This is a genomic window from Methanosarcina sp. 2.H.T.1A.6, from assembly GCF_000979455.1.
GTDB lineage: Archaea > Halobacteriota > Methanosarcinia > Methanosarcinales > Methanosarcinaceae > Methanosarcina.
The window spans coordinates 173,015-288,357 of sequence record NZ_JJOY01000005.1 but is presented as its reverse complement, the minus strand read 5'-3'; the positions used below and the strand labels follow the sequence as shown (position 1 = coordinate 288,357).

Here is a 115,343-nt window from a genome sequence, read left to right as displayed (position 1 = left end):
TGCGAAGACTTCTGGAGAAAGGCAGGCACATCCGGCTAGCTGAACGTTTTGAGCTGAATAACGGGAAGTTATATCCTTTTTTTGCAGGCAGAGGAATTACTGTAAACCATAATATGCTCTCCCGACTTGAGGCACACGAAGAGCAGGGACTCCTTGGCAGCACTATCTGGGTAACTCCAGGACTTCCATTCATGATTCCCATAACAGTGAGTTTTGTTCTGGCAGTTATATTCGGAGATCTCGTTTTTTATTTTCTGACGGAAGTTCTTTCCCGATTTTATTTTTTTATAGGTAAGTAATCACATCATCCAGGAATTGATAAAGGATTGATTAAGAACCTGTGATCTTTTGAAACTTTTTTATACATTGGCGCGCATAACAGTATTAATAAATTAATATGGCAGATGAAAACTGATTTTACAATGGGGATGAAGCTATTTCGGGTTCAGGGTTCTTAAGTAAATTAATGCATGATGAGAAAGCCGTAAACCGCATTGTAGTCATTGCCCTTGCGATGATGTGCATGGGGCTCCTTGCTCTCATGGGGGTAGCTGTACTCTTTGGAGGGAGTACGGAAAGAGTCCTGAAATCAGGGACTTTTACACAACTGGATGTCCAGATACTCGATTCAAAGACCCTTAAAATAGAACATAATGGAGGAGACCCACTTACCTTTGGGGAAAGCACCAGCATCCATCTCCAGCATAACGGCATCGAGTATGAGATTAGCCCGGATCCTCCTGTTGTTCTGGAAGTAGCAAACAATATGAAACTGTCCTTGCCTGAAGAAGTTGAACTGAAAGATGGAGATTCAGCTATTATCCTGATAAAGAATGAAAGGAAAAACAAAATAATTTATAGAAAAGAGCTTATTTTGGGCCCTTCAGACTGAGAAAAGCATTTTTGACAGGAGGAGAGCTTTTATAAGCTTCAGTTCATCTTCCTGGCAGTTTTCCCCCATCCTCGCCCTGAGCAGGGAGTCAAGTTCAACCTCCAGTACTTCCAATACTATTTTTATTTGCTGCTGCCTTTCAGGAGGTACAAGCCCTTCAATTTTCCTGACCTTTCCGGCAAGTATCAGCCTCTCAAATTGCCTGTACACATTTTTTACACTCAAACCTTCGATTTCTGCAATTTCCCCAATATCAAGCCCCTGTAGATAGAGTGAATAAGTCTTTTCAAGAGAGGCCTTTTCAAAAAGATCTATTTCAGAAGAATCTATTTCAGAAGAATCTATTTCAGAAGAATCTATTTTAGAAGAATCAATTTCAGAGGAACCAATTTCAAGAGAGTTCACCTCGAAAGAATCCATTTCAAAAGAATCTGCCTCAAAGTAGTCAGGTTTAAAAGAACCTGTTGCGAAAAGGTCTTCTTCGACAGGTTCCATCTCAAGAGAGCCATTTTCGAACAAATCGTCAGAACAATCCGTTTTGGGAATATCGTCAACCAATTCAGGAGTATTTCCCTCGGGGTTTATTTCATTAAGGCTGCCAGAAGAAGAATCTGCTTCCGACCAATCCTGGATACTCATATCCAGATACCTTGCTCTCTTTGTGGGCAACCTGCGAGTATCGGGAGCTCTTTCGGGAGGTCTTTTGGAGGGCATGTCGAAGGATGAGGTTTCTAATGCTTTCTCTTTGCCGGTTTCCGGAGTGGGAGTTTTAATCCTGGGACTGTCGGTTTCAATTTTGAGTTCTGAAAATGCGCTTTTGTGGATGGGACTCTTTAAGGCTTTCCTCTTTTTTTCAGGTTCAGTCTCGCGATCTTCTGAATCTTCAGCTTTCTCTGCCGGAATCAAACCGTAGTCATTGCAGTAATCCCTGATCTCCTTGAGGAAATCGTCTCCGTATTTCCGGAGTTTATGGTCTCCTACCCCTGTGATCGAATGAAACTCTTCAGGGCTTTGCGGGAGCCTTGCAGCCATCTCCTTCAGGCTGGTATCGGAGAAAATGATATAGGGAGGAAGATTTTTCTTTAAAGCAATCTGTTTCCTGAGGGCTTTTAGCCTCTCAAAAAGAATAGGGTCATGCTCTGTCCCCGATTTTGGAAGTCCTCCAGATGTTGCTTTTTTAAGGATCTCAGTAGCAGTTGAATATACATTGGCAGGAAGCTGTATATTATCTTCGTCTTTTCCTGTAATTTTGCCTGCCGGCGCTGGCGGTATAAAACGCTTTTCAGCCCCGGGTATGAAACCCTCAGGACAGACAAGCTCAACGCTCTCCGCTCCCTTCAAAATTTTTCTGCTCATGGCATTCAGTTTCAGAACAGGATACTGGGCTCCGCTTACATCCAGAAGCCCGGTATTTGTCATTTCGGAGGCCAGAGCCCTCCACTGCTCCTTTGTAAACTCCCGCCCGTTGCCGTGGGACTTCAGCCGTTCATGGTGATTTTGTATGATCTTTTTATTCTTTGAGCCTGTGAGCACATCAATAACATAATTGGTGCCGAAACGCTGATTCAGTTCCTGGACACAGACGACCAGTTTCCTGGCAGCTTCGGTCCCGTCAAAAGTGTCTTTAGGCCTGAGGCAGGTATCACAGTTACCGCATGACGCTGGAAACTCTTCACCGAAATATTCCATGAGAGTCTGGCGCCTGCACTTATTTCCTTCGCAGTAGGCCACCATCTGCCTTAACTGCACAAGAGAGATATCCTTTTCTTTCTCATTTGTTTTCTGTGCGATGAAGTACTCAATTTTAAAGCGGTCTCCCCTGCTGAAAAAAAGGATGCATTCGCATGGGCTGCCGTCCCGGCCCCCTCTTCCTGTTTCCTGGTAATAACTTTCAAGATTCCGGGGAAGGTCATAGTGTATTACAAACCGGACATTGGACTTGTCAATCCCCATCCCGAAAGCGATTGTGGCCACTATTATGTCCACATCATCTTTTATGAACATCTCCTGGTTTCGGGCACGTTCGGAATCTGAAAGTCCGGCATGATAGGAAAGAGCCCTGAACCCGGCAATATTCAGCTTTTTTGTAAGGTTTTCCACGTTGTTCCGGCTCTGGCAATAGATGATTCCGGCTTCTCCCCTGTGCCTGCGCAGGTAGTCAGTAATCTCTGAAAAAGTATCTTTTTTTGGCCTGACCTCATAGTAAAGGTTGCTCCGGTTAAAGCTGGCAACGTAAGGACCTTTTTCCTGATCAATATCAAGTCCAAGCTGGGATATGATGTCTTTTCGGACCCTGTCGGTGGCTGTAGCCGTGAGTGCAATAACCGGCACATCAGGAAAGCCGGTCTTCGGGTCCCTAAGAAGTTTCATTTTTCGGTACTCAGGCCGGAAGTCATGGCCCCATTCCGAAATACAGTGTGCCTCGTCGATTGCAAAAAGGCTAACCTTGCCTTTCTTCAGGAAGGCAAAAGTCCCGGGCATCATGAGCCGTTCGGGTGCAATATAAAGTATCTTCAACCTGTTTTCCAGAAAAGCTGTTTTAACATCCCGGATTTCTCTTGCACTCTGGGTACTGTTCATACAGGCCGCTGCAATCCCATTTGCATCAAGCCCGTCAACCTGGTCTTTCATCAGAGAAATCAGGGGAGAAACCACGACAGTGACCCCATCCAGGAGAAGGGCAGGCAGCTGGTAGCAGATCGACTTGCCCCCTCCTGTAGGCATGAGCACGAAGACATCTTTTCGGTCCAGGACGTCCCTGATAATTTCCTCCTGAAGGGGGCGAAAAGCAGTATATCCGAAGTACTGGCGGAGTACAGAGTACATTCTGGCAGACATCAATACCCTGGACTCAAGCTCATTTTTACTATCTCTCAATACTCCGTAATCAATGCCCATTATCTCATCCCTGAGTTTGCAGAACTCGTACCATGCCAGAATATAAAATTCCAGGAAGATCTTTGAAGGTCACCGTATTATTTGAAAGTCAACGTATATATGAAATAGATGTCCCCATGACATCAATTTATAACACTTGCGCAATAGCTATGCTTTAGTTGTGAAGCCGCAACGCTGTGGTGTTTTGGGTTCATCTTATTTAAGTTGCAGGTATGCGGGTTGAAAGTATTTACATCCGGATATCAAAAAGGTATTCATTTGCTTTCAAAAAACGAGAGATAAATTTCTTTTTTAAACCTGCGGAGATAAAAATCAGGAGCTGATTTACTGAGATAATTCAGAGCACCACTCCAGAAAGAAATTTATGTGATGATGGTGTTTAACTATATTGGGAAATTAGTTATGTTGAGAGAATGCCTCAGATTTGAAACCGGTTAACTCTGGAATTGAAGTCCGGAAGGCAACCGGGAGAACTGCAGATTAAGCGATCCTTTTATTCCGAATGTTGACCAGGGTTATTCTCTGAACATGAAGGTTATTCCCTGAACATGAAGAGCACTCCTGTCCCCAGTACCGCGACACTTGAAATCCCGGACTATAGAACAAAACCTCACATAAACATAACGATGATGGTGCCTTTTCTTCATGAGATGATAGGACTTAAGAAGAAAAGGCGAGGCCGCTAACGCGGAAAAGCAAATGTGGAAGTAAAGAAAGGGGGGAATGGAGCGGATACCATAACCTCTAAAATCAGGCATCCTCAGCGCCTGGGAAGTCAGTGCCTGATAAGAGGTAAAAGAATGAGGGGGAAGAAATATGGCCGCACATATCGATCTTTACTTCCACCATTTGCAAAATACCTTCTTTTAAGTACTGACTTTTACTATTCGACTATAATTTTATATTCAGCCGATTTTATATTCAGCCGACCTCAATTCTCAGTTAACCTCGTATCCATGTGCCTTCAGGTATATGGTCATCCGGACAAAACAAAATGAAATGTTCAAAGAAATTGATATATAAAACTTCATTTTAAAAAGTTGGATAAAAATCCCGCTAAAAGTCCCCTATCAAGACAAGAAAAGATCTTTTATCCGATGCTGTTTATGATTAGCCAGCGATTACCATAAGTAGAATAAACAGCACTCCAAGCATCAGTATAAACATCAGAGCCATCCATAACTTTAACGCTTTTTCTGTATTCAAAGTTCCAACTCCTCTGTTCTTAATTTGAGATGTACTGATTTATAAATGCAAGAACAAATATTCAGAAACATGAGTATTTAGTATCGGGTTGTTTATTATATCCCCTATTTTTCGATTTATGCACCGTCTTTTGGATAATATATATGGGTTTTCATATATTTACGATCAAAATTTAAAATAAATACATGATAAGAAATTTCCAGGTGAAATGGGGGCATCAAACAAATACTCCGGAAAAAACAAATATGAAGTTTATTTTTCCGTTTTCAAAATTTCCGGTATCTTTTCAGGCCTGAAAATAAACCTGGTACTTCACAGCAATCTTCCCCGGAAAACCCCTTTAACTGCTGAAGCAAAAGTCCCCCAGTTAAATTAAAATCAACACTTATGATCCAAATCAGCACTTATGATACTGATGTTTTTTCGCTTAATATTACTTTTTACTTTTGACATATCCTCATTTCTTCAAATCTATAATTTCTTTTTCCTGTACCATCAACTCCAGAATATCAACCATTCTCTTCTGAGATTCTGCCATGCTCTGCAGGGATTTTGCAATATTCTCAAGTTTATCAATAATTTCATAGTTTTCACTGCCCATTCCTATCACTAACTCCCATCCGATCTTTTTAATAACAATATTTTGGAGAAGCTTAATATATAATTGTAATTTTTGGTTTTTTGGAGGGGGTTAGAAGGTAATTTCAGGGCTTAAAAAACTCTCATAGAAGTTTCTTTCATTGATTTTTGCCCAATCTATTCTCTCTGGTCTTTTAATTCCCTGCCACTACCCGCATTTTTCATACACCTCTTGAAGAAATAAAATTTTACGCCATCCAGAGAGATCTTACCAGCCAGTAAGTTACTGGATAGTCGGATAAAATAAAGATAGTTTCCAGAGGGTCCTGAGAAACTTTGGACATTAAGGAAAAATAGTAAAAACAGGTAAACATCTGGCCTTCAAGAGAACGAGAATAACTTTAAAAATTATCTGGATTAAAGAAGGAAATCAATGACTTCTCCGACTATACCTTTAAATATCAAAAACCCCATGCACTGACTCATATATCACAAGAATATATAATCAAATTTTAATAATTTTCATACATTCACCAATCACTATCATTTCTTCAAAGGAAGATTAATTTAGCATCATTTAAGGAGCATTTCAATGGTAAAACCCGAGAAATTCATTCCAAAGGCAATTGAGAAGATCAGTCAGGAAATAAAAGACGGGAAAGCAATTATTGCTCTCTCGGGCGGCGTGGACAGTTCTGTTTGTGCGGAGCTGGCTTACAGGGCGATCGGGGACAGGCTGCAGCCGATCTATATCGACACAGGGCTCATGAGGAAAGGAGAAACCGAGAGGATAAAGCACATCTTCTCCCACATGAACCTGGATATTGTCTATGCAAAGGACAGGTTCCTTGCAGCCCTGAAGGATATTACTGACCCTGAAGAGAAACGGAAGGCCATAGGCGAGACTTTCATCCGCGTTTTTGAAGACGAGGCAAAGAAGCTTGCAGCCGATTACCTGATCCAGGGCACGATCTATCCTGATAGAATCGAGTCCGAAGGCGGGATCAAGTCCCACCACAATGTTGGAGGGCTGCCGAGCGTAATGGACTTTAAGAAAATTGTTGAGCCTATCGGGGACCTTTACAAGGATGAGGTAAGGGAAGTAGCCTGGGCACTCCAGCTGCCTGAAGAGATCTGCGAGAGGATGCCTTTCCCGGGTCCCGGGCTTGCGGTGCGCATTCTCGGAGAGATTACCGAGGAAAAACTTGAAGTCGTGCGGGAAGCAAACTTCATAGTAGAAGAGGAACTTCTTGAGAGGTTCTGCCCCTGGCAGACTTTTGCTGCGGTGCTCGGCAAAGGCACAGGAGTAAAAGGAGATGTCCGGGCTTACGGCTGGATCGTGGCTGTAAGGGCTGTAGGGTCAAGGGACGGAATGACTGCAGAAGCACTCGAACTCCCATGGGAGGTCCTCAAGACACTCGAATCGAGGATCACTTCTGAAATTTCGAATGTCGCCAGGGTTGTATACGATATCACACCAAAACCGCCTGCAACTATCGAGTTTGAGTAAAACCGGAAAATAGAAGATAAAAGTGAAGCCCGAAATGGCTTCATCCACTTTTTTTACAAATCGTGCAGTAAATCATAAAATGAATATTAAATGAATATTAAATGAATATTAATCCATAATAGCGAGTTCTACGCCCATGTCCCTTAATAAAGCAGTACTGGATATCCGGCAGCGGATAAAAGTCAAGCCATCACCTACGAATGAACCTGCGGCAAGCTGGACCGGAACAGACCTTGTAAACGGGGTAGAGACAAAGACCCTCACGGTCATCTTCAAAAGTGCAGGCTGCCGCTGGGGAAAAGCCGGCGGCTGTACGATGTGCGGATACGTCTATGACTGTGCAAGTGAGCCACCATCCCTCGAAGACTACATCGCCCAGCTTGCAAAAGCAATGAGGAAAGCTGAAAAGTTCCCTGAGTTAATGGTCAAGATCTTCACCTCAGGTAGTTTCCTTGACGAACAGGAAGTCTTTCCTGAAGCCAGAGATGCAATCCTTAAAAACCTTGCAGATGATCCAAGGGTCATCAAAGTGCTTGTTGAAACCCGGCCTAACTTCGTAACCGAAGAGAATGTACAGGCCTGCCTCAGCATCCTGAAAGACAAACCCTTCGAACTCGCGTTCGGGCTGGAGACAAGTTCGGATAAGATCCGAAAAGATTCCATTAACAAGGGTTTCACATTCCAGGACTTTGTCCGTGCAGCAGAAATTGCAAAAAAGTATGGAGTAACCATAAAAGCTTACCTTATGCTCAAACCCCTCTTCCTCTCCGAAAAGCAGGCAATGGAAGATATCATACATTCCATAGATGATGCAGCTCCTTATGCTGACACCGTATCCATCAACCTCTGTAACGTCCAGAAAGGCACCCTTGTCGAAGCCCTCTGGGAGAAAGGTCAATACCGCCCACCCTGGCTCTGGAGCATAGTAGAAATCCTGAAAAAGGCAAAAGCCGCCCATCCGGATCTCCCTCTAATGTCCGACCCGGTCGGGGCAGGCTCAAAGCGCGGCCCTCGAAACTGTAAAATATGCAGTCCGGAAGTTGCAGATTCCCTCAGGACTTTCTCACTCACCCAGAACCCAGCCGACCTCAGTACAACAGACTGTGAATGCAAAGAACTCTGGAAAAAAGTCCTGGAAATCGAAGACTTCACCTATGGGGCGCCAATTTTAGACTGAGATTGCTGAAAAAACACTCCATTTGAAAAAAGAGAATGCTAAAATCTAAAAAGTTGCCAGGGCAAGTGTATTCGCCCTGACGCCTTTTTGCCTCTTTATTTCATAATTCTTCTAGAAGTTAAAGGCCACTGGTACCTGTGGTCACTCCGACGGGTGCTCCGGCCCGTAGATCATTGTCCCGACTCCACCATCTGTGAAGAGCTCAAGAAGCATAGAGTGGGAAACGCTCCCATTTATGATATGTGCCTTCTCTACCCCACTTTTAACCGCAACAGCAGCCCCTTTGATTTTGGGGATCATGCCCCCACTGATAACTCCTTCCTCAATAAGGGGATCAATTTCATCCAGATTTACGCGAGAGATGCGGCTGCTCGGATCTTTAATGTCTCTAAGGAGACCGGAAACATCGGTCATAAGTATCAATTTTTTAGCATTCAAAGACGCTGCGATGTCTCCTGCGACCGTATCAGCATTGATATTCAGGGCATTGCCTTTTGCGTCCACAGCAATCGGAGAGATAACAGGGATATAACCTTTTTCAAGCATGATATGAAGAATTTCCGGGTTTATGACCTCACTTTCCCCGACCCAGCCTATATCCACTTCAGTTTCCACGCCATCAATAAGTACACGTTTTACAGCCTGTTTATGGCCAAGGATCATTCTTCCGTCGTAGCCTGTAAATCCGACACCTTTGCCGCCAAACATCCCGATAAGGGATACAATTTTAGTATTGATATTCCCGACAAGAACCATCCTTGCAATTTCCATAGTTTCGTCATCTGTAATGCGAAGGCCCTGGAAAAACTCAGCCTTCTTGCCCATACGTTCCATTTTTTCAGTTATTTCAGGCCCGCCGCCATGCACGATAACGGGTTTGATCCCCACGTAACGCAGGAGGACAATATCTTTTATGATATCCTCCATGATCTGGGCGCTGACCATTGCGTTTCCACCCACTTTGATAACCATGATTGAATCATAGAACTCCTGCATATAAGGCAGGGCTTCAATAAGCACATTTTCTCTTTTGAGTCCCATGATTTAGGAATCATAAAATCTCTTTTTAAACTTATCGTTAAACCTTACAGATACAGGCTCAGAAAAATTCTGTAAAAAAAGCAAATTCACCCAAACTTTGATAAAAATATATTAGTGTAGAGGAATTATAGAAGTTATAGAAGTTGTATAAATTATAAAAATCATAGAAATTATAAAAAGTATAGAAATAAGCCAGCCCGGATAGTATAAAGAAGCCGTCCAGGCTAATTCTGCATATGGATATCAAAAAGAAAAAGAAAGAACCCCGATTTCCAGGGTATGTGAGTGATATAGGTTTATTCGATTTTTTCGATCTTTTCTTTCTTGACAAAGGGCTTGCTAATTTTCTCAGGCATCCATTCAGGCCTATTTTTGGGGGCTGCGACAAGTTCCTTCCATGCCTTGAAAACGTGCACCTTCTTTGTCCCGCGTTCTCTGAGGCGGATGACATCCGGTTTGGATTTGGTACCGGCGCCCCGGTTTGCAGCTTTCAAAGCAGCCTGACGAGGCTGTTTACCTGTGAAAACTCCATGCTCATTGCCTTCTTCGTCTCGTAAAACAAAATTTCTTGTGTTGGACATAAAGGTCACCTCGCAAATTGTATTGCTAGACACTGATTAATTTTTAAAGTATATAAAATCTTTCTTCAGGATGTCGCCAGTAGTTATTGGTTTATGCAAAACTGCCCTAAATCTGTACAGGGCATATAAACTAAATTTTTAGATATTGTGGTCAAAATGGGAAATATTTAAATATTTATCCATTGTTAAAAATGTGACATAAAATAGGATTCAGGAAAGGGTTTGTAGATACTCTTGCAAAATAGATTTTTTTACTTATGGAAAAGAGCTTGGAAAGCACAAACTTTACATGCTATAACTTCTTATGGTCACTATATTTTTCCAAATGCATATAATAAAATTATGTATTTGTTAAGGATTTATTCTATAAATCAATCATACACTCATCTTTTCACGGATCTGGTTAAAATATGGAACACTGTAATTTCAACCTCCCGGATGTCCAAGCCAGCAAACCAAGCATAGCTATCAACCTCACCCGTGTTGGGGTAACAAACATGAAAAAGCTGGTTGAAATCAAACGAAAGGACAAGCGTCCGATAGTACTGATTTCAACTTTTGATGTCTTTGTTGACCTGCCTTCGGACCGTAAGGGAGCGAACCTTTCAAGGAACTTCGAAGCTGTAGACGAAGTGTTGGAGAAGGTTCTCAGCACACCGGTATACGAAATAGAACAACTATGCAGCGATATTGCGCATAACCTGCTTGGCCGCCACGAATATGCAAATCAGGCTGAAGTCAGGATGAAAAGCGAATATATGATAAGGCGCACCTCCCCTTCAACAGGGATCAAGTGTCAGGAAGTCGTGAATATCTTTGCTGAAGCTTCGGCTGTAAGAGGCAACGGCGATAAAGGCTACTTTGATGTGAAAAAACTCATCGGAGCTGAAGTTGTGGGAATGACTGCCTGTCCCTGCGCTCAGGAGATAATGAGAGATAAGGCTGCAAATGAGCTTGCCGACCTTGGAGTTGACAGGGATACAATCATAAAATTCCTTGAGAGAGTTCCTATGGCTACCCACAATCAGCGTGGAATAGGTGTTGTCTCAATCAAAGTAGCTCACGATTTTGATGTTTCCCTGGAAAACATAATCAAGATAATTGAACACTCCATGAGTTCAAGCGTTTATGAGATCCTGAAACGCTCAGACGAGAAGGTTGTTGTGGAAACTGCACACATGAACCCCAAGTTTGTGGAAGACTGTGTAAGGACAATGGCAGACAATGTTGTAAAAGAATTCCCAAACCTTCCCGATAATGCAGTAATCACTATCAAACAGACCAATGAGGAAAGCATACACAGACACAATGCATATGCCGAAAGGGTCGCTCTCATGGGAGACCTCAGGAACGAAATAAATCAGTAAAAAGGTTAACTAATAAAAGAAGGGAAACGATGCTGAGAGATCAGCAAACTTTAAATTCTTTTTTTTATATTTCAAACTCTGAAGCCTCTATTGAGTCTTTCAGGGCTTTTTTTGGAGTCATTTACAGTTAAGACCCCACAAACTTTATTAAAGGGCCTGAATAACCTATTAGAAGCTATTAAAGAAGGAATGGACTTGCAGGGCCTAAAATGCCAGCGTCCTGGAAGCTCTCGAGGTGAAATCATGGCTGATGCTGAAGAAATCACAGCGGTAGGGCGCAACAAAAAAACCATTAGAGTGGGAGATGCTGTCAAATACGTAAATAGCGATACCGTAAGCAGGGTTAGTGAGATAAAAAAGGACGAACAGGGAAAAGTCTGGGTGCTGCTCGAAAGCACCGACCTCTGGTACAGAGAAGAAACCCTGGAATTTACGGAGATCAGACCCACAGAAAAGAGAGAAGAAAGGGAATATACTGCCGAAGAACTGGAAGAAAGGTTCAGGAAAGAAAGGGAAACGATGCAGGGCTTTGATCTTGGAAAAGCCGGAGGAGGAGGGGCAGGAGGTTAATTCATCCTGCCTTTACTTTATTTTACTTTATTAATTAACTCTTTAATTCTCGTTTTTTATTCAACTCTTTAAGCACGACGTCAACTACCCGCTAAATCTAAAGATTTAACGGGTTTCCTGCTTAGGTTTTATGACTGCCAGTTCACTTTTCCTGCATTTTTATCCGCTGTGCAAGAATGCATTTTCCACCGTGCCTGCCGCCAAGCGGATTTTGCGGGGTACCCAGGGAGTTCATACAGCGCGCCATAACAGCCGCACCTCTGGCAAGCCCGTCGTCCACAAAGACTACTCTCTCATCGATTTTGGGGGCGAGGTTCATTTTATCCAGGCAGCTCAGGATTAATTTAGGCTTGTTCCCGGTAATCCCTGCCCTACCGGTAATTCCGAAAGTTGTGTCTTCAAAAATGAGGCCTTCTTTTTTTGCGACCTCTATTAGCCGGCACACCACTCCGGCCATTACCTCGTCAATGACAGCATAAACGATCTGAAGCCCGTGGGTCTTACAAATTTCCACGCCTATCGCGCTCAGCTTTCCCATATCCGAACCGTTTTCGCCCACATCGCAACCTATAAGCGTTACACCTATCTCCTCGGCTGCATCCGGCCTTACAGGGACACTGCCGTACCTCTGTCTATCCCTGGGAACTTTTTCAATGATTATGAGCTCATGAATGCGCCTTGCATAATCTTCAATAGCTTTAGCCTTCATCTTCAAAGTAAGGAAAGAAGGTGGTTTCTGTTTCTCAAAAACTTCCAGAGCAGTTCCTACCTTAGAATCAACGATTTTCGAACCCCTAATAATGGCGTCAGGAATTGCACCTGCATAACCGCAGAAGTTTCCAATTGTTTTTGCATATGGCTGGTCAGGGCTTGTGATCCTGCCATCAAGGGTCGTCCCGAAGTCAATTGAGATGCAGGGATTCCTGAAATCAACATCAGTCAGTTTAGCAGCTTCCTTTATTCCTGCTGTTGCAAGCTCTCCCTCCATTTCGTTTGCAACAATTTCAACTCCAGTAGAGCCTATAGGAGGCGTAACACCGGCTACAGCCCCATCAAAGATGACTTTTTCCAGTTTACTGTATTTCTGGAGTTTTTTAGAAATATTCGAGATGGACATTGGCGGAGTCATGTTCCTTGGAGGGACACCTGCCATCAGACACCCGTCTGCCAGAGCTTTGATAAATTCCCCCACTTCCTCCGGGGTATCAAAACCTGCAACGACACCCGTAGAGCGCACCACAAAATTGAGGTCAGTCTTTATATCCAGGCTGGCTTTTTCCATGGCTTCGGCGAGGGTGCTCCTCACCAGCTCTGCAACGGCCTCACGCGTAAGTTCCACACCCGTAAGGGTCTTTCCGAACACGGTTTCTCCGGGTTTTGGAGGACGGACATCTCTGGTCATGCGCAAGACCTTGTTTATGATATGTGTCCTTCCGGTATCCATATTGACGGCTGTAAGGATAGATTTGGTTGTGGTATTTCCTACTTCTACGGAAGCCACAATAAAGAACGGTTTTGATTTGAGGTCAATCAAACGAACCTGAGGAGATTCTGCAATTCTGGGTTTCAGAGCCATTTTTAGTCCCTTCCTGAGGATTTATACATAGTTTCAATTGCATCTATATCCGGTACGGTTGAACTGCAGATATAGAATTCAATTGGGCTTGTACTAAAGAATGTAATAATGGATTTCATTTTAAGATGAACTGCTTTTTGTAGTTTAATCAAAGGTAATCCAAACTGATTTGAAAATGATTCAAACTAATTTAAACGCTATTAAACTGGTTAAATCTAACACGAATGCATTGGACATAACAATTAGAAACCGGATATTTTGAGTATCGGAATATGCCGGAGATATATATCTCCAGGATTTGATAAAAATGTATTACAAGAGCACAATTTATATGAAGTTTAAAGAAGGTATTAACCAAAGCCTATAATAATCTTTGCTAAAGCACTTCAAAGTGCCAGTCTATTTCAGTTAAGTATTATGATAACTGACCTATCCACAACTTATTTGCGACTATACATTTTTATTAGTTATGTCTACATATACTGATTATTTATTTTTCGCCCTACTTTTTTGCCATTCCAGGATCACTTTTCTTGTATTCACTTATCATTTTTCTTGTTTTTACTTATCATTACTCGCTCTTAATATGACACCTATTCATTCATCCCTCAACATCATTTCTATAAAGAATGTTTCGACTTCAAAGCAATGTTTTCAATCAAGCCTGAAATTATTTGCCCATAAGAATAAATTACAGCACGTAATTATAAAGAATGAAAATTATAAAGAATATAATTATAATAACATGCGTAATTAATAAACACTCATGAAATATAATAATTCGATGTTGAAGAACTTATAATAGATTATTCCAAGGAATGACGCATGTGGCGTTTCCTGAGATTTGGGATAAATAATCATCGGAGGCCTTTAATGCCGTTAGACCCTATTTGCAAGAAAATTATATCTGAAGATACTGAATACTTTTCGGATTACGGGGGAAAACATTACTATTTCTGCAGTACCGAATGCAAACATAAATTCGATACACTTGAAAAAAGCGTTATCCGGCTTAAGCGAAACCTGAGTGAAAAGGAAAAGATTTCCTTCGGAAAACTGAAAAAAGACATCATAAAACCAGGAATCTGCACCCTCTGCGGAGCCTGTGCAGCAAACTGTGAGTACATAACCATTGAGAACGGTGCGCCAAAACTGGTCGGCCCCTGCAAAGCCTGCGGGGTCTGCTATTATCAGTGTCCAAGGACAATCACTACAGAAGAAGGACTAATTGGGAGCTTCCGATATGCCTACGCCGCAAAGTCTGCAATTCCCGAAATGAAGGGGCAGGACGGCGGAGTTGTAACCTCTCTCCTCCTTTATGCCCTGGATGAGGGACTGATCGACTGCGCCGTGGTCACAACCCGCTCAAAGGAAGAACCCTGGAAACCCATACCCAAATTAGCAACAACCAGAGAGGAGATTCTTGAAAGCGGAGGAAGCATCTACTCCCACTCAATGACTCTGGAAGCCCTGATGAGCGCAATCAAACAGGGAATGCAGAGCATCGCCTTTGTAGGGACGAGCTGCAACATCGACGCCGTCACAAAGATGCAGAAAAGCTCTTACGGCTTACTACACCTCTTCATGAGGGCAAAAATCCTGAAATTGGGGCTCTTTTGCATGGACACCTTCGCCTACGAAGGAATCAAGGCAGTGCTGGAAATTTATGGGATCGCGCTCGAAAATGTAGAGGCCATGAAAATCCGAAAAGGAAAGTTCGAAGTTACGCTGAAAGATGGAAAAGAACATGTCTTCGAACTCAGCGATTTCGATGAATACCGGAGTTCATCCTGCCAGTTCTGTACAGACCTGGCCTCTGAAAACGCAGACCTCTCCTTCGGTGGAGTCGGCAGCCCCCAGGGCTGGACCACGGTCCTCGCCCGCTCAGCCATAGGTTACGAGATCTTCAACGAAGCCGTAGACAACGGCTACATCGAAGCCCGGCACCTTACCGACGAAGAACTCGAAAAAGTACTCAACCTGGCAAAAATGAAGAAAGTCCAGATGTACGCTCTCCACATGAGGCAGAAAGTCTAAAAGTCCAAAAAATCAGTCCTCTGAGCAAGCAAACCGGAAAAAATGGTCGCTTGCTCATCTTTTATAACCCTTCAGATAGGAGATTAAAGTTTGTGCCCATAAGTTAGTCCGCTTTAGCGAGCGAAGCTCACTGCTAAAACCCATAGATTAGCCCTCTTGAGCGCAGCGAAAAGGGCAGTGTACTGCAGAGCCGCAACTCTGCTGAAACGGACCGCGTACTGTTGCGATTACATCGCAACTCCCAGGAAATCTCCGATTTCCTGTGATCCCGAGGCGCAATTCGGGAGGCGAAACTGGGGAACGGAAGAATATATATTTATTTCATAAACTGTTTCTATAATGCATTACCAACGGCATTCTATTCAGGATTATTCTATTTTTGAGGAATTTTCATGATCACAAAAGAAGATGTAGAACACATCGGCTGGCTTGCCCGCATTGAGATCAATGAGCAGGAAACAGTCGAGTATATGGAAAAACTTAACTCAGTTTTGGAGTATTTCGGGCAGATTGATGAGTTGCAGACCGAAGATGTTACTCCCACATACCATGTTGCTGAGATCTATAATGTATTCAGAGAAGATATGGTGGAAGAATGCCTCCCGCAGGAAACCGTTCTTGCAAACACCGAAAACAAACAGGACGGGGCTTTCAGGGTCCCGAAGATCGGCTGAGGAGATGTTTTGATGGCAAAATGGATGAGTGTTGCACAGGTTAAAGAGAAGATTAAAGAAAGCTCAGCCGAAGAAGTAACAGCCAGCTACCTTGAAGTTATCGGAAAGAGCAAAATCAACGGCTACGTGACGGTTTCCGATAAAGCCCTTGAGCAGGCGAAGAAGATAGATGAGGAAGGGCACAGGGGTCCTCTTGCAGGCGTTCCAATCGCAATCAAGGATAACATTTCCGTAGTCGGGCTGCCAAACAGCTGCGGCTCGAAGATTCTTGAAGGCTACGTTCCTCCTTTCAATGCTCACGTAATCGAAAAGCTTCTTGCTGCCGGAGCTGTAGTCCTTGGAAAAACCAATATGGATGAGTTTGCCATGGGTTCATCCACGGAAACCAGCCATTTCGGGCCGACTGCAAACCCCTGGGACCTTGAAAGGGTGCCGGGCGGATCTTCAGGAGGCAGTGCAGCGGTTGTTGCAGCCGGAGAAGCTCCTTTTGCCCTTGGTTCTGACACCGGGGGATCTGTACGCTGTCCTGCGGCTTTCTGCGGCGTTGTAGGGTTTAAACCAACATATGGAGCCGTTTCGAGGTACGGAGTTGTGGCTTACGCAAATTCCCTTGAACAGGTTGGACCTCTTGCAAACAACGTAGAAGATACTGCAGTCCTGATGGATGTTATAGGCGGTTACGACCGGAGAGATTCCACTTCCATTGACAGTAAAACCGAATACCAGAAAGCTCTTGTTGACGATGTAAAGGGCCTGAAAATAGGGGTTCCGCAGGAATTTTTCGGAGAAGGCATCCATCCTGACGTAGAAAAAGCCGTATGGGACGCTATACACAAATGTGAGAGCCTCGGAGCGACCTGGGAAGAGGTCTCGATGCCCAACATAAAGTACGCTCTTGCTTCATACTATATCATTGCAATGAGTGAAGCGTCCTCAAACCTTGCCCGCTTCGACGGAACACGTTACGGGTTCAGGGAAAACGCCGAAAACTGGCACGCAATGGTCTCAAAGACCAGAGCCGAGGGTTTCGGAGCCGAAGTCAAGAGAAGAATTCTCCTGGGGACCTATGCGCTTTCTGCAGGTTATCACGACAAGTACTACCTCAAAGCCCTGAAGGTAAGGACTCTTGTAAAGCAGGACTTTGATAAGGCTCTCTCAAAAGTTGACCTGCTTATGGCTCCGACCATGCCTAACCCTGCTTTCAAGATAGGGGAAAAGATTGAAGACCCGCTTACCCTCTACCTCTCGGATGTAAACACCTGTCCGATTAACCTTGCAGGCGTACCTTCAATTTCCGTACCCTGTGGCTTTACTGACGGACTGCCAATAGGGCTCCAGATAATGGGCAAACCCTTTGACGAGTCCACCGTCCTGCGTGCAGCCTATACTTTCGAGCAGAATACCGATTACCACACAAAGAGACCTCCGGAGGTGGCGTAAATGGCTTACGAAAACCCTGACGGCATAAGGATAGGGCTTGAAATCCACGTCCAGCTCAACAAACTTAAGACCAAAATGTTCTGCGGCTGCTCTACCGATTACCACAATGCAGCCCCCAACACCCACACCTGTCCGGTTTGTCTTGGCCTTCCCGGTACGCTTCCGGTCCTGAACAAAAAAGCCGTAGAAGCCGCAATTAAGGTGGGACTTGCTCTTGAAGGAGAGATTGCAGAAGAGACCCAGTTCCACAGGAAGAACTACTTCTACCCTGACCTTCCCAAAGGTTTCCAGATAACCCAGTATGATTTCCCCATTGTTAGCAAGGGAAAGGTTGTGATCGAAGGAGAGGACGGGGAGCATGTAGTCGGAATTACAAGAGCTCACATGGAAGAAGACCCTGGAAAGCTTGTGCACATAGGGAGCATCGAGAAGTCCAAGGGTGTCCTTATAGACTACAACAGGTCAGGCATGTCCCTGATTGAAACCGTTACCGAGCCAGATATGAGGAGCCCCAAGGAAGCCAGAAGGTTCCTTGACAAGTTCAGAAACATCCTCGAATACCTGGATGTCTTTGACGGAAATCTCGAAGGGGCTATGCGTGTAGACGCAAACGTCTCAGTCCACTGGGGCACCCGTGTTGAGATCAAGAATATCTCTTCCCACAAAGGAGTGGAAAGGGCTCTCCTCTACGAGATCATGCGCCAGAAGAACGTGATCCGCCGTGGCGGTAAAATCGTGCTGGAAACCCGCCATTTTGATGAAGGCAGGGGAGTAACAACCTCAATGAGGACAAAAGAAGAAGCCGAAGACTACCGCTACTTCCGTGAGCCTGACCTTATGCCCATGCGTGTGACTGACTGGATTCCTGCAATCAAAGATACTCTGCCTGAACTTCCTGACGCCAAACGTACACGCTTCATGGAACAGTATGGCATCACGGATATGCATGCAAGGTCCCTCACTTCCAAGATCATGCTCGCCGACTTCTACGAAGGAGTCTGTGCAAAAGGCGTTGACCCGAAAACCGCCGCTACCTGGGCAGCCGACGTCTTCCTGGGGGAGCTAAACTATCGCGACCTTGCAATCTCTTCTTATGACGGCAGGACAATCGGCTTCATCCACGCAAAAGACCCGGAGATCGAGAATTCCTTCAAGGTCCCGGATATGGTAGAACTGGTCACCCTTTTTGCCGAAGGCAAGGTAAGTGACAGGGCTGCAGTTGAAGTCATCCGTACAATTCTGGACGGCACGGAGGAAAAAACTCCCTCCCAGATCATCGAAGAAAAAGGTCTTTTCAAAGCCGAAGATGACCTGGTCACGAAGGCTGTTGCCGAAACAATTGCCGAAAATGCAGCAGCAGTACAGGACTATTTAGGAGGAGCAGAAAAGTCCCTGAACTTCCTTGTAGGACAGGTCATGAAAAAGACAAAAGGCACGGCAGATGCAAAGACAGCCCGTGAACTGATTGTAAAGGAACTTAAAGGGTAACCCGGTAGGGTTTACCTTTTTTAATTTTCTTTTTCAATACTTTTATCTAGAGTTCTTTATCTAGAGTTCTTTAAATTGATTTATTTAAACTGATTTTTGGATTTTATTCCAGCCTCTGATTTTTAATAAAGGTCAGGCCTCCGATCTTCGAGAATAGAGCCGGTTTGCCTTATTTCCCTTGCCTCTTCAGGATCGATTTCCCCAATGAGGATACATTCTTCCTTTCCGGCTTCTGCCAGGATGCGGCCCCATCCATCGGCAATAAAAGAGCCGCCAGGATAAGTCGAATACCTGTCTTTTCCCACCCTGGTGCAGGCGATATGCGGCAACTGGTTTTCAATCGCCCGGGAAATGGACATAATTCGCCAGGGATATATATAAAAGTCCGGGATTTCACCAGCTGAGACCAGCAGATCTGCACCCTCAAGGGCCAGTTTTCGGGCAACTTCCGGATACCGGAGCTCATTGCAAACTATGAGTCCTAAGGAGAGCCCGTACTTTTGCAGTCTGATAGGAGATATGCTGTCTCCGGGCGCAAAATATTCTTTTTCCGGGCCGTAAAGCTGGACTTTTCGGCGGGTGCCGGCTAGCTTTCCGGACTCTATGCAAAAACCGAGGTTAAATTGGGAAGGAACCTTCATTTCTGAACTTATTGAGTCCCCTTCTCTTTTTTCGATCATTGAACCTGCAAGAATACAATCATGTTCTCTGGAAAAGGCACGGAGAGCTTCGAGCGTGGGACCGGAAGCAGTTTCAGCCACTTCCCCTATACGGTCATAACAAAAGCCGGTTGAGAAAACTTCCGGAAAGACGAGCAGCTCGGCTTCTTTTGAAACTGCGTCTTCTGCCAGGGAGAGGGCACGCTCAAGGTTTTCATGTTTCGAGCAAAGCGAGATATTCATCTGGATGCAGGCGACTTTCATGCTTGTCACTCTCATTTCTTCCATTCATGAATGGTAATTACTTTACTTGGATACTTTATTAAGTAATTCTATTTTCTGATTTGAGATTAAGGTTTTTGCGCTGCAGTATAAAACTGGCACAGCGGTGGTCTGAAGTATGGATAGCTGCTGCAGGCAGCACTTTGATTATCAGACAGTACTTTAATTATACATGTATCCGAATATTTGTATAGAACAATAAAAAAGAATGAAAACTTTCCGTAGGCAAAATATAAGGCATGTGAATCTCAAAATAGGCTTGAAGAAAAAGCTGTCTGCAAGAGAAAGACCTGAACCATTACTAAATCAAGGACCGACCATAAAGGAGGAAAACATCACGGAAGAACCAGTTTCTGATTTTAGATTTCACGCAACGACCCTTCTCTTCAAGTTCCGGGACTTCTTTTTCCCCCGCAGGAAAATCCTGGAAGAGGCAGGGATAAAACCCGGTTTCAAGATTCTGGATTACGGCTGCGGGTCAGGTTCCTATATCCGTGACACTTCCGAAATGGTGGGCCCTTCAGGAAAAGTCTATGCCCTGGATATCAATCCGGTTGCTGTTGAGATGGTCCGGCACCTGGCTTCGATAAAACAGCTGAAAAACATAGAGACTATACTTTCCGATTACAATACAGGCCTGCCCGACGAGAGCCTGGATATAGTCCTCTTCTATGATACTTACCACACCCTGAACAAACCGGAACTTGTTATGAAAGAATTGCACCGAGTCCTGAAACACGACGGAATCCTTTCTTTTAGCGACCATCACATGAAAGAAGAAGAAATAATGGAAGGTGTAACCCGGAAAAAGCTTTTCAAGTTGAAAAAGAAAGGTAAAATGACATATTCATTTAAAAAGGACGAAGATTAATTTATTTCAGATGTTTATCTGTTTAGAGTATGTACCGCACGAGAATTGCTGAAAAACAATAGATAGAAAAAAGAGGAAATGCCTCAAATTTTGAGGCTAAATACCCTCCTTTAAATTCAGCCTCTTTTAAAACAACAAACTATACTGGCCAGAGAGAAGATAGCCAGAAATCCTCCGAAACCAGAACTTGCTGGAATTGCGCTGCTGGCAGCTGAAGGTGCTTTATCTTCAGCCGGAGTTTCAGATGATGATTTATAGATCGCTTCGTTCTTCTCACTGGTATTTTCTGTTGTTTCTACTGCCTTTGTACTATTTTCCCCTTGAATTTGAACATTGCCAGACTTGCTGGTTGAAGCATTCATTTCTGCAGTTCCGGCATTCATTTCTGTAGTTTTAGGCTTCTGTTCTTCGACAACGAATATTTTTGCCGGGTAGATCAAATATCCTCCATTGCTTCCTTTTCCCTTATCAGATGTCACGAAATACCACTCATCTGTAATGTTAGTCCGGCTGTCAGCATCGACATTAATTGTTATGGAATTGGCATTTGACATTATTACCATATTTTCAAGAGCCTGATCAACCTCGAAACTGCCAAACTTATCTCCGGATTCAATGGAAAGAGGCTTGTCTTTATCTATCAGCCAGGTGTATTTGAACACTGCAAAATTTGTATCCTCACCTGCAAAAACAGAGTCTACAAATGTAATGAAATAAACATGTGAGGAGTTGTCCCCGAATTCGTCTTCTGCGGTAAATATCCTATCATCCATAGTGCCGTCCATAGAGACTACAGCAGTGTCTATCTCCTTATTGTACCTGTAAACGGAAAAATAGCATTTATTGCCTTCAACATCAACTCCGTTTAAAATAATGCTGTACCCACCGGCGATATCCCAGCTCTCTCCTTCCCTGAGCGTTTTCTTTTCGTTTTCATCTTGCTGGAACAGCATCTTAGCGAGATGTGCTGCATCATTGTCAATAGTACAGTAGGATTTGCCAAACAGAGGCAGCATGTAAAAGGAAGACACCTTTGTTACATTTGCTTCTTCAGTAAATACCTTATACTTCGAAGGCAACGGCCTGGTAGAATAAATCAGTTCACCTTTGTCGATTATATTGGCGGATGGATTGTCTTTTCCAGGAGCGGGATTGTTTCCTTTGTCCTGAAAATAAAGATGTTCACCGAACCCGTTCATGAAACTGCCGTACTTGTTTGCTTTAAAGAAAAAAGCTCCGAAGTTTCTGAAATCCCATGAAAGATTCTGCGCATCCGTATTTCCGGTATCAAAGGGTGTTCCCCTTATTTCCACCGGCATAGCCGTACAAGTTCCTGCTAACACCAGAATAAACGTTAGCACAAAGATAGCCAGAGCTACAACATTAAATTTCTTTAAGTTCATGAAAAATTCTCCACTAGCGTATAATTTTTGAATTTCTATGTTCAGAATTTTATCGTAAGAACATGATTCAGGCGACTGAATTCGTTTTTGAGAGTTCAAAATTTATTTTCAGTTTGGTATCTGTTTTCAATGTTTCAGTTTGGCATCTGTTTTCAGTGCATTACCTACCTTGCAGGGGCAGACACACTTTTCTTTTCATATCTTCGATTTCCCGGACAGCTACTTTTACACCATAGACCGAAGACATCATTTTACTGGTTACAACTGTTTCAACTTCTCCCAGGGCAACCAGCCTGCCTTCGGCCAGAGCTGCAGCTTTGCTGCCTACAAGGAAAGCATGGTCCGGCATGTGGGTGTTCATCACAATGGACATTCCCAGTGATGCCAGCCTCTGCACGGTCTCCAGCACAAGGACCTGATTGCCAAAATCAAGGTGAGAAGTGGGTTCATCCAGCAAAAGTAGAGCAGGTTTCTGGACAAGAGCCCTGGCGATCAATACCATCTGGCTCTGCCCGCCGCTGAGACTGGAAACCGGCCTTTCCGCAAGGTCAGAAAGCCCTACCACCGCAAGCGACTCCCTTGCAATCTCCATATCCTCTGCACAGGGGGATGCAAACATGGAAAGATGAGGAGCCCTGCCCATCACTACAAAATCAAGCACGGAAAAAGGAAACACTACTTCATTCTGCTGGGGTACATAACCTATAAGTCTGGCAATACCCCTTACCCCGAGCGAAGCCGTATCCTCACCCAGAATGCTGACAGATCCGGCAGCAGGCTTGAGAACCCCTGCAATGCATTTTATCAGTGTGGACTTTCCTGCTCCGTTTGGACCCAGGATGCACATAACCTCGCCTTTTTTTAGCGAGAAAGATACATTCTCAAAGACCGGACCGTTTCCATAGGAGAAGGCAAGTGATTTCACTTTTAGCATCAATTCCATCCCATGCGCCCCCTCCGGACAAGATATGCAAACAAAGGAGCACCTACCAGGGAAGTGAGAATTCCCAGGGGAATCTCCGTAGCGGCAATAGTCCTTGACAGATCATCCACAAGCAGCATAAACGAGGCCCCGATAACCATACTCATAGGCAGCAGACGGCTGTAGTTGGGACCTACTATCATCCTTGCGATGTGGGGCACGACCAGTCCGACCCAGCCAATAACACCGCTGATACTGACTGCAGCTGACGTCATAAGGGTTGCACAAACAATGATGATCAGACGCATTTTTTCCACGTTCATTCCCAGAGCTTTAGCTTCCTCGTCTCCGAGGGACAGTATATTGATCCGCCACCTGAGAAAAAGAAGCACCAGAGCCCCGACAAACATGGGCAATAATATGTAGAGCAGATCCCCGTACCTGACATCAGCAAGGCTTCCCATGAGCCAGAATACTATCGCTGGGAGGTCATTATAAGGGTCCGCCACATATTTTACCAGTGAAGTCAGCGCTGTGAAAATAGAACTCACAATTATTCCGGAAAGCACGAAGACCAGAGTTCCCGTACCTTTACTGGCTTTGCTCATACTTATGGCAAGAAACATCGCCAGCAGTCCGAAAGCAAAAGCCATCAGCTGTATAAGCAGATAACTGTCCCACAGAAGTATTGCCAGGCATGCTCCAAAACCCGACCCTGCACCCACTCCCAGGATATAGGGGGAGACAAGGGGATTGCGAAAGATTCCCTGGAAAGAGACCCCGGCTGTGGAAAGCGCCGCTCCTACCAGCAAAGCTGCAAGTATCCTGGGCAGCCTTACATTGAATAGTACCGTGTGTGAAGTGGAAACTGAAACAGGAGTACCAAAAATAAGAGAAGAAAAAGCTTTCATGCTCTCATCCACAACCGCCGATACAGGAGTCTGATATCTCCCTACAAAAAGGGAGCCTATGAGTAAGGCGAGGGGCAACAGGTACACAAGAGCAGTGCGGGAATACCTGCAGTCAGGCATGGGTACACCTCAAAACATGCCTGGGCCAGGTCCCGGAAGAAGGCCTGTGAAAAGACCTGTTAGGAGTGGCTTCCTCAAACGGCATGCCGTAGAACTGCATGTAGAACTCATCTGCTTCCTTTTTCAGGTCAATTTCGGAGTTTCCGGGATGCAATTTGTCTGCTATATACATGAGCCCCAGTAGCCAGCGAGGGTTTCCGAAATCCCAGGAGGGAGGGACTGCATAAACCCGCTGCTGTTTTACAGCATCCGCCTCTATGCCGTATTGCCGGCACAGGGCATAGAACTCATCGAGAGGGCGGGAAAGGAAACCGGAGATAAAAATAGTGTCCGGATTATACTCATTGATAAAGGAAGGAGAAACGTTTACACCCGGTTTGCCTTCCTTTTGAAGTTGCTTATTAATGCTTACGCCCCCTGAAAATGTTACAAGGCTGTTTTCCATTCTCCCGGCATTCAGGGCAAAGAGGGGAGATCCCATGCAGTAATACACTTTATGACTCACATCATTGCTGTTTTCTGCTGCAATGGACCGGACAAGCTCCAAACGTGTCCGGATAAAAGAAATAAGTTCTTCTCCTTTTTTCGGAACATCCGCCATTTCAGCAATAAGCCTGATAAACTCAAGGTAAGCGTAAGGCTGCTGGATCATATGGTGTATTTGCATAAGGGTTCCGGAATCAGAGATCTTACGCCAGACATCTATTAACCTGGAATCATCCAGTATTCCCAGACACGTAAGCACTGCATGGACCATACCGAAAGCCCGGCTTATCCTGTAACCACCCATGAATCCTTCCTCACTGAAGCTTTCAATGGCAGTTATCCCTTTAACCGGAACACTCTTCCCACACTTGCAGGTGTAATTTATCCAGGGTTTTAAAGGCCTGGAACCCATGGGCCCGTAGAATTCCCTCTCTGTCAGGGTGCCTCCGCATTCAGGACAATACGTATTCAATAATTTTGTACCCGGAGAATTGAAGAGATATACATAATCCACGTGCTTACGCAGAGAGGTACACAGGTTCTCCGCCTCTCCTATGGAGGGTTCAAGCTCAATCGGAGCATCCCCGAAGGGAATGAATCTCATTACCTGAACAGGAATGTCGGGGGAAATGTTAGATACTGCTTCTGCAACCTTTATCACATCGTCCTCGTTTCCCCTGCAATAAACGACTGAAGTTTCAACATGCACTCCCATGTCAAAAAGCCGGGAAATGTTTCGGAAAACAGGAGCTGATGAAGGACCTCCGCAGTTTATGTAACTCCGGTTAGAATAACCTTTGATCCCGACATTCATGAAATCCACAAGTTGCCCAAGCTTGTTTAAAGTCTTGCCTGTGAAATAGCAGTTTGTGGAACAACCCACGAGCAAACCTTTTTCTTTTGCCTGCACCGCAAGGTCCCTGAAAAGGTAATAATTTGCAGCAGGCTCATTTAGCGTGGAAACTACACCCAGACACTTTTGCTGCAGGGCCCTTTCCACTATCTGAGAGGGGGAAAGAGAGGAACGGGGAAGAGATTTACCTGATGACAGCAAACGAGCAACACACCCTGAACACTGGAAATTGCAGCCAGTACTGAAGACCTGAAGGAACTTACCTGAAGGATAATAATGAAGCAAAGGAATCGTTTCTATGGAAACAGGATATGCTCCAAGGTATCCCATATCAGGGTCCTGGACTATTGTATCGCCAGTACAGACATAAGTGCCGCATCTGCCCCTGCTGTATTCATTGATTTCACATCCGAATTCGCATACATTGCACTGCATATTTTAACCACCCTTGCTTAATATCATCCAGAAGCCCGAATCATCCTGAATTACACGGCAGGGAATGTCTATCAGTCTTCCAGCTTCCTGCATAGCCTGAAGGTTTTCCGGACTAAGACGTTTTTTTGAAGCGATATGCCAGTCAGGGTCTATTTCGACCATTTTTTCAGAAATCTGTGCTTTCAACTCCTTTGTACCAAAACCTCCCCCTATCCACGCCTGCCCGCCCGGAGAAAGGATGCGGGAAATTTCTGTGAAGGCCACAGAGAGGTCTTTCCAGAAAAATACTGAACCGCGGCTTACTATGAGGTCTGCACAGTTATCCCTGAAGGGGAGCAAGTGTACATCGGCCTGCACCGGAACGACTTTACCTGAAAGACAGTGGCGGTGAGCTTTATCCTTCGAAAACCTGCACATCTCCGTTGAAAAATCAACCCCATAGACCTGCATATCCGTGATTTCCGCAACAGCGATTCCCAGGGACGCGATACCGCACCCCAGGTCCAGACATGTGCCCTGTTTTATCCCGCTTTCTTTGATGATATTAGCCGCGATTACAGGGTAGATGGGAGCAAAGATGTGCTCGGCAATATAGGGAAACCCCGGAGATTTGCCCTGCTCGGTCACTTCTCAGCCTCTACTTCAGGATTAAGTAGCGTTTCCAGCTCGTTGTCTGTGAGATCATAGTGGAAGAATTCCGAGTAGAACTCACGGGTCAACTGAGGGAGGTCCATATCTGTGAAAAGGTCCGGATACAGCATTTTTGCAGTCCAGGCAGTTCCGAGGATAAGGTGAGGACCCTGAGGCCTGTCAATCCAGCAAAATGGGTTCTGAGGAGCGAGATATACCCGCCTGTTCTGAACAGCATCCACACCTGTCCAGAGAGAGTCAGAATATACGGCTGCGTAGAACTGCGGATTTGATGTGATAATTACTTCAGGGTCCCAGCCCATGACCTGCTCTATTGAAACCTGCGTCATGCCGCTTCCTGGAGTAAGAGGACAGTCTGCAACATTGCTACCGCCGCAGATATCAATTACCTGGGAGTGCTGAGAACCTGAAGGATCGGTCATCAGTCCTTTTGGGCCTTCGGCGTAGTAAACACTTACTTTTTCATCTTCGGGAATGTCTTTTACAGTGCTGTTGATTTCATTGAGGACTGAACTGCGGAACTCAATCAGTTTTTCAGCCTGGGCTTCACAGTCAAGCAGTTTACCCACGTATTCTATTGTAGGATCAGACTGTGTCACGAAGATAATGGAATCATCAACAGCAACCACCGGAATGCTGCCGAAACTTTCCTGCCTGCGTTCTATGGCTTCATTGATTTCTCCATCCGTGGTGTACCCTTCAATTACAATGTCAGGATCCATATTGATTATGGTTTCATAGTTCCCGGTCTGGGTCCCGAACCAGCCCCCTATTACGGGCAGCTTTGTGTAATTTTCATCCATGAAAGTTTGGGTAAAATTATTTTTGAAATTCCAGCCTGCGAGTTTGTCCGGCGCAAGCATGTACACGAGAATAGTCGACGGCGGAGAAGTGGCTACTACCGAGGACATTTCCCCCGGCACAGTCAGCTGCCTGCCCAGCATGTCGGTGATCTGCACGGTACCGGAGTTTAGAAGTTCAGTGCTTGAGTTCGGAACAACCTGCTGGCCTGTATTTTCTGCACATCCGCAGGACGCAACAGTTAGAACCAGCAGAGAAAGTATCAATATTGTACCTATTTTTCCACGCATAGAAAACCCTACAGACTTTTGATGGTTTAATCGTTATGTTCGGATAAACATAATGGTATAAAAACATATTCCAATACGTAAGAAAATGGAAAACGCTCCCGAGTATGTTTTTTAGAAAGTTCCTGCGTTTTTACGGCAGACTGATGGTTTTTCAGCAAATATGCAGTATCAATCGATTGTGCGTGAGTTTTCAGATTATAATATCAGGTATAATTTCAGAGTATATTTTCAGAGTATATAGACAGGAAAATAGCGGCCTGATTCCTCCTGGTGTCATTCAACTCTCTATTTTTCCTTCAAACTCTTTCCTCACTTCAACTGACACCCGATTCATGGGGCACTCGAAGTTAATGCAGCGGATGCACTCATACCGCCTTGCGGTCAAGAAAAACAACGCCCAGGAAACAACATATCCTCCCATCAACAGGGGGTCCCTGACCAGCCAATAAACCGGAAAAAGAAACATAGGCAGGGCTCCGAGAACCGTCACTGCTTTTTCAAAAGGGCTGTGAGGGCCGGGACGGGCTTTAAAAAGTTTTGGCACCCCATAAAGCATCATACATTTTACGCAGCCCTTGCTCCTTATGTAGTAAAGGCAATGGGTACAGGCAAAGCGGAATTCGATTACCAGAAAGAAAAAGAGAGCTATTCCTATGTAAACGGCAACCCATTTGATCGAGTCCCTGGCAATTGCAATTGAACCGATCAGGAAGGGGATCATATTGAAGAAGTTCCAGTAAAGACGGTCTCTGGTAGAGTGCTCTGTTTTGAGGGGAAGTGGGATGCCTGAAGAAGACATGGAGAAGTTTTTGGGGAAGGAAAAGGTATAAAGGTTTGGGTTTAATGGAGTTTTGCTGGAAAACGGTCTTGTATAAGAGACCAATTTTACTTTATTCTGGTCTTCTATAGGAGACCACTATGAGAGAAAAACTGTGTACCCCAGCTTAATCCAAAAAGGCGAGAAGAAAATAATAGCAAAAACTTCGCCCGGGTTGCCTGAATAGCTTACTCCATCTGTCCTATCCCGTTCGCTTGCGAACGGTCTGAACCAGTAATTTATTAATAATCAGATTAAGTCTATGAGGATTTAACAATCAAAGATTTATTCTTTTTTGATAAGGAAACACAGGAAGCTTTCAATCGGGGTAATCTTCATAAGTAACATCGTACATAAAAAAAGAAAGTCCAGGACTGTCATCATAAGGATAACTTATATATTCGACTCCTTTAATATCTTCAATCCTACAAAATTTACACCTATAATAACTTCTTTTCACAAGCTCTTCGCGACCCCGACTTTCTGACCTTATAATATCCGGCTTTTTAGACTCAATATATGCACCAGTCTTACCGCATCTTTTGCAGGAAATTTTTGCAAGGGAAGAAAGTTTCATTGGTTTACCTTTTTTCGTATAGAATCTTTCATAATTTATTCGAATATTTGTATATCCACAGGATTTACAACGCCAGTATCGAGTTGCCTCTATCCTGTAGTATTCAGGTGTACTTATTTCCTTAAAATCCGGTTTTTCGATTTCACGGCAAATAAATTCTTTTCCACATTTATTGCATTTAGCATCTCTGTAATACTCCAAGATATAAGAGAACTGAAACTTCAATTTGATTGCAAGTAAAAGAATAAAAAGTTGAATAATTAAAAAAAATTCCCATTTAGAGATTTGATATATTAATATTAAAACAAAAAACAATAGCAACCAAGTTATTATCAATATAAAAACAGGAATTTCCGCGACAGAAGAAATAAAAGGTTTACCAAAGAGTTTGATAAAATCAAGAGCAAAGTCTTTGAGAAAAAAGCCTTTTTTAAAGTCTCCTTTATGAGTGATAATATGGGTATTTGAAGAAGGTATATACTGAATGGTCGCGAGGTATTCTTTACCTGATTCATGTTTTACAAGTTTTTTTGATTTTAGAACTGTATCCATCTTAACCCAATCCAACTCACAAAAACTAGAGAAAAGAAAGGATAGTATATTAATGATACAAAATAACTTGCTACTATATAAATTTTAACAGAGAGATCTTAACGCTTATGTTAAGAGGTTCAATACCAATTGTTGAACCATTAATTCGTTTCAGGGAGGAGGGAGATACACCCAGAATAAAACTCTACATCGCCTGTAGCCTCGACGGTTTTATCGCCTTACAAGACGGAAGCATCGACTGGTTAACAGAATACGGAAACAGTTCCAAAACCGACTACGGCTATTCCGAGTTTTACGCATCAATTGGCACAGTCCTTATGGGCAGAAAAACCTATGAATAGGTCCTGGGCTTCGGAGACTGGCCTTACGGGGAGGAGAAAACATATGTTTTTACCAGACAAAAAGAACCCCTGCGCCGAGAGAAAAACGTAGAATTTGTTTCCGGGGACGTCGGGGAATTTGTGCGCAGGCTGAAGGAAAATACTGATGAGGATATCTGGCTCGTGGGCGGTTCGCAACTTATCAAGATATTTATCGAAGAAGGTCTTGCGCAGGATATAATTGTTTTTATTGTTCCGATTATTCTTGGGAGTGGGATACCGCTTTTTGACCGGATTGGAAAGGAGGTCAGGCTCAGGATGATTGATACGGAGAGGTATGAGAGTGGGCTTGTAAGAATAGAATATGAAATTGGGGAATGACATAGAAAAAAAATAGTAAACCATAGAAAAATTCACTAAAAATTCTGAAAAGAATTAGTCCATATCTTGAGTAATTTAATGCTAATTTCAGATTATCAATCTTGCTTACAGCTTACACTTACTGGCAAAATCTAAGCATCATTCATTTTCATTGAAACTAATTTATTAAAAATTTCTTTCAATAAAAAATATATACTTGATGTCCCAATATAATAGTTTGAAATCAAACTAAAACTGACGTCCAAAAACATATTAACTAGAAATATCCCCAAACAGATATTTTAAAGGCTGTTGAGAATTTAAAATCTGGAGATTGCAGCAGAAGGCAGGATAAGACATTTTGTATAAAAATAGAACTTCCGATTTGGGGAATAAACATTCTATTTTATAGAATTTAAGAGCATTTTTAGATAACCACGAGACGAAAAACGTCACAAAAAGGATAATTAGCCATATTGAAGATAAAAAATATATATATGCAATCAGAGTATATACCATTGATTCTATCGATTAAACTTACAAAATAAATCAAGAAATAGGAATCAAAAGACTGAAAACCCAGACGTTAGCCTGGGAGGATGTCGTGTGAGTAGTCATGAAGAATATGTTTAAAACCACAATTCTGCTCGCTTCCCTTACAGGGCTTCTGGTCCTTATCGGAAACTACTTCGGTGGGACGGGCGGAATGATAATCGCATTCTTGTTTGCGGTCATCATGAACTTTGGGAGTTACTGGTACAGCGATACGATCGTGCTTAAAATGTACAGGGCAAAGGAGGTTACTCCGGCGGAGTCCCCGAACCTGCACAGGATCGTGAGCGACCTTGCAATGAAGGGAGGACTTCCGAAACCTAAGGTTTATATCGTTGAGTCCGGGATGCCGAATGCGTTTGCAACAGGCAGGAACCCGCAGCATGCAGCTGTGGCGGTTACGACCGGAATTCTCAACCTGCTCTCAAATGAAGAGATCGAAGGGGTGCTGGCTCACGAACTGGCCCACGTCAAAAACCGCGACACTCTGATAAGTGCAGTGGCTGCAACAATTGCCGGTGTTATCACAATGCTGGCTTCCTGGGCTCGTTGGGCTGCAATCTTCGGCGGCTTTGGCAGCAGGGACGACGACAACGGTGGAATTGTAGGATTTATCGTAATGGCGGTTCTCGCGCCTCTGGCTGCAACCCTGATCCAACTCGCAATCTCCCGTTCAAGGGAATTTGCTGCGGATTACGAAGGCGCCAGGATGTGCAAAAAACCCTGGGCACTTGCAAATGCCCTGGAAAAACTGGAATACGGAAATTCCCACTTCCAGCCGAGCAACAGGGACGTACAGGCAAAAGAGACCACGGCCCATATGTTTATCGTAAACCCACTCAAAGGTGGGGCACTCCAATCCCTCTTCAGGACCCACCCGGTAACCGATGAGCGAGTAAATCGCCTGAGGGCCATGAGGTTCTAAAGCCCTCTTAAACATTTTTTTACTTTTACTTTTATTTTTTATTTTTTTGCATTTATCTTTTTGTTTTTCATGTTTCCTTTTTAGATCTTTACCTCTTTACCCCTTTACCTCTTTACCTCTTTACCTCTTCATTTTTGTTTTTTGTTCCCCCGCATTATTTATTTATTTATTTATTTATTTATTTTTCTTGCCTCATTTTCACTCTGAAAGTTTGTCCGGTATTTTTTTAAATTTAGTATGCTATATGTTATCAGATTGCACAGAGAATCATTAGACTTCACAGGAGAAAAAGCACTTATAAAAGAGAGTGATAGATAAAATAGAAAGGACAAATAGTCAATAAAAGAAAGTCAGCAAAAGCATCAGTTTATAATGAATGTGCTAACAAAAAGGTAAGAAAACAGGACCTGACAAAACAGCATATTTACCGGTTCTTATTTACCGTTTTTATTTACCATTTGTAGAAAACGTTCGAAAAGTCAGATTAATAAATCAGGCTGAAAAGTATTTTTGCAATAATAAATTATTATGTTGATTATCGACACCCTATCTTAACCTGATCGGGGAATTTTCTATGGAAGACAAGTTTGAGATTGGCAGGATCATCAGAGCAAAGAATATCTCTGATGCATGGTACCGCGGGCTTAACATCATCTGGAACCACGGACAGGTAATTACCGACGAAAGGGGAAGCCAGATCAGGGAATTCATGGACTTGATGGTAGTAATTGAAGACCCCTATACGGACAGAATTCCCGAAGATACTGCCTGGAATGAAGAAAGGCTTGAAGAGTATGCAAAGCAGCTGATCTCTGGCGAAAACGTACAGGACTTTGAGTACACCTACGGTCAGCGCCTCAGAAACTGGAATGGAGAAGTTGATCAGATCGAATATGTAATCGAGAAGCTGCAGGAGAGCCCCACTACCCGGCGGGCTACGGCTGTCACCTGGATCCCGCCTGTGGACACTAAAGTCAATGAAGTTCCCTGCATGATCCTCGACGACTTCAAGATCAGGGACGGAAAGGTTCATCTGACAACTCTCTTCAGGAGCCACGATTTTGGGGGAGCCTACCCTGCAAACCTTTACGGACTTTCCAGCCTCCTTGAATACGTTGCCAAAAGGGTAGGAATCGAACCCGGAACAATCACCACGGTCAGCATTTCAGCCCATGTTTACAACCACGACTGGGATATGGTAGAAAATATCGTGAAAGGCGTGTGCTGAATCTCAACTTATACGAATTGAGATAGAAAAACCTGATCAGAGTAAGTATTCCATGTAGATAATAGAATAAACAATATAGAATAAACAGAAGAAAAACCCGGAGTCCTGTTGTAAATGCGTGTTTCGATCAATAAATCATCGATTAAAGGGGAGGTCTTTGCCCCGCCCTCAAAAAGTTATACTCACCGGGCAATAACCCTGGCAGCCCTATCTAAAGAAGCAGTCGTCCATCGCCCCTTGATCTCAGCTGACACCCTCGCTACCATCCATGCCTCCAGGATGTTCGGAGCTTCCATAAAACGGGAGGGAGAGGACCTCCTTATCCAGGGTGTGAATGGAAAGCCCAAAGTTCCGGATGATGTAATTGATGCTGCAAACTCCGGGACAACCCTCCGCTTCATGACAGCAATTGCAGCCCTCACTGAAGGAATCACCGTACTTACGGGAGATGCTTCCCTTCGTACAAGGCCCAATGGACCCCTTCTCGAGGTCCTTAACAAGCTGGGGGTAAAAGCTTTCTCAACCCGCGGAAACGAAAGGGCTCCGATTGTGGTCAAAGGGGAACTTGGAGGAGCTATTGTGAAAATTGACGGTTCTATCAGTTCCCAGTTTATCTCCGCACTCCTTATAGCCTGCCCCCTGGCCAAAAACAGCACCACTCTCTCAATCGTCGGAGAACTTAAATCAAAGCCCTATGTTGACGTGACCCTGGAAATGCTCGAACTGGCAGGAGTCAAAATCCATACCGATGATAATAACGGTACCAGATTCATCATCCCTGGAAAACAGAAATATGATCTCAAAGAGTATACCATTCCAGGCGATTTTTCCTCTGCTTCCTACCTGCTTGCATCTGCGGCCATGATTGAAGGATCCGAAGTTACAGTCAAAAACCTCTTCCCCTCCAAACAGGGAGACCTCGTAATTGTCGAAACCCTGGAACGCATGGGAGCAGACATCACCTGGGACAGGAAAGCCGGAAAGGTTACGGTCAGGGGAGGAAAGCCCCTCAAAGCCATCACCTTCGATGCTGGCGCAACCCCGGACCTTGTGCCAACTGTTGCCGTCCTGGCCTCTGTCGCTGTTGGAACTAGCCGGATTGAAAACGCCGAACATGTACGGTATAAGGAAACCGATAGGCTCCGCGCCCTTGCAATTGAACTTCCGAAACTGGGAGTCCGGCTTAAAGAAGAAAAAGACAGCCTGACAATTACCGGGGGATCTCTGCATGGAGCAGCAGTCCACGGCTGGGATGACCACAGGATTGTTATGGCACTTGCAATGGCAGGTATGATCGCAGGAAACACAACTATTGACACTACTGAGTCCGTTTCTATCTCTTACCCTGATTTCTTTAAAGATATGCGCAACCTTGGGGCAAAAATAGAGGAGATCTCGGAAAAATAAATCCTGCAGGATTTCCTGCAGCCTTTTTTACTATTTCTTGGCCTCAACAGGAAAATGGAAACCTCCACAGATAAGCGACTCCTGTAAGCTTTTCAGAGAATGTCGCTCTTATTCCGTTTACAAAACCAGACTTTTTTATTCTCATAATGAAAAAAAGAGGAGGAAATCAATATTATCCTCCCGTGCTCATTTGATCCGAGCCTGAGAACCGAAACCGAGGAATGGTCCGGTTTCAGGCTCTGAAACTGAGTTTTGTGACGCAAAATTTCAGTTTCTGCAGGATTAACTTGCAGGCGCGGGATCTCGTCATCAAAATAACAAGGTCCTGGAAATCAGTAGCTGGATCTGTAAGGGTCGTGGTCCCCAGCTCAAACAGGAAAATAGCCCCATTTTCCGTCCAGTACGATTTTAACGTTTTCAACATAGTCGTCTACAAACTCGGCAATTGAGTTCTGGTTCATGAAACCGGGAATGTTAGGGACAGAGTCACCGTTCCTGAGTACCTTCACACAAGGAGAATTGGTATCGGACTTAACCTCATACAGCTTCGTCCAATCTGTATTGAGAGTGGAATCGTGGTCCCCACTGTTCCAAGACTTGCCACTTATCGAAACTGGCATACCTGCCGGATAGATAGCTGGAAGGTTCCATAAATGAGTCTTGCTGTCATTAACATTACCGGCCACTGGCAGGGCATAGTTCCATGGATCTAAAGTGTCGTTTCCAACCTTAAACTGCATAGTCACCTTTAGGTCATGCCCGTTTGATTGGATTGCGGCCCCAAGCACCGTAAAACTGCTGATAAAGTGGTCTGCTGGAATTACTGCGCCATCCTGGATCTCAAAGTCAATAGAAGGAGGAGGATTACGGCGAGAAGCTGATCCTGCATTTAGGGAGAACTTCCCTTGATTCCGTATCGATCAATTTCACATCCACATTATCTTCGTCTGGAACACTGCGACCCCATTCCTTACTTGTGTTGATTTCAATGACGTCTGCAAGTTCCCAGAAGCTTTTTCCACCCAGATTTTCGGAAATATTGGCTGAGGAATATACATGGGTTTCACCATCTATATTGACATTGATTTTCAGATCTTTTGTATAAATGGGCTCTCCTCCAACGTGACGCAGGTAAATGGTATTGGAAGGAGCGTCCACCCATTCCTCAACCGAGATGTGAGTAGAATCGGCAGGAGTGTCGATGGAATTCACAAATATGAATAGCGAACCTAGCGAAAGAACAAAAACCCCTGTGATAAGAATCTCACCCAGGACAGATGAAACTCCACTGGAGTTTCTTTTTAATTTTTCAAATACCAGAGTAAATACCCCCTAGACATACAACTCTCAGGCATTCTCGTCTCATACAAAAGAAAAAAGGGCGGGCTTTCGTCGCAGTGATTGCACGACATTAATTACCTGAAGCCCGATAATACCCCCACATCTCGAGCTCAAGGCTACCCCTTTTCCCCTTGCAAGCCTGAATGAATAATTAAATACTGTGATAGTCACTAATTATGTAAGAAGTTATATTTAAAACTAATTCAACTGGAAATGGATATAAATATTTAAAAAATAAATAAGAAATATTAAACCGCCTGTATGCTTGAAAAAACGTAAAAAATGTGATCATTGGATATTTTAGTTTATTTGTCTCGAAAACATCTGCAGAAGAAAGGGATATAAAAAACTGGCATCATCCGAGCATCCAAAATAATAAACCCTAATGAGTACTATTTGAGTCATATGTTAAAGTTAAATTGCTTGCTTGTGCTGAATTGAAAAACAAGTAACTTAGCTTCAAATAAATAAAATATCTCCACAAAATTCCTTCAGAAAAATAACAAAGAATAAAGCTATTATCAGGGGAGAAAACGGCTATTGGGCAGGAAGTATCTGAAGAATTACAGATATTTACAGATGTTGAGGTCATAGTATGTGAGTGGCACATTTAAAAAAAGTGACCAGATGTCATAAAGAAAAAGTTTGATTTTCAATCCAAAAAAACAGGGAGTTCTAGTTCGGATTTAGAGATTCTTTTTGTTTTTATAGGAGGATTGATGTAATGGACTCTATATTATGTTTATATAAATTGTGTCTCCGTTTTGTCCCTTTACTTATGGAGTAGATGTTTGTAAGGGGTTTTAGGGGAGTGTTTAGGGGTTTTTAGGGGTGTTTAAGGGGTTTTTAGGGGGGGGGGTTAAGGGAGTGTTTAGGGGTGTTTAAGGGATTGGAACACAAGTTATACTAGGTTCTTCCAGTATATAATATTTTTAACACATAATGATATTTTATCGGCATATAAAGTAGTACATCATTCTAATATTATATCATTTATCTAATGACATGGTATCACTATAATATTTTTTAAGATTTCAACGGATTTAGGGTTCGACAAAAACAAAAAATCACGACCAACGGACATATTTTAAACACCGGGAGAAATACAGAATTCCTTGAAAAACGATTGTAGGGATTGGTGTATCAGGTTTTCTATTTCTTCATCATCTCGACCTATATTACAGATCCTATTGCAGACCTCATTACAGCTCTATTAAAGATTTGTAACCCCTAAATTAAAAATCAGATTCTAAAGAAAGATTTTTCAATAAATTCTTGAAACAACAAAGCGAAGAAAAAAGCTGAGATAAAATCCTGATTTGAAAAAAAGAGAAAAAGCAGGCCAGAAGGCCTACTCTGTTTTAAAGTGTTTAATTTATTGAGTTTATTTTGCCGGGATGATGAGGGCTCTCTCACCAGCAGGCATGAACTCTCTGATGGCACCGCGGCCGAACTCTCTCCTGGGCTCTGCAAAGTTGAAGGGCATGAGATCGTCAGCGAAGCAGACCTTGATGAGTGGGTTGACGGTGAATGCGTCGCCGCGGCCTGCGTGGGCTGCCTGAGCGATACCTGCGTATCCACCCTGGTGACCTACGTTCATTGCATAGTTGGGGTAGTTTGGACCACGGAGTTCGTCTGGGAGACCTTCGTCGCCCTGGTAGGACAGAACGTTTGTGGCACCGCACTGGTCCTGCAGGTCGTATCCGAAGAAGCCGAGACGGCCCCATGCTTCCTTGTGCAGGTACATGGAGAGGTACCAGCCAGAGAGACCAGCGTTTGCGTTTGCGGTTGCAAGGGAAGTTGCAACACCAGCTGCAGCTGCGAGCACGGTTGCTCTCTGGGATCCACCGAAGTGGTCTTCAAGGGCAGTTGGGAACTTCTCGTAGGTCTCGATACCGTAGAGTGTGGACTCGGTTGCGATGTCCTTTACGACTTCGAGGGTGGCCTTTACCTTGTTGTCCTTGCCGAGGTTTGCAGCACCGTTGTACTTGTCGTTGATGTAGTCAACGTCGTAGTACACGTTGTTGTCGAGGATGTCATCGGTGTATGCAGCTGTTGCATACTGTGTGAACCCGACACCACCGGACATGTAGGACCCGAGCCAGATCTGGTCGTAGAGCATGCAGCCTGCACCGACGACTTCAAGGGCGACCTTTGCTGGGTCGTCAGTCACTGTGCGGCTTGTCTGGACGATGTCTGAGAGGTGACCGAAGGATAATCCACCGGGCTCGTTAGGACCACGTGCACGCCTTGCGGGGAGCATTTCACCCATAGAGACGAGAGCTGCGTGCTTTGCAGCGAAAGACAGGTCAGCTACTGCTGCTTCACCAGCGCACATGTTGTATGCGGAGATGAAGGACATACCGATCTGCATGGCTGCCCACCTGGAGGTCTGAGCACCGTCAGTTGTTCTGGAGACAATTGTTGGGATGTGGATTGCCTGCCAGGTTGTCTTGCCGATGGAGGCCTTAATCTGGGCTGCCTGTTCTTCATTGAACATCTTGTTGATGTTAATGACATACTGCTTGTCGACTTCATCTGCGAGTTCGTCGTCACCAGTAAAGATCTTGACGTAGCAGTCGTCAACAAGGGCAGGATGGGTTTCGACCATCATTTCCTGAACCACTGCTGCACCGGGCATGGCGTGGTTGAGGGTCTCAAGGTAGTGGTTGATGGTTTCAGGAGTAACTTCCTTACCAAGCCTCTTCTCGAGGGTCTCGTGAGCCATGTCAAGACCGACAATACAGGTTCTCCTGATGTCGTCCCACATCTGCTGCATTGCAGCGTTGTTCACGTAGTGCAGGTCGTCAGGTTCGGCAACGATGTCAGTACCGGAGATGACGTAAGGAGTGATTGCACGCTGACCGAGTGGTGCACCGGTGTGCATCATTGGGTTGTAGAATGCAAGGCCTCTCTTCTCTGCAAGTTCCTTTCCGGCCTTAATCATCTCGGCCTTTCTTGCGTCCTGTGCAGGTCCAAGTCTCAGGAACTTCTCGGTCTTGTCAGTGATGTCCGTGGTGGACTGCTGGTTTGAACCGTATTCCTGTGTGAACTTGACTTCCATTGACTTTTTGAATTTTGAGAAAATGTCTGCTGCCATTGTGGTCACCTCATTTCGGCTGGAATCCGTAGGTAGTTCTCTCATCGAATACTCTGTGTACCCATTCAACGACTTCTGCGTCGTCCCTGAAGGCTACATTGTCCACACGGTAGATGGTGGTTCTCTTTGCGGCTTCTTCTTCAGACATGGGCTTGCCAAGGTCTACTTTCCTGTCGAGTGGAATTGCAACCTGGTCCTTGTCCATGATGATGGTGCCGTTTTCGAATCTCCTTCTGTCAAGCATGTCGAACATTACACCGTCTTCCTGAAGACGGACAGAGTGTCCGTGCACAGTTGCACCGCGCATACCGGAAAGTGCAGGGCAGCTCATTTCGGTTTCCATCTGAACCTTTGCGCACTGTTCCATGTCTCTTTCACGGGCTTCAACGATCTGACGACCGGAAAGGGTACCTGGATCTACACCTCTGAAGTTAATTGCTGCGAAGTATGATCTGAAGTAAGGGGTAGCTGGAGCGTTGTACATTGAGTCAGCGAACTGAACGTACCTGACCCTGTCTCCTGCTGCTGCACCGGGTGTTGCTGCTACAGCCTCGCGGACCGAGCATGCGGGCTCTCCCATCTCTGCAAGTGGTGGGTGGGTGCTTGGGTAGTCGCTCCCTGGTGCACGGTGTCCAAGGACTGCAGTTAAGTCTTCGTCTGAAATCTCCCTGAGTTTCTCAAGGTTCCCAGACATGTGCTTTCTGCGGTTAGCGCCAACTGATGTCGCGCCTGGATAAAACTGTGGTTTGTATGCCATCTCATGCAACTCCTTTGTGATTTTCTAACTGGTCTAATGTCGTCTTGACGTATTTTACGATTAGATTTAGTTTATCCCTGGGACAGAAGTCACCACGTGTAACTCCACTTACCATATCCATTACAATTCCCTTGGTACGAATATTTTCATCCCTTGGCATCACTAATCTCGTCTTTATCCCTGCTTCTGCAAAATCCTCAAAATCCACCGGGATCTGGCTGACTACAATTGCCGGAATATCAGCCTGGCTCAGTATCTCCCTTGTTTTTCTAATTACATGGTCCTTAATATTTCCGAGGTGAATAACAGCCAGTTTGTGCATTTCAATCTGTGCGACTTCTACCGGACTCAGTACAAATGATCCTGTCCTCATGCCTGATTCGGGAATCCCTGAACCTGAATAAAGTACGAGCACACTCACCTGAATGTTTTCTTTCCTCATTCCGTATGTAATCTCACATACCGGTTTTGTGATATGCCTCTGGCCGGGACTCATAGCAATAGCTACCACATCGGCACGACCAGCTTCCGAAAGAGTGCCTCTTTGAGCAAGCCCTCCTCCTTTGCCTAGTCCTCCGCCGCATCGGCAGTCCACTACCTGTGTTTCCCGATCGATCATCATACCTTTTCACTCATCTGTATCATTGAAATCTTCTGTATCTTGTTTCTCGATGAAGATAAGCTGGTTTCCCTTGGATTTGGGATCTACCATACCAAGCATGAGAGGATCAGTATCAGGACCAAATTTTGCATAGTCAGTCACGGTAGGCTGTTTCCTGAAGAAATATCCTTCCCTGAATTCAAAAGAGAACGGGAGCACTTTTTCGCATACTGACCTGACCTTTTCTTTAGTTTCGGCATTCGAGATTTCAAGCCTGATCCTACCTACACTGATCTTAAGTTCAATAACCTGATCTCCGATCTGAATAGGCTTCCTTAAGGGGTGTTCCACCTTTTCTCCAGTACCGGGGCCTGAAGACACCTTTTCGGGGAGTCTCGAGCCCTGGACCATAACGCGGATTATCCCGTCAATCCTATAGAGCTCAGTAATAAGCTTCTGAGCGGTTTCGGGGGACAGGATTCTACTGGGAAAGATTTCGATTTGGATAGAATCTTCCGTGTTTGAAGCAGAGTCTGACATCGTTAGACCTTTCGAGTTATATGTTTAGAGCACTCCTGCAACTGCCTTAATCGGCTCGCGGAATTCCTTTATTCCACCAAACACGTCACCAATGAGGCCGGATGTTGATTCGATTGTGAACATCTGAGTACCTGCATCAAGGGCTACTGCTGCGCATACGCAGGGGATTGCGAAGCCTCTTGAGTGCCTGGTAACGACGTGGTTACCGTTGAAGACACCGGGTCCACCGCCACCATAGATTGAGTGGCTGAAGAATGAGAATCCTACTGCGACACCCTGTACTTTACCATAGTCGCATCCTGGGAGACCGGTTTCTTTCTCAAGCATGTCGTTGAAGTACAGAAGTGTTGAGGATACGTTCTGGGCTGCACGGCCTGCACCACAGTTCACGAGAGTGGCTGCAAGGGTACCTGCTGCTGCATAGGCGTTCCACATTGGGACGTCGTTTGCCTTGTAGAAATTGTATCCGGATGGTGCGGTCTTGTCAACGGAGATTACACCGTCTTCAATTGCCCTGCCGACAACAGACTCGATAACGGTTCCGACGGTACCATCCTTGCCGTTTTCCTTTACAATATCGTATACGCCATTGTTGGCGTTAAGGCCCTGGTAAGCCAGACCGAGGAGCTGATGCCTCTCGAACATACCAACTGCGCCGCCCATCTCAAAGATACCGGACTGTTCATAGATTGAGGAGAGAGCTGCTGCGTTCATTGCACCACGGTTGGTGATTGCTGCAACGTGGTTGGCCATGATGTTCCTGAGGGAGAAGCCAAGACCTTCGTTGTTCTGGGGGATGTTCAGAATACCTGCAACGTTTCCGCCCATGAGGTCCATTGTCTGTGGGTAGCTTCCCCAGACAGCGCCCTTCACTATGGGTGCATCGTACATGTCGGTTTTGAACATATCAAGAACAGTCTGGGTGACTGCTGCTGCACTTACTGTGGTTGCGGACATGTAGTCAGCACCAGCGACTATCCTGGACTCTGGGACCTGAACGAGCAAGCTCTTTCCGCCCTTGAGGACCTTTACATCTGCATTGTCGCCTTCATCGACCTGGATAAGACTCTTAACGCTTGCTGCAATAGCATCAACATTGCCTACGAGATCGTAGTTGAGTCCACGGCCTAAGATCTGACGGCCTTTGCCACCCATCTTGCCGCTTGCAAGTGCGCCCTGAATACCTGCGAGGTTGACTGCAACGGACCTCTTGGTGTCCAATATGATTTTTTTAATTGCTGCGTTTCTTGTTGGAGCAAGGTTCATGATATCGACATTGCTCTCGAGCAGTTTTCCTCTGTCGTCGTAGATGTCTACTGTGTCAGACACTTTAATTTCCTCCTTAATTTATTAAAATCATTTTGGGACTGGTCACCTACTCGAGTGCAAAAGCACTCACAAATCAAGTACCGCTTCGTTTTTAAGTGTCCACTTTCCCAATGAAATCTCATTCGTTTAGAAGGTACTTAAATCTTTTGTGTTCTCCGCTAGATGAATTAGTGTATTTTTTTAAAATTAATTTTATTAAGAAGACATATATTATTTTAGGAGTATATAAAAAAACGATAGCAATGGAAAAAAGGAATTTCGAGATTACTTAAAACTACCGACAATAGCCGTAAGCACTTATTTAATAATTTCCCCGAGTAACGACTAATATAACTTAATTTTTATTAAAAGGTTCATATCCAATCAAAAGAATCATACCAAAAAGATTTAGTAATATCCTCGTAATACGAAAGTTTAATATGGAAGTAGTTGTCGACGTAGGCGGAAATCCCGGGGTAGACTGCAAAGGCTTTTGCAAATATTGTTATTTTAAGAAGGTAAAAGATGTTCAGCCCCTGGGCTGCAAGTATTGTCTCCCTTTTAAAAAAGGGTGTGATTACTGTACTCGCAGTGTAAAAGAATCGTACTCAGGCTTCAAGTCTCTCCAGATGGTACTCGAAGAGACTTCAAGAAAACTTTGCTTCACAAGCGGAGAGGTAAAAAAATTCACTGTTAGTGGAGGAGGGGACTTAAGCTGTTACCCCGAACTGAAGAATCTTGTTACTTTTCTATCTCAGTTCAACACCCCAATACATCTGGGATATACCAGCGGAAAAGGCTTCAATAAGCCTGATGACGCTCTATTCTACATCGATAATGGAGTTACGGAAGTTAGTTTCACAGTCTTTGCAACAGACCCGGCTTTGAGAGCCGAATATATGAAAGATCCTGAGCCTGAAGCTTCAATTCAGGTTCTTCGGGACTTCTGTGCCCACTGTGAAGTCTACGGAGCAATAGTTCTCCTTCCGGGAATAAATGATGGAGAGGTTCTTGAAAAGACCCTTAGTGACCTGGAAACAATGGGTGCAAAGGGAGCTATTCTTATGAGATTTGCAAACTTTCAGGAAAACGGTTTGATTCTCAATAATTCTCCTATCATTCCCGGAATAACTCCACATACGGTTTCTGAATTTACTGAAATTGTGCGCAGTTCCGCAGAAAAGCATCCTTCAATCAGGATCACAGGAACGCCACTGGAAGACCCATTAATTGGCTCACCTTTTGCAATCCGCAACGTTCCTGAAGCCCTTTCAAAACTTCCCAGGGTGACCAAAAAAGCAACTATCATCACAGGTCAGGTCGCAGCCTCCAGGCTTACGGAAATATTTGAAGCCCTTGGGGGAACTGTAAACGTAGTTCCACTTAAAAAGGACATTGGCTGCCTAATTACGATTGACGATTTCAAAACCCTGGACCTCTCTGAGGTGACTGAAACGGTCTTTATTCCGGGAAGAGCTTTTGCCCATGATCCGGAAATAAAAGAAGCTCTCAAAAGAGACGGGGTAGACAGACTTGTACGCAGAGGACCTGAGCATCTTTCCGTGGACGGGGAAATGTCCATAGGCATGACCAGGGAAGAGGTTCTGGAACTGGAAATAGAGAACTTCACGGAGCTTATTAGCCAGATTAACTCCCTGGGGCTGCCTGTAAAGTAAAGCCTCACCCGGCCCGAGAGGTGTTAAAGTCAAACTCTGGAGAAAGCCAAACATTAATAAAAAAAGAACCAGAAAATGAAAAAACCCTTTTCCAGAAGAAAAAATTCTGCAGGAAAGCTTGGAGATATTATGGACAAACATCCCGAGTTCTTCAGGCTTTTAGACTGCCCTATCTCCTCCCTACTGGTCATAAGAAAGTCTTTTCATACCCTTAACGCTCTTAAAGCTCTCTGCTCTTGCCTCAGCGCGCAGACCCTGACATAAAATCTGAAAGTCCCAGCTGTTTAACCCTGTGGTTTTCAAACAGAGAGCTGATATCATAATCCAGAAGCTCTATCCTCTGTCTGGTATAGCTGGAGACCCCGTACCTTTCTCCGATCTCTTTTGAAATTTCAAGATATTTGCGGACAGATCCCTCATGCACGGTAAGTATCACATTGCCTCCGCATTTCGGACAGGCACCGGTAAGGGGTGGGCGCCTGAATTTCTCTGCACATTTGATACAGCGCATCCGTTGTCTGGAAAAAGAACGGAGGTTTCCGATAAGATCCGGAAGGAAATGGGACTTGAGCACCCTTTCAGCTACATCCGGTGCATCTACTGCCCTTATCCTGTTGGCCAGGGTGAGCTGAGCCTCCATCTTTTCAATCATACTTCCAAGGGTCTTATATGAAGAATTAAGAGGGCCGGCAGCAATGTCCGATGTATCATGTGTAAACATGAAATGTTCGTACTGCTCAGGTTTCCCAAGCCGGCTGCTAACCAGGTCCATAATACGTTCAAGTTCAGTGGGGCTTTTGATCTCCTGCGTAGCCCTGTAAAACTCGAGCGGATAGCGCGCAGAAACATCGATATTATGGGCTTCCTTATCCACTTCCTTGGGATCGATCCTGGTAGTTAGCACCAGAGGAGCATCCATCTTCCCTCCCCTTTTGTCGGGCAGATATGACCTTGAAAAATTGAGAATTCCGTCCATAAGAAGCATTATGCAATCTTCATCCCCATCGCAATTCCTGCGTTTTGAAGCATGGAAAAAAGGATGAGCATAGCCTACGGAAGCTTTCGTAAACCCTATGAGACGCCCAAGCACTCCTGCGGAAGTATGAGGAGCAAGCCCGATGAGCAATACCCCCACAAGGTCCTGAATAGTTTCGGCATTGTAATAGGGCTCAATCTTGTAATACTTCACAAGAAGGTCATCCACGTATTTTGCAGTACGCAGCATATACTCAGCCCCGTCATAAGATATCACAAGATCCTGAACCTTCAGGCAAACAACCTGGTCGTCCCTCTCAAGGGGTTTTCCACAAATATCCTCCCGGTAACCGAGTTCAAGGAGTTTGGCTGCCGTAATTCCCAGTTCATCAGCCCGAATATGAGTAAGGGGAATATCTGACATGTCGTAGCGTATAGTCCCATCCTTAAAAACGTAGACATCATGTTTTGCGCGCAGGATTCCTTTTTCCAGAGGCTCGGGGGTCATCTGCCCGTTCATGAGCCGCTTTACTCCCTTGATCAGACCCATTTTTTCCCTTTCCCCTAAGTTCTCAAAAGCCTGCTTGTAAATGGAACGGAAATCCAGTTTTACGTTTGCAACGGAAGTCGGCTTTCTCCCACACTTAGGGCAGACCTCAGCACCCCTTACATCGATCTTGCAGCGAGAACAGGAAAGTTTGGAATTCGTGAATTCTCCGCATTCACAGCGCCAGAAATAAGTCTCTTTCCTGCAGGCAGGGCATTCTCTCAGCCCTAATTCCACTTCAATTTCCCCTATCTTCCCATTCATACAGGATGTGTAGTCGGAGGCAGAGACAAGATTTCGCGTGATTCCTCCTGAATTGTTTATCGGGAAGAGAACCTGGGCTGCAGGAGACATCTTGCGCAGGTTAGATTTTTCCGGCCTTCCCATCCGTGCCCCTATCCTTGAAGGAGCTCTCGGGTAAACCTTAAACCCGCTCAAAACACCCACCGCTTCCACCATATCATCTATATCTGGCATACTGGCTTTTTCTTTGAGGGAATGGTCAAACCCGAGGCATAAAATAAACGGAAGAGCCTCTTCGATAAGGATTTCATCATCTTTTACCCTGTGCAGTACAAGGAGCTTTTCAAGCACCGGCTTTATTCTCTCTTCAAGAGAAGCTTCAAGGGGCAGTTTAAGAACTCCTGCCCCAGCCACCTCACCTGCCAGAAAGCTCCCTTTTTCAGCCACAAATTTTCTGAGAGCTTCAAACTCTTTCCGGTTTATGTCATGCCAGAGATAGGTGAACTTCGGATGCAATGGCACATTAAACTCCTCTGCAAGCCTGAGAGCAAGGGCAGCAGATGGATTTTTCAGCTCTTCTTCGGGAATTTTTTCAGGGCAAGCTGCCTGGTAATCATACTGCCACCATTCGAAAACATAAGGTGAAGGCATGAGAGGGTGGTTATTTTCCAGGAAGTCCCCGTAATTGATCAGAATTTCCCCGATATCGACAATAACCTCAACCTGTGGGCGGAGTTCATATGCCTCCTTTATATCGTCTATACGGATAAGGTCTCCAGAAAAAAGTCTTACCGTAGGTCCCTCTATGGAGTCCACGGCAGACATGGCTGCAGCTTTTCCGGGCCTTTCAACCTTGAGCTGAGTCCCGTTAGCTATAAAATCGTCAAGCAAGACCATGCTTGCAGGACTGATCCCTGCCGAAGCAAACGAAGTATTTCTTGACCGCCCGTACCGCAGCCTGAAACCTCCTGGCCTTGAAGGGTGGGAGAAAACAGGCCTTCCGGCGATCAGGTCACGGATATATTTATCCTTTGGCTTGATCTTGTTTTTGTGCTCATCTTCAGCACTCTCCCCGCTTTTAGCACCCCCGATAAGTATCTCCAGCCAGTCCCATCCATCCATCTTCAACTTGTTGACGTGCTTTTTGACCTTGGGGGCCTTTAAGGCGAGACCTTCGGCAAGCACAAGGCACATTCCTCCCCGGACACGGTTTGTCCCTATCCTCTCAAGATTCCTGTGTCCTTCGACCTCGGCTTCTTCAGTCGGGTCCCCGTCAATGCAAACGGGACAGTTCCGGACAATCAGGCGGATTTCATCTTCTGAAGGCATGTACTGCAGGCTTGCAACCCTCTTGTAAAGCAGGATTTCTTCTACATAGCGTTCTACTTCCTCATCTCTTGGTTTGTAGCGGTCAATCCCTATCCCGCGCCTCACATAGTCGCCGACCAGCACAGAAAGAGCCTGCGCAGTCCCTCCTGCACTTCGGATGGGCCCGGAATAAAATATTCGGATATACTGAGAGCCGTCGTCATTTTTCCCGAGATCTACCTTATCGATTCCTTCGATGGGAGCTGCAACTACCCCTTCGGTCAGGACTGCCATGGAAACACGAATAGCGGCTTCCACGGCATCTTTCTTTGTTGGAAAGCTTCCTACTATCCCTTCAGCAACCTGACGCCCGATTTCAAGGGCAGCTTCTTCCCTGGACATCCTGACCTCAAGTTCCCGGATCTTTGCAGCAACTCCCTGGACTCCGATAAGGTTTTCGACCCTATCTGCAAGGTCTTTGGCAAGTGGAATTTCTACAGTGGGCTTCGGATCTCCTCCCCGGGCCCGAGCCCTATTTGCAACCTCAATTGCCTCTTTTAGCCTTGCCTCAAGCCCGTTGAAGTATTCATGCATTTCCTCACTTGCGATTGTTTCACCCATATTGAAAAGTCCCTTTTTGGAAAAGAATGAAAAAAGATTATCTCTGCTTACGCAGGGATCCCGCAGCGAAGAGGCCTGACATCGAAGTCACAAAGAAGACAAAAACCCCTGCCCAGAGAAGATAGTACCCGATATCAATACCAAGAATAGTTATATTAAGAGTCTTCAAAAGCAGGCCTGCTGCCAGGATCGCAAGGCTTACTCCTGTTGTTTTATTGTTCTGCGCCCGGACTTTTTTATAAGCCCGCATTTTTTCCATCCTTTCTCTTTTTTCTGCTTTCAAGAAGATCTCTCCAGGTACCTGAACAACCAATAACTATCAAATCTGACTGTCAAACTCTCACTCTATACTATTGCAATTTAACCGGTACAACCAATTTAAACAGCATGTCTTACGGAGGCGGCTTCTCTTAACCGGTTAAGGAGTGCAGCTCCAAGTCCTGAAGGGTTAAAGGAGCCATCAGCCAGAATCACATCCAGACCCTTCGCGTCCAGAACCCTGAGCCCTTCAAAAAGTCTTCTGGCAGCTTCTTCCGGCCCTTCGCGAGACCCAAGTAAAAAGCATTCATGTGCACTCAATCTTTCAGAAGCAAAAAAGCCTGCGGTCTCATCGCTGAGCAGAAGTCCGACTTTCTTACCTTCACGCCGATAATTTTCGAGCAGGGTGTCAATCTTTTCGGAAACCTTTTTTATTCCCCCTTCCACAAGCACGACCTGCGCATCCGGGGCATAATGACTGTATTTCTGGCCTGCCTTCTTTTCAGGCATAGCCTCTCCAGCCCCGGCTTCAGACTCCCCATACGCGGGCCTGACTTTACCTATAACTCTTTCAAGCTCGCCAATTCCCACGGCTCCGGGCCGCAGCACTACAGGAGGTTCTACCGTCATATCGACAACAGTTGACTCAAGCCCTATGGCTGCTCCCCCTCCGTCAATGACCGCATCAATCCTGCCTGTAAGGTCAGCCAGGACATGAGATGCCAGACTGGGGCTGGGCTTTCCCGAAAGGTTCGCACTCGGAGCCGCCAGAGGAGTGCCTGCCCTCTTTATAAGCTCCAGAGGAATCATGTGATCAGGCATGCGGAGCCCTATTGACGGCAGGTTTCCCGAGGTAATTTCCGGGACAATATCGTTTTTCTCAAGAACAATCGTAAGGGGCCCGGGCCAGAAAGCGTCCATAAGCCTGAAAGCTTTTTCAGGGATGTTTTTTGCGATCTTTCCGAGGTCTTCCCTGGAATGGACGAGCAGACTAAGAGGATTGCCAGGCGGGCGTTCCTTTGCTTCAAAGATTTTCCGGACGGCATCAGGGTTCAACCCATCAGCTCCAAGCCCGTAAACGGTTTCCGTGGGGAAGGCGACTGTCCCGCCCCTTCTGATAATCGCTGCAGCCTCGTCAAGAACGGCGTCAAAGTTCTCTTCGGAGACCCGGAAAAGTCGGGTCTTTGTTTTATTTCCGTTTTCTGTCTGCACCGAAGGTAAACTCCTTACTGATTATTATCATGCTATTGTTTCTGTGTTTTACAGATTGTAACTTGTTCTCATTATGCAACTTATTTCTTAAGCCACTTTTTGAGAGCAACTTCAAGTTCTTTGTGGTCCTTTGCATAGTCCTGCATGCTGACTCCTTCAAGGCTTGCATCAAGTGCCTGCCTGCAGGCAGTAGCTCCGGCTGCCGTGCCCATTGGGTGAGCATGGATTCCACCGCCAAACTGCATAATAACATCTTTTCCGAAGATAGAGTAAAGGTCAGGAATCATTGTAGGAGCAAGCCCTCCGGAAGCTACCGGGAACATTGGCTTTAATTCCCCCCAGTCCTGGGAAAGGACATGCTGGCTCTCATCCGCAGGCACTTTATTGAGCACACACTCGTCTCTCAGAGTCAGTACCTCATGTTTTTCCCCGTGCATTTTCCCGACAACCGTGCCTATGTGGAGCTGGTCAAGCCCTATCAACCTGCAGAGCTTGGCAACGAGAACCATGCTTATCCCATGGTGGGGGTTCCGGGTATAGGCCGAGTGCATGCAGCGGTGGGCATGAAGGGCAAGGCCCGCGTCTTCAGCCTCTTCCCGCAGGGTCTGAAGGGCAGTCCAGCCCACAGGCACGATATCGATCATTGCATAGCTGGCACCCAGGTCTTTGAGGACATTTAAGCGCCGGGACATTTCCTTACATGTCGGGGCTGTGATGTTGCAGAGGTACATCTTCTTCTCCCCGGTCTCGACTTCGGCTTTTTCTGCGATTTTCAGGGTAAGTTCAGCCCTTCTGTCAAAGCCATTGAACTTCTGGTCGGTAAGGTTCTCATCATCTTTAACGAGGTCGCAGCCTCCGGCAAAAGAATTGTACGCAACCTCTGCATGTTTCTCAGAGGTTAAGCCAACCTTCGGCTTAACGATAGTCCCAATAAGAGGCCGGTCATGCACATCTACAAGTTTCCTGATCCCCTGCAGCCCGAAGTTCGGACCTTTGAACTCGCGAAGCATTGACTCTGGGAAGGCTATGTCCTGCAACCTGAGGTTGTCAACGATTTTCATACTGAAGATGTTTCCTGCAACAGCACTCAGCACCTGGGGAACCGAACCCAGTTCAAAAAGATCTTCCGAGTAAGCCACCCTTACGGTCTGTGATTCTTCGTCCAGGTAAAAAACGTGAGGTTTTAATTTCGCTGCAAGTTCGGGACTCAATGTGGAAATCTCAGTCCAGGAGTCTATAGAGCTTTCCCCTGCCATGTGGGTGGCAGTTTCCTCAAAATTTACTCCTGCTGACGGTTCAATGTGGAATTCACAGACCATATCTGTGTCTTTTGGGCTGTAGCCCATGTCGATGTAGTCCCTGCGCATTTTCGTCACTCCTTTGGAATAAGCAATTTTGCAGAATAAAATCCAGTTATATAGAATAATAGTTCTGATTGAAGGAGGTAACTGAACATAAATAAAAATATGTTTATCAGAACCGAAAAACCTGACTGGACCAGAAAAAGGGACTGGAAGAGAAGGAAAAAAGAGGGACCTCCTGTAATCTCCAAAAGAAGGGGAGGGAAACAAAAAGAATATTATGAGAACTGAGGTTCTATTCGGAAGTCTTTTACAGCCCCCTAATAAGATCAGTTCTCTAATTGGAAAATAATTTTAAGGTTCTTTACTGCTCCAGCTTCAAAGGGTTTCCGATACCAAGGCCCATCAGGCGGGTCTCTTTCTGGGCTCCGAAACCTGGATTGAGATCCTTTCTTTCAAGGTCAAACCGGATCTGCTCTTTCTGAAGCCCGTACCCGTCCATATGGTCGAAAATCAGTTTTTCCATAAGCTCCAGCCCATAGTCCACAGCCTCGAGATAATTATCTGCAACCTTCCTTTCGACTTCAGAGAACACATGATACTGCTCGGTTCCGGAACCTGCCGGGCGGATTAGAATTTCACTTCTCTTGACGATGTTGCCAGCCAGGGCTCCTGCGGCATTGCCTACCTCATGGAATTCCGGAATACGGATATCTGCATCGATAAATTCTCTGAGTTCGGGCACATAGGCTTTGACAGGCGCCCCGATCATTATGACCGGAATATTGATCTTGAACTTTGTGAAACGTGAGCTTGCCAGCAGTTTTTCAAGGTCTTCCCGCTTGAAGTCTTTTGCAAAGAATGCCAGCAGGTCAAGAGCAATATTTTTTGCAAAACTTCTTTTTATTTCCCTGGAAAAACTTTCCGGATCCAGCCCGATGTAGCTGCCAAGAAGTTTTGCTCCCAGCCAGGAGGCGGTACTGTTCCACATTTCATACTCTCCAAGCACATGGAGGGCATCCGTAGGTGTGAAACCTATATGGCAGATACAGCGTTTCTGGACCAGGGAACGCAGAACCTTTACAAACTGCAGGGGATGTTTTCCAATTGATTCTGCAATATCGGATATTGAAACCGGCTCATATCCTATAGCGTCAAAGATCTGACGTTCATGGTTTTCCAGTTCAAATTCGATAGAGTAATTAAGGGCCTGTATGTCATCATCAGACCTCGGGTTTCCACTCCTGACAAAGAAGCTTGCTGGCTGGAAGATATCATCCATTATCCTATCAGAAATTTTTTCAGCATTCCTCAACTTGTCTTCAAGGAGAGGATAATCTGAAGCCGCAAGGCAGATAGGAATAACCCGGTTAGGGCCAATATAGAGTTTTCTCTGTACCCAGACGTGGCTGTCTCCTCCCATAGCTGAGGTTCTTATCCTGACCGCCTTGACCATAGTTTTCCAGTCTCCCACTACAGCCCCGTTTTCACTGATCTCGGGAACTCCGTCCTCTATCAGAGCAATATCGGTGCTCGTACCTCCTACATCCACAGCCACGCAGGTTTTCAAGCCACTTATATGGGCAGCCCCTACAAGGCTTGCGGCAGGGCCTGAAAAAATAGACTCCACAGGCTTTTCAAGAGCCTCTTCTATGCGTGCAAGGGAGCCGTCACATTTCATTACCATCATGGGAGCTTTGATATTTCTTGCTTCCATTACCGATAGAACGGCCCGGATGAACTGGGAAGTTATCGGGATCAAGCGAGCATTCAGAACTGCCGTTACTGCCCTTTCGTAAGCTCCCAGGCTCAGGGAAAGTTCGTGCCCGCAGACCACGGGTTTATCGGTCAGCTGTTCTATTATTTTTTTTACTGAAAGTTCGTGTTCCGGGTTCCGTACGGAAAAGTAAGAAGATACGGCATATGAAAAGAGCCTGCCTCTGGTGTCGTTAACGAATTGCTCCACAGATTTAAGGTCAAGGCAGCTAACTTCATTTCCTTTTGAATCGTGGCCGCCATCTATGGAAATAGTCTCACGCGCCGGGATAGTTCCATTGACCGTATACCCTGCCAGGATCAGGCCTGCTGGATGACCTTTGCCTTCCAGTGTGGAGTTTGTAGAAAGAGTTGTGGATACTGAGACCAGTCTGATATCCTTCAGATACTCTTGTTTTAAGCCTGCAACTACTTTTTCGATCCCTTCGACCAGATTAGAATGCGTCGTTAGGGCTTTATTAGAATCAAGAATCCTGCCTTCTGAAAGATCCATTAAAACAGCGTCAGTGTATGTTCCACCAGTATCGATTCCTAAACCTAGTTTCATAGTTATAATTCATTTCCAAAAAAATATAACATAGCCGATCAGAATTTTGCAGGAGTATAAGGTTCTGCAGGAGGGCAAAATATTGAGGGGTACGAAATAATAGAGGGGAAGAAATATTGAAAGGAAGAAAAGGTAAATAATAAAGGCTGCTCGGAAAATATCCTGTCAACTGCCCGCTAAATCTAAAGATTTAACGGGTTTCCTGCTGAGGTTTTATGAACCCAGGGTCTTGAATAATCCTTTAAAAAAGCCAGTTTGAATCCCGGCAATATTCCATCCATGATTTTAATTAAGGGATCTTCTTCAATGGCGGATCACTTGTTAAAAGATGGCTCTGATTCATTTTTCGATCCAATTAGACTCTTTTAAGACCGTTTCTGTCCTTTATCAGAACTTTCCTGATTCATGACTTTTCCAATTTCAAATTTGGTCTTATCTCTGTAGAATCCTGTTCAGACCTCTTTTCAGACCCCGTTATGACCCGCTTTCAAGTTGCTTCCTAAAAAAGAGTCAAGATTCTGCGTATCTGACAAAGGACGCCTTATATTTCACCGGGATTTACTGGTATATATAAATGAGATATGAAAATAGATAACATAACCGACTCTCTTTTTAGAAGGCAAAAAAGAATTTATTATTTGCAAAAAAAACATTAGACTTTCAATTTCAAAATAAGCCTTTTTTACATCGAGGGCGATTTTCATCCTGCTGAAATAAACTCGTTCCCTCAAATTTGAAGCCGCATAATTTTTTACGGATATTATATGGAAAAACGAAAAAGAATCTGAAAACAGGAATTCTATTGAATAAAAAAACCGAATCAGAACTGATAAAAAAGAAGCAGAAACCTGATCTAATAGTTACAAATCAGAAAAATAAAAACCCGATAAAAAACAAAAGGATGAATGTGTTTGGGAAACACACTCATTTCATCTTTATTTTCTTCTCTCTTATTTCATCTTTATTTTCTTCTCTTTCCTGCGTATTCATCCATGCAAGTGACTTCACAGCATTTCACTCCCATCCTGTAGGCCGCCCGGGCGATCATGTGTCCGGAAATCGGGTTGGTAAGGAGGATGAAAAGTGCGACAGTGAAGGCTTTTACACCCATGGGAGTGATACCTTCCTGAATAATAATGCTCGTGAGAACTCCGAAAGCTCCCAGGGTGCCGACCTTGGTAGTTGCATGCAACCTGTTATAGACATCAGGCAGGCGAAGGAGACCAATCATACCCAGAGAGAGGAAAAAGATCCCTATAAGCAGACTGATGATACTTAGAATATCTGCAACAAGTGCCAATTCGCCAGCCATCAGAGCACCTCCCCTTTATCAAGGTATTTTGCCACTATAACCGTTCCTACGAAGGAAATGATTGCAAGAAGCATGGCTACGTCCATCAGGAAGATCGAACTTGCCTGATAAGCGTAAAGTGCGAAAATAACACACAGGGCATTACCCATGGCATCTTCTGCCGCAATCCTGTCAGCAAGGGTCGGACCATACAGCACTCTGTAAATACAGGGAGCTGTGGCGACGACCATCACGATCAACGCTAGGAAATCTGCCTGTTCCAGTGAGATAATCATTCGAATGCCTCCAGCACATATTTTTCAAGATCATCCCTGATGGAATCACGAACTCCCTGCGGATCGGTCGCATCGATTGAATGGACATAAAGAATGGATTTGTCATCCGATATGTCCACGGTCAGGGTTCCGGGAGTCAGCGTGATCGTGTTTGCAATCCCGGTGATGCCTATATTGGTCTTGGTCCTTATAGGAACCGCGATAATTCCGGGTTTGATGTTGATTGTGGGACTAAGAACGATCTTTGCGACAACAATGTTGGCTTTTATAATCTCCTTTATCAGCACATAGAAGTACTTTATTTTCTTGGGAATCTTTGCCAGCCAATCCCCTGTCGGGTGTACCACTTCATCCAGCCTGTACAGTTTGCTGAAAGGCTCTACAACTATCATTCCGAAGATGAGGCCAAGAAACAGACTGCCGATGGTTACATACCCACTGACCAGACACCAGACGACCGGGAGTGCCATGTAAGTAATCAAACGACGCTTCATCTAATCACCCTCAATAATACTGCATCAATATACGGCTGCGGATCAGTGATCTGCATCGCTATGGTCTGTGCAATTTCAAGGATCGGGTTGCCAAATATTCCGAGAATGAACACAAGAGCTGCCAGCAGCATGATCGGACCTACAATCAATATGGACAGTTTGTGGTGGGAATACTCGCCGTACTGCGGGTCTCTCTCTCCCCAGAAAATAAGCATCCAGCCTCTGAACATATAGAACAGAGTAAAGAATGCAAATAATAACGCAATAGCTATAGGGAGATAGAATGCCGATCTGAGTCCTGCATCGAAGAGAGAGAACTTACCAATAAATCCGCCCATCGGGGGTACTCCACCAATGGACATGGCTCCTACAAGGAAGGAGAAAGCCATTAAGGGATTACTGTTGATCATGCCTCCCATCTTACGCATGTCCCTGGTTTCTGCATGGTGAATAATACCACCCGAAGTAAGGAACAACATACTCTTGGCAATAGCGTGGTTTACCAGGTAGACAAAAGATGCCGCAACGATTAAAGTCCCACCTGCAATTTCACCTGCTTCAAGTGCAATTGCTCCCATTCCAAAACCCAGGAAAACATATCCTATCTGGGATACACTGGAGTAAGCTAGCAAACGTTTGACGTCGTTCTGTCCTATTGCAGCTGTGGCTCCAAGTCCTATAGTGATGAGAGCGAGCAGTAGAATGATCGGTCCGTACACTCCTTTGAGAGGTGCAAAGATAACAAAGAGGACCCTGAGTATACCATAGGCTCCGATCTTGATAATCACACCACTGAGCATCGCACTGATCGGGGACGGAGCTGTGGGGTGAACATCCGGAAGCCAGTAGTGCAGAGGAAAGACTGCTGCTTTTCCAGCGAATACGATAATGAAAAGCAGACCAATAGCGTACATGTGCCAGGGCATTGTACCTGCATCGGCAAGAATCCTGACCTTAAGTGCAATGTCAGCCATGTTCAGAGAACCGACGGATGCGTACAGAGAAGTGACTGCAAGCAGCATCGCATTTGAACCGAGCATGTTCAGTACAATGTACTTCATGGTAGCTTCCATCTTATCCGAGATCTTCGTAACCTTTGAGGTTTCATTTGCAACGATCAAAGCTCCTGAAGAGAGCAGCATGATCTCGAAGAAGACAAACAGGTTGAAAATATCGCCTGTCAGGAAGATTCCGTTGATACCTGCAAGCATCAGGTTGTACAGGGAATGATAGGTCAGGTTCAGGGATTTACTCTCTATATAATCGTAGGAATAAATCAGACCCATACAGCCTATAAGGCAACTCAGGACAACCATACTTGAGCTCAAAAGATCGGCTACAAGCACAATTCCGTACTTTCCGAACTCACCTACCTCATATACTATTATTCCGTCGTTCCAGACCGTATAGATAAGCAGCCCGCTTAAAGCCAGTAAGCCGATGCTCACTACTATATCAAGAGCTTTCTGGAATCCAGGGTAATTCTTGCTGAGGATAGTAAGAGGAGCCATTAACAAAGGTATGGCGATCAGGAACATGGGCAGATGCTGCATTAAGAAGCTCATCCCCACAACCTCCTGAGTTCCCCTACATCAATAGTACCATATTCTTCATTAATGCGGTACGCAAGGGTCAATATGAAAGCAGTGGTTGCAAGCCCGATCACAATTGCCGTGAGCACGAGAGCCTGCACAAGAGGATCCACGAATGCTGTATACGGATTGGTTGTTATTGGCCCGATTATTCCAGCTGCCAGGTTATCGTTATAGATAAGGCCCTGGTTAAGGCCCTCAACAGCTTGCTGGTGCTCCAGAATCGGTACAAGCGTACCGTCACTGAAGACTCCGCCGGCAACTATGTAAAGGTTTATAGAGTGGGATATGATCCCGAAACCGATGATGACTTTCATCATATCCCTGCGGAAAATCAGGAAAGTTCCGATTCCAAAGAGCAGGGAAATGGTAAGTGCGAGAAGAGTGTTATTCATTTTCCACCCTCCGAAGCTTTGTCAGTTCCTACTTTAGTCACAATAAATAGCAGTCCTCCGACCACTACAAAGTACACACCAAGGTCAAAGAACATGGAAGAAACCAGTTCAATCTCACCAAGGTGAATGCCTCCTACTACTACAGGAATGAAATCAAAGGCACTTCTGAAGTAGTTGTGGCCTGCAAATAAGGGAGACCATGCCGTAATACTTGCAAACAGGAGCCCATAGCCAAACCATGTGTGCCAGTCGGGGTTCCAGATTTTCTTGATGTCATCGAATCCGTATGCCACGTAGATAAGTCCGATTCCACAAGCACACAGCACACCACCAATGAAACCGCCGCCTGGCCTGTTTCCACCAATCAACAAAAGATCGATAGAGTACAGCATGTCCACCATCAGGCAGATCTTTGCAATCGTTTTGGTAATTACCGTGGTCACTCTTCTTCACCTCCCTCAGCTTTTCCTGCTCTGCTCAGGATCAGGTTATAGACACCAAGAGCTGCAAGGGAAAGAACCGAAATTTCTCCAATGGTATCATACCCTCTGAAGTCCACGACTATCACGTTGACAACGTTAAGCCCACCTGTCATTTGCAGGCTTTTGTCTATGAAGTAGTGAGAGAAGGACTCAAACGGTGCAAGCATTCCGGCGTTTGCGTTTACCATTAAGGCAAAAACTGCAAATGTAACCACTGCCGAGATTGCGAAATTCACCATAACCTTACCCGCTGGCATAGGTTCCTTGAATTTTTGAGGAATCTTAATGATTGCCAGGATGAAGATAATGGTTGACAGCGTTTCCACACAGACCTGTGTCATTGCAAGGTCAGGAGCCTTCAGGTACATGTAAAGCAGGGATACCAGGAAACCCAGAGCCGAGAGAGACAGGACCGCAGGCAGATATTTAGGGATTATCGCAGCACCAAGCGCTGCCACAATCATCAGAGCATAAAGCACGATCTCATAAGGCTGTGAATTGAAGTTCAGTCCTTCAGGGAAGATGCTTCCCAGACTTATACCCTGGGTGTACACTGGCCACAGGATCAGGAAGATCATGAAAAGCATTGCAGCTTTGATATAACCTCCGATAGGTCCTGGCTGGGTAACTGCTCCGAACTTGGCGGCTATACCCTTTGCATTGTTTACTGTTGCATCATACCAGTAGTTCACGCTGATCCAGGGGAGCTTGGCATTGAAACTGTTCTGCCAGGCAGCAATTGAGTCATAGAACTTGTAGAGTACAAGACCGATGGCAAAAGTTGCTATCGTCATCAAAAGCGGCGTGGTAATCCCATGCCAGAGCTTGATGTGCAGAGTATCAGCATGCGGGACAAGTCCGCTATAGGCAGGCTGGATCAGATAATCAACCGGGAACTTGGGGTAGAGCCCGAAGAAGATGATCAGACCTGCAAGGAAGACTGCCGGAGCCAGCATAACCCAGGGGGCATCGTGAATGTGGTGAGGGACATCGTGGTCGTGTGTCCTCTCTCCGAGGAAGATCCCATCTATCAGTTTGATAGAGTACATGAGGGTGAACACACCACCGGCCACTGCAACAGCGGGGAAGACAATAGCCCACGGTCCTCCATAAGTTTCTGAAACCAGTTCTCCGATTTCAAGAGATGTCTCGTAGAACATTTCCTTGCTCAGGAACCCGTTGAGGGGAGGGACACCTGCCATCGAAGCTGCTGCGATCACCGCAACTATGAACGTTTTTGGCATCTCCTTACGCAAACCACCCAGTTTTCTGATATCTCGAGTTGTCGCCTCGTGAGCCACGATACCTGCCACCAGGAAGAGGGTAGCCTTAAAGGTGGAGTGGTTCAGCAGGTGGAAGGTTGCTGCAGCAAAACCCAGTCCCGGATGTTCAGCCGTACTGTAACCATACATGGTCATCAGGTAGGCCAGCTGGCTGATTGTCGAGTAAGCCAGGATGGCTTTGATGTCGGTCTGCCGGAAAGCCAGGAAGCCCGCCATAACCATGGTGAACATCCCCGTTCCTGAAACCAGGATCAGCCATTCGGGGGTTCCCGAAAGGATAGGATGCATCCTTGCAACCAGATAGACACCAGCCTTGACCATTGTAGCCGAGTGCAGGAAGGCGCTCACAGGGGTCGGAGCTTCCATAGCGTTGGGTAGCCATATATAGAATGGGCCCTGTGCAGATTTGGAAGCAGCTCCAATGAAGATCAGAACCAGGACTGCAACATAAAACGGACTTCCGTGTAATGTTGAAAGGAGTTCTGAACTCTGAGCGACTTCAGAGATACCATAGGTGCCTGTAACAACCCTAAGCATCAGGAAGCCTGCGAACATGACAAGTCCGCCACCGGCAGTTATCAGAAAGGCTTTGGTTGCGCCATATACGGATTCTGGTCTTTCTCTCCAGTATCCGATAAGCATAAAAGATGTTATACTAGTCAGTTCCCAGAAAATAAACATCTGGATAGTATTATCTGTATAGGCAATGCCCAGCATTGCACCCATAAAGAGTAAGAGCCACTGGTAGTACCTTGGTAGGTCTTCCTTTGTGGACATATAACCGTTTGAATAGGACATGATGATAACACCAACGCCTGAAACGATTAATGCCAGGAGAACGGCCATGCCGTCTCCGTAAAAGTCTAAGGATAGACCAGCTGCCGGTAACCAGTCCCACGAACCCTTAACAGGAGTGCCTGCCATAGCGTACGGGATTACCTGAGCGTTCAACACAAAACACGTAAATGCAATAAGTGCCGAAATCCAGCCAATCCTCTGTTTGAATACTCTATATAATACAGGTAATGTCCATGCAAGTATAAATGGTAAAAAGACAGCTATTACTATTGCATTAAATGGATCCATGAATCATCAACCCAACCTCTGTAGTTTTTTGGTTATTTAATAGTGAACACTAGTCAGGTTCAAAAGTTTCAATCCAGAATTCAATCCACATAGAAAATAAAGATATAATGTAATCTTATATTTTCCTCGCGTATACTCTTTTGTCATATAGTAAAAATGTTTCGGTTTTTACTGGACGCATCTTCAGCATCAAGCAAACTATTTTGCGTCCAAAATTGCACATGAAATCTTGCCAAATTGTTCCCTGATTACAGCAAATACCTCCCTTTCAAAACTGCAGATTTTTACGTAATTGGAATTAAATCCCACTTTTCTCATTGAAATTTTAGCTTTTCTCAGTTCTTAACGCTATCGATTTTATCATAGAGGGGTTTAATGAAACGATATACAATACTTCAAATAAGAACTAAATAAATATAAAGGTATAAAACCGATAGCATCTGGTTTACTAATTTCCATGTGGATTCTCAAATATTTGAATATTTCCAAAAAACACTATCAAGAAAAGAGCAATTTCAAGGAAAAAAAATATGAAAATAAAGATCAGAAGAAAAAAATTTCCATTTGGAGTAGCAATTTAATCAGGATAATTAGTGAAATTAGTTAGTAAGTAATTCCCTTAATCAGTATAAGTTATTTATACACTAAAACTGTGAATCTGTAAATCTAATTTGAGAAAGCAATAGAGAATGATTCAGTAGCAGGTTCAGTGAAAGTAAGTCAGTTTTAAAATATATATGTGCATATATCAAAAAAATGAAACGTACGTATAAAATGAATCAAATAGATAAAAAAGAGAAATATGCGCATTGAAAGTAAAAAAAATCAAAATAGAAAGAAACTTGAAAGAAAGTAATTTGTCAAAAAAAAGAAACTGCGGGCAAAAAAAGGTCACAAAAAGGAAAAGAGTATATCTAACATAATTATTCGAAACCTTCTGGTTTTGAAACGATCAGAGAATTGTTCTAGAAATGCGTTAAGGAATAGATTCTCGATAAAAGAATAAAAATTAAAAAATATACAGGGCATACTTAAAAATGTTTAAGAGAATTGCAAAAGGACGAATAATTTAAAAACTACCCATGCTACCTTAAAAAGGTACATTAAACCAAACACAAAGATCCCTAAAACGCCAGTAAATACTAGCCTTAGGAGAAAAAAGGTTCAGAATTATTTTCTCTTCTATAATAAGAGAAGAAAAATAAAAAATCCTCTATATGCTGATTCTACACTCACATATTTATCAGGGTTCAGGCTTTTGTTTCCTGTCCTTCGCCCTGAAACGGTCGGTCCTCTGTCTTTTCGAATTAATTGATCTCTATTGCTACAGGACTTTCCTCGGGGCAACGCCTGAAGGTAACCTCAAGCACTCCATTTTTGTAACTTGCTTTTGCACTCTTCGGATCCACAAGGACAGGGAGTTCCACGTCTTCCGAATATTCTGAAAGCCCAATGACTTTAATTTCAAGGTGCTGAGCGGTAGCGTGCAGCAGGAGATCTTTCTTTTCAACCTCCGGAAATTCTGCAAGTACGTGCACCATGTCCTCGTTTTCAAATATATCAATTAAAGGTTCTTTTGTTTCTGAGGCAAAGAAGTTCTCTTCTTTTTGAGAGTATTCCGGAACGTTTCCAAATTCCCGGAGTTCAGTATCTTCCCCCGGGCGATGAATGATAGAAAATCCGTAAACAAAGGGAACGGACTCTCCCATTTCTTCCAGGAGGGCTTCGATCATCTCTTCCAGGTTGTCAAAAAGTTCAGACCCAAAATCTTCAAAGAAATCCTTTCTTTTTCTTATGCCCACCATTATTACCTCTGATTTTCCTCTTGCTCCCGAAAAATCACTCTATATCGATTGAAGTTCGGGAACTGGACTCCAGCCGGTTAAAGGTAACTTCCAGCACACCATTTTTATATGTGGCTTTAGCACTCTGGGGGTCCACCTTTACGGGCAGTTCCACACGTTCGGAGTATTTTGGATTCCCATCTAATGTTTCGATGTCAAGTATTAAATCAGTTGCGTTCAGTTGAATGTTTTCTTTCTCGATGCCCGGCATCTCGGCAACCACGTGGACTTTTTCCTCGGATTCCAGTACATCAATAAGGGGTTTTCTTATGTCAAGATAGCGTTTTTCTCCGGTTTCCATCTGTTCAAACATCGGGATATTCCCAAATTCCCGGATTTCAGGCTCTTCCCCTGCCCGCTGGGTTACGGAAAAACCGTAAACAAAAGGGTGCTGCCCGAAGTTATCCATACTCATGCCCATAGCCCTGCTAAGGCGCTCGAACATTTCGTCCATGTCCTTAAGGGGATCAATTCCGAATATTTCATCGAAAAAACTTCTTTTTCTCCTGTCTCTGTCCATCTCATCACATCATTATTAAGTTATGCGTCTTGAGTTTCTTAAGTGAGTATTACCCAAATCAGTAAGGTTATTAATTGAAATGGTTATTTTCCACTAAAATTAAAAAGACCGGTATTAACCGGTATGTCATGCAAAGCCTCATTCGGACTGCGGAAAACTCGGAACTTCTGTTCCCTCGCTTTCCTTTTCCTGTTCTTTTGCTTCGGAAGATTCTTCCTCAAGCTCAGTTGCATACCTGGCAAAGAGTTCGGCACTCTTCTCATACGCACTCAGGTTTTCTCTGGATATTGTAGGCTTTACACGGCGGATTGCTTTTATAAAGTGTTTTTTGGAAAGCCTAACGTCCCCTATCTTCTCCCGGATGTCCTTTCGGTTGATACCCGGGGTAACTATTTCCCTGAGGGCGAGCATTGCCGCTTCCCTGCAGACGCCTTCGATATCCGCACCCACATATCCCTCGGTCATCTCAGCAAGCTCGGAGAGGTTTACGTCTTCTGCAAGGGGTTTTTCTTTTGTGTGGATCTCAAAGATTTTCTCCCTGCCTTCTTTTCCGGGCGGCTTGATGTAAATGAGCCTGTCAAAACGGCCAGGTCTGAGGAGAGCAGGGTCTACCATGTCCGGTCGGTTTGTAGCAGCAACTATGATGACGTCTTTGAGTTCCTCTACCCCGTCAAGTTCTGTAAGGATCTGGCTTACCACTCTTTCGGAGACGTGGGTATCGGAAACAGAGCTTCTTTCCGGAGCAATGGAGTCAATCTCATCAAAGAAAATTACAGTTGGTGCAGACTGCTTTGCTTTTCGGAATGTTTCCCTGATTGCACGCTCGGATTCCCCCACATATTTACTAAGCAGTTCGGGACCTTTTATACTTATAAAGTTGGCTTCACTCTCGCTTGCAACAGCTTTTGCGAGCAAAGTCTTACCAGTACCCGGAGGCCCGAAAAGCAGTACACCTCTCGGAGGCTTTATACTGACAGCCCTGAACATTTCAGGATACTTGAGGGGCCATTCCACAGACTCGATAAGTTCCTGTTTTGCTTTCTCAAGTCCACCGATATCATCCCAGCCCACATGCAGAACTTCAACGTAGACTTCTCGCATGGCCGAAGGCTCAATGTTCTTCAGGGCTTCCCTAAAGTCCTCCTTCGTAACCACCAGGTTGTCAATGATTTCCTGTGGGATTTCCTCTTCGATATCGATTTCAGGAGTGATCCGTCTAAGGGCATGCATCGCGGCCTCCTTGCAGAGCGAGGACAGGTCAGCTCCCACAAAACCATGGGTCACATCTGCAATTTCGCCAAGGTTCACTTCATCTTCAAGAGGCATACCTCTGGTGTGGATCAGGAGAATCTGCTTTCTGCCGTTCCGGTCAGGAACTCCAATTTCAATTTCCCTGTCAAACCTTCCACCGCGACGGAGAGCTTCATCAATGGAATTTGGGCGGTTTGTGGCAGCTATGACCACGACTTCCCCCCTGGACTTGAGCCCGTCCATCAGGGAGAGCAGCTGAGCAACTACTCTTCGTTCCATTTCTCCGGTGACTTCACTGCGTTTGGGGGCAATGGAGTCAATTTCGTCTATGAAGATAATGGAAGGTGCATCTTTCTCTGCCTCTTCGAAAATCTCACGGAGCTTTTGTTCACTTTCCCCATAATATTTGGAAACGATTTCAGGACCGCTTATGGTAATGAAACTGGCATCAGTTTCACTTGCGACTGCCTTTGCAATCATTGTCTTTCCCGTCCCGGGGGCCCCATGAAGAAGAACCCCTTTAGGAGGCTCGATTCCCAGCTTCTGGAAGAGTTCAGGGTGCCTCATTGGCAGCTCAATCATTTCCCTGACAAGCTGGATTTCCCGCCTGAGCCCCCCGATATCCTCGTATGAGATACCTTCCGGAGCCTTGATTTCCTCAAATGATTTTTCCTTGATAACAATTTCAGTGTCTTTGGTGACAACAACCGGCCCTGCGGGTCTTGTAGATGCTACGATGAAAGTAAGGGGGTTATTTACAGTTTCAACCCTGATCTGCTGACCTTTGTTCAGAGGTCTGCCCTCGATTATTCTCAGGATGTAATGGGCGCCGCCCACAAGCCTGACAGGCTGGGATGGAGCAAGTGTGACCCTTTGCGCATGCTTTGCCTGGACCTTCTGGATCGTAACCCTGTCATCAATTCCAACCTTTGCATTGCTGCGCAGGTTTCCGTCTATTCTGATCCTGTTCTCCTGCCCGCGCTCGACGTTAGGCCAGACAATTGCATAAGTCCTGGATTTACCTGAAATTTCAATTATATCTCCGCTCACAAGATCCATTTGCTGCATCAGAAGGATATCGATTCTTGCAATTCCCCTACCCACATCTTTATGATACGCCTCAGCTACTCTCAGATTCATTTCTTCAGTCATTTATTCTCAACCCCGGTCTCACATACTCTCCAGTACTGCTGGTTATTTTTAATCGTGTATTCAACAAAACCCCTTTCTGCAAGGTCCGTAAGGTTAGACATTATAATGCTAGGGTGAAGACGCAGGTTATAGCAGAGGACAGCCGATGTAGCCTCATTTTTCAGAAGCTCGAACAGGAGCTCACATTCTACAGGGTTTCTGGCAACCTCTTCAATTGAGTCCAGGCATCTGTCCATCAGTTCCGTATATTCAACCTGTAGCTTTTTCTGCATTTGCACAAGCTCTTCCTGCCTTGCTTTAAGTTCCCGAAGCTTGTCGCTCAGTTTCAGAAAGAAGCAGGATGATTCATCTCTAGCAATAGTTTCATTCCTCTCGACAGCAGATCTTTCCCCTTTATTCTCCCTGTCAAAATGAATGTCCTGAAGAGACATTGTATATGCATAAGGTGATACGGACACCTCAAGCCTCATGTTATTTGCAATATTGAAGTACTTGCGCCTCTGCTCATCCACACTGAACTCGATCAGCCCTGCCTGCTCTAACAGGCTCAGATGACTGATAATCGCCTTTGGTCCTACCCCCAGCCTGCCTGAAATTTCACTGACATAGCAGGGGCGGTTTGCAAGAAGCTGAATTATCTTCCTGCGGTTTTCATTCCCCAGGATGTCAAGTAATTTTGCCGGGTCCATGTTTTTCCCTCTTGTGATTCCTGAAATGTTATGATGAATAATTAGCAACATGTTTTGAATTTTTGTATTTATATATTTTTGTGATGATGATTATAATATATACATTATATAGGACATAGATTAAATAGTAACTCCGATCCTTTTCTACAATTCGTTTGAATTGTTGTCTTCCTGCTACTCAAATCTCCAGTAAAAAAATTCACGAATCTGTATGGCAGGAGATACAGGAAATCCATGTCAGAAGTATCGGTCAGGATACTAAATATTGCGATTGCACAATAGTTAGTAACCATTAGTTAGCAATAATAGAATATAAGGTTTCCTATGAAGCTCGCTTTGCCTCGAAAATCAGTGAAAATCGGATATTCGCAGGACAAAAAAACTGAGTTTACAGATCGAAATCAAAACCGATAGCTAGGAGTTGAGGATAATTTAAATGAACACATTGAAACTAGATCTGGTGTCGAGTGGATAAAAATTAAACACGAAAAAAGAAAGTATTGTTTTATTTTTAGCTGGAATGTTTGCAAGAGGGACCCAACATATATATATTATTTATACGGAGTGATTTTAATCTAATCCGTTTAGAAATATGCTTATCCAAAATATCGCAAAAACTATTGCAATGATAAGAGATTCAATCTTTTCTTTTGATGCATAATACCCTTCCAGTCCACCAATAATTATCAAACTTCCAAAATAAGTAAAAATATCGATAATCCGCTCGGTTTCTGGAATATTTCCAGCAATAAATGAACTTAGATGTAGTTCATAGAACAAACATAATGTCGGCACTGTTCCAACTATAATCGATCCGAGTCTATCTTTTGTCTGTGATCCATAAAAGATAGGAGCCATTGGGTATACAAATATACTAATCAGTACAATAAGAACTCCAAACAGCTCTGGCAATATGCGAAAAATATCAAAAATGAAGACGGACAGCGCAAAGATATGAATCAATGCAGATACAAGCAATGGTACAATTACTGATTGAATCATTTTCCTTGTCGTCATTTTCTCCACACCAACACCACCATGGCAAATCAAACCCAATGAACATTGCAATCTTTACTCATATTTAAATCAACTTGTATTAAGGTAAAGAGTGATACCCGCATTTTGCATGAATAGCTAAAAAGAAGATGAAAAAAGACCGCGAAGAGCAAAAAACCACAATAAGCAAATAACATAAGAAACTAATTTTAATTGAAAAGAATTAGAGCTTGGCTGGAAAGATTCTGTTGTATCTAAACCGGAATGTGAAAATCAAAATTTGCGTCTTCATCGGACTCGCATTTCTAGTACTTGCAGGCCCCGCATCAGCAGATACCATTACAGTGAACAACGGTGGGGAAGAGGATTACAAATCAATACAGAAAGCAATAAATAATGCAAATCCAGGAGACATAGTCCTCGTTTATCCCGGCACTTACAAAGAGAATGTTGTCGTCGACAGGGAATTAAGAATCATATCAAAATCCGGAAATCCGGAAGATACCATCGTCCTGGCTGCCACTCAAAAAGAGCATGTTTTCAAAGTTGCTTCGGATAATGTGACAATTAGAGGATTTAAAATAAAAGATGCCTCGGGAATTCCGGGGAACTATAAATATGGGATTTATCTTGACGGGACAAAAAACTGCATAATTGATAACAACTACATCTCAAACAACAGGGAAGGTATTCTTTTAATTGATTCCAGCAACAACACCCTTATTAACAACAAGCTTCCGAAGAACAACGACGCTGGCATTATACTCAGATCTTCGGACCACAACACGGTCAGGAGCAATCATGCGTCAGGCAATATCGCAGGAATTTTAATAATTTATTCTTCCGCCAATAACACGATAGACGGAAATACAGTCTCCGAAAACACAATAGGCATTGAAATCCAGGGAAATAACAACACCATAAGGAACAATACCATACTGGATAATGAGAAATACGGAATAGGCATTGAATCTTCTGCTGACAATGCAATAAGCAATAACACAGTAAACTTGAACAAAAGAAACGGCATCTTGATTGGATTTTCGAAGAACAACACCCTGAAAAACAACACTATAAACTTTAATGGCATGGATGGCATCTTTGTACTTTACTCAAATAATAACACAGTGAACGGCAATAATGCTTCGAATAACGTAAACCACGGGATCGGCCTGATGGACTGTGACTATAATATTCTCAATAACAACTTCGTGAACCGGAATAATGCAAACGGCATTCAGCTCTGGAACGAGGGAACTGAAATTGATGATGATGCTATTTTTGAATGGGGAGGGTCAGGTGACAATATCCTGAGCAACAACACCGCTTCAAATAACACGGCTTACGGCATCTACATCGGCATTTCAAGTGACAACAATACGCTGAAGAATAATTCGATATACTCAAACGGAAAATACGGAATTTTTCTTGCGGAAGCAAGCCGCAATAATGAGCTTGAAGATAATAGTATAGATTCAAACCAGCTGGGAAAGGTTCTGGTCAGTTCCGATGATACTCTTATTGGCTCCAGTGAACTCAGCACACCTGAAGGCAGTTCACAGGAAATGGGGAAAGAGTCGGGGACGCGGTTAAGAGAGATGCCGTTCATCGGTTGCTTTATGACAATAGCCACTGTTGGGATGGCATCAATCATCATGAAAAGAAAACAGGGATAAGAGACCTGATCTGGAAAAACAGGATAAATGGCTATAAGGTATGAGATACCGGGCAACATTTATTACCCGGTCGTTAAAATGCCTTAATCATCAAAACTTCATCCCCATAATTTGAGGTTTCAGCCGTGACTTTCCAGGTCGGGTAATATGTAGTTTGACCGTCATATCCGTAGGGATAAGTGTCAAAACCGTTGAAATAAACAAATTTGACATCAGTGATCCTGATCCTTCCCAGTGAAAACATCGGCAGATTACCCTTCTGAGTGACGAAGTTTCTGTTTCTTACCTGCTGGATTATGTATTTACCGGAGTCATTGAAACCCATTGTTTGGAAACTGGCTATTTGTATGGGCTCCAGATCAGTAGCACTATCGGTTAAGTTAAACCTGCTTTCCGCAATCTCATTATTCGTGACGAGGAAATAGATTTCCCCGGTAGATCTGTTATTATAAGACTCGCTGGAGCTAATAAAACTGACATTCAGGGTGCTTGAGGAAGATTTCCCCTGATACACCGGAAGCTGATTTACAGGTATTGAAGGAATTTCAGTGTCAAGGGTTACTCTTTGATTTGTAAGAGTGTTCCATATCTGTACAGTCCTTCTGTAAGGCGTATCCTCTTTCATGGGAGGATAATAATTAAAAGTCTCATAGAATAGAGGAAGAGCACAGTATAATATTGCCATGCCAATGATGATTGCAATTACACTTTTTGCTTTTTCCTGCATATGTATTAAACCTCCTCAGGCAGATTCAATCCCGGTTGCCATCGGAGATTCCGGGTGGTCGATGAGGTCGATATGCAGTATTTTAGATGAGCCGGGCTCTATTTCTTCGAATATACCGTCTTCATCGACCATACATATCTCAATCTCAGAAAAACTTCCTGCTGAACCAGAGATAAAAATGAGCCTGAGGGGATTCAACGAGTGTATCAGCCGCTCATGATCTTGTTTCCAGTCAATTACAAATATAGTATGAACAGTTTTCCCATTATATTGCTCAGAGGTAACTGCAATATTATACATCAGGTCTTCAAACTCTATGGAACCGCTAAATAGCTCACCGCATACGTAGAAAGTTGCCTTGCTTTGAGGGATTCCTTTAACATACCCCGAATAGCAATATGATTTCCCTCCGTTAAGTCTGGAAATTTCCTCGATTTTTACTTCAAAATCTCTCTCCAATAACCTGAGATTAACATTCCCATTTGCAGCGGTATTCTCGAACTCCTGAACATCTATTGTAACAGTTTCAAACCCATCCCAGTGTCCCTGGAACTCAAGCGAACTATCCTGAATCTCGATCTTCTGAACGATATTGTCTCCAGGGATTCCTGAAAATTCCTTGAAGGAGCTTTCATTAAAAACAATTTCATCAAGCTGCGTTCCAGAATATTCAGAAGTTTTAGCTTTGCTATTGTCATCAGCTAAAACCAGAAATACTGAAAAAGCAGCCAGAGTCAGAAAGGCTGTAAGTACTATTATTGTACTACTTAATTTCATTCGAATCCCCCAACGTGGAGATAATAAATAACAAACACTCCAACCAAGAATAGATCTGCGCTCTTCCTAGAAGAACTTTGTTCTTTTAGTTCATACATTTGTACATTGGCACTATAACGCCAATAAAAGAAATAAAAAAGCTTTGTGACATGAGAAATAAGTATAAAAAGTTAGACTGAAACGATAGAGCATTAAAGAACGTGAAAAAGTTTTGAAGATGAGATTAAAATGGAAAGGTTGACAAAAAAGAAAATGATCAGAATTATCTATGCTTTTTTGCTTTTGATTTATCTTTTTGTCTTTCCTTCTGCTGGTTAAAAACAGAGGGTAAGTGGAGGGCATATGAACCTTCTTCCCTGATTGCCATAACAAGTTCTTTTCGCTCTAAAAGGGAATCCAGATTAAGTTCATAAGAGCCAGGCCCGAGAATCCTTACAGATTCCACCCTCTCTTCCTCAGTTTTGTTTTCATTTTCTGACTGCTGCCCCCTGTCTATTTCTCCAGATGCAAGAGCCTCGTCAATATTCCTGACAGCCTCGTCCAGAGAGGCTTCCAGATCCAATTTTTGTTCTTCCAGAACGAGCCTTCCCTGGTTTTCCAAATCTTCAGGTTCTATTTTCACATAGAGGAACTTATTCCAGCCGCAGCTCGGGCAGCCACTGAGGATTACAGAATCCCCGTCTTCAAAAATGGTTCCGCATCTGGTACATCTATGGGGCATGAGTTCACCGGTAATCAATAATATGAACTTAATTGCTGCAAGTCTTATAACCGTACAGTAAATAGCTTACTTGGGTACATGTCTTAGGTATATGTCTTAAATTTATATTAAATGAGTGACTTAAATGGGTGCCTTAATGAAATATGAGATTTGCTCTTTATACGAGATTGGCACTTATATTAGTATACCTTAAATGGTCTCTTGAATAAATACCTTTAATAAATATGTATATTTGTATTTACAACTTTTTTAGTGGTAGTTATAAACGAAAGATTTGCTTTTGAAAGAGGGTGTTTTGCCCTTACCGGCTGCAAACCGCCTTTTTTCAGTAGAAGGCATAATTCTTAGTTTTCCTGGTATCTACTGTAAGCCATTGATATGCAAATTGATGATACCAAAACTAACTATGCACAAACTAACTATGTACAAACTAACTATGCACAAACAAATAGTAGACCTTTTTATAGAAGTTTCCAGTACTCCTTCCCATCAATAACCTCAGAACTGGTTCTATGGATTCGAACCATTTCTTCCAGAACTTCCGGAAGCCTGCCAGGTTGAGTGATTTCAAAAACTACGGGGTCAAGGGCATGGTTTACGTAGAGGCTGTGTTTAAGATCTTCAAGACTCCAGAGTTTTTTAGGATTTTTTCTCATGCTTTTTGCCAGAATACTTATCATGTCTTCCATAAAATTCCAGGGATAGACAATCCAGGCCCAGTCTTCAAGTCGCTCTCCCACATAATCAGGCTCGATTTTCGAGCTCCCCAGGTATTGTAAGGAAGCGGTTCGGACCTCTTTGGGGTTCCTGCATTCTACATAAACCTTAGCACTGATCATACTTTCCCCGGTATCTACAATGTCATCTACGATAAGCACTTTTTTGCCTTCCATTACATTGTTTGAGAGAGGGTACCGTATATAGGGTTCACCAGTGTCAATAGCTGCAGTCCCGATGTAGTGCTCGATTTTCAGACTGGACAGGTCATCAAGCCCCAGGAAATCACACAGCACACGTCCTGCAAACCAGCCTCCTCTGGCAAGCGCGATAATAACGTCCGGCTCATACCCCGAACTTTTGATTTCTCTTGAAATGTTTCGGCACAGGTTGTAAATGTAATCCCAGTTAGTAAGCACACATCTAAACGATTCTATGTAAAACCCTCCCGGATCCGGAACCCGGTACATTGTAAGGAAATTTACTGTTTAAGGAGCACTTGTTTCCAGGCTCTACCTTCGAGATTATATAATTCAGACCATAGACTTTAAGTTTTCTTATCTTGTTAAAAAAATAGTTCCGAAAAAGACTAAAAAAGAAATGCTTTAAAAACAAATTTAAAAGCCTTGTCTGTTTAACATGACACAGTTAAACTATTATTTTAAAGAAGTCTTTAAATTAAAGATCCTTAAATTAAAGACCTTTAATAATATTTCCGGGAAGAACAGCCTCCTTTTAGAAAACTCCATGAGTTCAGGAGGAGTAAAAAATAAATTCTCCAGTAGAAAAGGGAATCTGGAAAGTGAGACCAATGGATAAAATGCTGATAGAACTGCTCTTTATGTCCCAGAAAAGAAAGGACCTTTTACTCCTTCTAAGAGACGGAGGGAAAACACTAGAAGAGATCGTAGATATTCTTAATGTTACCCCGACAGGAATGCTTCCCCAGATCAAAAAATTAAAGGAGGAGTTTCTGGTTTTGCAGGAGGATAGGGAATACAGGCTCACCCCTCTGGCAGAAGTTCTGGTAGAAAAAATGCAACCCCTGATTGACATTCTTGAGGTTATTGAGGAACATAAGGATTTCTGGCAGGAGCGTGATCTGACTGGTTTGTCTCCAGCCTTTCTTAAGAGGCTTAACGAATTAAAACCTTATTCTCTTGTAAAACCCGATCCCGACAAAATTTTCGAGACTCCTGCAGTGTTTCTGGAAAATATGGAAAAATCAACAAACATACTATCTCTATCTTCGATATTCCATCCGGTATTTCTGGAGACGTTTCTGCGTACTGAGAATAACGATGCTGAAATTACCCTTATAGTAACAAAAAGAATTTATGAAAGGCTAAAAAACGACTTTGAAAAAGAACTAAAACTTTATCTGAACCAGGAAAAGAAGCGACTTTTTGTCTGCGCTGACGAAGTAAAAATAGCCATGCTGACAAAAACCGAACATTTCATGATGGCTGATTTCCTTACATGGAAAGGAGCCTATGATCAGGAGAGTATCATAAGCTTTGAAACTGCTCCTTTGAAATGGGCTGAAGATCTGATTCTCAATTATAAATGTCAGGCTCAGGAGATAAAGGGATAAATTTTGGCAAAAAAGTCATCAAGAGAAAGCTTTATCTCAACATATATTTTTCCGTCTCTACAGGCTAAAAAAGATCCTGATTTTTCTTTATATAGGTCACCGACATTATATCCGGAAGTATTGCAATTTTCGTAATCAAGAACCCTGATACTGAACCCCAGCCTGTACAGGCTGTTTTTCTTCAACAGAGTAGAATGATACTTCGGAGTGCCGTTTAAAAAATGAAAGACCCTCTCGACACTCCAATCCTCCCACTTTATTAGCTTATTATATTCTTCGGGTTTGATTTTTCTGGCTCTTCGTGTTGGAGTGTAAACTGGCTGCTGTTTAATCCCAACACTCCCGTTTTCAAGAGCCTCCATCGTCTCTGAGAACAGTTTAATTCCGGCAGAGACTAACTTTTGACCGGTTTCTTCGAGTTTCTCCCCAGAACTTATAAAGACACGTTCCTGGCAGATGATATCCCCTGTATCTTCTCCCTTATCCACATAGTGAAGGGTTATACCGGGATCAAGTATATAATCATAATATTCCCAGAACAGCGGATTTGGTCCTCTGTACTCCGGAAGGTACGAATAATGAAGGTTAATAGTACCATATAAAGGAATATTGAAGATATTCTCCTTCAACAGGTAAGACATAGAATATATAACGATAAGATCAGGTTCCACACACCGGATCCATTTTTCCAAATTCTTACTGTCCCCTTTTCTGAGATAATAATAAGGGATCTGCAGTTTTCTGGAGAACAGTTCTAAGCTTAAAGGATTTGAGGTAAAAGAATAGTGAATACCTGTAAGAAACCTTCCTGTTGCTCGGAGAAATTTATTTGGTTCGTTTGTTGGGGCACAATCAACAATTCCCACCACTTTGTGTTTCGAGTCTATAACTGATTGTAAAACTTGCGTGATGCCCTGTGTGATAACCACAACCCTCAATCAAATCCCCCCGGAAATTTCATTTGACACCGGAAAAAAGTAAAGCTTGCTAAAGGCACTTTTATTAACTCCTCCTTTAATTCCCACCTTAAGCCAACTCGCACCGTAAGCTGACTACTTAAGCTGACTACTTAAGCTGACTACTTAAGCTGACTACTTAAGCTGACTACTTAAGCCGATTTTAACTATCTATGTTTTGTGGACTCAAATTAAAAGCCTGCCTGAGCCAGTTCCGCATATTATTTTAGATTATTACAAAAACAATTCATCTTAAAGAGAGGAATGTAGTTCATACAATAAAAAATATGAGAAAACTTAATGCTGTAAACCCGGGTGTTTCAATTTCCCTATTTATTAAGATGAAAAAATGAGTGGAGTTCTATAACATTATCTGTTGCTATCGATTATTAGAATCTTTACAGGACTATGTATACTCGAAAAAGTGGCAGGACTATTGCTATTCAAAAGAAAAAAATAAACTTACTGTTAAAGCTGCGAACAGAACTGAAGTTTAAGCAAAGGATAAATCCAAACAGTCTTATCCTTCCATATATAAATTCGAAGAAACAAGAGGGAGATAAATGAAAAGAAGGATAAATAGCAGTTCTATAAAAACTATTAGACTGATTGCAGTCCTGTTCATGATATTTACAGTTGCTCTTTCCGGCTGTGTTGAGGACGAGCAGAATAATACGACGGATAACCAGACAGAAGATCCAACAGACGAGGGTCAGAATACAAGTAATGAAGAATACATATATGGTATGGCAAACGTAGAAAGTATTGAAATTCTGACTCTGGAATCTTTCCCCGTGCAGATAAAAGTGATATCAGAAGGCTACCTGCCTGACGGATGCACAGAGATTGACGAAATAAATACTGAAAGGGAAGGAAATAATTTCAATATCACTATCACTACAAAGCGTCCAAAAGATGCAATGTGTACCCAGGCTATAGAGAACTTTACAACAACGATTCCTCTTGATGTGCAGGGCCTCAGCGCCGGAAACTATACTGTAAACGTTAACGGAGTAACCGGATCATTCGAACTTGCGGTTGATAACACGTTAGATGAATTGCCAGGTCCTGCGCCATCTGGACTACAGGAAATAACAGAATCTGGCAACGGAACGACCATTGGTCTCAAAAAAGGAGAGACTTTTTACCTGAAACTTAAGGAAAACCCGACTACAGGCTATTCCTGGGAACTCAACCTGAGCCAGGGACTCAGTCGGATTTCGGACAAATACTATCCCCCGGAATCTAAAGAAGGCGAAGAGCCTCTTGTTGGGGCCGGAGGGGTTCGTCAGTGGGAAATCAAAGCCGATTCAGAGGGAAACCAGCAGGTAACAGCGGTATATAAAAGACCCTGGGAAAATGAAACTGGCACGGAAGACAAATTTACACTTAATGTCAAAGTGGTCTGAACTGCAGTCTCGCTTTTCATGCCTCTCCCACCTTTTTTTCATTCATGTAAGAGAGCCGGGGCATGAAAAAAAATATTTTATGTAAGATGCAGCCTCTTTTTCCAGCGACCTCACGGGAGTCCCAGAGCTTGTTTTAAGTCTTTGAGACAACTATCGCAGACATGCGACGTGCCTATCTGGGTACACCCAAGTATATTTACATCTTCCTTGTGTTCTATTTCTTCCGGGTTTCCGGAATAGCTTTCGCAATAGACCCCGCATTTTACCTCACAATAGGCTCCGCAAAACAAACATCTGGTCATAATATAATATGGGACTCGGGCTTTCAAATATCTTTCCCGAAAAGCCCCTAAAAGCCCCGAAGAGCTACCAGAGATGAAATTTGAACTAAAACCTGGTAAAGTTGGGTTGAAACCGTAAAGCTTCTAAAACAGAAAAGTGAACTACCCCTCCCTAAAATCTTTGCCTAACGGCTCAGATTTTTGAGGAAGGAGTCTTCCCGCCTGCGGAGATAAATTTTCCAGACTATACGGAAAGACCGGGGGTCAAGCGAAAAGTATATAAGTAATCGTTAGTATGTTCAGGTAGTTGTCTCAGGCAAGATGCCTGACCTATAAAGCCCCGTAGCGGGGTGGGGTAGCCAGGAGATCCCGACGGGCTCATAACCCGTAGACCGATGGTTCGAATCCATCCCCCGCTATCGGAAAACTATCAGATAACTCTTTTCCTGAAGTATATCTTTTTGGTCAAAAAAGCGAAAAGCCCCGTAGCGGGGTGGGGTAGCCAGGAGATCCCGACGGGCTCATAACCCGTAGACCGATGGTTCGAATCCATCCCCCGCTATCAAACAATTTTTTTAGGAATTGGTTTCATTTTTTTGTACATAATAATTTTGCATTAGCTCAGGTTTTGTACCGTACCTCTATTTTTTATATCCGGGCACTCATTAATATCCAGACTAATCAATCCTATCTTGATTAATCAATCCTATCTTGATAAATCAATCCTATCTTATGCGTTCTATCATACCTTTTTAAAGCGTCAAAAACTCAAAGGCTTATTAAGTAAAGATCACTTTCTTATACAGGATTAACAGGATTAAAATAAATTCAAAAAAGATCACCTTTTATATAAGGTAAAAATAAACGCAAGAAAAAGTAACCTTCTTGCACAGGTTAATAAACGGAACTTAAACTATCTTTTTATCCATTCTCAAAATTAAGCAGGACGATTCTCATATGGTAATGGAAAAACTCGGAGACTCCTTACAGGGGGCACTCAAGAAGCTGATCGGCGCAGGGAGAATTGATGAGCGCACGGTCAACGAAGTAGTAAAGGATATTCAGCGGGCTCTGCTCCAGGCCGACGTTAACGTAAAACTTGTCATGGGGATGTCCCAGAGAATCAAAGAACGTGCAATGAAAGAAGAACCTCCTGCGGGTGTGAATCCGAGGGAGCATGTAATCCGCATTGTGTATCAGGAATTGATGGAAATCATCGGGAAGGGAGCGGAGATACAACTCAAACCCCAGACCATCATGATGGTGGGGCTGCAGGGGAGCGGAAAAACCACAAGCGCTGCAAAACTTGCCCGCTATTTCCAGAGAAAAGGGCTCAAAGCAGGTGTTGTTGCCGCAGATACCTTCCGGCCCGGAGCTTACCACCAGCTCAAGACCCTCTGTGAAAAGCTCAATGTTGGTTTTTATGGAGAAGAAGGAAATCCCGATGCTGTTGAGATTACCATACATGGGCTTAAAGCACTTGAAAAATACGATATAAAAATAGTGGACACTGCAGGGCGGCACGCCCTTGAAGCCGACCTGATAGAAGAAATGGAACAGATCCATGCTGTTGCAAAACCCGACCACAAGTTCATGGTCCTGGACGCAGGCATAGGGCAGCAGGCAAGCCAGCAGGCTCATGCTTTCAATAACTCTGTGGGGATCACAGGAGTTATTATCACAAAACTGGACGGAACAGCAAAAGGTGGTGGAGCCCTTTCAGCAGTTTCCGAAACAAAAGCTCCGATTGCTTTCATTGGAGTTGGGGAAACCCCGGAGGACTTTGAAAAGTTCGAAGCTGACAGGTTCATTTCAAGGCTTTTAGGAATGGGAGACCTTAAGAGCCTGATGGAAAAGGCAGAGGAAAGCCTGAGTGAAGAAGACGTAAATGTTGAAGCCCTGATGCAGGGACGCTTCACCCTGAAGGATATGTACAAGCAGCTCGAAGCAATGAATAAGATGGGGCCTCTGAAACAAATCATGTCAATGCTCCCGATGGGCATGGGAGGAATGGGAGGCATGAAGTTATCAGACGAGATGTTCCAGGCTACCAGTGACAAGATGAAAAACTACAAGGTCATCATGGACTCAATGACAGAAGAGGAAATGACAGACCCCAAACTCATAGGTGGTTCAAGGATCAAGAGAATCGCAAGGGGTTCGGGCTGCAGCCCGGAAGATATAAGAGAGCTTCTGAAGTACCACAAAACCATGCAGACGGCTTTGAAAGGCTTTAGAGGCGGGAAATTCAATATTCAGAAAATGATGAAGAAAAAACTCGGGATGTAATAATCCCGGGAATCTTTTCTGTCTTTTTATACTTTAATTATCTTTGAATCTTTTTCTGTGATTCTTAAAACTTGCAGGATTCTTTTAGAAAAACCTGAGTCGGTTAGCACATTCATGAAAAAATTAGAAAACCGTCAGTGCTGACCACATTTCAGTACTGATCACAAACCTCAAAGAAGTTCATCAGTAACTCTTCTCCCTGCCTGGTGTGGGAAACCTCAGGATGCCATTGAACGCCATAAATCGGTTTTGTTGGGTGACGCATGGCTTCAATCTCGCAGACATCTGAGCGGGCAAGATGGATAAAGCCTTCAGGAAGAATAACAACCTCATCGGCATGGGAAGCCCATACAGTTGTTTTTGGGCCAAGTCCCCTGAGGATGTCGTCTTCTTCGAGAACCTCTATTTCAATCTCGGCATACCCGCCTTTTTTCCCTGCGTGGACATGCCCCCCGTAAGCCAGGGCAATTGCCTGGTGCCCAAGGCAGATTCCAAGAATAGGGATATCGATTTCCCGGGCATAGTCAAAACAAAGGCCTGCCCTTTCCATATCCGGCCCTCCGCTCAGGATCAGCCCATCAGGCTCTTCTGCCAGAATATCCTCGATTGGGGTTATATTGGGAATAATTTTTGTATCCATGTCAAGATCCCGGACAGCCCTGTGAATAAGGTGACAAAATTGTCCGTAATTATTTACAACAAGGATTTTTAATTCATTCATAGTGTCTTCCGTTCCTTTTTACAAATATGAAATGATTCTTAGCTCTGAGCTTATTCTCTTCGCCCATGTTATCCTATTTTAGCCCATGTTATCCTATTTTAATTCTTGTATCCTTTTGGCTTTGCTTCAGCTATTTCATACTTTTCAAATCCACAGTTTTCAGACTCATACAGCTACCTCAAAAAGAGAAGATATGCCAGAGCAACTATCGCAGGAATTGAAATAAGGAATAAATATCTAACCATAATAAACTGTCAAATAAGAGAAAACTTTAAGAACTGAACATTCTAGTACATAGATGTACAAAGTAGTTCAATTAGAATTATCTAAATCCATAGTGACTGGAAAACTGGATCAGAATCAGGGCTTGAATAGGTTTAAATATAAGATGTGTGTTAGTATGTGACATACTAGCACGCTAAAAAGAATCAGTTAATAAAAATCAATAAAATTTACAAATGAAGTAAACCAATTCAGAATTTAGGGGAACCACGATGTCAGAAATTGGCAAAAAAATACGCATAGAAAGGCTGATGAATCGGGAGAGCAGAAACATGGTCATCATTCCCATGGATCATGGGCTCTCCGACGGACCTATTGAAGGGCTTATCAACGTTACAGATACAGTTAATAAGGTTGCCGAAGGAGGAGCAAACGCAGTTCTCATGCAGAAAGGCATGGTCAAGTACGGGCATAGAGGATACGGTCATGACATCGGGCTTGTTGTGCATATCAGTGCCTCTTCCGTTCTGAGCCCTGACCCCAACGCCAAGGTGCAGGTATGTACTGTTGAAGAAGTGATAAAGATGGGAGCTGATGCAGTTTCCATGCATATCAACATAGGGTCTGATACAGAAACCGACCAGCTCGAAAAGCTCGGAACAATCTCCAGGGACTGCACAGAATGGGGCATGCCTCTTCTTGCTATGATGTACCCCAGAGGTAAAAAGATCACAAACCCCCACGACCCTGTAAATGTGGCACATGCTGCAAGGATTGGAGCTGAACTGGGAGCTGACGTTGTAAAAACCGTATACACCGGAGATCCTGACAGTTTCAGAGACGTGGTAAGGGGCTGCCCTGTACCTGTAGTAATTGCAGGCGGACCGAAGACCTCAACCGACCTGGAACTTCTTGAAATGATTGACGGGGCAATGGAAGCGGGTGCAAGAGGAGCTGCAATAGGAAGAAATGTATTCCAGCACCGGGACCCTGTCAGGCTGACCAGGGCTATCTGCGAAATCGTACACCATAGAAGGCCTGTGGAAGAAGCCCTGGAGCAGTTAAAGTAAAAAGGATATTAGGAAGCAAAAATCAAGCCCGAAGTAAAAAAATAAAAACAAAAAAAGAAAAATACCGGATTAAAGGCCGGAGTAAAAAACAGATTTATGAACGGGGTTGAAAGCCTTTGAAAAAGAAAAGCGTCTGGATAAAAGCCGATGAAGGCGGATGGGAAGAACAGAAAGAGAGGATCACGACAGGCCTGGAATCCGGAGCCGACTGTATACTGGTAAACCCGGAAGAGGTGGAAAAAGTCCGGGAACTGGGAAACATTACAGTAGCAGCCTTTGCCCGCGACAATAAGTCCGGAGCTGACATCGTGGTCGTGGGAAAGAGAGGAGAAGGTGACGGGACAAAACCTCTGCCCCTGGAAATTCCGGGTTCTTTAGACGTAAACGCAGCAACCCTGCTCATGGACAAAGGCTTAACCGTAGGCGGATACGTAATCATAAAGGATAAACATTATGAACGCTTCGCAGCCGAAATGGGAAAAATCTGCAATTATCTGCTTGTTACAGGCACTGACTGGAAAGTCATCCCTCTCGAGAACCTGATAGCTGATCTCCAGCGAGAGAAAGTAAAGATCATTTTCGGAGTAAAAAGTGCAGAGGAAGCAAGACTCGCCTTCCAGACTCTTGAAACAGGAGCTGATGGAGTCCTTCTGGATAGTGGAAATCCGCAGGAAATAAAAGATACGATCAAGGCTGCAAGAGAACTGGAAAGCGAAAGTGCCAAACTTGAGGCTGCGGTTGTAACCAGGGTAGAACCCCTTGGGATGGGAGACAGGGTCTGCGTGGATACATGCAATCTCATGCAGCGTGGAGAAGGCATGCTCATAGGTTCGCAGGCAGGCGGGATGTTCCTGGTAAACTCGGAATCCGATGAAAGCCCTTACGTGGCAGCCCGTCCCTTCAGGGTAAATGCAGGTGCGGTTCACTCTTACATCAAAATTGGGGATAAAACCCGCTATCTTTCGGAACTCCAGACCGGAGATGCCGTAACTATTGTAGACTCAAAAGGGAAACAGCGGGAAGGTATAGTTGGCAGAGTCAAGATAGAAAGCCGCCCTCTCATGCTAATAGAAGCAAAAGCCAGAGACAGAACTTTAACTGCAATCCTGCAAAATGCCGAAACCATCAAACTGGTAGGAAAAGATGGAAACCCTATCTCAGTTGCAAAACTCAAGAAAGGAGATGAGGTCCTGGTCCGCCTCGAGGAAGGAGCCAGACATTTCGGCAAAAAAATAGAAGAAACGATTATAGAGAAGTGAACCAGGGAAAACCGAATAATAACCAGATTCCCTAACTCCCAACCCGGAGCGAGCAATGACGCAAATAGGCCCATTTGACCTTGAAAAAAAAACTGCAGTTGTTGCAGTAATCCTTGAAAAGCCTCTTGAAACTTCAAAAAAGGCAGCCGAAAAAGGAGCTGATATCCTTGAAATCCGGTTGGATTTGCTGGGAATCAGGGATCTGGAGAGAGCCGCAGAAATAATAAGGGAAATAAAATCCGAAGTCGGGCTTCCTGTAATCGCTACCAACCGCTCCAGGGCAGAAGGAGGAAAATGGGAGGGGACCGAGGAAGACCGAACAGGGCTTCTTATAGGGCTTCTTACATATTCCCTTTCCCTTAAAGACGGGCCGGATGCAGTTGATATCGAACTCTCTGCCAGCAGGGAAGAGAGAGATAAAGTTATAAAAGCGGCTAAAGATCACGGAAAAACCGTAATCGTTTCTTCCCACGACTTTTCAAAAACTCCTTCTCCTCAGGAAATGAAAGCAATTCTTACAGAAATGTTTCTTGCAGGGGCAGATATTGCCAAACTTGCAGTGATGCCTCAGTCAATGGAAGACGTTCTTAATCTGCTGAGAATTACACTGGACCTCAGGAAAGAAGGAAAATCAGTATGCACCATCTCAATGGGCAAACCCGGAAAACATACAAGGGTAGTTGCCCCTCTTTATGGTTCGGTCCTGACATACGGTTCAGTAGAAAGCGGTGCAGCCGCAGCCCCTGGTCAGCTTCCGGTAGACGAAGTAAAGAAGATAATGGAAATGCTAAAATGAAGCGAGTTTTTGGTGTATTTGGAGACCCTATAGGTCATTCCCTTTCCCCTGCCATGCATAATGCAGCGTTTTCAGCCCTTGGCATGGACTGCGTCTATCACGCTTTCAGGGTCAGGCCGGAAAAACTGGAAAAAGCAATCCTTGGAGCTGAAGCTATGGGATTTGGAGGGCTTAACCTGACAGTCCCATTAAAAGAAGAAGCCCTGAAACTGGAATTCATCAAGCCTGACCCCCTTGCAGAGAGAATTGGAGCAGTGAATACTGTCGTCTTCGGAAAAACAGGAGAAATCCGGGGGTACAACACTGACGGACTGGGAGCAAGGCAGGCCCTTCGAGAGGCTGCAGTGGAAATGGGGGGGTCTAAAGTGGTGGTTGCAGGGGCAGGAGGAGCAGCAAGGGCGGTTGCTTTTCAGCTTGCAGCCGACGGAGCTGAAATCACCATAATAAACCGGACAGAAGAAAGGGCAGTAGAACTTGCAAAAGAGATTTCAGCTGCAGCCCTTCCGGGAAAAATAAGCGGGACCGGGCTTTCAGGATTAAAAGAACTGTTGCAGGATGCAGATATCCTGATCAATACCACAACTCTCGGGATGCACACGAACACAGATGCAACTATTGCAACAGCAAAAGACCTTCACAGCGACCTTACTGTTTTTGACATAGTCTATAACCCATTTGAAACCAGGCTTTTAAAGGAAGCAAAGGCTGCAGGAGCAAAAACCGTAAGCGGAGTTTTAATGCTTGTCTATCAGGGAGCAGAAGCTTTCAAACTCTGGACAGGTGTTGAACCTCCAGTAGAAATCATGAAAAAAACCGTACTGGAGGCTCTGCAGACTTGAACACAGACCCTGAGAAACATAGTTCCGGAAAAACAAAGGTTCTGATCCTTGGCGGAACCGGAGAGATGGGGCAGTGGTTCACTCATTTTTTTAAAGAAAGGGACTATGAGGTTACAGTCTGGGGAAAGGGGGGCAAGGTGGAAGTCGCCCGGAAACTGAATGTGCCTTTTGCTTCGGACCTTGAGGCAGCTATCCCTGAAAATGATATAGTAATAGTATCCGTTCCAATCAACGCAACGGAAGAAACTATTGCAGAAGTCGCCCCGAAGATGAAAGCAGGAAGCCTCCTTATGGATTTCACCTCCACCAAAGTAAAACCTGTTGAAGCCATGCGGAGATTTGCACCTGCGAATGTTGAGATTCTTGGAACGCACCCAATGTTCGGCCCCACAATTCCCACCATCAGGGGGCAAACAGTAATCCTTGTCCCGGTAAAAGGGCGCTCGGAAAAATGGTTTCCTGTAATCAGGCAACTTTTTGAGGAAAGCGGCGCACATGTTGAAATCACGACAGCCGCCGAACACGACCGTCTGGTCTCAGTAGTACAGGGGCTTACTCATTTTGCTTATATCGCAATAGGGACGACCATTGACAGGCTTGACTTTGATATCAAGAAATCCAGGAAATTCGTAAGTCCGGTTTACAGTATAATGCTTGACTTTGTTGGCAGGATTCTGGGCCAGAACCCTTACCTCTACGCTCTTATCCAGATGGAAAACCCGGGTGTTCCGGAGGTGCATGAGGCATTTATAAAAGAATGTGAGGAACTTTCCAGCCTTGTGCGGGCTCATGATGAGGAGGGCTTTGTAAAGAAAATGAAAGCTGCTGCCCGGAAATATGATGATACCGCCCATGCCCTGCGAAGGTCGGATAAGCTGATTAATTCCAGAATAACCGAGTATGAGACTATCATGAACTCGGTAGGAAAAGTCTGCGGCTTTTCTCACTTTTATTCCGGAAAGGTCCATGTAGGTACACTGGAAAAAGTGGGACCGAATGAGATAATAATTACAAAACTTGCCTCAAAAGGCACCGCTCCCCATATAAAGAACAAATTCATAAAACTCAAACTTGAAAACCTTCGCCTTCTTTCAGAATCCGAATTGAGGGAGTGGAGAAAAGAAAACCTGAAGCATGCGATCAGGGATATTTCAGTCCTGATCCCTGAAGGCGCCGATCCTGAAGTCATCCTGAGCGCAGTAAACACAAACAACCATCTTGTAGCCTGTCAGATCAGTGATACCTACAATGGGACTAAGGGGACAGAAGCTGAAAATGAGAGAAGAGGGACAGACCGACTCGGAGTGACTTATAGGATAACTATTTTTGGAGATTGTAGTTCAGATTCTGTCGAAACTGAGGTGACAACCCTTCTCTGCGGGCTTGGATGCCGGGTAAGGGAAAAAAACCTGAGGCTGAAGGAATGAAAAAGAACTTTTACTTTAGAGTTGTATATTGATCATTGATCGCAGAGAAATTAATATAAACAATAAATAAATAGATACGGAATATAATGTCTCAGGTCAAATGGAAAATTTCTCTTTTATTTGCACTTATCACTCTTTCTATATTTGTTTCGCTTCTTTTAAGCGGTGATAAGTTCATGGAAAGCAGTGGGAATACAACAAACCCCACAGCCGTAGCTGGAGTTTCACGCGAAAATAGGATCATAAATTCCATAAATAAGCTGGAAACTGGTGACCATGAAACAAGATTAAACGCAGTAACCGAACTTGGAAAATTCGGAGAACCTGCAGCAAGTGCTCTTATTGAAAAGATTGAACCCGGAAATTCGAGTTCAGGAGAAATAAAAAGTTATCTGCTTCTTGCACTTCTTGAAACCGGAGATGAAAGAGCGGAAACTGTTCTTTCAGGAAACCTTGGGGAAAAAGAGGCTTCAAGTATGACTGCAGTCGAAAATGCAGTCGACGGGCAGAGAAATGGAGAAGTTTCAGAAGATATTGCACGGGCTATAGAAGCAAAAGATAAAGCCATGCGAGAGAGCCTTGCAAGATCCTTAACCAGTGAATATGGAAACGACACGGATATTCTCGAAGAAGCCCTTAAGGCAGAAGAACAGAATTCCACTCTCTATACTTCCTTTGCACTTTCAAATTTCGAATCTGGAGAAAACGGAGACGAAACCGAAATACTTCTTAAAGCCCTTAAAAGCGAAAAAGGATACGTAAGAGTTGCAGCTGCAATGGCTCTTGGACAAAAGGAGGAAAAAGCCGCAACAGAGCCCTTACTGAAGATGCTTAATCAGGATTATCCTCTGGCGAGACACAGTGCAGCTATGGCACTTGGAGAACTCAGAGATGAAAGAGCTGTAGATGCCCTGATGATGGAATTGAAAAATAATGAGAAAGATTACATCAGGAGCAGCACTGCAGTCGCCCTTGGGAAAACAGAATCAGAAGAAGCTGTACCCTATCTTATCGAGAGGCTGAGAGACACGAAAGCTTCGGTAAGAAGTACTGCAGCCCTCACACTAGGTAAAATGGGAAACGAATCAGCGGTAGGACCCCTGATAGACGTTCTGGAAAGCGGAAAAGAAGTTGAAGGAAGAAGAAAAGATACCGTGAACACAAATGCAGATGTCCGAAAAAGCGTTGTCCTTGCCCTTGGAGGAATAGGAGGCTCTGAGGCTACGGAAGCATTAACCGGCGTACTAAACGATAATAAGGAAACTCTTGAGGTAAGGATAGCTGCAGCCTCAGCTCTTGGGAACATAGGAAGCCCTGAAGCTGTAAGTACTCTTAGAACGGTATTTGACAACCCTGGCATGGATATGGGCATCAGAAACGGAGCCCTCCTTGGTCTTGGCAAAACAGAAAACCAGGAAACTGCAGGGTTTTTTGTAGAAAAACTGGGAGATAAAGACTTTGGAGTTAGTGCCAGAGAAACCCTTGTAGATATGGGAGAAACGGCAGTTAATCCTCTTATAGAAAACCTGAAAACAGAAGATAAGAAAGTGAAGGATGAGACCGCCCTGATTCTTATTGAAATTGGGGACCCGCGGGCAGTTGAACCTCTTATTCTGGCTTATCAATGATTCAAAAATCTTGAAAAGAAATTGCAAAGAAAAAAGCGGCTGAAAAAGCCGCATTCTTTTTTATTCAGATGTACTCATTTTACGGATAATCCGTGTTTGATTTAAATTTTCTTCTTTTTGGGACTAAATATTAGAAGAAAAAAATATAAAAAGAAAAATTAAATCAGGCTGATAAGATCTTCCAGCGCCGCCCTGGGATCTGCTGCTTTAACAATTCCCGAGGCCAGGAGTACACCCTGCGAGCCAAGGTCAAGGGCTGCCCTGAGGTCTTCGCCTTTTGAAATTCCGGCGCCACAAAGCACTTTTACTCCGGGATTGATTTTTGCAACTGCTTCAACCGAGCCGCTAACAACTTCAGGGTCGGCTTTTGAGACCGGAATTCCGCTGCCTATAAGCTCCGGCGGTTCGATTGCTACATAATCGGGTCCAAGGGCTGCGGCTGCTGCAGTTGTGGGAACGTTGTTAGTACAGATAACTGCCCTGAGTCCGAATTCTTTTGCCGCCTTCAAGGAGGCCTCAATTTCTGCAAGGGTCAGTCGCCTTTCAGAGTGATTAATAAGAGTCCCGACAGCTCCCGCTTCTTTTATGCATTTTCCAAAAACATGCCCCGTAAAACTTCCTGCTCCTACCCCATCCAGATGCTGGGAAAAAACCGGAAGTTCAACCTCAGAGGCTACCCTGTAAATATCCGGAAACTGGGGAGCTACTGCAATCTCGATACCTGATTCTTCGGATACGGCTCTACAGGCCATTGCAATCTCGACTGCTCCGTAGCCTGTGCCCTGCAAATAAGTTTTGTAGTTCAGTAAAATGAATGGTGAACCCAGGAAAATCCCCTCCTGAAAAATGAAAAGAAAATGAAACGAAATGAAAAAGAAAAAAGTGTGAAAACCCACACTTTCTTCAATAGTTTCTGCCGGAGATTTTGCCGCAACTTGTTTTATTAACAGCTTTTTTAACAGCTTATATAACAAACCGTTTTAGCAGTTTTTCCGGCAACTTTTTATGGAAGTTTTTAAAGCCTGCTCAGAAATCAGTCATGATTCTGAACTGGTCGATTTCAGGTTTGTTAAGGCTGTTAATGAACTGCTCAGCCATATCTCTGATATCTTTTGCGTTGGTGATAGCACGTCCGACCACAAGGATATCAGCACCCTGACCAAGGGCTACAGGCACCTTGTCGAGACGGACTCCGCCTGCAACTGCAACCAGGGTCTTTGGAGCAATCTTCTTGATATCAGCAATGTTGCCCCAGGCGTGTTCGGTACCTTCGATGTCGATTCCACGGTGGAGTTCAATGACATCAGGCATGACCTTGAGCTGCTTTAAGACCGAAATCGGGTCGTGCTGGTTGAGAGTATCCATGACCGCATAGATGCCTGTCTTGTGGGCTTCTTCAATGAGCTTGTCAATGGTGCTGATCGGGGCAAGGGCAGAGACCACAATGGCATCGCCTGCAGCGTCTGCAACCATTCTTGCTTCAAGGTTTCCGGTATCCAGGGTCTTTAAGTCAGCAACAATGAAGGCGTCGGGCTTGACATCCCTGATCTTGGAAATTACATCCATGCCGTAGCGCTTGATAAGGGGGGTGCCTGCTTCGATAATGACGTGGTCACTGTTCGGGATCTGAGAAATAGCCGAAAGCACGAACTCGAGGTTCGGGTTGTCAAAAGCAATCTGCAGGTAAGGTGGGTCCCAGAGCCTGATGACTTTAAAGCCCATGATGGCGTGGGTGGACTTGTTGCTCTCTTCAAGCACAGTGTCGATGTCCGGGAAGCCTTCAAGTGCTCTCTTGAGCGCAAGTTTTGTGGCGCCGTAGTTGTACCTGTAGATCTTGTTATAGTCCTGGGCATCAGGGTGAATAAAGACGCTAGCTACAATGACAAGGTCTTCAGCCTGGGCCTTTGAGATTACGCCTTCTTCTACTGAGTCTGCTACTGCCTTTGCAACTGCTGACTGGGCAGGTCCGAAAATTCTTGATGCCTGCTCCATGTTCTTTACAGTGACCTTCGGGATAATAAGGGTTGAAGGTTTAGCCGGCAGGTTTGGCCTTATAACGGACAGGAGAGGAGTGTGTCCGGCTGAAAGCTGAGTAAGACCATTTGCAAAAGCCTGTCCTACAGGACCCTCCTTGTCTCCTATCATCAAATCAACATGGGCAAGTTCTGCACCCTGCCCCATTAATGCTTCTCCTATCTGAAACATGTTTAACCTCGAAAATGCTATGAAAGAAATATTAGAATATTTGATAGTTAGTTGTTTGAGAACGAATTTATCATTGAACCGAGGGATAGCATAACCCTTTTGCCTGCTAAACGCCAGCCTGATATAAATAATCTTGTATCATCCCAAACAGTTTTTCGACAGCCTACAGGTTCTCTGCACTTTGATTCCATAATTACGGAGTTTCCAAAAACTCCCAATCAAAGGAGAATTTTAGGACACATGTCGTTCAGGACGCAAACTCCGCACCTGGGAGAAATAGGCCGGCAAATATTTTGCCCTAATTTTACAAGCAAGAGATTTATATGTTTCCAGTACCTCTGAGGAAATATCTTTTTTAATTCTCTTTCGGTCTCTTCAGGAGCTTTTGTTTCAACCAGGCCGAGCCTGTTAGAAATCCTGTGAACATGTGTATCGACTGCAAGGGCATCTTTAAGGAATGCATGCGCAAGTACACAGTTAGCTGTCTTTCGGCCGACTCCGGGTAGTTTAAGGAGAGTTTCCACCTCATCCGGAACCCTGCCATTGTATTCTTCCAGTAAAATTCCGGAGATTTCCTTTATCCTTCCGGCTTTGACCCTGTAGAAGCCTACATCTCTTATAAGCGCTTCAATCTCTTCAACATCAGTCTCGACCATTTCCTCAGGAGTAGAGAATCTCTCAAAAAGCCTCTTTGCTGCAGGATAGGTTACGTCGTCCCGGGTTCTGTGAGACATGACAGTGGAGATTAACACAAAAAAGGGCTCTCTCGAGCCATCAGCATAGCCCTCCGGATAAAGTTCGAAAAGCCTCCGCATGAGTTCATCAATGTCCATGTCCAGAGTTAGTATTCTCTTAATATAAAAATTATAAAAATCCGGATTCTAAATTACAGGCTAAAAAAGGTAAAAAATAGGAAATTAAAAAGCTTTGAGAAGAGATTTTAAAAGTAGTTTAAAAAGCCTCGGCAGCGTCAGATGTGTATAAGAGACAGCTCTGCAGGCGATTGCGTAGCCGCTCCGCCACCTTGGCACAAAGTGGATTTTCTTAAAGCACTTTATTGAATATATAGTTTTAGGTTAAATCGATTACTAAAAGAGAAAAAGCCAAGATCCGGATTCGAACCGGAATGGTATCGCTCTGCAGGCGATTGCGTAGCCGCTCCGCCATCTTGGCATTATTGAACACGGATTAGTCGTGTAGATGCAATTAAAGTAATTTCTAATATATAAATATTTAGCTGGATGCAACAATTTTGAAAGAATTTTACAACTATTTGGTAAAAAATGTGTTATGTTATCCCCCGAAAGAGATAACCGAGTTAGATTAAACCGAGTTAGATTAAACCGAGTTAGATAAAAATGTTGGAAAAAACACTGGATAAAACAAACATTGCCGCAACTATAGCCAGTAAGATGACTACGAAAGTAGGCAGGAGTACAGCTATCGCCGATTTCACCATGCTTACATCATGTACAATCATGCCGCCCACAATATAGAGATATATCTCATAAAGCCCGAAGAACCAACCGATTAAAGGAATCCAGGAAAGCGCCATCACGGCAGATGCATAAGATATGAACCTGACAGTGCCTTCGTAACTTCCAGTTCCTCCAAGAACTTTATAAATAATATAGAATATTGCAGCTCCGATAAAGATAGAGATGATACCTACAATAGGTGCCATAATCACAGTCATAAGTACAGTGGAAAAGCCAAATTCAGTGATACCACCGTACCCATACATACCTCTCATCATTCCGCGGCCAAAAAGTCCAGTTAAAAGCCCGTATATGATATAACTGATTGCTGCAAAGGTAAGCGGTTCATTATATCCTCCGGTCGTTGGCATTTTCCTGTAAAAATCAGACGGCCTTTGTATAACTTCTTTCCATGTTTCGATGTAATCCATAGTTTCCCCCATTAAAAATATGCATGAGCCTTATTTAAAGAGATTTGTGAGGAAAAAAGTGAAAGTCTGAAGTTCCGTTAAGATAACTCTGTCTTACAGCAAGAGTCCGGCTTCAGTTATTAAAGGTGAGCGCATCCTTCGAGACTTAGATAGGGGCGTCGGGATAGAAATCCAGCAATTCAAATGGATTCGAACTCGCTTTTAGAGAAGTATAGCTAAAAGAGAGCCGGAACATAAAAATCAAGTAATAAAAATAACAGATGAAAATAACGGGATGAAAAAAGGTAAGAATAATAAAACTTAGAAACGGCTTCAAAAGAATAAACATATCTAAAGATAGTGGAAAGCCATGTAAAAGAACCAGGAAACAGACAAAATAGTCCAGAAGAGAGACAAAGTAACAAGATCAAGAAGAATAGCAGCTTCAAAGAAGTAAAACAACAGTAATATCAAAAAATCAATTATCAGAAAAACATTTTTAGAGAAAACGATATTCAGAATAGATTTAAAGTAGTATAGGGTGAGTTTGGCAGCGATCCAGAGTTCCCGAAGGCTCGCACACTTCAGTACAGTAAGGAACGTGGACAGGCTTATCTTCTGTGTTCGGAAAGGGTACAGGAGTTGCCCTGCCGCTATGGCCGCCAAGCTCGACCTTATAAAGGGGATAGGAAAGAAGTCATGTATAGGGGTGCTGCATACTGAATTTCGCCTGGACCTGAATTAGGTGAAAGGAACGGATAGTTAGTGAACGCGGACTGAACACCTCGTTGCCTTGGTGCTTACATCCCGTTTCTATCAAACCGGTCTTTTACCGGAATCCTTAAAGAGGTCTCTTTTTAGGTCAGATTTCGAGCTTAGATGCATTCAGCTCTTATTCCTTAGCGCGTAGCTGCCCGGCGATGCCTTGTCAGACAACCGGTACACCAGTGGCGCCGCTGCTTGGTTCCTCTCGTACTAAAAGCAGCTTACCCGCAGACCTCTGGCACCTCTAGTAGATAGTAACCGACCTGTCTCACGACGGTCTAAACCCAGCTCACGATCTCCTTTAATAGGCGAACAACCTCACCCTTGGCCGCTGCTGCACGGCCAGGATGGAAAGAACCGACATCGAGGTAGCAAGCTGCCGGGTCGATATGTACTCTTGCCGGCAACGACTCAATTATCCCCGGGGTAACTTTTCTGTCATTTTTGGCCCCCACCAAGGAGGCTCAAAAGTTCGCTAGAACCGACTTTCGTCTCGTCATCCACTGCTTTGCTGAATAACGTCAGGCTGACTTATACTCTTGCACTCTTCAGCGAGTTTCCGACCCGCTTGAGTCAACCATTGCGCGCCCTTGATATCTTTTCAAGGGCGTCCCGCCCCAGGCAAACTGCCCACCTATCGGGGTCCTCTTCGCAGAGTTAGGGTCGTAGTTCCAGAAGGGTAGTGTCCCAATTGTGACTCCACGGATGCTGGCGCACCCGCTTCGACGTCTCCTACCTACACTGTACATCCAGAACCACAACCCAACGACAGGCTGCAGTAAAGCTCCACGGGGTCTTCACTTCCCCCTAGAGGTCTCTAGACTGTGCACTAGAATGTAAGCTTCACCGGACTCCAGTTAGGGACAGTAGGGCTCTCATTGATCCATTCATGCAAGTCGCCAATTAAGCGACAAGGTACTACGCTACCTTAAGAGGGTCATAGTTACCCCCGCTGTTTACAGGCCCTTCTTCCCGTTGAACCGGGGTTTCAGGTACCTGCACTGAGCAGGATTCAGAGATTGTACTAGCCCTTACGGGTTTGCAATCTCCTATGTTGATATTAGACAGTTAGAGCCCCCTGGTCACTGCGACCTGCTGTCTACACAGCAGGCACTCCTTCTCCCGAAGTTACGGAGCTAATTTGCCGAATTCCCTTAACTGAATTACTCCGACACGCCTTAGCCTTTTCAGCTAGGGGCACCAGTGTCAGTTCTCGGTACGGACATTTAGCTGTCCTTTTCACGGGTTCCTGGGTGCAGCCGACTTACGCCATTACAGATTCGCCCGCTTCTCGCCATTACGGCTCTCCACAGGTTTAGCTGCTTAGACGGCGCGACGACGCCGCTCGGCCTGCCCGAAAACGTCAGACTTTAGTGCTAAATGGTACAGGAATATTAACCTGTTTCCCTTTTGGCGTACTCGAATTACGGTACGTCTTAGGACCGACTAACCCTCGGCTGACGATCATTGCCGAGGAAACCTGGCCCCTTCGGCGGCAGGGATTCTCACCCTGCTTTGCTGCTACTATTACCAGGATTTTCGTTTGTGAACGGTCCACAGGACTTTACAGCCCTGCTTCAGCCCGAACACAACGCCTTCCTACGAGATTACCTTGCGGTACTCCGTGGTATCGGTGGTCGACTTGAGCCCCGTCAATTTTCGGGGCCCCAAACCTCGACTGGTGAGCTGTTACGCACTCTTTGAAGGGTAGCTGCTTCTAAGCTAACCTTCCAGCTGTCTTGGGCTTGGGACGCCCTTTAGTGTTAACACTTAGTCGACACTTGGGGACCTTAACCACGGGCTGGGTTGTCTCCCTTACGGACTACAAGCTTACCCCAGTAGTCCGGACTCCGACTTTCTCAGATGACAGTGGGTTTGGAGTTTGACAGGCGGGCGAGGGATTTCTCCCCCGGAACCGCCAATCAGTGCTCTACTCCACCGACGATCTCCAGTCAGGTCATGCTACGACATGTTTCGGAAGGAACCAGCGGATGCCGGGTTAGATTAGCATTTCACTACGAGACGCAGGTCACGCGAATGATTTGCAGATCAAAACCGCTTGCGGTCCTCCACGTAGCTTTCGCCACGCTTCAACCTGCCCACGCCTAGATCACCCGGCTTCGGGTCGTACCCCGGTGACTCCACGCACTTGTATACGTCGTGCCTCGCCCGAAGGCTGCGCACATGTTGCTTTCGCTTCGGCTGCCCAGATAAAAGGTTAGCCATTGCCACCAAGATACACTCCCTGGCCCGTTCTTCAAAACGTAAGATACGACACTGGCAGTGACATTCGTACTACATCCTCGCGAATGATTCCTTCATGTCAAAGATCCTTTCATGCCGTATCGTTCCATCACTATCAGGTTTCAGGCACTTTGCACCTCCCTTCTCGGGGTACTTTTCAGCGTTCGGTCACCCTACTATTTCGCTATCGGTCTCAAGTAGTATTTAGTTTTGGAGGTTGGTGCCCCCCAGATTCCCGCACGATATCCAACGCACGGTACTCAGGGACATGTTCCGGTTTATTGGCTTACACCTAAGTGACTGTCACACTCTATGGTCTGCCGTTCCAGGCAAGTTCGGTTTCGCCGCCAAACGTTTGAACAGCCCTACAACACCACATTTCCCCGAAGGGATTCGGTTTGAACTGTGCCGTGTTCACTCGCCGTTACTAGCGGCATCTCGTTTGATTTCTTTTCCAGCTCCTACTGAGATGTTTCAATTCGGAGCGTTCCCGATCATTACTGATCACTATGGAGAGGTCCCATTCGGAGATCCCGGGTTCATTGGATCCATGCACCTACCCCGGGCTTATCGCAGCTTGGCACGTCCTTCATCAGCTCTTGAGCCGAGCCATCCACCTGATAGCATAACTCCTGTTACACCTAACCAGGTCCAGTTAGCGTTCAATATACAGCACCTATACACGACTTCATATGCCCGCGGTTCCGCGCAGGCTATCCACCCTTCCCCGGTAAACTACTTACCGGGTGCACAAAAATGGACTTGCTGGGATTTGAACCCAGGGCCTCTGCCTTGCAAAGGCAGCGATCTTCCAGCTGATCTACAAGCCCGAGAGAGACTAGAGATCCACAAAGGATCTCAGAGTTGAGGATTTGTTCGGTTTATCGGCATCTGGGTGATAGTGTTTTTATGCTTAGGAGGTGATCCAGCCGCAGATTCCCCTACGGCTACCTTGTTACGACTTAACCCCCCTTGCGAAATTCAGGTTCGAACACGGCACAGAGTCCGTGCCCTCACCCATACCTCACTCGGGTGGTTTGACGGGCGGTGTGTGCAAGGAGCAGGGACGTATTCACCGCGCTATATTGAAACGCGATTACTACGGATTCCAGCTTCACGAGGGCGAGTTACAGCCCTCGATCCGAACTACGAATGGGTTTGTGAGATTGCCAACCCCTTTCGGGGTAGGGACCCATTGTCCCATCCATTGTAGCCCGCGTGTAGCCCGGGAGATTCGGGGCATACTGACCTACCGTGGCCCGCACCTTCCTCCGATTTAACACCGGCGGTCCCCACAGAGTACCCATCGTCCCGGAGGACATGCTGGTAACAGTGGGCACGGGTCTCGCTCGTTGCCTGACTTAACAGGATGCTTCACAGTACGAACTGGCGACGGCCATGCACCTCCTCTCAGCGATTCAGGCAAAGTCTTCAGCTTGGCCTACATATTGCTGTCGCCCCCGGTGAGTTGTCCGGCGTTGAGTCCAATTAAACCGCAGGCTCCACCCGTTGTTGTGCTCCCCCGCCAATTCCTTTAAGTTTCAGCCTTGCGGCCGTACTTCCCAGGTGGCTCGCTTCACGGCTTCCCTGCGGCACCAGACACGGTCGCGCCATGCCTGACACCTAGCGAGCATCGTTTACGGCTGGGACTACCCGGGTATCTAATCCGGTTCGTGCCCCCAGCTTTCGTCCCTCACCGTCGAACCCGTTCTGGTAAGACGCCTTCGCCACAGGTGGTCCCACAGGGATTACAAGATTTCACTCCTACCCCTGTAGTACCTCTTACCTCTCCCGGTTCCAAGCCTGGCAGTATCCCCCGAAAGCCTAACGGTTGAGCCGTCAGATTTCCCGGAGGACTGACCAAACCGGCTACGGACCCTTTAGACCCAATAATCACGATCACCACTCGGGCCGCCGGTGTTACCGCGGCGGCTGGCACCGGTCTTGCCCGGCCCTTGCTAACAGGTGTAGTTTACACACCTGGACAGCCAGCAAATGTTGCTGGCACTCGGTGTCCCCTTATCACGGTTTCCCGCATTGTAAAGTTTTCGCGCCTGCTGCGCCCCGTAGGGCCTGGATTCATGTCTCAGAATCCATCTCCGGGCTCTTGCTCTCACAACCCGTACCCGTCGTTGGCTAGTAGGTACATTACACCCACTACTACCTGATAGGCCGCAGACCCATCCTTGGGCAGACGAATCCATTTTACGCATAAAGCATTCCAGCATATATGCGGTATCCGGAATTATCCCCAGTTTCCCGGGGTTATGCCGGTCCCAAGGGCAGGTTATCCACGTGTTACTGAGCAGTACGCCATGTTCACGAAGAACATATGACTCGCATGGCTTAGGCGAACACCGATAGCAGTAACCTCTGGCAGGATCAACCAGAATTGTTATACACACTTTGTTCCTTAAAGGTCTTGGTCGCAGAAACTTGCACTAACAACTAGCAATTCAGTTAGTTCATTTCGCGATAGATGTTGAAACATCTATCACCCAGAATTAACCGAACCGACAAATCCTCGTCAGACAGAAAAAATAACTCCTGTCTCCACCAAATTAATAATGAGTAGTAATTGCTGCATTTATGATGCAGGAAATTATAGTTACGCACTCATAGTATATAAAGGTATCGAATCCCCCCTTGACAGGAAGAACCTTCGCCAGATTGCTATGAGAAAACTTTCTCGCGGGATTTGAGATCCACGCCAGAGAGAGATATATGTACACGCTCATAGTATATAAAGCATTGTATTTCTCTTTTGAAAAAAGACGAAATATCAAACCACATGACTATGAGAGAACCAACCAACACAATAATATTCGTGCTGGTACTGGAAACATACATACACGAGTTTTAGTATATAAAGCTTTTCATTCAGGCAACATTGTATAGAAAAACAAACATAACATATAATGAAATTTTGTTTTTTTCAGTTCCTGAATCCCACCCAGGAATTAATAATTCAAGAGCGGTGCACGCTTGTTTTACGTGTGAGACATACAAACATGTATCAGATATATATACCTGTCGCCAGGCAAATCACATAAAAAATAATAATAATAAGAATGGATAAAAAGAAAGCAGAAAAGCGCAGCATTAAAATAACAACAGGAAGTTGAAAGCGGCACGATGAATAACCTTAAAGCCCGAAAAAAGAGATATAGGATATATAGGGTATAAAAATTAAAAATAATATAATAATTGCAAACTACATATAACGAGGTATCACACTGGCGGACTTAAAGAAACCTATATCAAAAGCCAATCCCAGCACGGAAGAGACAGTAACAAGAATACGTACTCCGCGCAGGGAAAATAACGAGATTCTGGCAACCGTTGAAAGTCTCCTTGGTGCAAACCGTCTTAAGCTCCGTTGCATAGATGGAGTCGTCCGTATGGGGAGAATTCCGGGTTCGATGAAGAAGAAAACCTGGATTAGAGAGGGAGATGTTGTCATCGTTGTGCCATGGGAGTTTCAGAACGAAAAGGCAGACGTTATATGGAAATACACAAGGCCACAGGTAGACTGGCTCGAGAGAAAAGGGTACCTGAAAGGATAACATAGTAATGGACCAGGACGAGAAAATAAGGCGCCTTGACAGCGCCAAAGATAAAGCGCGTGCCAGGGAGAAAGACTCCTCCAGGCTGAAGGTGGAAGAAAATGTATTCGACGTGCCCACCCTTAAAGTCCTTTATACCCTTTCCAATAAAGGCATAATAAAGGCGTTGGGGGGCTCGATCAGTACTGGAAAGGAAGCAAATGTCTTCTATGCAGAAGGTGAGGAAAGAGAACTGGCAATAAAGATATACAGAATGGCCAGCAGCACTTTCAAGGCGATGGATGCCTATATTATGAAAGACCCTCGCTTCACAAACATTAGAAATAACAGGCGAGACATCATTTTTGCATGGACACGCAAGGAATTCCAGAACCTGACGCGTGCAAAGAGCGCAGGAATACGAGTGCCTGAGCCACTGGTTGCGGAGAAAAATATTCTTATAATGGAGTTCATGGGAGAAGAAAAGGTGCCCTATCCCCTATTGAAGAACACGCACCTGGAAAACGATGAAGCAAAGCTTGTTTATGACAGAATCGTCGAATATATGCGCCTCCTCAATAAAGAAGCGAATCTCGTCCATGCCGACCTGAGTGAATACAATATCCTCATTGATCCGGCAGATACGACCCCGATTTTCATCGACATGGGGCAGTCTGTGACTCTAGAACACCCTAATGCCAGAGAGTTTCTCTACAGAGACGTGCAAAATATACTCAGGTTCTTCAGCCGCTATGGAATAACAGACAAACCTGAAGAACTGCTTTCAAAAATACAGGCGGAAACAACATGACTCAGTATCTTAAAATTCCCAAAGAGCGAATCGGAGCAATTATTGGTCCTAAAGGAGAAACAAAGAAATTTATCGAGGACAAAACCGCTTGTCAACTAGACATAGACAGCGACAGCGGAAAAATCGATATTACCTGCGGGGAAGATCCATTGAAAGAATTCAGGATTCTTGAAACCCTCAAAGCTATAGGAAGAGGTTTTAGTCCCGAAAAAGCCCTTGGAATCCTTGAAGATGACATGTTAATGCTTGAGATCATTGACCTATCCGACGTCGCCACCACTCCAAAAGAGCTCCAGCGCGTAAAAGGCAGGATTATAGGGAGAGGTGGACGAACCAGAGAGCTTGCAGAAAGCCTGATAAATGTCAAGATATCAGTATACGGAAAAACCGTATCCATACTCGGATACCCTGAACAGAACACCATAATCCGAACAGCCATAAAAATGCTGCTTGACGGAGCTACACACGGCGCGGTATATAAGTTCCTTGAAAAGAAGCATCAGGAGCTATTACATTCCCAGCTGGACTCAATTGAATATTACTAAAAAAGTGTTTAAAATGGAGAGTTCCGGAAGCTCAATCATATCCGGCCTCTTCAGAGTTTTCTTCATCATCTTCTTCTAACCTTGTTCCGCCGCCTTCAAGGAACTTACCCCTTCCCTGCTTTGCATTAATGGACTCTTCTATCCAGATTACCTCGCCTCTGGAGAGTGTATATTGCGGAAAGACCGCGTCCATTCCTTCAAAAGGCGTCCAGCCAGCTTTACTGTGCAGCATTTCAGCTTTTATGGGTTGAAGGTTGCGTGGATCTACAATTATAAGATCTGCATCAAACCCCACTTCAAGCCGGCCTTTTCCCTGAAGATCCAGCCCGAAAGCCTTTGCAGGGTTTCTGCTTGTTACCATAATCATCTGTGAAAGGGGCAGGATATTTTTTCTGACCGCGGCAAGCATGAGAGGCATAAGGGTTTCAACCCCAGGCACCCCGGAAGGAGCTACCCTGATATCGACATCCTTTTCAGACTCAAGATGTGGAGCATGGTCTGACGCCACCATATCAATAGTCCCGTCATTCAACCCATTTACAAGCGCTTTGATGCTATGGCTTCCCCTCAGAGGAGGGTTCATTTTGCCAAAAGACCTGAGCCTCTCCCAATCCTTCGTAGAGAGAAACAGGTGATGAGGAGCAACCTCACATGTAAAAAGGGATGTTTTGTTTTCTCTTTTTGCAAGATATTTCTCTTTTCGTACCATTCCCACAGCTTCAAGCGTACTTAGATGACAGAAATGTGCCCTGACCTGGAGTTTGGAAATGAGTTCAAGAGCACTCTTGACAGCCGATGCCTCGCATTCGTTTGGGCGTACCCTTGAATGGTACTCATAAGAAACATCATCTTTCAACAGCTGCTCCATTTCAAGGCGCATCTTTTCATCCTCGGCATGGATTGTAGCAAGGGCTCCAAGGCGTTTGATCTCAGCAAGGGCTTCTTCAAATGTTTCTTCATTGATGTTTAGCCCGCCCGTAGACTCAGCCATGAAGATTTCCCCGAAAGCCGTGACTCCCAGCCTCCAGAGTTCTTTGAGCTTCTCTATGTTTCCCGTAACCCCGCCGTTAATCCCGAAGTCAACAATTGACTTGTTCCGGGCAAGTTTGAGCTTCTGTTCAAAAGTGCGCCTGTCTGTTGTAGGAGGTATGGTGTTTGGCTGGTCAATAACAGTGGCAATACCCCCGGCAGCTGCAGAGCATGACCCTGTGTACCAGTTTTCCTTTAGAGTCATGCCCGGTTCCCTGAAATGGACATGCACGTCAATTCCGGCAGGCAGAGTAAGTGCACCCCCTGCATCTATTACCATGTCCGAACTTGAAACCCTGAAGTCCTTTCCGATTTTAGTGATTTTGCCGTTCTCAATAAGGATTTCGGCAGACTGAAGAGAGTTATTATAATAAATCCTCGTATTTTTGATATGAATATCAGGCATGGGCGTCTATATGCTTATAAACATACTTAAAACATGTACATCACTGAAAGATTGAGAAATAAGAGAGAAAAAGGGGCGAAAAAATAAAAACTTGAGTAAAAGGAAAAAAATGAGAGAAAACAAAAATGACAGAAACGAAAAAAGATGCAGAAGAGAAAAGGAAAGAAAAAAGATGCAGCGGATAAAAAGAAAAGAAAAGAAAAAATGAAGGAAAACAGCCAGAAAGCCGTTTCAGTTTAACTTAATGCGTTCAGCCGTCGTAAGATAGACAACACTCTCACAGATGTTGCAGCAGTGGTCTGCAATCCTTTCCAGGTAGCGGATCAGGAAGAGCAAATGTGTGGCTTTGGAAATAATACTTGTATCTTTAGCCATCATTTCGATTAACTCTACCCAGACCGCATAAAAGATCTGATCGACCTCTTCATCCCGGGCAGCTGTCGCTCTTGCAAGTTCAGGGTCCCGCGTCTCGAAAGCTTTGATGGAATTTGCAATCATATCTGCGGTAATATCTGCCATTCTTTTGGTATCTATGAGCGGTTTCACATGCCCACCTTCGATTTTTCCGGGAATTTTGGCAATATTGATTGAAAGCCCCACGACCCTTCTAAGGTCTGCAGCCATCTTAAGCGCCGACACAACAAGCCTGAGGTCGCTGGCCATGGGCTGCTGAAGCGCAAGCAGGTCAAAAATCGAAACCTCGATTCCTTCCTCAAGTTTATCTGCTTCCGGCTCAAGGGCAAGCGTCTTTTTGGCAAGCTCGACATTGAGGTCTATAACCGCCTCCATGGAGTCGTGAAAAATCAGTTCAGACATTTCCCCGAGAGAAAGTACGGACTCCTTGAGCAGGTCCAGCTGCCTTAGATATCGTTCTCGAACCATATTAATCACCCAAACCTACCAGTAATATAATCCTCAGTGCTTTGTTCCATAGGATTTTGAAAAATCTGCCTTGTCTGACCGAACTCAATCAGTTCACCCATTAGGAAAAAGCCCGTGTAGTCCGAAATCCTTGCCGCTTGTTGCATATTATGAGTTACAATTACTATCGTATAATCTTTTTTAAGGTTAATGATCAGTTCTTCGATCCTTGATGTTGAAATAGGATCAAGAGCACTGCAGGGCTCATCGAAAAGAATGATTTCGGGCTTTACTGCCAGAGTCCTGGCAATACAAAGCCTTTGCTGCTGCCCCCCACTCAAGGAAAGGGCAGGAGACTTGAGCCGGTCTGAGGTCTCATCCCAGATGGCAGCCGAACGAAGGGCACCCTCGACAACACCATCCAGATCTTTCTTAGTTATACCATGAATACGCGGCCCATATGCGATGTTGTCGTAAATGGACATCGGGAAAGGATTAGGCTTCTGGAAAACCATTCCAACACGTTTCCGGAGGTCAACAACATCCACGCCCGTTCCATAGATATCCTTGCCTTCAATCGAGATTTTACCTTCGACCCTGCAGTTCTTGATAAGATCGTTCATCCTGTTAAAACACCGGATGAAGGTAGACTTTCCGCAACCGGAAGGACCTATAAGAGCGGTTACGCTGTTTTTGGGGATATGCATGGAGATATTATTAAGAGCCTGCTTTTCCCCGTACCACAGATTAAGGTTTTCTACTTTTATCTGGGGCAGAGCTACGTTTTGAACAGCTTCAGTCATTTATGGACCTCAATTATCATATAAACCCTGATACGTTATTAACAAAACTTAAATCAAATTTTCAATTTTTGCCTGTAATGCCTGCGGATCAGAACCGCTATAAGGTTTAAGCCCAGCACAATCATCAAAAGGACCAGAGCCGTGCCATACTGAAGGGGCCTGGTTTGGGCAATGTTTGTCCCGGCGGTGGCCAGCACGAAGAGATGGTAGGGAAGGGCCATGAACTGGGAATAGATCGAGTCAGGCAACCTTGGCAGGTAGTAAGCTGCGCCCGTAAGAAGAATAGGAGCCGTTTCCCCTGCAACCCTTCCAATACTCAGGATGGAACCTGTAACAATTCCCGGGATAGCTGCCGGCAGTACTACATGCCTTATGGTCTGCCATTTGCTGATCCCAAGCGCGAGAGAGGATTCCCGGTACTCTTTCGGGACTGTAATCAGGGCTTCCTGGCTGGAACGGATAATCACCGGAATGATCAGGAGAGAAAGGGTTAGAGAGGCCGAAAGTATAGAAGGGCCAAACCCAAAGTACTTAACAAACAGTGCCAGCCCGAAAAGCCCGAACACCACAGATGGAGTTCCTGCAAGATTATTAATTGCCATTTCTATAAGCCAGGTAGTTCGGGTTTCTCCTGCGTACTCGTTGAGGTAGATGGCAGCCAGAATCCCCATGGGAAGAGCCACAACCATTGACCCGAGGATAAGAGTTAAAGTGCCCACGATTGCCGGATAGATCCCGCCTTGCGTCATCATCCTTCTGGGCATCTCGGTAAGGAATTCAATGCTAATTACACTGTACCCATTATAGACAATATAGGCAAGGATAAACAGCACAAACCCTGCTACCATCAGTGTTGCAAGCCTGAGCAGTGCAAAGGCAATTTTTTCACTTGTTCTTGCATTCAATCCCATGCTCAGTCCACCTTGAACCGGTATCGCTTTTTAATTGAATCCGCAATCAGGTTGATCAGGAAAGTTATGATGAAAAGTACAGACCCAACCGCAAAGAGGGCATGAAAGTGAGTACTTCCCTGGGGAACCTCCCCCATCTCAAGTGCGATTGTGGCAGTCATTGTCCTCACAGGGTCCAGAATGCCTCCGGGAAAAGAAGGAATTATTGCAGTATTTCCGGTCACCATCATGACAGTCATTGTCTCCCCTATAGCCCTCCCTATGCCAAGCATTACGGCTGCTGAAATTCCGGAAAGGGCTGCAGGGATTATGACCTTGTATATAGTCTGCCACCTTGTGGCCCCAAGAGCAAGCGAACCTTGCTTGAGAGTACTGGGGACCGAACTTATGGCATCCTCCGAAATAGTAATTATCGTCGGAAGCGCCATAATCCCTAGCATAATGGAGCCTGTGAGAGCAGTTTGCCCCGTGGGCAGGTTAAAGGCGGTCCGCACAACCGGAACCAGTACAACAAGCCCGAAGAACCCGAATACAACCGAAGGAATACCTGCCAGGATCTCGATAAAGGGCTTAAGGAAATCCGCAACCTTTGGGTGCGCAATCTCGGAAATATAGATTGCAGAAGCAATCCCCAGAGGCACAGCAAAAAGAATTGCTCCGGCAGTAACAAGAAGTGAACCGAAAAACAGAGGCAATAACCCGAACTGCCTGTTTACGGATGTCGGGTACCAGAACTTTCCCGTAAGAAAGTCCAGAAGAGACGTGTCTTTAAAAAGAAGTAAACCGTCCCTGAATAAAAAGAGGCATATAAGGAAAAGGATGACGACAGTAAGGGCACTTACTGAGAAAAGCACCGATTCGATCGTTTTTTCCTTATACTTTCTGTTGAGCATAGTATTCCCTTGAAATTGTTTTTCCGATTTTACTGGTTTATCGGGAAGTACCCGACTTCAAGCACCAGATTCTGCCCGTCCTCACTCATCACATAGTCGATGAATTCCTTTGTGAGGCCCGAGGGCTCCCCGTTGGTATAGAAGTAGAGAGGTCTTGAAAGTGGGTATGCACCACTGATAATGTTTTCAGAGCTTGGGTATTCAGAGCCGTTTCCACCGTCCAGGCTCAGGGCTTTTACGCTCTCATCGAGATATGCAACGCCTATGTATCCGATTGCGTTGGAGTTCTGAGTGACCTCGCCCACAATTCCCCCTGTAGCAGGCTGGGTAAGGGCATCAGGCCGGTACTCGTCCCCAAGCAACACGGCTTCCTTGAAATATTCATAAGTTCCAGAACTGCTGTCTCTAGAAATCACCACAATAGGCCTATCCTCACCACCAACATCCTTCCAGTTGCTGATGCTCCCGTTGTAGATGCCGCGCAGCTGGTCAAAGGTAAGTTCAGAAACAGGATTATTGGAGTTTACAACCACTGAAATGCCGTCAATGGCAATAGTGTGCTCCACCGGATTGATGCCATTTGCTTTAGCAGCTTCAATTTCATCAGCTTTCATTTCTCTGGATGCAGTAGCAATGTCCACCCCACCATCAATGAGCGCAGCAATCCCAACCCCGGACCCGCCCCCGGTAACTGTCACACTCTTTTCAGGATATGCAATCATAAATTCTTCAGCTTCAGCCTGAGCAAGGGGAAGAACTGTATCTGAACCTTTCAAAGAAATATCCTGAACCGGGGAAGAGCCTTCACTATTTTCATTTCCGGTACATCCAATTCCCAGAAACACAAGCCCGATCACCAGTAATGTGAGGATTGTGTATGCTTTTAATTTATTCGCCATGTTACACATACTCCATAAAATAAATAATGATAAATCATCAATCTATATTTATCAAAGTCAATTCTAGTACAATTGATTATAAAAGGAGAGAGATATATAAATATTCTCCACATATAATGTATGGCAGTATATATAAAAAATAAGTACCAACTAAACTGTTATACTATATAGTAAAGATAAAAAAGAGCTATAATATCACAGTTAATAACCTTCAAAACATGTTGCCAAATACCCGATGAAAAAAACAGGACATAATACCCGATAAAAAAGCAGGACATAAAACAGAGGGCCAGAATGTATGGTAAAGGGTCAGATACCACGGCTCTTGGGACGGCCTGTCAGCCAGATAGATATTTCCTTAACCCCGAGCCGTGCGTCGAGCGTGGCAAGAACGACCCGGTATAGTGAATAAAGTTGTACGGGTCAGAGATATTTGTAATTCAGTCCTCTTAAGAGAAGCTCACTGCGATAAACTATAAATTAGTCCGCTTGAGCGAGCGAAGCGAGTGAAACGGACCGCGTACTCCCGAGGCGCAATTCGGGCGTTAGAAATCGAACAGGGAACGCTGCTCTGCACGCCCGTTTTCCGGACACTGGATTTTCTCTTCCTGTACTATCTCTTCGGTCTCCTTTTGAGAGGATACTTTTTCTTTTTCCTGCGTTTTCACTTCAGGTTTCTTCACTTCAAAATCAAAGAGGCCCTTCTGCTTTGAATCAAAGTCAAGGGAAGACATTTTGACTCCGAAAACCCCCAGAATGCGTTCCACGGGAGGCAGAATCTGCTTCTTAATATAGTAATCCACATCTATAGGCACATTGAGCTCCCGGACATAGTCGGGGTCCTCGGCCCGCTCAACAAAGAGGCCTTTTCCTGCGATGATAACAAAAGGAATCCTTGTCCCTATCGAAGGCATGATCCCGGTCCGCTTCCTCAGATTTTCTACAACGGTCAGGTGTGGCTGCTTGTTTTTGTAGCTTTCAATTTTCCGGGTAAGGGTCCGGGTCAGGACAAGCTTTTCAATAAGCTCGGCATCTCTTCCCGGGTCAAGGTTTCTGACATCGTTGACCACCTTACGGACGTGTTCTACAGCCTGGTCAACATCGCCCTCTATAAGCACAAGCTCAAGAACCCTGTTAAGAGTTATTGAAGTCAGTTCGCACCAGTCCCTGCGCACAGTTTCCATGCCTTTGACCTTGATTTTGTTTTCCCAGCCGGAATTTTTGGGCTCAAAAAGCCAGAGAGCATAGCGTTTCTTTGCAATGAGAAGGGCGCGTTTTGCAACAGATTCGAACTCGAGCTCCATCGGATCAGGCAGGGAAGCCGAAACAATCTCTGAAAGCCGGTTCCCTACAAGACTGATCTCTTCAAGGGAGATGTCCCCTCCTGAACTGCAGTGCACAAAAACACTGTCCGTATCCCCGTAAGCAACTGACAGTTCGACAATTCTGTCCTGAGAGGAAAGTTCCCCTGCTTCTTCGAGAAGTAAAGCTGCCGAACCCCTGAGAACGATTTTTCCTATAGTATTATTGATAAGGTCCCGTGTATTCAGGATATTACTTCTTCCAAAACTTGTTACGGCGTTTGCAAGCGTCAGGCTGTAGAGCCTTGCCCGGGCATACCCCGAATAGCCGTAAAAACTGTTCAGCAGGATTTTCAGGGCGAGCTGGGTGGCATCAAGCACACGATACTCGTTTTCATCCGAAGCCCGCTTCATCCTTTTCTTGGTCTCTCCCCTCTGGTTAAGCAGGTCTTCAAGAATGGAAGGCACAATACCCCTGAATACCTCAGGAGGCACGAATTCTCCCCCCGAAGGAGGCGTGATAGTTCTCCCATCAGGCCGGTCTCGAGTCACAACAGTTGTGTAACACAGGTTGTGAGCCATCATGATGGTCGGATAAAGAGACTTGTAGTCAAGGATCAGCACATTTTCCAGAAGGCCCTTCTTCGGTTCCAGTACCTCTCCACCTTTCAGGTCCGAACTCATATCGTACCTTTCAGACGAAAGCTCGTCCCCTGGTTTTGGAAGAATAACCCTGTCCTTCAGCCCGAATTCCCTGAGGAGAAGAGTCTCAACCATGGAAGTCTGGCCTCCGTCAACAATCTCCTGGAGCAGGCATCCGCTTACCTGGGCAAGAGCAATGTATTTATCAAGGAGCCTCAGCTCAAGGACAAGCTCCAGGGCAAGCTCGGAGTCCCTGCGTGAATAATCAACAAATTTTCGGAACTTATCCCCGGAATCATTCCAGTACTCTTCCATCTCCATCGGAGCAACATCAAGTTTTTCACGGTTAAGGAGTTCTTTTGAAACGACTCTCAGGGTATACTGTTTCAGGCTGAAAGCTCTCCTTATAAGAGGAAGGGCATCCACAACCACCCTTCCTTTCAGTTCAGTCCGGGTAATGAGCCCGAACCTTCTATAACCTATCTGGCTGCCGTCCCTGCCAACAACCGGATTGATCACTTCCCCTTTTGCAGTAAGGGCTTTGACCCTGTCCGTGATATAAGGAATATCGAAGTCCTGGTGGTTATACCCTGCAACAATGTCAGGGTCATATTCGCAAAGAATCTCAAAAAACCGGTTTAACATCTCGGTTTCGTCCCTGCATGGAATAACATCCCCGTCCATACCTTCAGCAGGTTTTGCCAGCAGAATAAGGGTTTTATGCCCTTTATATTCGGGCTCGAAGGAAAAGCTGATCATGATTATGGGGGAGACGTCAGGAGAAGGCATCCCTCCGTCAAGGGGCAGGCACTCAATATCAAAAGAGAGATACTTCAAAGGAGCAATGGCCAGGCTTTCAACCCTCTTTAACCCGGATGCAAGGATTGAAGAATCACATGCAAAGTTTTCGCAATGGGAACTGCCTGCAGAACCGGTCCTGAAGTATCGAGGGGGGTCTACTGGCTGCCCTTCTGCAGAGACCCAGACCATGCCTCCAAGGTTCCTGTCAATTAAAAAACGGTTTCTGAAGAGAATATCACTTTCATAAATCTGCCAGTCCCCTTCGGCTCTCAAAACATCCCGGATCTTCAGAATCTCGTCCCTTATCTCAGGCACATCCCTTGGCAGGCGGGTAGTAATCCTGAGCATTTCTTTCTTTGTTTTCTGGTATCCGACAGGTTCAAACTTTTCGACAATTTCGACCTTTTTGACCTGCTCAAATGTATCTTTTATAAGCCTTGCTACAGCGTGCAGGTCTCCAGAGGCCTTAAGATAAAAGTAAGGCTCAAAATCCGGGACAAAGCAGCATACACTTTTTCCGTCCGCTCCCCTGCCAAAGAGGCGGATGACAGGCCCGCTGTCATTGACGATTTGGTAATCTGCATCCAAGATCTGAAAATCCATAGGCATGGTTTACAGCTTTAGATAGACATATAGCTTTTGTTGTATTTTGGAGAAATAAAACCCTATTTTGAAAAAGGTTGTCAGGTCCGAAAATAGGCAATCAAAAAGGACTCAAACTGAAAAAAAGGACTCAAACTGAAAAATCACCTGAAGGTGACCGGAGATCAAAAGGAGCTGAAGCTCGAACCGCATTGACTATAGAATCTGACTTTAAATTTTCAAGGGTCAGGTATGTGGCTCCAAGGGCTGTAGAAATCTGCTGTGCAAGCCCGAATTTTATCATGCTGTTTTCCGTGTCGATTACAGCAGATTGTATGCCTTCATCTCTTAACCGGGAAGCTACTGTTTTTGTTTCCTGAAGAGGAGATTCTCCATTCATACTGACATTGGCCCTGCCATCAGAGATCAGAACCATAAAAGGGCAGGTGTCGGGATCACGCAGGAGTTCGGTTTTTATGACCTCATACCCTTTTACAAGGCCTTGCGAAAGAGGCGTCTTTCCACCCGTAGGCATTTCCTGCAAATACTTTTGAGCCAGTTCTATACTGGATGTTGGAGGCAGTAGCAGTTCCGCACGATCTCCTTTAAAAGCGATAAGCCCCACTTTGTCGCGTTTCTGGTAGGCATCCATAAGCATTGAAAGGACTGCCCCTTTGGAAGCAACCATGCGCTGCCGGGCACCCATAGACCCGCTGGCATCAACCACAAAGAGTACAAGGTTACCGATCTTTTTCTCCCGTGTTTTTTCCCTGAAATCGGACTCATGAATTGCTATGGAATTGCCATTCTTCTCCCGCGTAAGCTGGAAAGGAGCGGCTGCCCTAAGGGTGGCATCAAAAGCAAGGTCCGTGGTTTTTTCATGAGGAATTGAACTTTTTATATACCTGCCTTTTTTAGATCTGGTCAGGGTCTTACTGCGCCTACCAGACCCGTTTCGCTGATCTCTGCGAAATTCAGGAGACAATTGTTTTACCTGATAGTTTTCCCCGATTTCAAAAGTGGTTTCCGAAGAAGAGTCCGGTTGCTCTGCATTCTGATCTTCGGGCTTTTCCTGGTGATGACCTTCAGCTTGTTTGTGCTGCTGATCCCCCTTACCCGGTTCTTTATTCTGATGCTCGTGGTTATTTTTCTCTTTTCGGTCATCGTTTTTCGGTTTTTTGTCTTGATTTTTCTGTTTTTCCTTCTGCTTTTCCTTATGTTTCTCAATACTGTCGTCCAATTTATCCTGTTTATCGGGCTGATTATCAAAAGGCTTTCTGCGCATGCGGTGAGAAAGAGTAAGCCCTGCAGCCTCCCGAACATCTTCTTCGGTTACTTCAGTTCTCCCATAAAAAGCTGCAAGCGTGATTGAGGTCTTCATCATAGTGAGGTCTGCCCTGTGCCCGTCCACTCCCATGTCAATACAGATCTGGCTGATCAGTTCAAGCATGTCATCTGAAATCCAGACATCGGAAAGTAGTTTCTGAGCCAGAAGGATCTGCCCGCAAAGCTCGGTTTCGGAAGCCAGCCAGTTTGCTGCAAAAGTTTCAGGGTCTGCCTCATAACTGAGCCTGTATTTTATAAGTTCAACTCTCCGGGACACGTCACTGATACCCTTTATATCCACACATAAACCAAACCTGTCCAGCAACTGCGGCCGCAGTTCCCCTTCTTCCGGATTCATGGTACCTACGAGCACAAAGTTAGCAGGATGGGAGTAGGAGATCCCTTCTCTTTCAATAGTGTTTACCCCCATTGCTGCAGAGTCCAGGAGCACATCTACAAGGTGGTCATCGAGAAGGTTAATCTCATCCACATACAGGATACCCCTGTGGGCCATTGCAAGCACTCCGGGCTCAAAGCGCTTTTCCCCTGTTTTGATGGCATGTTCGATATCAAGGGTCCCGACAACCCGGTCTTCAGTGGCACTTACAGGTAGGTCCGCAACTTTCATTTTTACCAGGGAAATTCTCAGGGCCCCTGCATTTAGTTTTTCAAGGCACTCCTCACACAGTTCGTTTATATTATTGGGGTTGCATTTGAACTTGCAGCCTTCAACCACCTCGATTTCAGGCAGAAGATTGGCAAGAGCCCGGACTGCGGTTGATTTGGCAGTTCCTTTTTCCCCCCTGATCAGGACCCCTCCCACTTTAGGGTTGATGAGATTTAAGACCAGGGCTTTTTTCATTTTTTCCTGCCCGACTATAGCGGAAAAAGGATAGATCGTAATGTTGTGGTTCCTCATGGTTTCACCTAAAGAAGTGTTATCAGATTCCGACCAGGTATTCTTCAATACTCATAACAGGTATGGACAGAAGAGTGGAGGAAGGAAGAATGGATTCCACAGTTTCCACCCTGTTCATGAAAGGGTAAAAGGTCACGTAGAGATTCCCTGAGGTCTTCTTTTCAAACCGGCCAATCCGGATTTCTTCCGTTACCTTGATTTCCGAACCAGCCCAGACCGCATGTTTATTTTCGAGCCTGAGTTTCGGATAGGTCTCAACAACAGTAAGCTCTCCGAACTCCTTCCCATAATCCAGTCCAAGCGGGCTGTCAGAGAAATGCAGAAGATATTTCAGATAAACAGCAGAGAGTTCCTCTCCCTGTATGACACTGTCAACATATACCGAGAAGAGGGGCACTTCCACCCCATTTAATTCCTTTTTGTAGAGTAGGGTGTGAGTACCCAAGTCTGCCGACTTGCCGGGAGAGATTATGCTTGAATAAACCGGGAGGTTGTTCCTGAAAACAGTCAGGCAGGCATTATCAGAATCCAGATCGGTGACTTTCAGGGTATACCCTTCTTTCAGGTCATATTCTTCACCTGGATGGAGGAGTTTCTCATCCTCATCCAGAAGAATATTTACAATTCCCCGGTCACTACCGAGAGATGCACATTTTTCACCATTCCAGCCAAGCACGGAATATCCTTCATTAAACCAGTCTTCCCCGTAATCCCTCATCTCCGGGTTTTTATATGCGACCTTAACAGGCAGGGATTCATAAACCAGGCCCCCTTCAGAGACCCAATCATTTCCGGCATCAAGGGAAAGTTCAAGGCTTTCTGTACTGAGATTGTACTCAGGGTCGTAAAAAAGCATACCAAAAGAATCGGCGGTCCAGGCACAGGAATCCGGAGAAGAATCCGAACGGTTTACAGCCAGAGATGTGCCCCTTATCTTATATGATTTGATAGTATCTTTGGTCATGTTGTAAGAACATGCCCGATACACATTATCAGCAACCCTGAAATCGATCAGGTTGTCAAGCATGGAAACATAATCCCCAAACTGCATCCTGATAGGCACTCTGTTTTTCAACTCAATATATTTACTCGTAACCGCAGTGACTTCGAACTTGCCGTATTCATCTCCGGTTTTGATCTTGAAAGGCGTATCTGAATACCTGTTTACGCTCGTAAGGCGCACAACAGGGTCTTTACTATCAAGAACCTTGTCCAGAGTCCCTTCCAGTATCACATATTCCGTGCCTTCGATCCTTGTCTTGAAGTTAAATTTTGATCCCTCTTCTACGGATTCCGTAGTAATTAGGACGGAATTTTTCTGAAACTCAAGCAGGGCGTAATCCCCATTTATGCCCTGAAGCACCAGTTTATAGCCGTTTCCAAGATCAAAATCATTACCCTGTTGAAGATCACGGCTTCCGTAGCTCACCAGGCTTTCACTGAGCAGCCCATCCTCAAGAACCTTATATTTCTTCCCGAAAAAAGCAGTCGAGCCGGAGCTGATTTTTGAAGTGTAGACCGCATCTCCTGTTTCAATAAATCCGTCCTCTGAAAAAGAAAGTTCCAGTGACTCATAATATGTTCCGGAAGTGGTTGAATAATAAAACCCGGGGCAGTTTTCTCCATTGAGAATGTGATGATCTCCCCCTGCAATACTTACGAGTGGCCCCCGCTGTTCAATAGCACATTCAGCAGGAATAATGACACCTAAAAGGACACATGGAAACATTAATATAAAAAAAAGTACGCGCGATATTTGTAAAATAGGATAATTAGTATCAATAATAGTCATAAGAATTAGGACATTCATAGTACTAAATAACCCTTTCGTTTTTCAGAAGCAGAAAATAATCTGGAGTTATGAGAAAAAATACATAAACAGAATACGTTTTTGACTTTGCAGCATTTTTCCTTTGTGAAAGAGATTTGATACACTGGCGATTGATGTTTAAAAATAGAAGGAACCAACTTAAGATAAGCGATTAGTTGATTACTGTAAAAATTTATAATTTATTTTATTAAGAACATGATTTGTAAAAATCAGCTACGATAAGTAAACATAATTTGTAAAAAAGTATAACTATATTTGTAAAATATAAATTTATTTCGAAATGTTTATTAACCCTCAGGCAATGATTAAACTTCATGCAGCCAGGAAGAAAAATAATACTGGGATTCGTGTTCCTGTTTCTTGCAGTTCTGGCAATATTGTATTTTCAAACAACTTCTGCTGAAAAGATAGTATACGAGGGAAATTTCGAAGGTGACTGCACCCTTGAAGGAGACTTTCTCAGCTGCAAAAGCAACGAACTTTATCTTGATACTCAAAACCCTTCCATGACCGGGGAAGGTGTGTGGAATAAAGATGTAAGCCTGTCTCCGGGAAAAATGTCCTGGAACTGGAATGGCGAAGATCTGGACAACTTTAGCCTTTGGTTAAAGATCACATTCAGCGACCATAAGTCAATTTACTATGTTGCTGCGGGTAGCATGAATCCACAATCGGAAGGGGATTATTACCGTGACAAGGAAAACAGGCGGCGTTTTTATCCTTCTGTTGTAATCGCAGGGATTCCTCTGAATCTGGTTGAAAGAGATCTCTTTGAGGATTATACCAGGTACTGCGGCCCTGCTGAGAATATTAAGGTTATGAGCGTAAGTGCAGGTCTCGGAGACAACAGTACCCGGCACAGGAACGTTTTGAAAATATCAGAACTGAAGATTTACGGCCAATCATGAAATTAATCAAAGGAGCTTGAAAAAAAGAGGGGCCTGAAAATGAAAAAAAATACTGTTGTATTGATGCTCATATTTACACTTATTTTTATAGTCTGTTCAGGATGCATATCTTCCGATGTAATGTCTTCCGGGAACATATCTTCAGATGAAGCTGACGAAAACGTGGGGGAGAGTGCAGGCAGCGAGCCGAATCAGGCAAATATAACGCCTCATGAAAAAGCTTCACCCTATATTTACTGGGAGTATGAGCTTGGAGATGTGACCCCTGAGAATATTCGGGAAGGAAAGTCAGGTGTCCAGGACTGCGTAAGGTATGCCCCGGATGGGAAATATGTGGCTGTAGGGACAGGCTCTAACCTTACAGTTATTGACGTGCCGGAAAAAAATGTGCTCTGGAAAAAAGCCTTCAAGGGAAACATTTCAGATCTCGCATTCTCAAAAGACGGAAAGTACCTGCTCGCGGGGGAGAGGAGTGCTGAGGGCTACATATATTCCCTGGATACCGGCACAGGAGATGAGATCCATAAATACAGGACTGCAGACGATCTGGGGACCAACCCCGATCCGAAATACCAGCCCTGCATATACAGGATAACGGCTGCCGAGGATGCTGTGTACATTGCGGCAGGCAGATACTGGAAAGATTCCCGATACGGACTTGCTTCAAGGATATACAGGTTCAGCCCCGAAGGTACTCTTGCCTGGAAACTCCCGGCGGCGGAAAATTACGCCAGGAGTGTTAACTGGATTGATTCAAGCCTGGATGGAAAAAATGTGGTATATTCAACAGGGGACTGGACAAATTCCCTTGAAACGGATGCAGTCGTCTACTCTGTGGATGAAAGCGGAAATCTCCGCTGGAAATACGAAATACCACCTTTCATGCCTTATTTTGTATCTACAGCCATCTGGCACGGACTTGATGTTTCGGATGATGGGTCCATGGTAACGGCCTATACAGGGGACGGAAGAAAATACCTATTTTATGACTCTGAGATGAAAAGGCCAGGAGACGGCGAATCAGAGTGGTACTCCGATGAATGGCAGTCCAATGTAACAACTCCGGAGGAGCTTGAAAGAAGTATCATCTATACTTATGGCGAAAATGCAAAAATTGCTGCCGAAAATGAGGTACTCTACCTTACAGGAGCCACACTTCCTGCCTACTACCCCGATAAAATCCCCATGGCACACCCCCTTGAAAATTCCCTCATATCATGCGATGCAGAAACAGGAGAAGTTTCCTGGACTTATAGCCTGAGAGGGCGCTGTGCAGGGATCTTCTTCTCTCCGGATATGAGGTTCTTTGTCCTGCCAGTCGGAAAAGATACGTCCTCAGGCAATACTCAGGTCCATGGGGTCCATGCCTTTGGGAACCGGAAATCCGGGAATGGGAATTCAAAGCTGCTCTGGATCTTCAACACCGAAGGGGTTGTTGCGGATGCTGCAATTTCTTCGGACTGCACCGTAGCCGTAGTTGAAGTCCCTCTACAGCTCGAAAATGGGGATGTAACCGGAAAACACAGGTTAATAATTGTCAGGTGAGAAAATGAAATGGAAACTTTTGATAGCCCTGCTTATACTGGCTTTAATGACTGCAGGATGTGCTGAAAAAAACCAGGAGCCCGGCAGCAGCGGAGCGGCACAGGCTTCTGGATCAGGGATACAGGATACGCAGGAAATAAGTAATTCCGAATCCGGAATACCCATAGACTCGGTAGTTTTCTCAAGGACCGGAGCCCTGCTAACCCTGAAAAATGAGGTGGATATCTCAGAGATAAGGATTTCTTCGGACAACAACCCGGTGGTTTCTCTGGAGATTGAAAAAACCGGAGACCAGGCCTTTGCAGCTTTTAACTGGAACCCTGAAACCCGGTACAGGTTTGAGGTGATAACGGGTTTGGGGACATCCGGTGCTCTGGAGGTATATGCTCCTGAAAAACCGGCTTTGAAAGAGGAGTACACCATAGAGCTTGAGGATGTAACTCCGGGACCCATCGAAAAAACCTCAACGAATGTAAAAGGTGTGACAAAATTCTCTCCGGACAATAGTTATCTTGCTATTGGAACTCATGGAGGTTCTCTGAAACTTATAGAGCTTGCAACCGGGGAAAAGGTCTGGGAAAAGCAGCTTGTTAAAGGGATATCGGATGCGAGAATCGCGGACATAGAGTTTTCAGGGGACGGCAAGCGCCTTATTGTAGGAGAAGAGAGTCCGGATGCTTTAATCTATTGTTTTGACCTCAACGGCACCGAAATATGGAAATTTGGGGCAAGTGAGGATCTGGGTTCAGACCTAAAGTACATGCCTGCCATGAAAAAGATAAAACTTGATTCGAACGGGAATATTTATGTCGCTGCCAGCAGGGCCTGCGGCTATATAGGTGATAAATACAAGTACCTTGGAAGGGTTTATTCCTTTGACCCCGAAGGCAACATGCGCTGGAAATTCCCCGAATCAGCACTCATGGACTCGGGAGTTACATGGATTGATACCACGCCTGACGGAGACTACGCAGCGTTTGGCACCACCTGTTTTACAAAGGCTGATAACTGGAAAGATGGAACCGTGCATGTCCTGAACGGAAAAACGGGAAAAGAGCGCTGGAGCTACAAAATCCCCCCAATTGAACCGTTCTTTGACTATTCTGCAATCTGGTACAGCACACAGATCACTCCTGACGGAGAACAGATAATAACAATGACAAGTGATGGACGGGCCTTTTTATTCAATAATTCCCGGATCATTAAGACAGGGGTTCCTGAGATTACGTGGCAGCAGAACATTTCAACCCCGATAGTAGTAAGTGGAGTCCCTATCTACGGCAGTGCGAATTATGCTTACATCGTCAACGACACCCTGATCTTTTCAATCGGGAGCACTTTCTCCAAAGATAAAAATAAGGATGCTCCTTTTGAACACCCCAGCGGAAACAGCCTCTTTGCCTATGATTATGACGGCAATCTGCTGTGGAAATGGAGACTTGACGGCTATGCAGGGGAATGTGCACGGAATGACCGCTATCTTGTGATCCCCCTTGCCCAGAACCTGGTAACCGAGGACAGAAGCGTTCACGGGGTCTATGTCTTTGACGTCTCAAAAAGCGGAGGTGCAAGTTCCAGGCTCAGCCAGAGTTACGGAACCGAAGGAATTACGGTATCTGCTGACATCTCTTCTGATGGAAGGTATATCGCAGCCTTAGAAGCCCCTGCAAGGCTTGATGACGGTACAGTGCTCGGAGAATATAGAGTGCATATCCTGACATGAGGAGGAAAAAATGAAAATTGTTTCAGTAACCTGGAATTCATATATTCCTACTCTTCTTGAAGCAGCAGATGAACTTGGAATAGAGCTTGAGGCCTACTACTCAAAAATCCTGGAAGAAAACCCAGAAGAAGCTGAGAAGGTGCTTTCTGCATGTGAGCAGGCTGATGCTATATTTATTTACCATATAGCCAATCCGTTCTGGGAAGAATTCTATGAAAGGCTCGAACCCTTAAAAACAAGGATACCCGTAATCTGTGTGGGGAGCGACCCCTCCAGTTTCACCCTTTCTTCCGTGAAACTTGAGATCGCAGCTACATGTTTTTCTTACATAATATACGGGGGAAAAGAAAACTTTGGAAATATGCTGTGCTACATCTCAAAAGAGGTTTGTGGAGCTGAGATTGAAGTAAAACCCCCGGAAAAGATTCCATGGGACGGGCTCTATCACCCGGATGCCAGGGAAATGTTCTCAAGCCTCCGGGAGTACCTGAACTGGTATGGGCCCAGGAAGGACAAAACCGTGGGGTTGCTCATTTCCAGGACTTCCTGGGTAAACAATGACCTTGAGATTGAAAAGACCCTCATAAGAGATTTCGAAACCCTGGGACTTTCTGTTATCCCCGTTTTTGCTTATTCATTAAAAGATAAAGAACTTGGAAGCAGGGGCATGAATGAGGTCATTGAAGATTACTTTATGGAAAACGGCAAGCCTGTCATAGATAGTCTTGTAAAACTCTCCCCATTTTTTATAATGAGCAACAAAAACAAAGAAGATGAAAGCTCATGTGCAGAGCGGGGAGTCGAACTTTTACAGGACCTTGACGTCCCTGTTTTCCAGCCTGTGATTTCCCACTACGTTACATTGGAACAGTGGCAGGAGTCTAAGGGTTTAAGCACTGAGATCGGATGGG

Annotated in this window: 94 protein-coding genes, 4 tRNA genes, 3 rRNA genes and 2 pseudogenes (2 of these 103 running past the window's edge); 39 read left to right on the top strand and 64 right to left on the bottom strand. The window is 44.8% G+C overall.

Annotation, left to right across the window (positions count from 1 at the left end; translation table 11 throughout):
- Positions 1–299, top strand: the 3' portion of a protein-coding gene (locus EO98_RS01985; protein WP_048141877.1) for an A24 family peptidase C-terminal domain-containing protein. The gene continues 496 nt to the left of window position 1, outside the view; the window shows 299 of its 795 coding nt (coding positions 497–795); its start codon lies off the left edge, out of view; it ends in the stop codon at positions 297–299.
- Between the two features lie 167 nt (positions 300–466).
- Positions 467–892, top strand: a complete 426-nt coding sequence (locus EO98_RS01980; RefSeq protein ID WP_048141875.1) for a hypothetical protein — start codon at positions 467–469, stop codon at positions 890–892.
- Here the strand turns inward: EO98_RS01980 and EO98_RS19490 are convergent.
- Positions 884–1,171, bottom strand: a pseudogene (locus tag EO98_RS19490) (helix-turn-helix domain-containing protein); the annotation flags it as partial. The gene EO98_RS01980 and the pseudogene EO98_RS19490 overlap by 9 nt on opposite strands.
- Here EO98_RS19490 and EO98_RS19485 point away from each other — a divergent pair.
- Complete coding sequence (locus EO98_RS19485; protein WP_369799014.1) at positions 1,169–1,618, top strand: pentapeptide repeat-containing protein; 450 nt, start codon at positions 1,169–1,171, stop codon at positions 1,616–1,618. The pseudogene EO98_RS19490 and the gene EO98_RS19485 overlap by 3 nt on opposite strands.
- Positions 1,619–1,882: 264 nt before the next feature.
- On the opposite strand, the pseudogene recQ reads toward EO98_RS19485, so the two are convergent.
- Positions 1,883–3,718 (bottom strand): annotated as a pseudogene (gene recQ, locus EO98_RS19480) (DNA helicase RecQ); the annotation flags it as partial.
- Positions 3,719–5,453: 1,735 nt separating this feature from the next.
- Positions 5,454–5,606 carry a hypothetical protein gene (locus tag EO98_RS18115; protein ID WP_156160984.1) on the bottom strand — a complete coding sequence of 51 codons (153 nt, stop codon included), beginning with the start codon at positions 5,604–5,606 and terminating at the stop codon, positions 5,454–5,456.
- Between the two features lie 561 nt (positions 5,607–6,167).
- Between EO98_RS18115 and guaA the strand changes: the two genes are divergently transcribed.
- Complete coding sequence (gene guaA, locus EO98_RS01970; protein ID WP_048131274.1) at positions 6,168–7,085, top strand: glutamine-hydrolyzing GMP synthase; 918 nt, start codon at positions 6,168–6,170, stop codon at positions 7,083–7,085.
- A 136-nt stretch (positions 7,086–7,221) separates the two neighbouring features.
- The gene (locus EO98_RS01965; protein ID WP_048141872.1) at positions 7,222–8,262 is read left to right on the top strand and encodes an archaeosine biosynthesis radical SAM protein RaSEA; all 1,041 of its coding nucleotides are present in this window, start codon (positions 7,222–7,224) and stop codon (positions 8,260–8,262) included.
- A 141-nt stretch (positions 8,263–8,403) separates the two neighbouring features.
- On the opposite strand, the gene argB is transcribed toward EO98_RS01965, so the two are convergent.
- Positions 8,404–9,303 (bottom strand): acetylglutamate kinase, encoded by a 900-nt coding sequence (gene argB, locus EO98_RS01960; protein WP_048141869.1) that lies wholly within the window; start codon positions 9,301–9,303, stop codon positions 8,404–8,406.
- A gap of 296 nt (positions 9,304–9,599) precedes the next feature.
- Positions 9,600–9,884 (bottom strand): non-histone chromosomal MC1 family protein, encoded by a 285-nt coding sequence (locus tag EO98_RS01955; RefSeq protein ID WP_048131277.1) that lies wholly within the window; start codon positions 9,882–9,884, stop codon positions 9,600–9,602.
- 410 nt (positions 9,885–10,294) lie between these two features.
- Here EO98_RS01955 and mptA point away from each other — a divergent pair, with 410 nt between their 5' ends.
- Positions 10,295–11,251, top strand: coding sequence for a GTP cyclohydrolase MptA (gene mptA, locus EO98_RS01950; protein WP_048141867.1), 957 nt, complete (start codon positions 10,295–10,297; stop codon positions 11,249–11,251).
- A gap of 243 nt (positions 11,252–11,494) precedes the next feature.
- Positions 11,495–11,821, top strand: a complete 327-nt coding sequence (locus tag EO98_RS01945) for a DUF2098 domain-containing protein (protein ID WP_048131279.1) — start codon at positions 11,495–11,497, stop codon at positions 11,819–11,821.
- 142 nt (positions 11,822–11,963) lie between these two features.
- On the opposite strand, the gene EO98_RS01940 is transcribed toward EO98_RS01945, so the two are convergent.
- On the bottom strand, positions 11,964–13,397 hold the full coding sequence (locus tag EO98_RS01940) for a methanogenesis marker 14 protein (protein ID WP_048141865.1): 1,434 nt from the start codon (positions 13,395–13,397) through the stop codon (positions 11,964–11,966).
- A gap of 873 nt (positions 13,398–14,270) precedes the next feature.
- On the opposite strand from EO98_RS01940, the gene EO98_RS01935 reads away from it, so the two are divergent.
- From EO98_RS01935 to gatB, 4 genes are all read left to right on the top strand, one after another.
- Complete coding sequence (locus EO98_RS01935; protein ID WP_048131281.1) at positions 14,271–15,434, top strand: Coenzyme F420 hydrogenase/dehydrogenase, beta subunit C-terminal domain; 1,164 nt, start codon at positions 14,271–14,273, stop codon at positions 15,432–15,434.
- A gap of 392 nt (positions 15,435–15,826) precedes the next feature.
- A complete protein-coding gene (gene gatC, locus EO98_RS01930; protein WP_048141863.1) occupies positions 15,827–16,108 on the top strand; it encodes an Asp-tRNA(Asn)/Glu-tRNA(Gln) amidotransferase subunit GatC in 282 nt (93 codons plus the stop codon).
- 12 nt (positions 16,109–16,120) lie between these two features.
- The gene (gene gatA, locus EO98_RS01925; protein WP_048141860.1) at positions 16,121–17,548 is read left to right on the top strand and encodes an Asp-tRNA(Asn)/Glu-tRNA(Gln) amidotransferase subunit GatA; all 1,428 of its coding nucleotides are present in this window, start codon (positions 16,121–16,123) and stop codon (positions 17,546–17,548) included.
- Positions 17,549–19,036 (top strand): Asp-tRNA(Asn)/Glu-tRNA(Gln) amidotransferase subunit GatB, encoded by a 1,488-nt coding sequence (gatB, locus tag EO98_RS01920; RefSeq protein ID WP_048141857.1) that lies wholly within the window; start codon positions 17,549–17,551, stop codon positions 19,034–19,036. It abuts the gene before it with no gap.
- Positions 19,037–19,158: 122 nt separating this feature from the next.
- Here the strand turns inward: gatB and EO98_RS01915 are convergent, their stop codons facing one another.
- Complete coding sequence (locus EO98_RS01915; protein ID WP_156160983.1) at positions 19,159–19,983, bottom strand: carbon-nitrogen hydrolase family protein; 825 nt, start codon at positions 19,981–19,983, stop codon at positions 19,159–19,161.
- A 202-nt stretch (positions 19,984–20,185) separates the two neighbouring features.
- Between EO98_RS01915 and EO98_RS01910 the strand changes: the two genes are divergently transcribed.
- Entirely contained in the window at positions 20,186–20,848 is a 663-nt protein-coding gene (locus EO98_RS01910) for a class I SAM-dependent methyltransferase (RefSeq protein WP_156160982.1), read from the top strand.
- A 116-nt stretch (positions 20,849–20,964) separates the two neighbouring features.
- On the opposite strand, the gene EO98_RS01905 is transcribed toward EO98_RS01910, so the two are convergent.
- The 8 genes from EO98_RS01905 to EO98_RS01870 form a co-directional block, all read right to left on the bottom strand.
- Positions 20,965–22,251, bottom strand: coding sequence for an S-layer protein domain-containing protein (locus tag EO98_RS01905; protein ID WP_082098427.1), 1,287 nt, complete (start codon positions 22,249–22,251; stop codon positions 20,965–20,967).
- A 160-nt stretch (positions 22,252–22,411) separates the two neighbouring features.
- Positions 22,412–23,194: an ABC transporter ATP-binding protein gene (locus tag EO98_RS01900; RefSeq protein WP_048141852.1), complete on the bottom strand. Its 783-nt coding sequence runs from the start codon at positions 23,192–23,194 to the stop codon at positions 22,412–22,414.
- Entirely contained in the window at positions 23,185–24,204 is a 1,020-nt protein-coding gene (locus EO98_RS01895) for an iron ABC transporter permease (protein ID WP_048141850.1), read from the bottom strand. Before EO98_RS01895 ends, EO98_RS01900 begins: the two co-directional genes overlap by 10 nt.
- Entirely contained in the window at positions 24,197–25,978 is a 1,782-nt protein-coding gene (locus EO98_RS01890; protein WP_048141848.1) for a radical SAM protein, read from the bottom strand. The genes EO98_RS01895 and EO98_RS01890 overlap by 8 nt, the downstream gene beginning before the upstream one ends.
- A gap of 3 nt (positions 25,979–25,981) precedes the next feature.
- Positions 25,982–26,605 (bottom strand): class I SAM-dependent methyltransferase, encoded by a 624-nt coding sequence (locus EO98_RS01885; RefSeq protein ID WP_048141846.1) that lies wholly within the window; start codon positions 26,603–26,605, stop codon positions 25,982–25,984.
- Positions 26,602–27,720: an iron ABC transporter substrate-binding protein gene (locus EO98_RS01880; protein WP_048141845.1), complete on the bottom strand. Its 1,119-nt coding sequence runs from the start codon at positions 27,718–27,720 to the stop codon at positions 26,602–26,604. Before EO98_RS01880 ends, EO98_RS01885 begins: the two co-directional genes overlap by 4 nt.
- Before the next feature lie 277 nt (positions 27,721–27,997).
- Positions 27,998–28,519: a hypothetical protein gene (locus EO98_RS01875; protein WP_048141922.1), complete on the bottom strand. Its 522-nt coding sequence runs from the start codon at positions 28,517–28,519 to the stop codon at positions 27,998–28,000.
- A 337-nt stretch (positions 28,520–28,856) separates the two neighbouring features.
- Positions 28,857–29,666 (bottom strand): hypothetical protein, encoded by an 810-nt coding sequence (locus EO98_RS01870; protein ID WP_048141843.1) that lies wholly within the window; start codon positions 29,664–29,666, stop codon positions 28,857–28,859.
- Positions 29,667–29,773: 107 nt separating this feature from the next.
- Between EO98_RS01870 and EO98_RS19015 the strand changes: the two genes are divergently transcribed.
- The 5 genes from EO98_RS19015 (at position 29,774) to aroA (ending at position 34,458) form a co-directional block, all read left to right on the top strand.
- Positions 29,774–30,007 (top strand): dihydrofolate reductase family protein, encoded by a 234-nt coding sequence (locus EO98_RS19015; protein WP_235283716.1) that lies wholly within the window; start codon positions 29,774–29,776, stop codon positions 30,005–30,007.
- A 3-nt stretch (positions 30,008–30,010) separates the two neighbouring features.
- Entirely contained in the window at positions 30,011–30,367 is a 357-nt protein-coding gene (locus EO98_RS19010) for a dihydrofolate reductase family protein (RefSeq protein WP_255350252.1), read from the top strand.
- Between the two features lie 595 nt (positions 30,368–30,962).
- Positions 30,963–31,823, top strand: coding sequence for a zinc metalloprotease HtpX (gene htpX / locus EO98_RS01860; RefSeq protein ID WP_048141839.1), 861 nt, complete (start codon positions 30,963–30,965; stop codon positions 31,821–31,823).
- A 574-nt stretch (positions 31,824–32,397) separates the two neighbouring features.
- On the top strand, positions 32,398–33,051 hold the full coding sequence (locus EO98_RS01855; protein ID WP_048141837.1) for a thymidylate synthase: 654 nt from the start codon (positions 32,398–32,400) through the stop codon (positions 33,049–33,051).
- Between the two features lie 114 nt (positions 33,052–33,165).
- Positions 33,166–34,458: a 3-phosphoshikimate 1-carboxyvinyltransferase gene (gene aroA / locus EO98_RS01850; protein ID WP_048141835.1), complete on the top strand. Its 1,293-nt coding sequence runs from the start codon at positions 33,166–33,168 to the stop codon at positions 34,456–34,458.
- A gap of 368 nt (positions 34,459–34,826) precedes the next feature.
- Here aroA and EO98_RS01845 read toward each other — a convergent pair whose 3' ends face one another.
- The 7 genes from EO98_RS01845 to mcrB form a co-directional block, all read right to left on the bottom strand.
- A complete protein-coding gene (locus EO98_RS01845; RefSeq protein WP_048141831.1) occupies positions 34,827–35,246 on the bottom strand; it encodes a hypothetical protein in 420 nt (139 codons plus the stop codon).
- Between the two features lie 76 nt (positions 35,247–35,322).
- Positions 35,323–35,778 carry a type IV pilin N-terminal domain-containing protein gene (locus tag EO98_RS01840; RefSeq protein ID WP_048141829.1) on the bottom strand — a complete coding sequence of 152 codons (456 nt, stop codon included), beginning with the start codon at positions 35,776–35,778 and terminating at the stop codon, positions 35,323–35,325.
- 1,405 nt (positions 35,779–37,183) lie between these two features.
- Positions 37,184–38,899, bottom strand: coding sequence for a coenzyme-B sulfoethylthiotransferase subunit alpha (gene mcrA, locus EO98_RS01835; RefSeq protein ID WP_048141827.1), 1,716 nt, complete (start codon positions 38,897–38,899; stop codon positions 37,184–37,186).
- Between the two features lie 10 nt (positions 38,900–38,909).
- Positions 38,910–39,656, bottom strand: coding sequence for a coenzyme-B sulfoethylthiotransferase subunit gamma (gene mcrG, locus EO98_RS01830; RefSeq protein WP_048141825.1), 747 nt, complete (start codon positions 39,654–39,656; stop codon positions 38,910–38,912).
- A gap of 1 nt (position 39,657) precedes the next feature.
- Positions 39,658–40,278 (bottom strand): methyl-coenzyme M reductase I operon protein C, encoded by a 621-nt coding sequence (gene mcrC / locus EO98_RS01825; protein WP_048131298.1) that lies wholly within the window; start codon positions 40,276–40,278, stop codon positions 39,658–39,660.
- A 6-nt stretch (positions 40,279–40,284) separates the two neighbouring features.
- Positions 40,285–40,797: a methyl-coenzyme M reductase operon protein D gene (mcrD, locus tag EO98_RS01820; protein WP_048141823.1), complete on the bottom strand. Its 513-nt coding sequence runs from the start codon at positions 40,795–40,797 to the stop codon at positions 40,285–40,287.
- A gap of 24 nt (positions 40,798–40,821) precedes the next feature.
- Positions 40,822–42,126 carry a coenzyme-B sulfoethylthiotransferase subunit beta gene (gene mcrB, locus EO98_RS01815; RefSeq protein WP_048141820.1) on the bottom strand — a complete coding sequence of 435 codons (1,305 nt, stop codon included), beginning with the start codon at positions 42,124–42,126 and terminating at the stop codon, positions 40,822–40,824.
- 419 nt (positions 42,127–42,545) lie between these two features.
- Between mcrB and mmp10 the strand changes: the two genes are divergently transcribed.
- Both mmp10 and EO98_RS01805 read left to right on the top strand, forming a co-directional pair.
- Positions 42,546–43,781: a methyl coenzyme M reductase-arginine methyltransferase Mmp10 gene (gene mmp10 / locus EO98_RS01810; protein ID WP_048141818.1), complete on the top strand. Its 1,236-nt coding sequence runs from the start codon at positions 42,546–42,548 to the stop codon at positions 43,779–43,781.
- Between the two features lie 75 nt (positions 43,782–43,856).
- Entirely contained in the window at positions 43,857–44,045 is a 189-nt protein-coding gene (locus EO98_RS01805; RefSeq protein WP_048141816.1) for a hypothetical protein, read from the top strand.
- On the opposite strand, the gene EO98_RS01800 is transcribed toward EO98_RS01805, so the two are convergent.
- The 17 genes from EO98_RS01800 to EO98_RS01720 form a co-directional block, all read right to left on the bottom strand.
- Positions 44,023–47,475, bottom strand: coding sequence for a DNA polymerase II large subunit (locus EO98_RS01800; protein WP_048141814.1), 3,453 nt, complete (start codon positions 47,473–47,475; stop codon positions 44,023–44,025). The two genes, EO98_RS01805 and EO98_RS01800, sit on opposite strands and share 23 nt — an antisense overlap.
- 37 nt (positions 47,476–47,512) lie before the next feature.
- On the bottom strand, positions 47,513–47,758 hold the full coding sequence (locus EO98_RS01795; protein WP_048132142.1) for a hypothetical protein: 246 nt from the start codon (positions 47,756–47,758) through the stop codon (positions 47,513–47,515).
- 95 nt (positions 47,759–47,853) lie between these two features.
- A complete protein-coding gene (locus EO98_RS01790) occupies positions 47,854–48,945 on the bottom strand; it encodes an L-threonylcarbamoyladenylate synthase (RefSeq protein ID WP_048141808.1) in 1,092 nt (363 codons plus the stop codon).
- An 80-nt stretch (positions 48,946–49,025) separates the two neighbouring features.
- Positions 49,026–50,339: a type III ribulose-bisphosphate carboxylase gene (gene rbcL / locus EO98_RS01785; protein ID WP_255350251.1), complete on the bottom strand. Its 1,314-nt coding sequence runs from the start codon at positions 50,337–50,339 to the stop codon at positions 49,026–49,028.
- Positions 50,340–50,610: 271 nt separating this feature from the next.
- Positions 50,611–52,569 (bottom strand): hydantoinase/oxoprolinase family protein, encoded by a 1,959-nt coding sequence (locus EO98_RS01780; protein WP_048141803.1) that lies wholly within the window; start codon positions 52,567–52,569, stop codon positions 50,611–50,613.
- A gap of 961 nt (positions 52,570–53,530) precedes the next feature.
- Positions 53,531–53,881, bottom strand: a complete 351-nt coding sequence (mnhG, locus tag EO98_RS01775; RefSeq protein WP_048141801.1) for a monovalent cation/H(+) antiporter subunit G — start codon at positions 53,879–53,881, stop codon at positions 53,531–53,533.
- On the bottom strand, positions 53,881–54,156 hold the full coding sequence (locus EO98_RS01770; protein ID WP_048141799.1) for a cation:proton antiporter: 276 nt from the start codon (positions 54,154–54,156) through the stop codon (positions 53,881–53,883). The genes mnhG and EO98_RS01770 overlap by 1 nt, the downstream gene beginning before the upstream one ends.
- Positions 54,153–54,650, bottom strand: a complete 498-nt coding sequence (locus EO98_RS01765) for a Na+/H+ antiporter subunit E (RefSeq protein WP_048141797.1) — start codon at positions 54,648–54,650, stop codon at positions 54,153–54,155. The genes EO98_RS01770 and EO98_RS01765 overlap by 4 nt, the downstream gene beginning before the upstream one ends.
- The gene (locus tag EO98_RS01760; RefSeq protein ID WP_048141795.1) at positions 54,647–56,215 is read right to left on the bottom strand and encodes a proton-conducting transporter membrane subunit; all 1,569 of its coding nucleotides are present in this window, start codon (positions 56,213–56,215) and stop codon (positions 54,647–54,649) included. The genes EO98_RS01765 and EO98_RS01760 overlap by 4 nt, the downstream gene beginning before the upstream one ends.
- Complete coding sequence (locus EO98_RS01755; RefSeq protein WP_048141793.1) at positions 56,212–56,637, bottom strand: NADH-quinone oxidoreductase subunit K; 426 nt, start codon at positions 56,635–56,637, stop codon at positions 56,212–56,214. Before EO98_RS01755 ends, EO98_RS01760 begins: the two co-directional genes overlap by 4 nt.
- Complete coding sequence (locus EO98_RS01750) at positions 56,634–57,080, bottom strand: monovalent cation/H+ antiporter subunit B (protein WP_048132125.1); 447 nt, start codon at positions 57,078–57,080, stop codon at positions 56,634–56,636. The genes EO98_RS01755 and EO98_RS01750 overlap by 4 nt, the downstream gene beginning before the upstream one ends.
- Positions 57,077–59,488 (bottom strand): hydrogen gas-evolving membrane-bound hydrogenase subunit E, encoded by a 2,412-nt coding sequence (gene mbhE, locus EO98_RS01745; protein WP_048141791.1) that lies wholly within the window; start codon positions 59,486–59,488, stop codon positions 57,077–57,079. Before mbhE ends, EO98_RS01750 begins: the two co-directional genes overlap by 4 nt.
- A 1,307-nt stretch (positions 59,489–60,795) precedes the next feature.
- The gene (locus EO98_RS01740) at positions 60,796–61,293 is read right to left on the bottom strand and encodes an Hsp20/alpha crystallin family protein (protein ID WP_048132249.1); all 498 of its coding nucleotides are present in this window, start codon (positions 61,291–61,293) and stop codon (positions 60,796–60,798) included.
- Positions 61,294–61,327: 34 nt separating this feature from the next.
- A complete protein-coding gene (gene hsp20, locus EO98_RS01735) occupies positions 61,328–61,852 on the bottom strand; it encodes an archaeal heat shock protein Hsp20 (protein WP_048132251.1) in 525 nt (174 codons plus the stop codon).
- A 138-nt stretch (positions 61,853–61,990) separates the two neighbouring features.
- Complete coding sequence (locus EO98_RS01730) at positions 61,991–64,255, bottom strand: CDC48 family AAA ATPase (RefSeq protein WP_048141789.1); 2,265 nt, start codon at positions 64,253–64,255, stop codon at positions 61,991–61,993.
- Positions 64,252–64,944 (bottom strand): ArsR family transcriptional regulator, encoded by a 693-nt coding sequence (locus EO98_RS01725; protein WP_048141787.1) that lies wholly within the window; start codon positions 64,942–64,944, stop codon positions 64,252–64,254. Before EO98_RS01725 ends, EO98_RS01730 begins: the two co-directional genes overlap by 4 nt.
- Positions 64,945–65,514: 570 nt before the next feature.
- Positions 65,515–65,970, bottom strand: a complete 456-nt coding sequence (locus EO98_RS01720; RefSeq protein ID WP_052734552.1) for a hypothetical protein — start codon at positions 65,968–65,970, stop codon at positions 65,515–65,517.
- A gap of 236 nt (positions 65,971–66,206) precedes the next feature.
- Between EO98_RS01720 and EO98_RS01715 the strand changes: the two genes are divergently transcribed.
- Positions 66,207–67,616, top strand: a complete 1,410-nt coding sequence (locus EO98_RS01715; RefSeq protein WP_162197901.1) for a nitrous oxide reductase family maturation protein NosD — start codon at positions 66,207–66,209, stop codon at positions 67,614–67,616.
- A gap of 73 nt (positions 67,617–67,689) precedes the next feature.
- On the opposite strand, the gene EO98_RS01710 is transcribed toward EO98_RS01715, so the two are convergent.
- The 4 genes from EO98_RS01710 to EO98_RS01695 all read right to left on the bottom strand — a co-directional run bounded on the left by EO98_RS01710 (position 67,690) and on the right by EO98_RS01695 (position 71,028).
- Positions 67,690–68,343, bottom strand: coding sequence for a hypothetical protein (locus EO98_RS01710; RefSeq protein ID WP_048141783.1), 654 nt, complete (start codon positions 68,341–68,343; stop codon positions 67,690–67,692).
- A 15-nt stretch (positions 68,344–68,358) separates the two neighbouring features.
- Positions 68,359–69,120 (bottom strand): hypothetical protein, encoded by a 762-nt coding sequence (locus EO98_RS01705; RefSeq protein ID WP_052734551.1) that lies wholly within the window; start codon positions 69,118–69,120, stop codon positions 68,359–68,361.
- 262 nt (positions 69,121–69,382) lie between these two features.
- Positions 69,383–69,841 carry a Zn-ribbon domain-containing protein gene (locus EO98_RS01700; RefSeq protein ID WP_048141780.1) on the bottom strand — a complete coding sequence of 153 codons (459 nt, stop codon included), beginning with the start codon at positions 69,839–69,841 and terminating at the stop codon, positions 69,383–69,385.
- 461 nt (positions 69,842–70,302) lie between these two features.
- On the bottom strand, positions 70,303–71,028 hold the full coding sequence (locus tag EO98_RS01695) for a phosphoribosyltransferase (RefSeq protein WP_048141778.1): 726 nt from the start codon (positions 71,026–71,028) through the stop codon (positions 70,303–70,305).
- Positions 71,029–71,197: 169 nt separating this feature from the next.
- Between EO98_RS01695 and EO98_RS19005 the strand changes: the two genes are divergently transcribed.
- The gene (locus EO98_RS19005; RefSeq protein WP_048141776.1) at positions 71,198–71,377 is read left to right on the top strand and encodes a hypothetical protein; all 180 of its coding nucleotides are present in this window, start codon (positions 71,198–71,200) and stop codon (positions 71,375–71,377) included.
- A complete protein-coding gene (locus EO98_RS01685) occupies positions 71,370–72,152 on the top strand; it encodes a winged helix-turn-helix domain-containing protein (protein WP_048141774.1) in 783 nt (260 codons plus the stop codon). The genes EO98_RS19005 and EO98_RS01685 overlap by 8 nt, the downstream gene beginning before the upstream one ends.
- On the opposite strand, the gene EO98_RS01680 is transcribed toward EO98_RS01685, so the two are convergent.
- Positions 72,134–73,081, bottom strand: coding sequence for a formyltransferase family protein (locus EO98_RS01680; protein WP_235283723.1), 948 nt, complete (start codon positions 73,079–73,081; stop codon positions 72,134–72,136). The two genes, EO98_RS01685 and EO98_RS01680, sit on opposite strands and share 19 nt — an antisense overlap.
- 590 nt (positions 73,082–73,671) lie before the next feature.
- Between EO98_RS01680 and EO98_RS01675 the strand changes: the two genes are divergently transcribed.
- A complete protein-coding gene (locus EO98_RS01675; RefSeq protein WP_048141769.1) occupies positions 73,672–74,517 on the top strand; it encodes a protease inhibitor I42 family protein in 846 nt (281 codons plus the stop codon).
- Between the two features lie 110 nt (positions 74,518–74,627).
- Here EO98_RS01675 and EO98_RS17610 read toward each other — a convergent pair whose 3' ends face one another.
- A complete protein-coding gene (locus tag EO98_RS17610) occupies positions 74,628–74,819 on the bottom strand; it encodes a hypothetical protein (protein WP_082098431.1) in 192 nt (63 codons plus the stop codon).
- A 323-nt stretch (positions 74,820–75,142) separates the two neighbouring features.
- On the opposite strand from EO98_RS17610, the gene EO98_RS01670 reads away from it, so the two are divergent.
- The 3 genes from EO98_RS01670 (at position 75,143) to EO98_RS01660 (ending at position 77,087) form a co-directional block, all read left to right on the top strand.
- Positions 75,143–75,217 (top strand) — tRNA-Met (locus tag EO98_RS01670).
- 68 nt (positions 75,218–75,285) lie between these two features.
- Positions 75,286–75,360: transfer RNA gene (locus EO98_RS01665), tRNA-Met, on the top strand.
- A 395-nt stretch (positions 75,361–75,755) separates the two neighbouring features.
- On the top strand, positions 75,756–77,087 hold the full coding sequence (locus EO98_RS01660) for a signal recognition particle protein Srp54 (protein WP_048141767.1): 1,332 nt from the start codon (positions 75,756–75,758) through the stop codon (positions 77,085–77,087).
- 151 nt (positions 77,088–77,238) lie between these two features.
- Here the strand turns inward: EO98_RS01660 and EO98_RS01655 are convergent, their stop codons facing one another.
- A complete protein-coding gene (locus tag EO98_RS01655) occupies positions 77,239–77,808 on the bottom strand; it encodes a GMP synthase subunit A (protein WP_048141765.1) in 570 nt (189 codons plus the stop codon).
- Positions 77,809–78,302: 494 nt separating this feature from the next.
- Between EO98_RS01655 and EO98_RS01650 the strand changes: the two genes are divergently transcribed.
- The 6 genes from EO98_RS01650 to EO98_RS01625 all read left to right on the top strand — a co-directional run bounded on the left by EO98_RS01650 (position 78,303) and on the right by EO98_RS01625 (position 85,049).
- Positions 78,303–79,100: a 2-amino-3,7-dideoxy-D-threo-hept-6-ulosonate synthase gene (locus EO98_RS01650; RefSeq protein WP_048132274.1), complete on the top strand. Its 798-nt coding sequence runs from the start codon at positions 78,303–78,305 to the stop codon at positions 79,098–79,100.
- Positions 79,101–79,216: 116 nt separating this feature from the next.
- Entirely contained in the window at positions 79,217–80,359 is a 1,143-nt protein-coding gene (locus EO98_RS01645; RefSeq protein ID WP_048141763.1) for a 3-dehydroquinate synthase II, read from the top strand.
- Positions 80,360–80,414: 55 nt separating this feature from the next.
- Positions 80,415–81,155, top strand: a complete 741-nt coding sequence (gene aroD, locus EO98_RS01640; protein WP_048141761.1) for a type I 3-dehydroquinate dehydratase — start codon at positions 80,415–80,417, stop codon at positions 81,153–81,155.
- Positions 81,152–81,994, top strand: coding sequence for a shikimate dehydrogenase (locus EO98_RS01635; RefSeq protein ID WP_048141759.1), 843 nt, complete (start codon positions 81,152–81,154; stop codon positions 81,992–81,994). The genes aroD and EO98_RS01635 overlap by 4 nt, the downstream gene beginning before the upstream one ends.
- Entirely contained in the window at positions 81,991–83,421 is a 1,431-nt protein-coding gene (locus EO98_RS01630; protein WP_048141757.1) for a prephenate dehydrogenase, read from the top strand. The genes EO98_RS01635 and EO98_RS01630 overlap by 4 nt, the downstream gene beginning before the upstream one ends.
- A 176-nt stretch (positions 83,422–83,597) precedes the next feature.
- Positions 83,598–85,049, top strand: coding sequence for a HEAT repeat domain-containing protein (locus EO98_RS01625; protein WP_235283714.1), 1,452 nt, complete (start codon positions 83,598–83,600; stop codon positions 85,047–85,049).
- Positions 85,050–85,207: 158 nt separating this feature from the next.
- Here the strand turns inward: EO98_RS01625 and tpiA are convergent, their stop codons facing one another.
- The 9 genes from tpiA to EO98_RS01580 all read right to left on the bottom strand — a co-directional run bounded on the left by tpiA (position 85,208) and on the right by EO98_RS01580 (position 94,544).
- Positions 85,208–85,876 (bottom strand): triose-phosphate isomerase, encoded by a 669-nt coding sequence (tpiA, locus tag EO98_RS01620; protein ID WP_048132286.1) that lies wholly within the window; start codon positions 85,874–85,876, stop codon positions 85,208–85,210.
- Between the two features lie 199 nt (positions 85,877–86,075).
- On the bottom strand, positions 86,076–87,254 hold the full coding sequence (locus EO98_RS01615) for a bifunctional 5,6,7,8-tetrahydromethanopterin hydro-lyase/3-hexulose-6-phosphate synthase (protein ID WP_048132288.1): 1,179 nt from the start codon (positions 87,252–87,254) through the stop codon (positions 86,076–86,078).
- 218 nt (positions 87,255–87,472) lie between these two features.
- A complete protein-coding gene (gene nth / locus EO98_RS01610; protein WP_048141753.1) occupies positions 87,473–88,087 on the bottom strand; it encodes an endonuclease III in 615 nt (204 codons plus the stop codon).
- A 268-nt stretch (positions 88,088–88,355) separates the two neighbouring features.
- A tRNA-Cys gene (locus EO98_RS01605) sits at positions 88,356–88,427 on the bottom strand.
- Between the two features lie 175 nt (positions 88,428–88,602).
- Positions 88,603–89,163 (bottom strand): YIP1 family protein, encoded by a 561-nt coding sequence (locus tag EO98_RS01600; RefSeq protein WP_048141751.1) that lies wholly within the window; start codon positions 89,161–89,163, stop codon positions 88,603–88,605.
- Between the two features lie 524 nt (positions 89,164–89,687).
- Positions 89,688–89,809: ribosomal RNA gene (gene rrf, locus EO98_RS01595) — 5S ribosomal RNA — on the bottom strand.
- 75 nt (positions 89,810–89,884) lie between these two features.
- Positions 89,885–92,789 (bottom strand): 23S ribosomal RNA (locus EO98_RS01590).
- Between the two features lie 119 nt (positions 92,790–92,908).
- Positions 92,909–92,981: transfer RNA gene (locus EO98_RS01585), tRNA-Ala, on the bottom strand.
- 85 nt (positions 92,982–93,066) lie between these two features.
- Positions 93,067–94,544, bottom strand: a 16S ribosomal RNA gene (locus EO98_RS01580).
- The 16S, 23S and 5S rRNA genes sit together here with 1 tRNA gene alongside, the layout of an rRNA operon.
- An 837-nt stretch (positions 94,545–95,381) precedes the next feature.
- On the opposite strand from EO98_RS01580, the gene eif1A reads away from it, so the two are divergent.
- The 3 genes from eif1A to EO98_RS01565 are packed head-to-tail and all read left to right on the top strand — an operon-like array spanning position 95,382 to position 97,052.
- Positions 95,382–95,717: a translation initiation factor eIF-1A gene (gene eif1A / locus EO98_RS01575; RefSeq protein ID WP_200895223.1), complete on the top strand. Its 336-nt coding sequence runs from the start codon at positions 95,382–95,384 to the stop codon at positions 95,715–95,717.
- A 7-nt stretch (positions 95,718–95,724) separates the two neighbouring features.
- Positions 95,725–96,507, top strand: a complete 783-nt coding sequence (locus tag EO98_RS01570; protein ID WP_048136997.1) for a serine protein kinase RIO — start codon at positions 95,725–95,727, stop codon at positions 96,505–96,507.
- Positions 96,504–97,052 (top strand): KH domain-containing protein, encoded by a 549-nt coding sequence (locus tag EO98_RS01565; protein WP_048136999.1) that lies wholly within the window; start codon positions 96,504–96,506, stop codon positions 97,050–97,052. Before EO98_RS01570 ends, EO98_RS01565 begins: the two co-directional genes overlap by 4 nt.
- A 31-nt stretch (positions 97,053–97,083) precedes the next feature.
- Here EO98_RS01565 and EO98_RS01560 read toward each other — a convergent pair whose 3' ends face one another.
- The 9 genes from EO98_RS01560 to EO98_RS01520 form a co-directional block, all read right to left on the bottom strand.
- Positions 97,084–98,487, bottom strand: a complete 1,404-nt coding sequence (locus EO98_RS01560; protein ID WP_048137001.1) for a dihydroorotase — start codon at positions 98,485–98,487, stop codon at positions 97,084–97,086.
- 231 nt (positions 98,488–98,718) lie between these two features.
- Positions 98,719–99,369, bottom strand: a complete 651-nt coding sequence (gene phoU / locus EO98_RS01555) for a phosphate signaling complex protein PhoU (RefSeq protein WP_048137003.1) — start codon at positions 99,367–99,369, stop codon at positions 98,719–98,721.
- A 5-nt stretch (positions 99,370–99,374) separates the two neighbouring features.
- Positions 99,375–100,151 carry a phosphate ABC transporter ATP-binding protein PstB gene (pstB, locus tag EO98_RS01550; protein ID WP_048137005.1) on the bottom strand — a complete coding sequence of 259 codons (777 nt, stop codon included), beginning with the start codon at positions 100,149–100,151 and terminating at the stop codon, positions 99,375–99,377.
- 53 nt (positions 100,152–100,204) lie between these two features.
- Complete coding sequence (gene pstA / locus EO98_RS01545; protein WP_156160980.1) at positions 100,205–101,062, bottom strand: phosphate ABC transporter permease PstA; 858 nt, start codon at positions 101,060–101,062, stop codon at positions 100,205–100,207.
- Positions 101,063–101,064: 2 nt separating this feature from the next.
- Positions 101,065–101,955, bottom strand: coding sequence for a phosphate ABC transporter permease subunit PstC (pstC, locus tag EO98_RS01540; RefSeq protein WP_048137007.1), 891 nt, complete (start codon positions 101,953–101,955; stop codon positions 101,065–101,067).
- A gap of 29 nt (positions 101,956–101,984) precedes the next feature.
- Positions 101,985–102,854, bottom strand: a complete 870-nt coding sequence (locus EO98_RS01535; protein WP_048137009.1) for a PstS family phosphate ABC transporter substrate-binding protein — start codon at positions 102,852–102,854, stop codon at positions 101,985–101,987.
- Positions 102,855–103,399: 545 nt separating this feature from the next.
- Positions 103,400–106,207 carry a DNA-directed DNA polymerase gene (locus EO98_RS01530; RefSeq protein WP_048142929.1) on the bottom strand — a complete coding sequence of 936 codons (2,808 nt, stop codon included), beginning with the start codon at positions 106,205–106,207 and terminating at the stop codon, positions 103,400–103,402.
- A 124-nt stretch (positions 106,208–106,331) separates the two neighbouring features.
- On the bottom strand, positions 106,332–108,425 hold the full coding sequence (locus tag EO98_RS01525; RefSeq protein ID WP_048142932.1) for a putative cobaltochelatase: 2,094 nt from the start codon (positions 108,423–108,425) through the stop codon (positions 106,332–106,334).
- A 22-nt stretch (positions 108,426–108,447) separates the two neighbouring features.
- Positions 108,448–110,154 carry an S-layer protein domain-containing protein gene (locus tag EO98_RS01520; protein WP_235283889.1) on the bottom strand — a complete coding sequence of 569 codons (1,707 nt, stop codon included), beginning with the start codon at positions 110,152–110,154 and terminating at the stop codon, positions 108,448–108,450.
- A gap of 416 nt (positions 110,155–110,570) precedes the next feature.
- On the opposite strand from EO98_RS01520, the gene EO98_RS01515 reads away from it, so the two are divergent.
- The 4 genes in view from EO98_RS01515 to cobN are tightly spaced (at most 39 nt apart) and all read left to right on the top strand, a layout consistent with a single transcriptional unit that may run on beyond the window.
- Complete coding sequence (locus tag EO98_RS01515) at positions 110,571–111,164, top strand: hypothetical protein (RefSeq protein ID WP_048142934.1); 594 nt, start codon at positions 110,571–110,573, stop codon at positions 111,162–111,164.
- Between the two features lie 39 nt (positions 111,165–111,203).
- Positions 111,204–112,709: a PQQ enzyme repeat domain protein gene (locus EO98_RS01510; RefSeq protein ID WP_048142936.1), complete on the top strand. Its 1,506-nt coding sequence runs from the start codon at positions 111,204–111,206 to the stop codon at positions 112,707–112,709.
- A 4-nt stretch (positions 112,710–112,713) separates the two neighbouring features.
- Complete coding sequence (locus EO98_RS01505) at positions 112,714–114,432, top strand: WD40 repeat domain-containing protein (RefSeq protein ID WP_048142938.1); 1,719 nt, start codon at positions 112,714–112,716, stop codon at positions 114,430–114,432.
- A gap of 10 nt (positions 114,433–114,442) precedes the next feature.
- Positions 114,443–115,343, top strand: partial view of a cobaltochelatase subunit CobN gene (gene cobN / locus EO98_RS01500; protein WP_048142940.1) — the beginning only. Its footprint extends 2,957 nt past the window's final position; only the first 901 of its 3,858 coding nucleotides appear in the window; it begins with the start codon at positions 114,443–114,445; its stop codon lies off the right edge, out of view.

Bases quoted from the DNA above. Each gene is read 5' to 3' on its own strand.
- EO98_RS01915 (WP_156160983.1), bottom strand. From the start codon at position 19,983: ATGGAAGAAATGAGAGTGACAAGCATGAAAGTCGCCTGCATCCAGATG.
- EO98_RS01900 (WP_048141852.1), bottom strand. From the start codon at position 23,194: ATGGAATTGATGCTAAAAGTGAAATCACTTGCCTTCTCCTATGGAAAC.
- EO98_RS01635 (WP_048141759.1), top strand. From the start codon at position 81,152: ATGAAGCGAGTTTTTGGTGTATTTGGAGACCCTATAGGTCATTCCCTT.
- guaA (WP_048131274.1), top strand. From the start codon at position 6,168: ATGGTAAAACCCGAGAAATTCATTCCAAAGGCAATTGAGAAGATCAGT.
- EO98_RS01600 (WP_048141751.1), bottom strand. From the start codon at position 89,163: ATGGATTACATCGAAACATGGAAAGAAGTTATACAAAGGCCGTCTGAT.
- EO98_RS01800 (WP_048141814.1), bottom strand. From the start codon at position 47,475: ATGGGTGAAACAATCGCAAGTGAGGAAATGCATGAATACTTCAACGGG.
- EO98_RS01730 (WP_048141789.1), bottom strand. From the start codon at position 64,255: ATGACTGAAGAAATGAATCTGAGAGTAGCTGAGGCGTATCATAAAGAT.
- nth (WP_048141753.1), bottom strand. From the start codon at position 88,087: ATGGACATTGATGAACTCATGCGGAGGCTTTTCGAACTTTATCCGGAG.
- EO98_RS01965 (WP_048141872.1), top strand. From the start codon at position 7,222: ATGTCCCTTAATAAAGCAGTACTGGATATCCGGCAGCGGATAAAAGTC.
- EO98_RS01805 (WP_048141816.1), top strand. From the start codon at position 43,857: ATGAAAAAACCCTTTTCCAGAAGAAAAAATTCTGCAGGAAAGCTTGGA.
- argB (WP_048141869.1), bottom strand. From the start codon at position 9,303: ATGGGACTCAAAAGAGAAAATGTGCTTATTGAAGCCCTGCCTTATATG.
- htpX (WP_048141839.1), top strand. From the start codon at position 30,963: ATGAAGAATATGTTTAAAACCACAATTCTGCTCGCTTCCCTTACAGGG.
- EO98_RS01895 (WP_048141850.1), bottom strand. From the start codon at position 24,204: ATGCCTGACTGCAGGTATTCCCGCACTGCTCTTGTGTACCTGTTGCCC.
- mcrC (WP_048131298.1), bottom strand. From the start codon at position 40,278: ATGATGATCGATCGGGAAACACAGGTAGTGGACTGCCGATGCGGCGGA.
- aroD (WP_048141761.1), top strand. From the start codon at position 80,415: ATGACGCAAATAGGCCCATTTGACCTTGAAAAAAAAACTGCAGTTGTT.
- mmp10 (WP_048141818.1), top strand. From the start codon at position 42,546: ATGGAAGTAGTTGTCGACGTAGGCGGAAATCCCGGGGTAGACTGCAAA.
- EO98_RS17610 (WP_082098431.1), bottom strand. From the start codon at position 74,819: ATGACCAGATGTTTGTTTTGCGGAGCCTATTGTGAGGTAAAATGCGGG.
- EO98_RS01520 (WP_235283889.1), bottom strand. From the start codon at position 110,154: ATGTTTCCATGTGTCCTTTTAGGTGTCATTATTCCTGCTGAATGTGCT.
- mcrD (WP_048141823.1), bottom strand. From the start codon at position 40,797: ATGTCAGACTCTGCTTCAAACACGGAAGATTCTATCCAAATCGAAATC.
- EO98_RS01765 (WP_048141797.1), bottom strand. From the start codon at position 54,650: ATGAAGCGTCGTTTGATTACTTACATGGCACTCCCGGTCGTCTGGTGT.
- EO98_RS01530 (WP_048142929.1), bottom strand. From the start codon at position 106,207: ATGCCTATGGATTTTCAGATCTTGGATGCAGATTACCAAATCGTCAAT.
- EO98_RS01890 (WP_048141848.1), bottom strand. From the start codon at position 25,978: ATGCAGTGCAATGTATGCGAATTCGGATGTGAAATCAATGAATACAGC.
- EO98_RS01875 (WP_048141922.1), bottom strand. From the start codon at position 28,519: ATGTCTTCTTCAGGCATCCCACTTCCCCTCAAAACAGAGCACTCTACC.
- EO98_RS19015 (WP_235283716.1), top strand. From the start codon at position 29,774: ATGTTAAGAGGTTCAATACCAATTGTTGAACCATTAATTCGTTTCAGG.
- EO98_RS01655 (WP_048141765.1), bottom strand. From the start codon at position 77,808: ATGAATGAATTAAAAATCCTTGTTGTAAATAATTACGGACAATTTTGT.
- EO98_RS01710 (WP_048141783.1), bottom strand. From the start codon at position 68,343: ATGCAGGAAAAAGCAAAAAGTGTAATTGCAATCATCATTGGCATGGCA.
- EO98_RS01505 (WP_048142938.1), top strand. From the start codon at position 112,714: ATGAAATGGAAACTTTTGATAGCCCTGCTTATACTGGCTTTAATGACT.
- EO98_RS01880 (WP_048141845.1), bottom strand. From the start codon at position 27,720: ATGCGTGGAAAAATAGGTACAATATTGATACTTTCTCTGCTGGTTCTA.
- phoU (WP_048137003.1), bottom strand. From the start codon at position 99,369: ATGGTTCGAGAACGATATCTAAGGCAGCTGGACCTGCTCAAGGAGTCC.
- EO98_RS01660 (WP_048141767.1), top strand. From the start codon at position 75,756: ATGGTAATGGAAAAACTCGGAGACTCCTTACAGGGGGCACTCAAGAAG.
- EO98_RS01615 (WP_048132288.1), bottom strand. From the start codon at position 87,254: ATGTTTCAGATAGGAGAAGCATTAATGGGGCAGGGTGCAGAACTTGCC.
- mbhE (WP_048141791.1), bottom strand. From the start codon at position 59,488: ATGGATCCATTTAATGCAATAGTAATAGCTGTCTTTTTACCATTTATA.
- EO98_RS01770 (WP_048141799.1), bottom strand. From the start codon at position 54,156: ATGATTATCTCACTGGAACAGGCAGATTTCCTAGCGTTGATCGTGATG.
- mptA (WP_048141867.1), top strand. From the start codon at position 10,295: ATGGAACACTGTAATTTCAACCTCCCGGATGTCCAAGCCAGCAAACCA.
- EO98_RS01945 (WP_048131279.1), top strand. From the start codon at position 11,495: ATGGCTGATGCTGAAGAAATCACAGCGGTAGGGCGCAACAAAAAAACC.
- EO98_RS01940 (WP_048141865.1), bottom strand. From the start codon at position 13,397: ATGGCTCTGAAACCCAGAATTGCAGAATCTCCTCAGGTTCGTTTGATT.
- hsp20 (WP_048132251.1), bottom strand. From the start codon at position 61,852: ATGGACAGAGACAGGAGAAAAAGAAGTTTTTTCGATGAAATATTCGGA.
- EO98_RS19005 (WP_048141776.1), top strand. From the start codon at position 71,198: ATGACACAGTTAAACTATTATTTTAAAGAAGTCTTTAAATTAAAGATC.
- EO98_RS01510 (WP_048142936.1), top strand. From the start codon at position 111,204: ATGAAAAAAAATACTGTTGTATTGATGCTCATATTTACACTTATTTTT.
- EO98_RS01685 (WP_048141774.1), top strand. From the start codon at position 71,370: ATGGATAAAATGCTGATAGAACTGCTCTTTATGTCCCAGAAAAGAAAG.
- EO98_RS01700 (WP_048141780.1), bottom strand. From the start codon at position 69,841: ATGCCCCATAGATGTACCAGATGCGGAACCATTTTTGAAGACGGGGAT.
- EO98_RS01515 (WP_048142934.1), top strand. From the start codon at position 110,571: ATGCAGCCAGGAAGAAAAATAATACTGGGATTCGTGTTCCTGTTTCTT.
- EO98_RS01565 (WP_048136999.1), top strand. From the start codon at position 96,504: ATGACTCAGTATCTTAAAATTCCCAAAGAGCGAATCGGAGCAATTATT.
- EO98_RS01560 (WP_048137001.1), bottom strand. From the start codon at position 98,487: ATGCCTGATATTCATATCAAAAATACGAGGATTTATTATAATAACTCT.
- EO98_RS01650 (WP_048132274.1), top strand. From the start codon at position 78,303: ATGTCAGAAATTGGCAAAAAAATACGCATAGAAAGGCTGATGAATCGG.
- EO98_RS01910 (WP_156160982.1), top strand. From the start codon at position 20,186: ATGAAAACTTTCCGTAGGCAAAATATAAGGCATGTGAATCTCAAAATA.
- EO98_RS01740 (WP_048132249.1), bottom strand. From the start codon at position 61,293: ATGGTGGGCATAAGAAAAAGAAAGGATTTCTTTGAAGATTTTGGGTCT.
- gatC (WP_048141863.1), top strand. From the start codon at position 15,827: ATGATCACAAAAGAAGATGTAGAACACATCGGCTGGCTTGCCCGCATT.
- mcrG (WP_048141825.1), bottom strand. From the start codon at position 39,656: ATGGCATACAAACCACAGTTTTATCCAGGCGCGACATCAGTTGGCGCT.
- EO98_RS01935 (WP_048131281.1), top strand. From the start codon at position 14,271: ATGCCGTTAGACCCTATTTGCAAGAAAATTATATCTGAAGATACTGAA.
- pstC (WP_048137007.1), bottom strand. From the start codon at position 101,955: ATGCTCAACAGAAAGTATAAGGAAAAAACGATCGAATCGGTGCTTTTC.
- EO98_RS01955 (WP_048131277.1), bottom strand. From the start codon at position 9,884: ATGTCCAACACAAGAAATTTTGTTTTACGAGACGAAGAAGGCAATGAG.
- EO98_RS01905 (WP_082098427.1), bottom strand. From the start codon at position 22,251: ATGAACTTAAAGAAATTTAATGTTGTAGCTCTGGCTATCTTTGTGCTA.
- EO98_RS01570 (WP_048136997.1), top strand. From the start codon at position 95,725: ATGGACCAGGACGAGAAAATAAGGCGCCTTGACAGCGCCAAAGATAAA.
- EO98_RS01760 (WP_048141795.1), bottom strand. From the start codon at position 56,215: ATGAGCTTCTTAATGCAGCATCTGCCCATGTTCCTGATCGCCATACCT.
- EO98_RS01535 (WP_048137009.1), bottom strand. From the start codon at position 102,854: ATGGCGAATAAATTAAAAGCATACACAATCCTCACATTACTGGTGATC.
- mcrA (WP_048141827.1), bottom strand. From the start codon at position 38,899: ATGGCAGCAGACATTTTCTCAAAATTCAAAAAGTCAATGGAAGTCAAG.
- EO98_RS01870 (WP_048141843.1), bottom strand. From the start codon at position 29,666: ATGGATACAGTTCTAAAATCAAAAAAACTTGTAAAACATGAATCAGGT.
- EO98_RS01855 (WP_048141837.1), top strand. From the start codon at position 32,398: ATGGAAGACAAGTTTGAGATTGGCAGGATCATCAGAGCAAAGAATATC.
- EO98_RS01755 (WP_048141793.1), bottom strand. From the start codon at position 56,637: ATGAATAACACTCTTCTCGCACTTACCATTTCCCTGCTCTTTGGAATC.
- EO98_RS01780 (WP_048141803.1), bottom strand. From the start codon at position 52,569: ATGAAACTAGGTTTAGGAATCGATACTGGTGGAACATACACTGACGCT.
- mnhG (WP_048141801.1), bottom strand. From the start codon at position 53,881: ATGGCTGGCGAATTGGCACTTGTTGCAGATATTCTAAGTATCATCAGT.
- EO98_RS01525 (WP_048142932.1), bottom strand. From the start codon at position 108,425: ATGAGGAACCACAACATTACGATCTATCCTTTTTCCGCTATAGTCGGG.
- EO98_RS01675 (WP_048141769.1), top strand. From the start codon at position 73,672: ATGAAAAGAAGGATAAATAGCAGTTCTATAAAAACTATTAGACTGATT.
- gatA (WP_048141860.1), top strand. From the start codon at position 16,121: ATGGCAAAATGGATGAGTGTTGCACAGGTTAAAGAGAAGATTAAAGAA.
- EO98_RS01695 (WP_048141778.1), bottom strand. From the start codon at position 71,028: ATGTACCGGGTTCCGGATCCGGGAGGGTTTTACATAGAATCGTTTAGA.
- EO98_RS01625 (WP_235283714.1), top strand. From the start codon at position 83,598: ATGGAAAGCAGTGGGAATACAACAAACCCCACAGCCGTAGCTGGAGTT.
- pstB (WP_048137005.1), bottom strand. From the start codon at position 100,151: ATGACTGAAGCTGTTCAAAACGTAGCTCTGCCCCAGATAAAAGTAGAA.
- gatB (WP_048141857.1), top strand. From the start codon at position 17,549: ATGGCTTACGAAAACCCTGACGGCATAAGGATAGGGCTTGAAATCCAC.
- EO98_RS01725 (WP_048141787.1), bottom strand. From the start codon at position 64,944: ATGGACCCGGCAAAATTACTTGACATCCTGGGGAATGAAAACCGCAGG.
- EO98_RS01705 (WP_052734551.1), bottom strand. From the start codon at position 69,120: ATGAAATTAAGTAGTACAATAATAGTACTTACAGCCTTTCTGACTCTG.
- EO98_RS01980 (WP_048141875.1), top strand. From the start codon at position 467: ATGCATGATGAGAAAGCCGTAAACCGCATTGTAGTCATTGCCCTTGCG.
- pstA (WP_156160980.1), bottom strand. From the start codon at position 101,062: ATGGGATTGAATGCAAGAACAAGTGAAAAAATTGCCTTTGCACTGCTC.
- aroA (WP_048141835.1), top strand. From the start codon at position 33,166: ATGCGTGTTTCGATCAATAAATCATCGATTAAAGGGGAGGTCTTTGCC.